This is a genomic window from Ramlibacter rhizophilus (assembly GCF_004681965.1).
Classification (GTDB): domain Bacteria; phylum Pseudomonadota; class Gammaproteobacteria; order Burkholderiales; family Burkholderiaceae_C; genus Ramlibacter; species Ramlibacter rhizophilus.
The window spans coordinates 609200-720549 of sequence record NZ_SMLL01000001.1 but is presented as its reverse complement, the minus strand read 5'-3'; the positions used below and the strand labels follow the sequence as shown (position 1 = coordinate 720549).

Genomic DNA, 111350 nt, shown 5'->3' with positions numbered 1-111350 from the left:
GGCCAGCAGCTGGGCCACGTGGTCGCGCGCGCGCTCGGCCGCCAGCCGGGCCTGCGCGAGCTGGCGCGCGAGCGCCGGATCGGCCGCGGCCCCGGGCCGCTCCTGCGCCATGGCCACGTAGCCCAGCACGCTGGTGAGCAGGTTGTTGAAGTCGTGCGCGAGCCCGCCCGTGAGCTGGCCGATGGCCTCCATCTTCTGCGACTGGCGCAGCTGCCGCTCCAGCTCGGCGCGACGCGTCTCGGCGGCGATGCGATCGGTGATGTCGCGCACCGCATAGAGCACGTGCGGCCGTCCCCGGTAGCTCATGGGCGTGCCGCGCACCTCGCCCTGCCAGGTGCTGCCGTCCTTGCGCGTGCCGGTGACCTCGAAGCGCAGCGGCCGGCCGGCCAGGGCCAGCTCGTGCTCGGCGCGGTGGCGCCGGCGCAGTTCGGGATCGACCTGGGTCAGCACGCGGTCGGCCGCGATGACTTCGTCGCGGGTGAAGCCGCTGAGCGTGGTGTAGGCCGGGTTGACCTCCACCGCGCGGTAGTTGGCGTCCCTCAGGACCAGCGAATCGGCCGAGGCGTTGAAGATGGCGCGGTACTGTTCCTCGCTGTCGCGCAGCGCCCGCTCGGCGCGCTTGGCCTGGGTGATGTCGCGGCCGATGTACAGCACGTGGGGCTGGCCGCGGTGCAGGATGGGAACGCCGCGCAGCTCCAGCTCGTAGCGGTGGCCGTCGCGGCGCAGCAGCACGGTCTCCAGCCGCACGGTGTGGCCGGCCAGGGCCCGCTGGTGCAGGCCGCGGATCTCGGCACTGACCTCCGGCGGATTGGCCAGCACGCGGTCCAGGCCGAGCACCTGCGCGCGCGAGAAGCCGCTCATGGCCTCGTAGGTGGCGTTGACGTCGACGATCCGGAAATCGGCCGAGCGCAGCACCAGCGCATCGACCGAGGCATTGAAGATGGTGCGGTACTGCTCCTCGCTGTCGCGCAGGATCTGGTCGCCGCGCCGGCGCTGGGTGATGTCGCGCACCACCATGAACGCATGCGCCCGGCCGCCCTGGCGGAAAGGCATGACGCGCAGGTCCGCGTCGAACACGCCGCCGTCCTTGCGCAGCAGCGTGGCTTCCAGGTGGCTGGTGCGGCCGGCAAGCGCATCGCGCAAGGGCGCCAGGCGCGCCTGCACGTAGCCGGCCGGCAGGCTGTCGGGAAAGAGCGTCGCGCCGATCACGTCCTCGCGGGCGGCGCCGTAGAGCGCCAGGCCGGCGGGATTCACGTCCACGACGCGCAGTTGCTCGTCCCACACGAAAAGCCCGTCCAGCGAGCTCTCGAACACGGCGCGGTACTGCTCCTCGCGCTGGCGCAGGTCTTCCAGCGAGCGGCGCTGCCGCTCGTCCGCGCGCAGGCGCTCGACCTCGGCGGCTGCGCGCACCGAGAGGATCTCCAGCGTGGCGCGCACCCGGTCCACCTGCGTGAGCGGCCGGCGCGAAGCGATGGAGATCACGCCCAGCGTGGTGCCATCGGTGGCGACCAGGGGGTAGCCGGCATAGCTTTCCAGGTGCTGGATGCGCGCGTCCTCGTCCTCGGGGAACTGCTGCTGCAGCCCTTGCGGATAGGCCTGGAAGCGCTTGCCCAGCACCGTGTCGCAGGGCGTGCCCGCGAGGGCATACCGGCCGCCCTGCACCACCTGGCCGTCGCGCACCAGCGCCAGCGTCTTCATCATGCGCGGCGTGCCCCCCTCGCAGCGGGCGATGAACGCGATGTCCGCATGGAGGATGGCGGCCAGCATGCGCGCCAGCTCGTCGAAGACGGTGCCGCTCGGTGCGGCCGACACGGCCAGGGCGACGGCACGCATCGCGGCTTCGGTGCGCTGGCGCTCGAGCTCGGCGGCCATGCGCGCCGCGATGACCCCGAGCGCGGCCTGCGCATGGCGCGGGTCGCCGCCGGCGACCGGCTGCGTGTCCAGCACCAGCAGCACGCCCATGACTTCGCCGCTGCTGCCACGCAGGGCGTGCGAGGCGCAGGCGTCGATGTCCTCGCGAGCGGCCAGCCGCGCGGGAAGGCGGGTGCAGCGCAGCCCTTGGGCGACGTAGCGGAACTCGGCTCGCCCCGGCTCCAGGACACAGGGGAGCTCGGTGACCGGCAGGTCCACGCCTTCGCGCAGTTCACCGTCCACGCACAGCGCCAGCGACTGCAGGTGGGAAGGCTCCTCGCCATCGAAGACGGCGGCCAGGACCGCCGGCGCCTGCAGGGCGGCCGCGAGTTCGGTGGCCAGGTCGGCGAAGAGCCCGGGACCGCCGGGATGCGCGGACGCGAGCGCAAGACGAAGAAGAGGCTCGGTGGGCCCTGCGGGGCCGACCGAGCCGAGATCGAGAGGCGGACGGGGGTGCGCGCTCATGTCCAAGTCTAGAGACAGCCGGAGCTCTGGCGGCGCGGAATTTCCTCGGCGATACACGCGCGTTACGTGCGGGTTGCACGTGCCGGCCGAGTCGCCTGGCGCGGCGGACTCGGCGCGGCCCGGTGACGGGTTCAACGAAACGCGCTGCTGGCCAGCGCGACGCCGCTGGGGAAACGAGTCGCGTGCGAGGCCAGGTAGGCCGAGCCGCTGTCCTCGGAGGTCATCGCGTCCACCTGCTCGCGCGCGGCGATGTAGTCGCCCCGGACCTGGGCGCGGCTCAGCATGCTCATGAACGGCTGGGCGGTGTGCTGCTGCAGCGCCCACTCGGTGGCCTGCGCGCTGATGGCCTGGCGGTTGTCGCGGACCTCGGCCTGGACTTCGGCGCGGCTGCGCTCGCTCACGATGGGCGCGCTGGGATAGGCGATGGGCCCTTCGGCGCGAGCGCTGCTGGCGACCAGCGTGGCGGCGAGCGTTGCGGCGACGACGGTGGTCGCGTAGGCCACGGAATGGGTGATGGACTGGAAGGTCATGGTGTGCTCCTGAACGGCGAAGGCAATCAAGGGAGGTTGGCAAGGCGTCCTTCGCTCCGTGTACCGCCTTGCCCCTGTGACTGGCCTCCAGTGTTGGCGGCGGCGGTATTGCGCGAATTTCAGGAATCCGCTGTTTTGTATTCGCCTGGTATCGGCCCTGGCGCGTTGCGCGCGCGCCGCAAATAGGCCGAACGGGTCATGTTGCACGGAAGCGCGCCTACAGCCGCAGGGGGTCGTCAAGCGCGAGCATGAGCAGCACGCAAGGCCGGTTGACGACCGGTTCGCGACAAGGAGCAGCCCGCATGGAAGATTTCCGAACAGCCCCGGCGACACGATCCGTCTGGTCCGTCTCGCCCTCGTCCGCCGACGCGCTCACGGTGGACACCGACCGCCACGGCAACGTCGTCATACGCCATCGTGACGCCTTCGACGAGGTCGAAACGATGATGGTGATTCCCGGCGACTACGCGCTGCGCCTGGCGGAGGCCATCGGACTGGCCGCGGCCGGCGGCGCGCACGCGCGAAAGGCGTAGCGCCGCGTGACCTCGATCGCCGCCAGGGTGCCTCAGGCCGCCGGACGGATGCCGCTCGACACCGCGCCCGCCTGCGGCGTGGACCGGGTGTCCGCCGCTTCGCCTCGCGGCGGCGCCAGGGCCTCGTCGATCACGGCCGCGACGCGATCGGCCTGTGCCCGCACCAGCTGCATGTGCTCGCCCGGGATCACCACGACGCGCAGGCCGCCCCGCAGCACGTGGCGCCACACCGGCATGGGATCGAAATAGCCTTCCAGCGGCACGCGCGCGTGGACGAACAGCACCGGACTGCCCTCGTAAGCCTCCGGCCGGTAGGCCGCCAGCGCCGCCGACATGTGGTCGTACACGCGGGCCTGCGCGGGCGGCATGTCGATGCCCTCGCTGGCGCGCCGCGGCGGTCGCCAGCCGGCCCGCTCCTGAACCTGCTCGACGAGGCGCTGCGCCGCCCGGCCCAGTCGCCGCGCGGTTTCGCGCGGGGGCAGCTGCAGCAGCCGGCGCGTCACGTGCACCGCGCGCTGGCGCAGGCGCGCGGCCGGGCCGAGGTCCTGGCGGACGTGCGGGTCCAGCAGGCACACCAGCGACAGCGTCTCGCCGGCGGCGCGCAGCTGGCGCGCGATCTCCAGCGCCACCACGCCGCCGAAGGAGAAGCCGCAGACCGCATACGGTCCCTGGGCCTGGATGCGGCGCATCTGCCGGATGTAGAGCGCCGCCATCTCCCCGACGCGCGACTGGGGCTCCTCCTCGCCGTCGATGCCCCGCGCCTGCAGTCCCCAGACGGGACGCGGCGTCCTCAGGGCGCGCAGCAGCGCCCAGCATTCCATGGCCGTCCCGCTCATGCCGTGCACGAGGAACAGGGGCGCCCCCTGGCCCTCGCGCATGCACACGGCAAGCGACGAAGCCTGGGTGCGCACCTGGGCGCCTTCGGCCAGCAGCGCGATCAATTCGCCGATCGTCGGCGCCTGCACCAGCGCGCCGAGCGTGAGGCTGCTGCCGGTCCATTCCCGCACGCGCGCGAGCACGCGGGCCGCCAGCAGCGAGTTGCCGCCGAGCTCGAAGAAGTGGTCGTCAAGTCCGATCTCCGGCACCCCGAGCAGCTCGGACCAGAGCGCACGCAGCCGCAGCGCGAGGTCGCCGCCGTCCGCGGCGGTGTGCACCAACGCGCGCTCGCAGGCCTCGCGGATCGTCGCCAGGCACTGTGGATTGCGCAGCGCCCCTGCATTGCCCGCCACCTCACCCTGGACCGCTGCCCGCGCCGCGGCCTCCGAGGGCTTGCCGCTGTGGGTCACCGGCAGTTCCGGCACCGCCACGAAGCGGTCTGGCACGTGCGCGGGAGACAGGCGGGTGGCGATTTCCCGGCGCAGCCGTGCGATGCGCGCGGCTTCCAGCGCCTCGCCGGGCGCGAGCACCAGCAGCGCGAGCAGCTGCGTCTCGCCCTCCCCGGCCGCCCGCTCCACCAGCATGGCCTCGCGCACGCCGCCGATGTCCTGCAGCAGGCCGATGACTTCCTGCGGCGCAAACTTGATGCCGCGCACGTTGAGCACACCGTCGCAGCGCCCGTGCATGCGCGCGCCGCCGCTCGGCGTGATCTCGACCAGGTCGCCGTGCGTCCACACGCCGGGGTGGCGCGCGAAGTAGGCCTGGTGGAATCGCGCGCCGTCCACGTCGCCGAAGAAGCCGAGCGGCCGCGAGGGAAAGGGCGTCGCGCAGACCAGCTCGCCCACCCCCTCGGTCGCCCTGCCCGCCTTCCAGGCCTGCACGTCCATGGCCAGGCTGCGACAGGGCGATTCGCCATCGGCCACCGGCAGCTCGGGATGGCCGAGCACGAAGCAGCCGATGATGTCGGTGCCGCCGGAGATGGAGTGCACCGGCACCGGCCCCACGCTGTCGCGCACCCAGCGGAACTGGCTGGCATGGAGCACCGCGCCGGTGGACATGAGCAGGCGCAGCGCCCCCAGCTCGAAGCGGTCCCGGGGCACCAGGCCCGCCTGCTCGGACATGCGCAGGTACGCAGGGCTGGTGCCGAAGACCGTCACGCGTTCCTGCGCGACCAGTTCCCACAGTCGCTCCACGCTGGAGATGGGGCCGTCGTAGGTGACGATCTCCACGCCCGAGGCCAGGGCCGAGAGCTGCCAGTTCCACATCATCCAGCCGCAGCTGGTGTGGAAGTACAGGCGGTCGCCCGGCCGCAGATCGGTGTGCAGCCGGTGCTCCTTCAGGTGCTCCAGCAGGCTGCCGCCGGCGCCGTGCACGATGCACTTGGGCCGGCCGGTGGTGCCCGATGAAAACATGATGAACAGCGGCTGCTCGAAGGGGAAATCCGGCCAGGCCGCCTGCCCGTCCTCCACCGGCTTGGCCAGTGCGTCGGCCAGCAGCAGGTTCTGCCACGCGCCGGTGCAGGCCGCCGGTCCCTCGTCCAGTTGCAGCAGGAACGCCAGGCTGGGAAGGCGCCGCGCCACCGCGTCCACCTTCTCCGCCAGCGGCGGGCCGCTGTCGAAGGGGCGGCTGGCGGTGTGGGCGATGAACAGGCGTGGGGCGAGCGGGCCGAACCGGTCGAGCACCGCGTCCACGCCCATGTCCGGCGACGCGCAGGAGAGCGTGGCGCCCAGCGCGGTGACGGCAAGCGCGGCGATGACGGCGCCCCCGTCGTTGCGCATCAGCGCCACCACCCGGTCGCCCTCGCCCAGGCCACGCGCCGACAGTGCGGCCGCCAGGCGGGCGACCTGCTCGTGCAACTCGCCACGGCTCCAGGACTCCACGCTGCCATCGGCATGGCAGGCCCGCAGTGCCGGCGCCGCGTCGGGCGCGGCGGCGGGGCCGAGCAGCGCCCGCGCGTAGTTGAGCCGCAGCTGCGGGAAAAAGCGCGCCTGCTCGATGTCGTCCCCGACGCACACCGGGTCCAGGGACCCCGCGATGCCCAGCGGCAACGCGTGCTGCTGCGCGAAGTGGCGCCAGAACTCACGCCAGTGGGCGACCGACCAGGCGTGCAGGTCCTCGTGCTGGGCGAAGGGATGGCCTGTCGCGTCGGACAGGACCTGGGTGAAGGCACGCAGTTGCGAAAGCGCAGGCGCCGATGCCGCGGTAGCCGGGTCCATCGTGTGTTCCTCCCCTTGCAGTCGCCGAGGTGGCTCTGCGCCTTCATGTTGCGAGCGGCGAATCGCGCAAGCGCGAGCAATCGCAACGTCCGCAACTTTGCGTGCGGGGTGCTGCAGAGACTTGGCTTTGCTGCCGGGCCCGCGGCTGAACGGTAGGAACGCGCCGCGTAACGCTCGGCTACGAAGAGGCCGCTTCAGGGGAAATCATGAGCTTGACCGGAACCCGGCGACGAAGGACTGGTCGATGCGGTGCTTCCAGTGCCAGGCCCAGCGCCCGGCGCCACCAAGGCGCCCGCGCGACGCGATCGCCCGTCCATCGGCCGTTGACAGCAGGCTCAGGTGCGCGCGCTGGGGAACGTAGCTGCGCCACGCACCCTGCCCGAGCCCCGAGCGCAGGTTCTGCGCGAGCACGGGGCCCATGCGCACCGCGACCACCCCGGATTTGGGCAGCGGCTCGGACCAGCGGGCACAGTCGCCGGCCGCGAACACCCAGGGATGCGAGGCCGAGCGCAGCCGGGCATCGATGCGCACGAAGCCCTCCTCGTCCACGGCCAGCGCACCGCGCCGGGCCGGATCGAGCTGCCACGCGTGCGCCTGCGCGCCGGTGGCCCAGAGCACCAGGCCAGCCGACTGCAGCGTTGCCGCCGAGCCGTCGGTTTGCAGCTTCACGTCCACGTCGGCGCGGGCCAGCGCGCGCTCCAGGGCACGGCGCGCCGCTGCGGACAGGTCCGGCACCAGCCGGTCGCCGCGCGTGAGCAGCAAGCCGCGCACCGGGCGGTCCGGATGGAGCCGGCGCAGGCGCGCCAGCACGGCCAGCAGGCATTCCGCGCCGGCGGCCCCGCCGCCCACGGCCGCGACGAGCGCGGGCGCGCTTGCGGGTTCGCGCGCCCAGCGCGTGGTCAAGGCTTCATAGGCCCTGCGCAGGGCCGGCAAGGGACGCAGGGCGAGGACTTCCGCAGCGTCCAGCCGCGGTGCCCGAAGCGTGGAGCCGACGTTGAGCGACAGCAGGTCGGCGGACAGCCGTTCCCCGGTGTCGAGCGTGAGCACGCGGGCTTCGGTGTCCAGGGCGTGCAGCGAGGCCGGCACGAAGCGCGCGCCGGCCGCCCGGCACAGGGCCGCGAAGTCGATCACGATGTCTTCGTACGCGTAGCGGCCGTCCAGCCAGCCGGGCACCATGCCTGAATACGGTGCGAGCGGCTGCGGCGCGACCACGACGAGCTCGACCTGCGGCAGCGGCGCCCGTGCGAGCGAGCGAAGCACGAGGGCATGCGCGTGCCCGGCACCGGCCAGCACCAGGCGCTTGCGCGCCGCAGACCCTGGTGCGTTCCCGCCGCTCAATCCACCTTCGCTCCGGCCGCCTTGATGATGGAAGGCCACTTCGCGAGGTCGTCGCGGATCAATTGCGTGAACGAGCCCGGCGGGCCCAGGGGGGCGATCTCGAAGCCCTGCGCCGCGAGCTTCTCCTTGACCGCCGGCATCGCCAGGATCTTGCCGATGCGCGCGTGCAGGGAGTCGACCACCGCCAGCGGGGTTCCCGCGGGCGCGACGAAGCCGAACCAGGTGTTGACCTCATAGGCCTTCACGCCGCTCGCGTCCAGGGTGGGCAGGTCCGGCAGCAGCGCGGACTTGCCCAGGCTGGTCACGGCCAGGCCGCGCAGCTTGTTCTCGCGGATCTGCGTGAGCACGGTGGGCGTGTTGAAGAAGCCCATGTCCACCTCGCCGCTCATCACCGCCAGGATGCCCTGCGGTGCGCCCTTGTAGGGCACGTGCGTGAGCTGCGTGCCGGTCATCTGGCCGAAGAGCACGCCCGAGAGGTGGTGGCTGGTGCCGCTGCCGCCCGAGGAGAAGGTCATGCCCGGCTTGGCCTTGGCGGCGGCGATCACGTCGCCCACGGACTTGGCCGGGCTGCCGGGCGGCACGATCATCACGTTGGAGACGCCCCCCACCAGCACGATGGGCGCGAAGTCCTTCAGCGAGTCGTAGCCCGGCTTGGAGTACAGGGCCTGGTTGAAGACCAGCGTGCCCTGGGAGGCGAAGGCGATGGTGTGGCCGTCGGGCGCGCTGCGCGCAAGCTCGGCCATGGCGATGGTGCCGCCGGCGCCCGGCTTGTTGTCCACCACCACCGTCTGCCCGGTGGCCTGGGCCAGCTCGTTGCCGATGGTGCGCGAGAGGATGTCGGCGGTGCTGCCGGCTGCCAGGGGCACGATCAGGCGGATCGGCTTGTTCGGAAAGGCGGGCGCCTGGGCCTGGGCGAGCCAGGGGACGGCGGCGAGCCCCAGCGAAAGGGCGAGGAAGCGCAGGCGACGGATTCTCATGAAAGCTCCTTCAGGACGACGAGGGACAGGGAACTCGGAACCCGGCCGCGCCTCAGCGCAGCAGGTAGATGGGGCTGGACCAGAGGCGGTGGCCGTCCTCCAGCGTGACGCAGACATAGAGCGCGTCCTCCGCGGCGCTGCGCGGGATGCGCCGGCGAATGCTTGCCGTGCGCGTGGTGTTGTCCTCGGGCAGGCGGAACACGCGCATGCGCCGCTGGATGCCGCCGCCGGTCTCCAGCACCAGGTCGTCGGCGCCGATGTGGGCGAGCGGGATCTGCGCCTTCACCAGCGCCGTGTCCAGCACCAGGGTGCCGGCCTGCGCGTCGGCCAGCAGCAGGTCGGCGCCGCCGAAGCCGCCGGTGGTGAGCGCGGCCCACTCGAGCCGCCCGGGCGCGGTCTGGCGCAGCGGCTTGTCGATGTTCCAGAGGTTGATGGGCGTGGCGCGCTCGATGCGGTTGTCCTCCAGCGTGGCGCTGCCGTCCCAGACGCTCTGGCGACCGCGCCCCCGGTACTCCGAGCCTTCCCAGACGATGCGGATGCGCCGCCCGAGCGCGGCCTCGTCGAAAGGTCGCCAGGTCTCCAGCACCTGCATGCGGTTGCGGATCTCGATGCGCTCGATGGGCGCACCCGCCGAGAGGTCCACCTCCAGCGTCACCGCCTCGTCCGCGCAGCGCAGGATGTCGCCCATGCGGGCTTCGCTCACCTGGCCGGCCACTTTCCCGCCCAGGGCCGGGTCGTCGCTGTACAGCGATGCCGGGGTATCGAAGCGCAGCCGCAGGTCCAGGTGCGCGCGGCAGCCGGTGGTGGCGTAGTGGTGGCGGCGGCGCAGCGCCTCGAAGAGCGCGTCGCGGGTGAGCTCGCGCGCCAGCAGGCACGACAGGCCGCCATAGGCGCCGAAGAGCGAAGCGCCCGGGTGGCTCGCGCCGTGGCGGCCCTTGTGGCCGTCGGAGTTGGCCAGGATGCCGACGCGAAAGCCCTGGTCGAAGGCGTCCTCCAGCAACCACTCGAAGGTGCCCCAGTCGGAGTGGATCTCGATCGACCGCTCGATGCGCGCGTCGTGCGCCTGGCGGATGTCGGCGTAGCGGCCGCCGATGTGGGCGAAGACCACGCAGTCCTCACCCTCCAGCGCGCGGAACAGGTCCGCGGCGCTGTTCGCGTCGGTCGCCACATCGGACAGGTCCTCCACCAGCGCGTGGTGCGAGCGGTGGATGGTGCGGCCCTCGTGCTTGAACATCACGTTGCGGTCGCCGCCCAGGCCGGTGTTGCCGGACCATTCGTAGCCCGGGAAGATGATGAAGCTGCCGTCGCGGTTGTACTCGCGCGTGAGGGCGTTCAGCTGCTCCCAGAAGGGGGTGGTGATCTGGAAGTCGTTGCCCTGGTGGCTCATGGCGTCCAGGAAGGCGGTGTCGCGCGCGAACTCGATCAGCTCGCGGGCCGAGTTGGTGCCGATGGTCTCCTCGGACTGGCCGTGCAGGTCGGCCCAGAAAGGCAGCAGCTCCACGTGGGTGGCGATGCGCAGCGGGTTGCTGGTGCACACCAGCTGCCCCTGCGCGTCGCGCACGGTGACCACCAGCTCGCCCGGCTCGGCCACGCGCAGCGAGTCGATGCGGGTGGCCAGCGCGCCTTCCACCACATCGACGTGCGGCGGCAGGTTCTCCACGGGAACGGACGGTTCCAGCGTGAAGCGGCCGCTCACGCGGTGGCTGGGGTTGCCCCAGCGGTCCTCGCCCTTGAAACCGAGCGCGAAGGCCTGGCCCACGCGCCGCTGCGTGGGCAGGATGGCCTTGAACAGGACGGGGGGGCCGGCGACCACGGGCACCGTGGGCTGCTCGGGCAGCTCGACGAAGTTGTAGGTGGCGAATGCATCCACCAGCACGCGGAACTCGAAGGTGGGCTCGCTGAAGGTCTGCACCCGCATGCCGGGCGAGCCGCCGCGCGTGTCGCCCAGGCGCACGGTGATGGTGTCGCCCTCGCGCAGGAAGCCGCGCTGCACGCGGATGGAGATCGTCTTGTCCCAGGGCCGGACATTGCCCTTCTGGTCGTAGCGCAGCTCCAGCACCGCGCCGTTGCTGGCCTCGGCGCTCACGTAGTTCCAGCCCTTCGGGTCGGTGAACTGCGGCTTGCCCATGTCGCTGGCGAAGCGGTGGACGATCTTGAGGCTGCCGGTGTCGTCGATGCCGAAGTAGCCCGCGGTGTAGGTCAGGGTCCAGGAGGCGAAGGCGCCGGCCTCGACCGGCGTGGCGGGCGTGATGCTCGCGTGGCCGGCGCGGTCGGCCAGGTAGGTGGAGTGGAAGGCGTTGTTGCGCATGCGGTCAGGACACCGGAGGTGGCGGATTGAAATCGAGCTTCAGGGCATAGGGCGTGGGCGGCACGCTCACCACCTGGAAGCTGATGGGGATGCGGCCGAGGCTGCGGCCGGTGATGTGCAGCTGCAGCCCGGGGCCGGCGGACTCGGGCCACAGGCCCATGAGCCGCGCGTCCTCTGGCGTGGGCGTGCGCACGAAGGCCAGGCCCTCGGAATGCAGCGTGGGCGCGGAGAACTCCTCGGCCAGCACGAGCTTGAGGTTGGTGTCGGCCAGCCGCTTCTCGGCCATGCGCACCAGCCGGGCGAACCGGCTCGCGGGCAGGTACATGCGGCTGGCGCAATGGAACTTCCCGCCGATGTCCAGGCGCCGGCGGACCAGCACGTAGCCCCTGGGGTCGGGGCCGAGCACCTCGGACCAGGGGCCGTCGGCCGTCTCGATGCGGCGCTCGACGATGGTGGCGAAGACCGGCAGCTCGGGGCCGCCCTCGGGCGCGCAGAAGCGGAAGTGCCAGGAACCGGCGATCGCCTGGCGCGCGCTGCCCACGAAGGTGCCATGGCCGTGGCGGCGCTCCAGGAACCCTTCGTCCATCAGCCGGCCCAGGGCTTTCTGGGTGGTGCCCAGGCTCAGGCCCAGGGCTTCGCTCAGCTGGCGCTCGCCGGTGACCTTGCTGCCGACCGGCAGCTCGCCGGACTCCACCGCGCCGATGATGGCCTGCCGCAGCCGCGCATGCTTGGGCAGCCCGGCGGGCGTGGCCTGGAAGCGGGCGAGGATCGGCGAAGCGGCAACCGGCATCGCGCCAGTCTAGCCACGAGCCATCAGTGAAGCAATAGAGCTATAGAGCTGTTGATCGGCGGGTTGGCCTCCCGCGGGCGGACAGGCCGAAGCGCGGATGGGCGTTCAGGCGCTGGCCTGCACCCAGCAGTGCGTCTTGGGCACGCGCCGGGCGTAGAAGATGCGCGAGATGCGCGGCAGCGCGAGTCCGGCCGAACGCAGCACCACGGTGCCGCAGCTCGTGTAGATGTGCGAGCCGTTCACCGAGGCACAGCGGAACGGGTGCGCCGACTTCAAGGGGGTGTCTTGCTGCTGGACGGAGTTCATGCCTTTGTCTCCCTGCGGATGGGATCGGCGCTGGTCGCGCTCTTTCCCGATGACCGACATGGTGGGCGATCATCCATGTGGCTCTAGTAGGACAGGGCCCCTGCCGGGTGCCAAATTCAGAGCTTGAGCATGTCGGCGCGAGCGCGCCAGCTCACCCCCGCCGCACGCGCCGGGCGCCACCGTGGCGCCGATCAGCTTTCTCCTGCACGGGTTTCAGGGCGGCGATCTGCGTCGCCCGCTGCGTGAGTTTGGCAAGGGCCGCGTCGAAGGCGACCAGCTCCGTGGACGTGAGGGCGGCGAGCACCTCGTTGTTGAAGGCTACCGAGCGGGGGAACAGGTCCTCGAACAGCTCGACGCCCTCGGCGGTGAGCCGCACCGTGGCGCGGCGCTTGTCCTCGGCGTCGGCGTGGCGGGCCAGGAGGCCCTTGGCGACCAGTTCAGTGATGAGGCGCGAGACGCGGGCGCGCTCGAGCTGGGCGCGCGCGGCCAGCTCCGACGGTGACATCTCGCCATGCGCGGCCAGCAGCGCCACCAGGCGCCACTCGCGCCGCGTGATCCCGTAGCGCCCCTCGCACAGTCGCGTGACCATGGCGCCACTCACGTTCAGCAGGCAGCTCAGGCGCAGGTTCAGCAGGTCATCGACGGTGCGCGGGTCCGAGAGACTCATCGATCTCTTTCATGTAAATGGTTGTATAGATGAACAACCGGTGCCGATCCTAAACTGGCCCGCATGACCCCTGACGTTCAACTCAGACCCGGAACGAAGATCGCGGGTTCCGACGTGTTCGACCTGCGCATGTCCGCCGAGGGCTATCGCATCAACAAGATGTGCAACGCCCTGTCCAGCGCGGCAAACCGCGACGCGTACAAGCGCGACGAAGAAGCGTTCATGGCCGCCCACGGCCTGAGCGAGGACGAGAAGGCGCTGGTGCGGGCGCGCGACTTCGCCGGCCTGCTCGCCCACGGCGCCAACATCTACTTCCTGCTCAAGCTCGGCGTCGTGACCGGCAACGGCCTGTACACCATGGGCGCGCAGATGCGTGGGGAAACCTACGAGCAGTTCCTTGCCACGCGCAATGCACCGGGAGCGACCTGATGGGAAAAATCATCGCCGGCATCGGCACCTCGCACGTCCCGTCCATCGGCGGCGCCTACGACCGCAAGAAGACGGAGAACCCGGCCTGGAAGCCGCTGTTCGATGCCTACGTGCCGGTGCGCGAATGGCTGCAGCGCGTCAAGCCCGACGTGGCGCTCATGGTCTACAACGACCACGGCGCCGACTTCTTCTTCGACAAGTACCCCACCTTCGCCGTGGGCTGCGCGGCGCAGTACCCCGTCGCCGACGAGGGCTTCGGCGTGCGGCCGCTGCCGCCCGTCCCCGGCGACCTCGCGTTCTCGCAGCACCTGTGCACCAGCCTCGTCTATGACGAGTTCGACCTCACGATCTGCCAGGAGATGGCCGTGGAGCACGGCTTCCTGGTGCCCATGCACCTGTGCTTCGACCCGGGTCCGGACAGCTGGCCGGTGCCGACCATCCCGATCGAGGTGAACGTGCTGCAGCATCCGCTGCCCACCGCGCGGCGCTGCTATCGCCTGGGCCAGGCCATCCGCCGGGCGGTGGAGAGCTACGAACGCGACATCCGCGTGGCCATCATCGGAACCGGCGGCATGTCGCACCAGCTCACCGGCCCGCAGTTCGGCGCGATGAACGAGGCCGAGGACCTGGACTTCCTGGACCGGCTGGAGAACGATCCCGAGAGCATCACCGAATTCACGCACGAGACGCTGATGCGCAAGTACGGCGTGGAGGGCATCGAGCTGATCATGTGGCTGGTGATGCGCGGGGCGCTGTCGCAAGGTGCGCGCCGCGTGCACCGCAACTACTACGCGCCCATGACCACGGGCATGGGCCTCATCACCTTCGAGGAGGCGGCGTGATGCGAACGCAGGTGGCCATCATCGGCGCCGGGCCGGCCGGGCTGATGCTCTCGCACATGCTGCACCTGGCCGGCATCGAGTCCGTGGTGCTGGAACGCTCGGCGCGCGAGCACGTGCGCAGCCGCCTGCGGGCCGGGGTGCTGGAGCAGGGCGTGGTGGAGATGCTGCGCGAACTGGGCCTGAGTGAGCGGCTGGACCAGCTGGCGCTCAAGCAGCGCGCGCTGGACTTCCGCTTCGGCAACCGCTCGCGCCGCATCGACTTCGAGGCCGAGATCGGGCGCAACGTCTGGGTGTACCCGCAGCACGAGGTGGTCACCGACCTGATGCACGCCCGCGAGCGCGACGGCGGTGCCGTGCTGTACGAGGCGCCCGTCACCCGCATCGAAGGACTGGACAGCGACCGGCCGGTGGTCCACTACGAGCACCGGGGCGAGCCCGCGCGGCTGGAGTGCGACTTCGTCGCCGGCTGCGACGGTTTCCGCGGCGTGAGCCGCGAGGCCATTCCCGCGGACCGCCTGAAGGTCTTCGACCGGGTCTATCCCTTCGGCTGGCTGGGCTTCCTGGCCGAAGCGCCGGCGGCCACCAACGAGATCGTCTGGGGCTGCCACGAGGACGGCTTCGCCATGCAGAGCATCCGCACGCCGACGGTGACGCGGCTGTACCTGCAGTGCGCACCCGACGAAGACCCCGACAACTGGTCGGACGACCGCATCTGGTCCGAGCTGCACAAGCGCCTGGACGTGGACGGCATGCCGCCGGTCAACGAAGGGAAGATCAGCCAGAAGGCCGTCACCGCGATGCGCAGCTTCCTCGTGGAGCCGATGCAGTGGGGGCGCCTGTTCCTCGCCGGTGACGCCGCGCACATCGTGCCGCCCACGGGCGCCAAGGGCCTGAACTCGGCCTTCGCCGACATCAAGGTGCTGGCGCGCGCGCTGGTGGCGCACTACCGCGAAGGCGCCGGCGAGCGCCTGGCGCAGTACTCGGACACCTGCCTGCGTCGCATGTGGCTGGTGCAGCGCTTCTCGGCCGGGCTGTGCACGATGACGCACCAGTTTCCCGAGCACAGCCCGTTCCTGCGCCGCATCCAGCGCGCGGACCTCGCCTACATGACGGACACCCGCCCCGGGCGCCTGCAGTTCTCGGAGAACTTCACCGGCCTGCCGGTGGAGGCTTGAGCAAACCACAAGGAGACAAGCCATGAACTCACCCACCTTCCGCCGGCGCGTGCTCACGCGCGGGCTGCTGGCCGCCTGCGCCGGCCTGATCGCCACCACCGGCGTGCAGGGCGTGGCCTTCGCCCAGGGCCAGGACTGGCCGAGCAAGCCGATCCGCGTGGTCGTCAACTTCCCGCCCGGCAGCTCGCCGGACCTGCTGGCGCGCGCCATTGCCACGCCGCTGCACCAGGCGCTGGGCCAGCCCGTGGTGGTCGAGAACAAGGCCGGCGCGAGCGGCATCATCGGCGCCGACCAGGTCGCCAAGGCCACGGCCGACGGCCACACGCTGCTCATGACGGCCGGAAGCGTGATCACCAACAATCCGCACCTGTTCGAGAAGCTCCCCTACGACACCGCCAAGGACCTGGTGCCCGTGGCCCCGGCCGCGCGCATGACGCTGTTCCTGGTCTCGCGCGGCAACCTGCCGGCGGGGGACGTCAAGGAGTTCCTGCAGTGGGTCAAGGCCAACCCCGGCAAGGTCTCGTACGGCTCGGCCGGCAACGGCACCGGGCTGCACATCGCCGGCGAGATGCTCAAGACGCAGGCCGGCGTGAAGGCGGTGCACGTGCCCTACAAGGGCGCCTCGCCGGCACTGCAGGACCTGCTCGCGGGGCAGATCGACTACTACTTCGACCCCGGCATCGCCCTGCCCCACGTGAAGGCGGGGAAATTGAAGATGCTGGCGACCGCGTCGCCCAAGCGCTCGCCGCACTACCCGGACGTGCCGACCCTGCACGAGGTCGGCCTGAAGGGCTTCGACGCCGGTACCACCCACGGCTTCTACGCGCCGGCCGGCACGCCCGCGCCGGTGGTCGAGCGGCTCAACCGCGAGATCAACCGCATCGTCGCGACCTCGCCGGAGGTGCAGGCGCAGATGGCCAACATGGCCGCCGAGGCGACGCCGATGAGCCCGAAGGAGTTCGACGCGGTGATGCAGGACGACAGCCGCCGCTACGCTGAAATCATCAAGTCGCAGGGCATTCGGGCGCAGTAGGCCTTTCCGCGCCTTCCCCCTCTGGGGGAAGGCTGGGATGGGGGCTTCGCGAGAAGCAGCGCGGTCGGAGCGCGCGGCCCCCACCCCAACCCTCCCCCAGGGGGGGAGGGGGTTTGGCTCCTTCCCCCTCTGGGGGAAGGCTGGGGTGGGGGCTCCCCGAAGCAGCGCAGGTCGGCGCACCGCAGCTCAGGGTTTTCCATAGCCCCCCATCCGACGCATTGCACCCGCACCTCCATCCGCGCCAGAATGGGACGTTCTAATACAACTTAGTCGCCCCCGGTATGCCCCGCCGCCCTCCCCCCCTGGACCGCCACAGCGAAGTGCCGCTGTACAGGCAGCTCGCCGCGCAGCTGCTCGCGCGCATCACCGCGGGTGAGCTGCGCCCCGGCGACCGCCTGCCGAGCGAGCCCGAGCTGATGGCCGAGCACGGCGTGAGCCGGGTGACGGTGCGGCAGGCCATCGCCCTGCTCGCGCGCAGCGGCAAGACCAGCGCGCACCGTGGCAAGGGCACCTTCGTCGCCGGCCGCGTGGTGCAGCACGACCTGGATGCGCTGCAGGGCTTCTACCAGTCGCTGCGCAGCCAGGGCATCGAGCCCGAGACGCGGCTGGTGGACTGGGCTGTGGACGGTGGCGCGCTGGATGGCGTGCCGCCGCACGGGCTGGACCTGCCGGTGCGGCTGCGACGCGTGTACGCCATGGAAGGAAAGCCGTTCGCAGTGGTCAGCGCCTACCTGCCGGCCGAGGCGGCGCCACTCGGCCGCCCGCGCGCCGAGCACCTGACGGTGTACGAGATCCTCGCGCAGTACCTGGGCCTGGCGGTCGAGCGGGCCGAGGTGACCATCCGTTGCGGCCGCCCGCCGCGCGAGATCGGTGCCCTGCTCGGCCCGCCCCGGCCCGGCATGGTGCTGCTCATGGAGCGCCAGTCCTTCGCCGGCCCCCGCGTGTGCGAGTTCATGCAGATCCACATCCTTCCCGAGCGCTACGAATTCCGCCTGCGCGTCGCCGGCGAGATCGAGCTGGCGCGCGGCATCCATCACGTGCCTTCTTCCCGTCGATCCACCCTGAGGAGCGAGACATGAGCGACAGGCGTTCTTCCGAATTGATGCAGGCCTTGCGGCTGCAGCGCAGGCGGCTGCTTCAGGCCGCACTCGCAGGAGCAGCCCTGCCGCTGCACGCCTGGGCGCCCGCCGGGGCACAGGAGGCGTTCCCGAGCAAGCCGCTGCGGCTGGTGGTGCCCTTCCCCGCCGGCGGCCCGACCGACATCGTGGCCCGCCCGCTGGCGCAACTGCTGTCCGAAGCATTGGGCCAGCAGGTGCTGGTGGAGAACAAGGGCGGCGCGGGCGGCTCCATCGCGGCGGACATGGTCGCCAAGTCCGCGCCCGACGGCTACACCATGCTCATGGGCACGGTGGGCACGCAGGCGATCAACGCCAGCCTGTACAAGAAGCTGCCCTACGACCCCCTGAAGGACTTCACCCCGCTGGGCCTGGCGGCGAGCGCGCCGGTGGCGCTGGTGGTGAATGCCTCCACGCCCTACAAGAGCCTGCAGGAGCTGGTGGCCGCCGCACGGCGCGATCCGGGCGGCATCGCCTACGGCTCGGCCGGCAACGGCACGCCCGGGCACCTGACCGGCGAGCTGTTCGCCAGCAGCGCGGGCGTCAAGCTCAAGCACGTGCCGTACAAGGGCAGCGCGCCGGCCGTGACCGATCTGGTGGGCGGGCAGATCCCCGTCATGTTCGATCCCGTGCAGTCGGTGCAGAGCCACATCAAGAGCGGCCGCCTGCGCGCGCTGGCGGTGAGCAGCAAGACGCGCTCGCCCGTGCTGCCCGAGGTGCCCACCATGGCCGAGGCCGGCCTGAAGGACTTCGACGCCGAAGCCTGGTGGGGCGTGTTCGCCCCCGCGAAGCTGCCGGCGCGCGAGGCGGCCTTGCTGCGAAAGGAGATCGAGAAGGTCGTGCGCTCCGAGGCCTTCCGCGACAAGCTGGGCAACCTGGGCGTGACGCCTTCGGCCCCGCTGCCCGTGGGCTTCGAGGAGTTCAACCGGGCCGAGCTGGCCAAGTGGGGCAAGGCCGTGCGCGACTCCGGCGCGGCGCTGGACTGACGGACGCAAGGAGTCTCATGAATCTGAACGACGAAGAGCGGGCCATCCTCGCCGGCGAGGCCGGGCCCATCGCCAAGCTGTGCCTGGAGCACCAGATCGCCGTGGGGGATTTCTTCGGCGCGGAGGACTTCGTGCCGGTGACGCAGGCGCACATCATGGCCGACACCGAAAGCCTGGGACAGGCCGGCGTGATGTGGCTGGAGAAGCTCGCGAAGACCGAAGGTGGGCAGCGCCGCGTGCGCATCCCCACCATCACCGACCCGCGCGGGACCGACTTCGCCAAGGCGGGCCAGCTGCGGCAGACCGAATGGATGGTGGCGCTGGAGCGACGCGCCGTCGATGCCTTCACCGCCCTGGGCGTGTCCATGACGGACACCTGCATCAACTACCAGACCATCCAGGCGCCCACCCGCGGCGAGCACGTGGCCTTCGGCGACACCGGCGTGGTGATCTACAGCAACGCCATCTGCGGCGCGCGCTCCAATTTCGAGGGCGGCCCTTCGGCGCTGGCCGCCGGCATGACCGGGCGGACGCCGCGCTACGGCTTCCACCTGGATGCGCAGCGCCAGGCGACGCTGCGCATCCGCACCGACTTCACGCCCCGCACCCTCAACGACTGGGGCGCGCTGGGCGGCGTGGTCGGGCGGCTGGCCGGCAACTACTGGTCCGTCCCGGTGGTCGAAGGCCTGGAAGGCGCGCCGGGTTCGGACGCCATGAAGCACTTCGGCGCGGCCATGGCGAGCTTCGGCTCCATCGCGCTGTTCCACCTGGTGGGCATCACGCCCGAGGCGCAGCGCCTGCAGGACGTGGGGGGCGACAAGCTCCCCGTGGCGCATCGCGTCGGCCAGGCCGAGGTGCAGGCCCTGCAGCAGGCCTACGCGGTGGACAAGGACATCGACGTGGTGGTCTTCTCCGCGCCGCAGCTGAGCCTGTACGAGCTGCGCGACCTGGCCGCCTTGTGCGAAGGCCAGCGCTTCGTGCGGCCCCTGCTGGCCGTGACCAGCCCGCAGGTCAAGCCCGACGCCGACCGGCTCGGCTTCACGCAGCGCATCGAGGCGGCCGGCGGCTCGGTGCTCTCGGGCATGTGCTTCTACCAGTCCTATGCACGGGAGATCGCCGAGGCCAACGGCTGGAAGCGCCTGGCGACCAACAGCGCCAAGCTGGTGAACATCCTGGGGGGCTACGGCTACGTGCCGATGCTCGCCTCCATGGAGCGCTGCGTCGAGGCGGCGCGCACGGGGAGAATCGAATGAACGACAGCCGCAGCTTCATCGCCCGCCACGCCATCGGCAAGCCCGTGCGCGGCCAGGCCCTGGTGGCCAGCGACGGCTTCTCGGCGCGCTACGACCTGGACCGGCTCGCGGGTGTCTTCTCGCGGCCGGCGCACAAGCTGGCCGGACAGTCCTACGTGGGGCGCATCCTCGTGCTGGACACGGCCAAGGGCGGCGTCGCCAGCGCGTGGATGCTCCACGAGATGGCGTCGCGCAGCAAGGTGCCGCTGGCCATCGTGTTCAACACGGTCAACCCCATCCTCGTGCAGGGCGCGGCCTTCGGCGGCATCACCATGCTGGCGGGCTTCGACACCGACATCACGCAAGCGATTCCGCATGCGGCCGAGGTGGAGATCGATCCCGTCGCGCGGCGGATCACGCTGCTGTAGCCGCCGCCCGGGCCCGGCGGCGCCGGCCCACAAACGGCCCGCCTTCCCGCCTACAGCGCCGCCCGCCGCCGGCGCCCTAAGCTGCGCCATGGCCAGCGTCAACCCCCGCGCGCTATGGAAAGGTGCGATCAGCTTCGGGCTGGTGCACGTGCCCGTGGCGCTGTATTCCGCGATCCAGGACACGCGGCCGAAGATGCGCATGCTCGACCAGGCCACCGGCGCGCCGGTGGGCTATCGCAAGGTGGCCAAGGACACCGGCGAGACGGTGGAGAAGTCCGAGGTGGTCAAGGGCATGGAAGTGGAGTCGGGCCAGTTCGTTACCCTCAGCAAGGAGGAGATCCAGCAGGCCCTGCCCCGCTCGACGCAGACGATCGAGATCGAGTCCTTCGTCAAGGTGGAGGAGGTTCCGCCGGTCTTCTACAACAAGCCCTACTACACCGGCCCGCAGCAGCGCGGCGCGAAGGTGTACGCGCTGCTGCGCGACGTGCTGCGCCGCACGGGCCGGGCAGCCCTGGGGCGCGTGGTGATCGCCAACCGGCAGCATTTGGCGCTGCTGGTGCCCCTGGGCGACGCCATGGTGCTGAACCTGCTGCGCTGGTCCGAGGAGATCCGGGACCCGGCTTCGCTGAACCTGCCCGGGCAGGCCGCGAGCGAAGGCCTGAGCGAGCGCGAGCTCAAGATGGGCGAGCAGCTCGTGCTGGAACTCGCGGACGAGTGGCACCCCGAACGCTTCCGCGACGAGTTCCGCGAGAAGCTGGAAGCGCTGGTGGAGGCCAAGCGCCAGGCCGGCGACGTCCGGCAGGCGCCGGGCGTGCAGGAGGAAGCCCCGGCTTCCAGCGCCGAAGTGATCGACCTGACCGAATTGCTGCGGCAGAGCCTGCGCAAGTCCCCGGCACCGGCACCGGCACCGGCGCCCTCGCGCAAGCCCGCCCCGGCCGCGCGCAAGTCGTCCAGCCGCTCGGCGACGACCCGCAAGGCCGCCAATGACGAGGCTGCCGAGCAGCGCGCCGCCGCCGCGGCCAAACCGGCATCCAAGGCCCGCAGCAGCGTCAAGCCGCGCAGCAAGCGCGCGGGTTGAGCCACGTCCAGCGCGGCTGGGCTGAACCAAAGCAGCCGATCCAAGGTCAGCCACTGGCGGGAGCAGAATTCATGCGGGCCCGCCGCCAAGGAGCACCGCCATGCCGATCAACGACGAATACCAGTTCAGGCCCGACGGCCATCGACTGCGGCGCGAGCGCCGCGGCTGGGGAATGCCCCTGCTCGCGGCCGTGCTGCTGCTGGCGCTGGCGATCGGCGGCTGGCTCTGGTGGACGGGCTACTGGACGGCGCGCGAGCCGCGGCCGGCCGGACCGGCCGTCTCCGCCGTGCTGCCGCCGGTCGAGCCCGCGGTGCGCTATCCGCTCGAAGAGCTGCCGCCCACCACCGACGTCGGCGCCGCCCTGCGCGAGCTCCTCGGCGGCGAGGCCGTGTCGCGCTTCCTCCAGACCAGCGACTTCCCCCGCCGCGTGGTCGCCACCGTGGACAACCTCGGCCGCGAACAGGCCACCACGCGCCTGTGGCCCGTGAACACCACGCCGGGCCGCTTCAGCGCCCAGCGCAATGGCGAAGTGGCGGTGCTCAGCGATGCCAACGCGGCCCGCTACCGCCCCTTCGTGCAGCTGGTGGAGCGGATCAGCCCGCAGCAGGCGGTGGACCTGTACCGCAGCCTCTATCCGCAACTGCAGCAGGCCTACGCCAACCTGGGCATGGGCAGCCGCTACTTCAACGACCGGCTGGTGGAGGTGATCGACCTGCTGCTGGCCACCCCCATCCCCGCCCAGCCGCCGCGCCTGCAGCAGTTCGCGATCAAGGGCCCCATGGGCGACCCGCGGCCCTGGGTGCGCTGGGAGTTCGTGGACCCCTCGCTGCAGTCGCTGTCCGCCGGCCAGAAGATGCTGCTGCGCATGGGGCCGGACAACCAGCGGCGACTCCAGGCCGTGCTGGCGCGCTGGCGCGCCGAGCTGGTGAGCGGCCCGCGGCCCGCGCAGGCTTCGCCGCAAGCGACGCGCTGAGGCCGCAAGCCCTCCAGCGGGCCTCCGCCCGGCCCCGGGTACGCCACGGTTGCCTTATGTCACCGTGAGGCCCGCGCGGCAGCTCAAGCGTGAACAATGCGGCCACCGCCGCTCGCCGGCATTCCATCGGGAGTCCTGCTTTTGCTCCAGTCCGTTCAGGCTGGCCGTGCCCTTGCCGCAACCAGTGTCGCCGCCTTCCACCTGTCGCTGATGATGGGGGACCCCCGCTACGGCGGCTCCACGGTCTTCGAGCGCTACACGCGAGAGGGCAACCTCGGCGTCGATTTCTTCTTCGTGCTGTCCGGCTTCATCATCATGTTCGCGCATGCGCGCGACATCGGACGCCCGCAGGCCGTGGGCCACTATCTCCGGCGCCGCTGGGCGCGCCTGTTTCCCATCTACTGGCTCTACACCCTGGGCATCACCGCGCTGGTGCTGCTGGGGCTGGGCAGCGCCACGCCCATCCCGGACACGGCCGCGGACTGGCTGAGTGCGATCACGCTGATCCGCTTCACGCCGGTGGAGGCGCCGATCCGCGTGGCCTGGACGCTCTTCCACGAGGTCGCGTTCTACCTGGCCTTCGCCTTGCTGATCCTGAACAAGCGGCTGGGCATCGCCTTCTTCACCGCGTGGGGGCTGGTCTGCCTCTGGGTGTTCAAGTTCGCCGGCGAAGGCATCAACACGCCGGGCTTCGTCTACACCTCGCTGCCGAACTTCTATTTCCTCCTCGGCATGGGGGCGTACCTGCTGATGCGTCGCGGCGGCTCGGGCTGGTGGGAGCTCGGCGTGGGCGCGGCCATCGTGGCCGTGGTGGCCGGTTACTGGCCGCCGGTCGGCGAGCGCTGGGCCGAGTTCCCGGTGGTGATCGGCTTCGCCTTCCTGCTGGCCGGCATCACCAAGTTCGAGCGGAATGCGCCCATCGAGCTGCCGCGCAGCGTGCTTGCGGTGGGTGACGCGTCCTATTCGCTGTATCTGCTGCACCTGCCTCTGTCGGGGCTGCTGCTGAAGCTCGTCGATGCCTCGGGCGTGCAGGACGCGATCGGCGAGCGGGCCACGTACCTGCTGGTGCTGGGCGGGGCCATCGGGGTCTCGGTGCTGGCATACCGGCTGGTGGAGGCGCCGCTGCTCAGACGCCTGCGGGTGCAGCCGGCCGTCGCGCACCCGCGCGAGCGGCGCAGCGCCCCCGGGCCGGAGGAGGCAGCGCCTTGATGGGCTCGGGTGGGCGTGCCGCCATCGGCGGCGCGCCCACGATGCACCCGAGCCGCCGGCCTACATACCTTAGCTTTCGAGCGATGCCTTCGTGCGCAGCTGCCGCATGCTGCTGCATCGCATGGGAGGAGACCGGTGTCCAAGCTGTTTGCGGCCGTGATCGCGGCCATCCTGGTCGGGCTGCTGTCGTTCTGGGTCCAGGAAGCCGCTGGCCTGTTGCTGGTGGGGGCGGCCGCCGCGCTGCTGGTGTCGGCGGTGCTGCTGGTCCTGTCTGCTCGGCGCTGATTCAGCCCCGCTTGCGCCGGGCCGGCCGACCCGGCGCCTGGGGCGGCGCGGCGTCCTGCAGCCACAGCAGCGTGTCCGCATGGGCCAGGAAGTGCTGCAGGTAGTCGGGCGAGAGCGCCTGCATCCATTCCAGCGTGCGCAGCACCAGCGCATGCGAATTCAAGGGCCCGGCGGCCTCGGGCGCATGGCGCGCCGCCTCCACGATGCGTTCCTGCGCCGCAAGCCGCGACCAGGCGTGGCGGAAACGCCTGGCACTCCGGATCTCCGGCAGGCCGGCCAGCTCGGCGCCGCTGGGCGAGTCACTGCCTTCGTCGCTCCCGACGTCACGCAGCCGCGCATTCAGGGCCGACAGCGCGGCCAGGCCGGCGCTTGCGCCCGCAGCCGGCTGCGGCTTGCCGGGCACGGCGGCCGCTTGCGTGCGTTTCTCCAGCGCCGCAATGCCGGCTGCCACGCGCTGCAGCAGCAACTGCTGCACCGGCGCGGGCTGCGCGGGAATGCGCCGCGCAAGGGCCTCGAGCGCGTGCAGGCCCAGCGGGTCGATACGTTGAGCGGCACCGCGCTGCAGCCGCTGCAGCGCCTCGCGCAGCGGCTGGGCCTCGGGAGCGTCCATCGCTTCAGCGGCGGACACCGGAGGCCTCGGCCTGGCGTGGCACGGGCGCCATCTCCACGCGCCGGTTCAGCGCCCGCCCCGCCTCGCTGTCGTTGCCGGCGACCGGCTGCTCGGCACCGAAGGCGGCGGCGAACACGCGCGAGGCCGGCATGCCCTGCTCGATCAGCGCGCGCGTCACGGTGAGCGCGCGCTGCGCCGACAGCTCCAGGTTGTCCTCGAAGCGCCGGTTGCCCTCCTGGATGCGGCGGTCGTCGGTGAAGCCGCTGACCATGAGCAGCTCGTCGCGCTCACCCAGGTACACGCGCAGCGGCGGCACCAGCGCCTGCAGCAGCTGGCGACCCTCGGGCCGCAGCTGGTCGGAATTGAGCGCGAACAGCACGCTGCCGCTGATGCCGATGCGCCCCTGCTCCAATGTGATGCGGCCGCTGCGCAGCGGGATGGCCAGCGCCTTCTCCAGCGCCATGCGGCGCTGCTCCTCCTGCTGGCGCCGTTCCACCTCGGCCTGCAGCTGGGTCGCCAGCTCCGTCTGCACCAGCAGCACGCCCACCAGCACCAGCACGAAGGCACCGACCAGCCCGGCCATGAGGTCGCCGAAGACGGCCCAGGCCGACGCGGTCTGCTCGGGCGCGTCGAGGTCCTCGTCCGCGGAGGCCAGCATCAGGCGCCTTCCTCGACCGCCAGCGCGGGCGTGGTGCGCAGGCGCCGCAGGTCCTCGACGATGCCCTGCTGCGACGCGATGCTCAGGTCGATGACCTCGCGCGCCTGGGCCACGTAGTAGGCCAGCTGCTCGTCGCTGCGCGCCAGGGACTGCTGCAGTCCGGCGTCGATGCGGCGCAGGCTGTCCACCAGCTTCTCGTTGGCGGCCCCGAAGTGGGACACGCCCTGCTGGAAGGCTTCGCCCAGGCTCGCGAGTTCGACCGCGCTGGCCGCCACGTGCACGGCGGTGTCGCGGGCGCGCTCACCCTGCTGGTCCAGCGCCTGCGCGAAGCGCTCCTGCGCCTGGTCCATGGCCGCGGCGGCCGATTGCAGCAGCGCCTCGGTGGCCTCGCGCTGCTCGCCGGCAGCCCGGGTCAGCGAGGCGAGCAGTGCGCCGATGTCGCCCAGCAGCGCCTTGCGCTCGTCCAGCGCCAGGTTGTCGCGTTCGGTGATGCGCTGCATCTCCCCGCGCAGGCGGGCGATCAGCTCGCTGGCCGCCTGGGGCACCTCGGCGGCCGTCTGCATCAGGCGCGCCATGGGCGCCTCCAGCGCCGTGCCCAGCTGGGCGAGCTGCCCCGCCACGGCGGCCTGCAGTTCGCCCAGGCGGGCAACCGCGGCTTCGCCGCGCGCCGCCTCTTCCTGGCGCAGCGCCGACAGCTCGCTGCGCCACAGGGCGGCGAGCTGGTCCATGCGCTCGGCCTGCTCGGCACTCCAGCGCGATTCAGAATCGGCGCGCGCTCGCGCCAGTGCATCGGCCTGGTCCAGCAGCCGCGAGAGCTCGGCCAGCGTGCGGCTCGCGTGTTCGGTGGTCTGGCCGCTGACCTGCGCCGCGCTGCGCTCGAGCGTGTCGCAGACCGCGCGCTGCTGGGCCAGGGTCTCGTCGCCCAGCCGCTGCCAGTCCGTGCGCAGCACCTCGGCCATGCCGGCGAGGGCCTCGCGCCAGCCGTCCAGGCGTTCGCGATCGCTCGCCGCCAGGGTCGCCTGCCGGGCGGCGGCGCTCTCTTCCAGCGTTTGAAGCAGAGCCTCGCCCTGCGCCGCGTGCCGCTGCGCGAAGCCATCCAGCGACGCGTCCAGCCGCGCCGCCAGTGCATCGCCGGCGCGTGCCTGCCGCTCCAGGGCGGCCTGCCAGCCTTCGGTGACGCCGCGCGCGGTGGCGCCGAACTGCGCCGACAGCGCCTCCACCTGCCGCGTGGCCGCCTCCACCTGCTGCGCGTGCAGGCGCCGCGATTCCTGCGCCATGCCGGCCAGCGCGCTCTCCAGCACGGGGCGCAGGCTCTCGCCCGACTCCCGTGCGCCCGCGACCAGGCTCTCGCGCAGCGACGCGGCGACATCCGCCGCCAGCGCCGTGTAGGCGCCCTTGACCTCCTGGTGGAAGGACTGCTGGCGCTCCGCCAGCGCCTCACCCAGCGCGTGGTGGCGCCGGTCCACGCCCTCGATGAGCGCCTGCACGCGATCGACCAGTTGCGGCAGCGCATGCGCCTGCACCTGCAGGGCGCGCGCGCTCTCCTCCCGCTGGCGCAGCCGCGAGAAGGGCCGCAGGACCGTGGCGATGCAGGCATCGAGCCGGCGCACCGCCTCCAGGCGCTCGCGCCGGCACAGGGCCGACATGAGGCCCAGCATGGCCGACGCCGCCACGCCGGCGACGGAGGTGCCGAAGGACAGGCCGAGTCCCTTGATGGGCGCGGCGAGGGCCGAGCGGATCGCCAGCAGGTCGGTGGAGCGCTCCAGCGCGAACACCGCGCCCTGGAAAGTCAGGACCATGCCCAGGAAGGTGCCGAGCATGCCCAGCATCACCAGCAGCCCCACCAGATAAGGCGTGAGCGCCGGGCCCGGCAGGGGCACCCGCTCGCCTTCGATGCGCGCCTGCACCGGCTGGCGCAGCGGCTGGGGCAGCCGCTCGACCCAGGGCGCCAGCTCCGTGGGCGGCTGCGACAGGCCGGCCAGCGCGGTGTCCAGCGCCGCAGTCGCGGCGCGAAAGCGCCGAAGCTCCAGCGCGCCGAGCAGGTAGGTGGCCGCGATGGCCAGCGTCATCCCCAGCGCCAGCACGCTCGTGCCGACGAAGCCTGCGCCCACCCAGCCCACGACCGCCAGCCCGAGGGCGAACGCGGCAGCAAAAACGATCCGACTCATTCGACTTCCTTGTGGTGTTGCGCCAGCGCGCCCAGCAGCCCTCGCACCGGCTGCAGCCGCAGGTCGAGCTCGGCCAGCAGCAGCTGGCGCATCTCGCGGCCGATGGCGGCCAGGCCGTCCGGAGACCCCGCAGCGCCTTCGGCGCGCAGCGTCGCGAAGCGGGCCTGCAGCCAGGCCGGCACGCCCGCGAGCAGCTTCTGCTCGCGGGCGTGCAGCATCTGCTCCAGCGCAGCGTCCAGGGTCGCCAGCTGCCGCAGCCGGGGCGAGGCGGCGCCGGCCAGAGCGCTGCGGAGCTGGACGCGCAGCGGCGCGATTTTCGCCTCCATCAGCCGCTGCTGATGAAGATAGAGGCGGCGCAGCGGCGCGAAGGCCGCGTCGGCGCCGAGGACCGGGAGTGCCGGCGAGGGGGTGGGCGGCTCGATGGCGGCGATGCCGGCCTCCAGGCTGGCGCGCAGGCGGCGCAGGCTGTCCTCGAATCCGCGCAGCGGCGGGGCGGCTTGCGGCCCGGCTTCGGGCGCGCCGTCCAGCGCCCGCAGCGACTGGTGGACGGAATGCAGCGTGACCGCATCGAAGGCATCGACCCAGGGCGCGAGCCGCTGCGCGATGTCATGCCGGCTTGCCGGGCCCGCGTCGACGCGGGCGGTGCGGGCAAGCAGGCCAACCAAAGCCGACGGACTGGAGTGAGTGAGCAAGCAGCTTCCTAGGAACCAAGCTGCTGAAAATCGAGGCAGCCCAGCAGGAAGTCTAGTGCGGCCGGGCCTGCCGCCCGGCTGTGCGCCATTTACCCACAGGCTTGTTCACCGGCTCTGTGAGAAACGTCCTACCCGCGTCGGACGGGACCTCGGCGTCTGAGCACCACCAAAGTACTCGCCGATTGCGGCGCTTCAGCGGTAGTACGGGTTGTGCGGGGCGCGGTCGAAGCGGTTGGGCACGCCGTCGCCGTCCCGGTCACCGCGGCGGCCGTTGTGGCCATGGTGACCGTGGCGACCGCTCCAGTGGCGGTCGTAGCGATTCGGCACGCCGTCCCGGTCCGCATCGCCCCAGGGGCCGCCCCGATGGCCGCCGCGGAAGTGCTGCCCCCAGCCGGGCTGGCCATACACGGGCGCGGGCTGCACGTACACCGGGTGCGGCTGGACATAGACCGGACGCGGTTGCACATACACCGGCGCGGGCTGCACGTAGACCGGCGGCGGCCCATACACCGGGGCCGGCTGGACGTATCCGAAGGGCACGTTGATGCCCACCGAGAAGCTCACGTCGGGCCCCGCGTGCGCCGTGGACGCAGCGCCGAGCCCGCCCAGGACGAGCGCGGCGGCCAGGAAGGACGGGACGTGGGACGGGCGTTTCATGGAGGCTCCTTGGATGACGGTGGCTGCATGGTGCGCGCGCGTGAATGAACCGAAGCTGAACGGAATCGTCAGGAACGCAACACCCCACAGGCGCGCGGCCCGGTGGAAGAATGGCCCGTCACCCCGGCCGCTTCCCCCGCGCCGGGTTCGCGACCACCCTGCCCTCCCCTGCCCATGCCATCCCCTCCCCGCCGCGACACCCCCCCGACACCTGAGCGTACCGCCCGCGAGTGGCTGGTGACCAATGGGATCGGCGGCTACGCCAGCGGCAGCGTCGAGGGCGCGTGCCTGCGCCGCTATCACGGCGTGCTGGTGGCGGCCCTGGGCGGTGCGCTGGGTCGCACAGTCATGCTGAGCCAGCTGGTCGACCACCTGCGCCTGCCGGACGGGCGGGAACTGCGCCTGGCCAGCGAGGAACGCGCGGATGGGCAGGCGCACGGGCCCGACGTCCAGGCCGAATTCGGGCTGGAGCGGGGCCTGCCGGTGTGGCGGTTCACCGCCGGCGACGTGGTGCTGGAAAAACGCGTGCTCATGCCGCACGGGCAGAACACCGTGCACATCAGCTACCGCCTGCAAGGCGGCGCCGCCCAGCTGGTGCTGCGCCCACGCCTGCAGATGCGGGCGCACGAGGCGCCGGTCACCGAGGCCGCGGCGGCGCCCTATGAGGTGCTGCGCCAAGGGGCTGGTCATGAAATCCGGTCGCAGGGACGCGGCGACCTGCCGCCCTTGCGCCTGCTGCTGCACGGGACCGGCGGGTTCCAGGCGGACGGCGGGCCGCCGCGCGACTTCTTCTTTCGCATCGAATCCGAACGCGGCTACGCGGACCGGGGCCCGCTCTGGAGCCCGGGCACCTTCCTGGTGGCGCTTTCGGACCTGGCCGACTGCACGCTGGTGGCCTCCACGGAACCTTGGGAGACGATGCTCGCCCTGCAGCCGGCCGAAGCCCGAGCCGCCGAGCAGGCGCGGCGCGACCGGCTGGTGGCGCAGGCGCACCCGGCCGCGCGCAGCGCGATGGCGGCCGAACTGGTGCTGGCCGCCGATCCCTTCATCATCGCCCCCGTGGCGCGGCGACACGATGCGGCGCTGGCCCAGGCCGAAGGCGACGCCGCCCGCACCGTGATCGCCGGCTACCACTGGTTCACCGACTGGGGCCGCGACACCATGATCAGCCTGGAAGGCCTCACGCTCCTGACCGGCCGCCACGAGGAGGCCGGCAGCATCCTGCGCACCTTCCTGCACTACGTGCGCGATGGGCTCATCCCCAACATGTTCCCGGAGGGTGAGCACGAGGGGCTCTACCACACGGCCGACGCGACCCTCTGGTTCTTCCACGCGGTGGACCGCTACCTGGCGCACACCGGCGACACTGCGCTGCTGCGCAAGGCGCTGCCGGTGTTCCGCTCGATCGTCGAGCACCACCTGCGCGGCACGCGCTTCGGCATCGGCGTGGACCCGGCCGACGGCCTGCTGCGCCAGGGCGCCGAGGGGTACCAGCTCACCTGGATGGACGCCAAGGTGGACGGCTGGGTGGTGACGCCGCGCCGCGGCAAGGCGGTGGAGCTGAACGCCCTCTTCTACAACGCCCTGTGCCTCATGCGCGGCTGGCTGGACGCGGCGGGCGACGCGCCCGGCGCGGCCGGGATGCAAGCCCATGCGCAGCGCCTGGCCGAGAGCTTCAATCGGCGGTTCTGGAACGCGCAGGCGGGCTGCCTCTTCGACGTGGTCGATGGCGAGGGCGGGGACGACCCCGGGATCCGGCCCAACATGCTGCTGGCAATCTCCCTGCCGCATCCGGTGCTGGACGCGAGCCGATGGGCCGGCGTGCTGGAGGTGGCCCGGCGCGAGCTGCTCACGCCCGTGGGGCTGCGCTCGCTCGCGCCCTCGCACCCCGACTACCAGCCCCGCTACGACGGCGACCTGCGCGCGCGCGATGCGGCCTATCACCAGGGCACGGTCTGGGGCTGGCTGGCGGGGCCCTTCGCCGATGCCTGGCTCAAGCAGCCGGGGAGCGACGCGGCCGTGCTGGACGGCCTGCGCGAGGGCTTCGCCCGACACCTGCGGGAGGCCGGCGTGGGATCGATCAGCGAGATCTTCGATGCCGAGGCGCCGCACGTGCCGCGCGGCTGCATCGCGCAGGCCTGGAGCGTGGCCGAGGCGCTGCGCCTGCTGGTCCGCCTGGACGCCGCCGCTACTCCACCTTCGCCTTCGAGTAGCGGATCGGCGCCTCGCGGCTCCTGAGTTCCTTCGCGATGTGGCTGCGCAGCTCCTGCGGGCTGCCGGCCACCAGCTCGTAGCCCTTGGCCTCGACCTCGCGGGCCTTGAAGGCCGGCTCCTGCAGGATCGCGGCGACGTCCTGCTGGATGCGCCCAGCCAGCTGCGGCTCCATGCTGGCGGGACCGAACAGCCCGACCCAGACGTTCGCATCGACCTCGGGAAAGCCGAGTTCGGCCACCGTGGGCACGTCGGGGAAATCGCGGCTGCGCGTGCTGCCGCCGTAGGCCAGCGCCTTGATCCGCCGGGATTGCAGGTGCGGGCGGGCCGAGGGGATGCCGGCCCAGGTCAGGGGCACCTCGCCGCTGATGACGGCTGCCACCGCCTGCGGGATGCCCCGGTACGGGATGTGCACGATGTAGATGCCCGCCTTCTGCTTGAGCGTCTCGGTGGCCAGTTGCGGCTGGCTGCCCGGCCCATACGAGGCATAGGAGAGCTGGCCCGGCTTGCTGCGCGCGAGCGCCACCAGTTCCGGCAAGGAGCCGGCGGGCAGCTCGGCGTTCGCGACCAGCAACTGGCTGAACGAGACCATGCGCGTGATGGGCTGGAAGTCGCGGTCCGGGTCGTAGGGCAGCTTCGCGTACAGATGCGGGTTGATGGTGAAGGTGGCATCCGTCGTGAACAGCAGCGTGTGCCCGTCGGTGGCGCGCGCCACCAGCTCGGTCCCCACCAGCGTGTTCGCGCCGGGGCGGTTGTCCACGGTCACCGGCTGCCCCCAGCGCTCCTGCAGCCGGGCCGCCAGCGCGCGGGCCAGCACATCCACCCCGCCTCCGGCCGGATAGGGCACCACCAGTCGCACCGCACGGGTGGGCCAGGCCGGCGCAGCCTGGGCGAAGACCTGGGGGGCCAGCAGCGCGGCCAGCGCGCCTGCGGTCACGACCCGACGTTTCATGAGGACTCCTCTTGTGGGACAGCCGGCATTCTAGGAAGAGCGCCCGGAACATGCTGTGACAGCCAGGCCCTGCACGCACGAGGTCGGCCGATACTGGCGCGGGCGCGCCCGGGCGCGCCGAACCGGACGCACAGGATGATCAAGGACCTCTGGTACAAGAACGCCATCATCTACAGCCTCAACGTCGAGACCTTCCTCGACTCGAACGGCGACGGCACCGGCGACTTCGAAGGCCTGTCGCGTTCGCTCGACTACCTGCAGGGCCTGGGCGTCACCTGCGTCTGGCTCGCCCCCTTCCAGAAGTCGCCCCGCCGCGACGACGGCTACGACATCAGCGACTACTACCAGGTGGACCCGATCTTCGGCACCCTGGGGGACTTCGTCGATTTCACGCACGAGGCGCAGCAGCGCGGCATCCGCGTGATGATGGACATGGTCGTCAACCACACGAGCGACCAGCACCCGTGGTTCCAGGAAGCGCGCCGCGACCCGGCCTCCAAGTACCGCGACTACTACGTCTGGTCGGACACCAAGCCGCGCGACGCGGAGGACGGCATCATCTTCCCCGGGGTCCAGGAGACGACCTGGACCTATGACGAGCAGGCCGGCCAGTTCTACTTCCATCGCTTCCACGACTTCCAGCCCGACCTGAACACCCAGAACCCGCGGGTGCTGGCCGAGATCCGCAAGATCATGGGCTTCTACCTGGAGCTGGGTGTCTCGGGCTTTCGCATGGATGCCATGCCCTTCGTCATCGAGACCAAGGGCCCGCAGCCACGGCACACCCAGCGCTACGCCCTGCTGCGGGACTTCCGCGAGTTCCTGCAGTGGCGAAGCCGCGACGCCATCATCCTCGCGGAGGCCAACGTCGAGCCCAAGCACAACATGCGCTACTTCGGCGACGACGGCGACCGCCTGCAGATGATGTTCAACTTCTGGGTCAACCAGCATGCCTTCCTGTCGCTGGCCACCGGCGATGCGGGGCCGCTGGCCCAGGCGCTGGACCAGAGCCGGGACCGACCGCCCAACGCGCAGTGGGGCCAGTTCCTGCGCAACCACGACGAACTGGACCTCGGCCGCCTGCGAGACAGCGAACGCCAGGCCGTGTTCGACGCCATGGCGCCCGACGAGTGCATGCAGCTGTACGGGCGCGGCATCCGCCGCCGCCTGGCGCCCATGCTGCAGGGCGACCCGCGGCGGCTGGAGCTGGCCTACAGCCTCATGTTCGCGCTGCCGGGCACGCCGGTCATCCGCTACGGCGACGAACTCGGCATGGGCGACAACCTGGACCTGCCGGGGCGCGAGTGCGCGCGCACGCCCATGCAGTGGTCGCCCGAAGCCAACGCCGGCTTCACCCGCGCCGCCAAGCCGGTGGTCCCCGTGCTGGACCACGGTCCCTACAGCTTCAGCAAGATCAACGTCGCCGACCAGCGGCGCGATCCCGGGTCGCTTCTGAACTGGACGGCCCGGATGATCCGCATGCGCAAGGAAGTGCCGGAGATCGGCTGGGGCGAGTTCCAGCGGGTCGAGACCGGCCATCCCGGCGTACTGGCCCTGCAGTACGAATGGCGCGGCAACATCGTGCTGGTGGTGCACAACCTCACCGGCACCGCCGCCGAGGTGCAGGTGCGCATCAAGGGCGAGCAGGGCCGCCACCTGATCAACCTGCTCACGCAGGACCACAGCCACGCCAACGGCCGCGGCCACCACCGCCTGATCATGGAGCCCTACGGCTACCACTGGTACCGCGCCGGCGGCCTGGGACATCTGCTGGACCGCACCCCGGCCTGAGCAGGTTCCGGCCTTCTCCTACAGGGCGCGGACGAGCCGGCGCTACGCTCGCTGCCATGAACCTGACCGACCAACTGCGCCAATGGGGCCTGGTGCACGCCCAGACCCGCCAGGCGGAGCAAATCCTCGCGGGAGCCACGCCCGCCGATGCGTCCGAGGCGCTCGCCGACCGGGCGCGGCAACTGCGTCTCGCGGCGGACCAGTTGCACCGCGACATCTACGGACGAATCGGCGCCAGGAATGAGCGCCCGGGCAGCTGAACCTGGCCCGAGCCCGGAGGCGGCCCGACGGGGAAGCCGACCTACACGCGGCGGGCGACTTGCCTCACAAACCCGGGAACGTGCCGTTTTAGAGTCTTGGCGAGGCGCACAAGCGCTTTTTGCTTTCTTGCACCGGAGGACATCGTGATCACGCAGCCGACAAGCACCACCAACAGCAGCAGCAGCAGCAGCAATGAGACGGCGTCCAGGCCGCCCGGCGACACCGACCGGAACATGGGCAGTGACACCTCGACCGAGCGCGGACGGGCGCAGAACTTCGACTTGGGCCAGAGCGTTCACCGCGTGGCGCAGATGGCGCACGAGGCCATCGACCGCATCCAGCAGACGCTGGAGTCCAGCAGCGGCCCCTCGGGCACGAGCAACGCGGCACGCTACGAGGAGGTCCAGCAGCGCGCCAGGCAGTATGGCGAGCGGGCGAAGGAGTATGGCCAGAAGGCACGCGAGTACGGCGAGCAGGCGCGGCAATACGGACAGCAGGCCCGCGAGCGCATCCACGACCAGCCCTTGCAGTCGGCGGCCATCGCCTTCGCGGCCGGCTGGGTGTACAGCAAGGTGTTCATGCGCACGCGCCACAAGGTTCACGTCGTCAAGGTGCCGGTGCCGGTGGTTCCGCCGGAGTTCGGCGACACGCTGCGCGCCCACGGCGAACGCGCGCAGGGCTGGATGCAGTCCACCGGGCGGCGCCTGGGCGATTCGGGCCATGCGTCCATGCATCGCCTGGGCGAGAGCGGCCAGCACGCCATGCATCGGCTGGGCGAGAGCAGCCAGCACGCCATGCACAAGCTCGGCGCCAGCACGCTGGTGGGACTGGCCGGCGCCAAGGCGGTGTCGTCGAAGCTGTGGGACAAGACACGCGCGGCCATGCCCCGCGACATGGACCAGGTCAAGGCCGGCTCCTACCGCTACGGCACGATGGCCCGGGAGCAGATGCAGGAGCACCCGGCGGTGGGCCTGGGTCTGGCCATCGCGCTCGGTGCCGTGGCGGTCAAGCTCATGATGCCCAGCGACGACGCGGACAGCCGCACGTCCTCGCCGCAGCCGCGGCAGACCCTGGTCGTGGACAAGGATGGCCGCGCCTTCGGCGAGCCGAGCGGCTACCAGCGCGTGCTGATCGGCTCGCGCCCCGTGATGTCCGGCGCCCTGGCCCTCGGCATGGGCGTGTTGCTGGGCGCCGTGCTCACGGCACGGCGCTGAGGCGCTTGCCCCCGCTCCCCTTTGGGGGAGCTTCGGAGTGGCTACCCCCCTCCCCCTTTTGGGAAGCTGGAGTGGCTTACCCCCTCCCCCCTTGGGGGAGGGCCGAGGTGGGGGCCCGCGCACCGGCCAGGCCGCTTCTACGCGAACCCCCCATCCCAGCCTTCCCCCAGCGGGGGAAGGTGAACGACCTACTCCACCTCCTCTGCCCCCGCCAGTCCGCGGTGCAGCTCGATCATCTGGCGCAGCGTCTTCTTCAGCTCCGCCGACCGCGCCAGCCCGAAGGGCTCCAGCACCCGCCGCTCGTGCGCGCGTGCCAGCTCGATCAACCGCGCCACCAGCTTCTCCCCCGAGGCCGTGATGCCGACCAGCGTCACGCGGCGGTCGCTCTCGTGCGCGATGCGCCGCACGTGGCCGCGCGCCTCCATGCGGTCGAGCACGCGCGTGACCGTGGGCTGCTTGAGCAGGGTGATGCGCGCCAGCGTGCCGATGCTCAGGGGCTCCGAACGTGCCAGCGAGGCCAGCACCCGCCACTCGGACACCGTGAACCCCTGCTCGGCCACGACGCGGTGGAACTCGGCCGAGATGAGGTGGCTGGCCTGCGCCAGCAGCGCGGGGAGGTAGTCGTCCGCGAAGGCGCCGTCGGCGGCAGCTCCATCAAGGCTCATGCGGGGCTCCTAGGGAAATCCCCGCCATCATAAACCCATGACTTTTCATATATCCCGGCTTAAACTGTTCTGACCCGATGCAATACGCGCCTGCACCCGCCGGGGTGTCCAGGCCCTCCCGAGGAGACGGCTTCGATGAACGGTTTTCCCGCGCGCTACCGCGGCGACCCGGATGCCCTGCGCAGCCTGGTCCAGCCCGACCGCATCCACCGCGACCTGTACATCCACCCCGAGGTGTTCGCGCTGGAGCAGGAGCATTTCTTCGCCAACACCTGGAACTACGTCGGCCATGACAGCCAGATCCCCCAGCCCGGCGACTACCTGACCGAGGAGGTCGGCGGGCGGCCCCTCATCGTCGTGCGGCATGCCGACGGCGGCGTTCGGGTGATGATGAACCGCTGCGCGCACAAGGGCTCGCGGCTGGTGAGCGCGCCCAGTGGCAACGCCGGCAAGTTCTTTCGCTGCCCCTACCACGCCTGGACCTTCAAGCTCGACGGCTCGCTGCTGGCCATCCCCATGAAGAACGGCTACGAGGGCACGGCGCTGCACCAGACCGACAGTGCGCAAGGCCTGGTGCAGGTCAAGAACGTGCGTGTCTATCGCGGCTTCATCTTCGTGAAGATCAACGACGCGGGTCCGGGCTTCGAGGACTACTTCGGCGACTCGCTCAGCTCCATCGACAACATGGCCGACCGCTCGCCCACGGGCGAGCTGGAGATCGCGGGCGGGTGCCTGCGCTTCATGCATGACTGCAACTGGAAGATGTTCGTCGAGAACCTCAACGACACCATGCACCCCATGGTGGCGCACGAATCCTCGGCCGGAACGGCCAAGAAGATGTGGGCCGACAAGCCCGCCGACGAGCCCAAGCCCATGGCCATCGAGCAGTTCGTGCCCTTCATGTCGGACTACCGCTTCTTCGACGAAATGGGCGTGCGCGTCTTCGACAACGGCCACAGCTTCTCGGGCGTGAACTTCAGCATCCACAGCAAGTACTCGGGCCTGCCCGGCTACGAGCAGGCCATGGTGGCCGCCTACGGCGAGGAGCGCGCGCACCAGATCCTGGGGCTCACGCGGCACAACACCGTCTACTACCCCAACCTGACCATCAAGGGCGCCATCCAGGCCATCCGCGTGGTCAAGCCCATCGCGGTGGACAAGACCCTGATCGAGAGCTGGACCTTCCGCCTCAAGGGCGCGCCGCCCGAGCTGCTGCAGCGCACGACCACCTACAGCCGCCTGATCAACTCGCCCTTCTCGGTGGTGGGGCACGACGACCTGCAGGCCTACCGGGGCATCCAGCTCGGGCTGCACGCCAGCGGCAACGACTGGGTCAGCCTGCACCGCGACTACGATCCGTCCGAGGTCGGCCAGGCGGAGGTGACCACCAATGGCCTGAGCGAGATCTCCATGCGCAACCAGTACCGCGCCTGGGCCCGGTACATGACGCTGACCATGCCGGCGGAGAGCGCCCGATGACCGACATCACCCGCCAGGACCTGATCGACTTCGTCGTCCGCGAGTGCCGCCTGCTCGATGCCGGCCGCTACGAGGAGTGGAACGCCCTGTTCACCCGGGATGCCATCTACTGGGTTCCCCTGGTGCCCGACCAGCCCGACGGCCGGGAGCACACCTCGCACCTGTACGAAGACAAGCTGCTGCGCGAGCTGCGCATCGCCCGCCTGAAGAGCCCGCGTGCGTTCTCGCAGCAGCCGCCCAGCCGCTGCCACCACCTGCTGCAGGTGCCCACGGTGGAAAGTTACGAGCCCGAGGCGAACCGCTATGTGGTGCGCACCGAGTTCCACTACACCGAGAGCCAGCACGACACGGTGCAGTTCCTCGTGGGCACCTTCTTCCACCACCTCACGGTGGAGGACGGTGCTCTGCGCATGACGCTCAAGCGGGTCAACCTGCTCAATCCGGACGCCGCGCTGCCGCCGGTGCAGCTGTTCATCTGAAAAGCCCATGAGCACGGTCGCCCAGCGCTTTCTCGCCACCGCCGCGCGCACGCCCGGCGCCGACTTCCTCTTCGTCGATGCCGTGGCCGCCGAGGTGTACGGCATCGAGCCTGGCCCCGTGAGCTGGAGCGACGCCGCCGCCGAAGTGCAGCGGCTGCGCCAGGCCTATGCCGAAGCCGGCTACGGGCACGGGCACCGCGTCGGGCTTCTGCTGGAGAACCGGCCGGCCTTCCTGTTCCACTGGTTCGCGCTCAATGCGCTGGGCGCGAGCGTGGTGCCGGTCAACGCCGAGATGCGGTCGGCCGAACTCGAGTATTTGGTCGGCCACAGCGAAATCGCGCTCGCGGTCACGCTGCCCGCGCGCGGCGGCGACCTGCGCCGGGCCGCCGAGGCGGCCGGCGTGCCCATGGCGCTGTGGGACGGCGAAGACACGCCGCCGCCGGCCCCGCGCGCGGCGCCCGAAGCGGCCCCGCCCGGGCCGGACAGCGAGTGCGCCCTCCTCTACACCTCGGGCACCACCGGCCGGCCCAAAGGATGCCGCCTGTCCAATGCCTACTTCCTGCGCGCCGGCGACTGGTACGCCGCGCTGGACGGCGTCTGCTCGGTGCGGCCCGACCAGGAGCGCGTGATCACGCCGCTGCCGCTGAACCACGTGAACGCGATGGCCTTCTCCACCATGGTGGTCGTCACCGCCGGTGGTTGCCTCGTCCAGTTGGACCGCTTCCACCCGACGAGCTGGTGGCGCAGCGTGCGCGAGGCGCGCGCGACCATCGTGCATTACCTCGGCGTGATGCCGGCCATGCTGCTGTCCGCGCCGCCTTCGCCCGAGGACCGGGCGCACGCGGTGCGCTGGGGCTTCGGGGCCGGCGTGGACAAGCGGCACCATGCGGTGTTCGAGGAGCGGTTCGGCTTTCCCCTGGTGGAGGCCTGGGCCATGACGGAGACCGGCGCCGCCGCCTGCATCATGGCCAACCACGAACCGCGCCACGTGGGCACGAGCTGCTTCGGCGCACCCGAGGATTTCGTCGAGGTGCGCCTGGTGGACGAGGACGGCGCCCCCGTGCCGGACGGCGTTCCCGGCGAGCTGTGGGTGCGCGCGCGTGGCGACGACCCGCGCCGCCACTTCTTCAGCGGCTACCTCAAGGACGAGGCTGCGACCGAAGCGGCCTGGGACGGCGGCTGGTTCCACACCGGGGACATGGTGCGACGGGATGACACCGGGCACCTGTACTTCGTGGACCGCAAGAAGAACGTGATCCGCCGCAGCGGCGAGAACATCTCGGCGGTGGAGGTGGAGAGCGTGCTGAACCAGCACCCCGCCGTGCGCAGCGCCGCCGTCGCGGCCGCGCCCGACGAGGTGCGCGGGGACGAGGTGCTGGCCTGCATCATCCTGCGCGAGCCGGTTGCGGCGGGCGAGCGCGCGGCGTTGGCCGAAAGCATCGTTCGGCACGCGCTGGCGCAGCTGGCCTACTACAAGGCGCCGGGTTATGTGGCCTTCGTGGACGCGGTGCCGCTGACCCTGTCGCAGAAGATCCAGCGCGCGCAGCTGCGCGAGCTGGCCCGCACGCTGCCGGGAACGGAGGTTTGCATCGACACGCGTGCCCTCAAGAAGAGGCAATCAGCATGAAGCGGCGCCAGTCCTACGAGGGCGTTGCCGTGGCGGTGCCCGTCACGGTGCCTTACGTGCGCTACTCCACGCACGGCGCGCACTGGTTCATCGGCCAGGCGCTGCGGGCGCTGCTGGACGCCTCGGGCCTGGACAAGGCCCAGATCGACGGCCTGACCATCAGCAGCTTCTCGCTCGCGCCGGACACCGCCGTGGGCGTGACCCAGCACCTGGGGGTGTCGCCACGCTGGCTGGACCACGTGCCCACCGGCGGCGCGAGCGGCGTGATGGCGCTGCGCCGCGCGGCGCGCGCGGTGCAGGCCGGCGACGCCGACATCGTGGCCTGCGTGGCGGCGGACACCAACCACGTGGACTCCTTCCGCCAGATGCTCGGCTCCTTCAGCGGCTTCGCGCGGGACGCGAGCTACCCCTACGGCTCGGGCGGGCCGAACTCCATCTTCGCCATGATCATGGCCAACTACATGCGGCAGTTCGGCGCCACGCGCGAGGACTTCGGGCGCATCGCGGTGGCCCAGCGCGCCAATGCCCTGAAGAACCCCAACGCCCTCTTCAAGAAGCCGCTCACGCTGGACGAGTACATGGCCGCCCGGCCCATCTCGGACCCCATCCACCTCTTCGACTGCGTGATGCCTTGCGCAGGGGCCGAGGCCTTCCTGGTGATGCGCGAGGAGCGCGCGCGCGAGCTGGGCCTGCCGCACGCGCTGCTGCGCGGGGCCATCGAGCGGCACAACGCCTTCGCCGACGACCCGGTGATGGTGCGCGGCGGCTGGCTGGTGGACCGCGAAGACCTGTATGCCCAGGCCGGCGCCCGGCCCGAGGACGTGGACTTCATCCAGACCTATGACGACTACCCCGTGATCGTGATGATCCAGTTCGAGGACCTGGGCTTCTGCGAGAAGGGCGAAGGCCCCGCCTTCGTGCGCGCGCAGGACACGCGCTTCGATGGCAGCTTTCCCAACAACACCAGCGGCGGCCAGCTGTCCTGCGGACAGGCGGGTGCGGCCGGCGGCTTCATCGGCATGACGGAGACCATCCGCCAGCTCACGGGCCAGGCGGGCGAACGCAGCGTGCCCGAGGCGCAACTGGGCCTGGTGACGGGCTTCGGCATGGTCACCTACGACCGGTGCCTGTGCACCGGCGCCGTGCTGCTCGGGAGATCCGCATGACCATGCCGCTGATGAAGCCCAAGCGCAAGAACCCGGTCCTGCGCACCCGGCAGATGAACCTGCCGCCCTGGGCGCGCGGCCGCGTGGCGCTGGGCATGACCGCGGCCGCGGCCGAAGGACACCTTGCGCTGCAGGTTTGCCAGGAATGCCAGGCCGTGCAGTACCCGCCCCGCGAAGCGTGCCACCGCTGCCTGTCGTCCCAGCTGAAGTGGCGGCCGCAGACGGGCGCAGGCCAGCTCCTCGCCTCCACCACCCTGCACCACAGCAACGACCTGTTCTTCCGCGAGCGCCTGCCCTGGCGGCTGGGGCTGGTGGAACTGGACGTGGGCTGCTCGGTCATGGTCCACCTGCACGGGGAGGTGGGCGAGGCGCCCACGCGCGTGCATGTCGGCGCCCGCCTGGACCGGGCGGGACAGGCCGTCCTCATCGGATTTCCGGAACAAGGAAGCGAACACATGGCAGACGACCGAATGCTGCGCGAGATGACCAGCGATCCGCGCTTTCGCAAGGTGCTGGTCACCGACGGCAAGAGCGCCGTCGGGCAGGCGCTGGTGCAGGCGCTGGTGAAGGCCGGCGCCGAGATCGTGTGGGTGGGCCACGCCGAGCCCTGGAAGAAGCTGCCGGGCCTGGACGACATCACGCGCCTGCCCCAGGTCACGCTGGTGCCGCTGGACCTGAGCAACGGACGCCAGGTGAGCGAGCTGGCCGGCGAGATCGGCGGCAAGGTGGACATCGTGATCAACAACGCCGAGGTGCACCGCGCCTTCGGCATCGCCTCGCGCCGCGGCACCGACGTGGCCAAGGCCGAGATGGACATCAACTACTTCGGCCTGCTGCGCCTGGCGCAGGAGTTCGGGCCGGCCCTGCGCGCGCGCTCGGCCGACGGCATGGCGCACGCGGCCGCCTGGGTCAACCTGCTGTCGGTCTACGCCCTGTCCAACTACCCGCCGCACGGCACCTTCTCCGCCTCCAAGGCGGCGGCGCTGTCGCTCGCCCAGTGCCTGCGCGCGGAGATGCGGCCGGCGGGCATCCGCGTGATCAACGTGTTCCCCGGTCCGATCGACGACGAGTGGAACCAGAACCTGCCGCCGCCGAAGGTGGCACCGGCGGCCCTGGCCACGGCCATCGTCAAGGCGCTCAAGGAAGGCATCGAGGACGTCTACCCCGGCGAGGTGGCGCAGGAGTGGCTGGAGCGCTGGCGTGACAACCCCAAGGTGCTGGAGCGCGAGCTGGCCAGCGGAGGAAGCTGAGATGTCTGCGACTTCGTCGTCCCTGTCGCTGCTGGCGAGCGTCGCCGCGGCCCTGTCCAGCGGCCGCATCCGCGTGGTCGATCTCACGCAGACGCTCACGCCCGAGTTCCCGCAGATCGCGCTGCCCCCCGAGATGGGCCAATGCTGGCCCTTCCGCATCGAGGAGGTCTCGGCCTACGACGAGCGCGGGCCCGGCTGGTACTGGAACAACTTCTCCTGCGGCGAGCACACGGGCACGCACTTCGACGCGCCGATCCACTGGATCTCCGGTCGCAACCTGCCGAACAATGCCGTGGACACCATCCCGGTGCAGCACTTCGTGGCACCGGCCGTGGTCGTCGACTGCTCGCGCGAAGCGCAGGCCGACCCCGACTACCTGCTCACGGTGGAGGACATCGAACGCTTCGAGCAGGCGCATGGCCGCATCGCCCCGGGCAGCTGGTTCCTGATGCGAACGGACTGGTCCAAGCGCAGCGACCCCGAGGCCTACCAGAACTTCGACGAGACCGGCCAGCACACGCCGGGCCCGAGCACCGAAGCGGTGAAGTTCCTCATCGACGAGCGCCAGGTGCTGGGCTTCGGCTCCGAGGCCATCGGCACCGACGCCGGCCAGGGCTACCACCTGCGCCCGCCCTACCCCTGCCACTACTACATGCACGGCGCGGGCCGCTACGGGCTGCAGTGTCTGGCCAACCTGGACCAGCTGCCGCCGACCGGCGCGCTGCTGGTCTGCCCGCCGCTGAAGATCCAGAAAGGCAGCGGCAGCCCGCTGCGCGTGCTGGCGCTGGTCGAGGACGCGGCATGAGCGGCCACCGTGTCGCAGCGGTGACGGGCGGCAGCGCCGGCATCGGCCGCGCGGTCTGCGAAGCGTTGCTGGCCGAAGGCTGCGAGGTGGTGTCGCTGGACCGCGAGCCCGGCACGCTGCGGCACCCGAAGCTGCACGAGCGGCGGGTGGACCTGTCCGACCGCGCGGCCACGGCACGCGCCGCGCAGTCGCTGGCGCAGGATTTCAATGTCACCACGCTGGTGCACAACGCCGGCCTCATCCGTCCCGCCCTGTTGTCCGAGGTGAAGCTCGACGACCTGGACACGCTGGTCGAGCTCCACCTGGGCGCGGCCATCCAGCTCGTGCAGGCGGTGCTGCCGGGCATGCGCGCCGCGCGTTTCGGACGCATCGTGCTCATGTCCTCGCGCGCGGCGCTGGGCACGCCCACGCGGACCAGCTATGCGGCCACCAAGGCCGGCCTGCTGGGCCTGGCGCGTACCTGGGCCTTGGAGCTGGCGGCCGACGGCATCACCGTGAATGCGGTGGCCCCGGGACCGGTGCGCACGGGCATGTTCCACGACGTCATTCCGGCCGGCAGCGAGCGCGAGAGCCGCCTGGCCGCGGCCATCCCGGTGGGCCGCCTCGGCGAGCCGGCCGACGTGGCGCGTGCCGTGAGCTTCTTCACCCACCCCGACGCGGGCTTCGTCACCGGACAGGCGCTGTACGTCTGCGGTGGCGCGAGCATCGGGAGCCTGTCGCTGTGAGCGGCGCCGCGCACCCCTGCGGGATTCCTCCATGCGGGTATATCAGGACCGCCCGCGCCCCCATGCAGACCTACAGTCCCCTCACCCGAAAAAAGGAGTCACCTAGCATGAAACGTTCCCTGTTTTCCCTCGCGGCCACGGCCGCCGTGTTCGCCGTCTCAGCGCCCGCCGGCGCCCAGACCGTCCTGACCACCTCGAGCTGGGTGCCGCCCACGCACGCGCTCACCGTCGCCCAGAAGGAGTGGTGCGACCTGGTGGAAAAGAACAGCAAGAACAAGATCAAGTGCAACCACCTGCCCCGCGCGGTGGCCGCGCCCCCCGGCACCTTCGACGCGATCAAGAACGGCCTGGCCGACGTGTCGTTCACGGTGCACGGCTACACGCCGGGCCGCTTCACGCTCACGCAGATGGCCGAGTTCCCCTTCCTGGGCGACGCGGCCGAGCCCATGTCCGTGGCCTTCAACAAGGTCGCCATGCAGCACCCGGAGTTCCTCAAGGAGCACGAGGGCGTGAAGGTGCTCGCCTTCTTCACCCACGGGCCCGGCATCGTCTTCAACACCAAGCGGCCGGTCACCAAGCTGGAAGACCTGCAGGGCCTGAAGTGGCGCGTGGGCGGCGGCATGGTCAACGAGATCTCCAAGACCCTGGGCATGAACGTCACGCTCAAGCCCGCGCCCGAGTCCTATGAGTTGCTGTCCGGCGGCGTCATGGACGGCACGCTGTTCCCGGCCGAATCCATCGAGTCCTTCAAGCTCGGTCCGCTGATCAAGCATGCCACGACCTTCCCCGGGGGCCTCTACAACACGAGCTTCGTCTTCATGATGAACCCGGCCAAGTACGACAAGCTCAGCCCCGAGGAGAAGAAGGCGGTGGACGACGCTTCCGGCGAGGTGGCCGCACGCCTGATCGGCAAGCACTGGGACCGCGTGGACCAGGCCGCCATGAAGAGCATGGAAGCCAACAAGGTGCAGGTGATCAAGGCCGACCAGAAGCTGGTGGGCGACGTCAAGTCGCGCACCAAGGCCCTGGAGGAGCGCTGGGCCAAGGAAGCCGAGGGCAAGGGCCTGAAGAACGCCGAGAAGGTGCTGGCGGACTTCCGCGCCGAGATCGCCAAGCAGTCCAAGTAAGGCACGCGCCCGTGCGGCACCGGGGAGGGCCGGCGCCGCACGCGACCTGATACAAACGCGGCTTGCGGGCCCTGCCCGGAAGCCGCGTTCGCATGCACCCCCAAGGGATCACGGAGAAGGACGGAGAACGACTTGAAAAAGCTGCTGGAGCTCCTGTGCGGGCTGCTCTCGGGGATCGCGCTGTTCGCGATCATGGCCCTGACCTTCTTCGACGTGCTGGGACGCAAGTTCGTCTCGCGCTCCATTCCCGGCTCGCTGGAGCTGACCGAACTGCTCATGGTGGTGGTGATCTTCGCGGCCCTTCCGCTGGTGTCCCTGCGCGGCGAGCATGTGGAGTTCGACTCCCTCGACCCGTACCTGCCCCGCTGGGTGCGCACGCTGCAGCAGGTGCTGGTGAACGCGCTGGTCGGCGTGGGACTGCTCGCCCTGGGCTGGCTGATGTGGCGCACCGGCGGCGACTTCGCGAGCTTCGGCGAGACCACCGCGCAGCTGCAGATTCCCAAGTACCCCTTCATCTACGGCATGGGCGTGATGTGCGCCCTCGCGGGGCTGGTGCACCTAGCCCTGATGCGCTGGCGCGTGCAGCACGGCGAAGAGCCGCGTGAGGGGACCGCGCTGTGATCGAATCCCTGCTCGGCTTCGGTGCCATCTTCCTGCTGGCGCTGATGCGCATCCCCCTGGCCTTCGCCATGGGCATCGTCGGTTTCCTGGGCGTGGGCCTCACGCGCGGCTGGGTGCCGGCGCTGGCCAGCACCTCGCAGGTGGTCTACGAGACCGGCTTCGCCTACACGCTGTCGGTCATCCCCCTGTTCATCCTCATGGGCAACTTCGTCGCCCGCGCGGGCCTGGCGCACGAGCTGTTCCAGGCCGCCTATGCCTTCATCGGCCACCTGCGCGGCGGCCTGGCCCACGCGACCATCGCCGCCTGCGCCGGCTTCGGTGCGATCTGCGGCTCGTCCATCGCCACGGCCGCCACCATGAGCAAGGTGGCCTATCCCTCCATGCGCGACCTGGGCTACAGCAACTCGCTGTCCACCGGCGTCATGGCCGCCGGCGGCACGCTGGGCATCATGATCCCGCCCTCCACCATCCTGGTGATCTACGGGATCATCACCGAGACCAACATCGGCAAGCTGTTCGCCGCCGGGGTGTTGCCTGGCCTGCTGACGGCAAGCATGCTGATGCTGGCCGTGTGGATCATCACCCTGCGCGACCCGGAGCACGCACCGCCCGGCAAACGCCACTCCTGGTCCGAGCGTTGGCGCGCGCTGCGCGGCATCTGGGGCGTGGTGGTGCTGGTCATCGTGGTGCTGGGCGGCATCTACGGAGGCTTCTTCACCGCCACCGAGGGGGCGGGCTTCGGCGCTGCGGGCGCCTTCCTGTTCGCGCTGCTGCGTGGGCGCCTCACCTGGCCCATCCTGTTCCAGGTGCTGGTGGAGTCCGCGCGCACTACGGCCATGCTGTTCACGCTGCTGATTGCCGCCACGATGTTCGCGAACTTCGTCAACTTCACCACCCTGCCCGGCGACCTGCGCGACTTCATCACCAAGAGCGGCCTGACGCCCACCATGATCATCGTGGCCATGATGGGCATCTACGTGCTCCTGGGCACGGTAATGGAGGAGCTGACCATGGTGCTGCTCACCATTCCGCTGTTCTTCCCCATCGTGACCAGCCTGGGCTTCGATCCGCTGTGGTTCGGCGTGCTGATCGTGATGATCGTGCAGATCGGCCTGATCTCGCCGCCCGTGGGCATGAACCTCTTCGTGCTCAACGCCCTGCTGCCCGGCGTGAGCCTGGCCGATATCTTCCGGGGCTGCTGGCCGCTGGTGCTCACCATGGTGCTCACCCTGGGCATCCTGATCGCCTTTCCGCAGATCAGCCTCTTCCTGCCCTCGCTGATGCAGTGAAGCACCAGGCGGCGGCGCCTCAGTCGCCGAAACCGGGGACGCCAAAGCGCCCACCGCGCGCCTCGGCGCGCTGGTAGGCGGGGCGCTCGCGGATGCGTGCCAGGTAGCCCGCGATGGCCGGATAGTCCTGCAGGCCCACGCGGGCCTGGGCCGCCTCCAGCGGGTAACTCATCTGGATATCGGCCGCCGTGAAATCGTCGCCGGCGAACCAGGCCCGCGGCTTCAGCTCCGCCTCGATGAAGTCCAGGTGCCGCCTGAGCTGGGGCATCACGAAGGACCGGAGGCCCTGCGATGCGATGCGGCCGGTGATGGGACGCACGAAGAACGGCACCGGCGCCCGCGCGATGCCCTCGAACAGCAGCTTCATCAGCAGCGGCGGCATGAGCGAGCCCTCGGCGTAGTGCATCCAGTATCGCCAGCGCAGGCGCTCGGGCGTGCCGGGCGGCGGCGACAGGCGCCCCCCCTCACGCTCGACCAGGTACTCCAGGATCGCGCCCGACTCGGCCAGGGTGAGCGGGCCGTCAGTCAGCACCGGCGACTTGCCCAGGGGATGCACCCGGCGCAGCGCCTCGGGCGCGAGCAGCGTGCGCGCCTCGCGTTCATAGGCCACCACCTCATAGGGCAGGCCGAGTTCTTCGAGCAGCCACAGCACGCGCTGCGAGCGGGAGAGGTTCAGGTGGTGGACGGTGAGCATGGCGCCGATGGTAGGGGCGAAAAAAAGCCGCCTTGCGGCGGCTTGCGTGCTTACCCGTTCGGGCTGAGCCTGTCGAAGCCCTTCGACAAGCTCAGGGCGAACGGGGTTTTCTCAGGGCTGGCCGTCGGACGATACCTCTTCAGGCTCAGGCCGGTTGCGCCCTTCCTTCTTGGGCAGCGGCTGGATGTCCAGCTGCACCTCGTCCTTCTCGTCCAGGTCCACCGTGAGGCGGCCCCCCTCGGTCAGGCGGCCGAAGAGGAGTTCGTCGGCCAGCGCCCGGCGGATGGTGTCCTGGATCAGGCGCTGCATGGGGCGGGCGCCCATGAGCGGATCGAAGCCCTTCTTGGCCAGGAACTTGCGCAGCTTGTCGGTGAAGGTGACCTCGACCTTCTTCTCGGCCAGCTGCTGCTCCAGCACGAGCAGGAACTTATCGACCACGCGCAGGATGACCTGCTCGTCCAGCGCCTTGAAGCTCACGGTGGCATCCAGGCGGTTGCGGAACTCCGGCGTGAACAGGCGCTTGATGTCGGCCATCTCGTCGCCGGCCTCGCGCGGGTTGGTGAAGCCGATGGTCGCCTTGTTCATGGTCTCGGCGCCCGCGTTGGTCGTCATGATGATGATGACGTTGCGGAAGTCGGCCTTGCGTCCGTTGTTGTCCGTGAGCGTGCCGTGGTCCATGACCTGCAGCAGCACGTTGAAGATGTCCGGATGCGCCTTCTCGATTTCGTCGAGCAGCAGCACCGCATGCGGCTTCTTCGTGATGGCCTCGGTCAGCAGCCCACCCTGGTCGAAGCCCACGTAGCCCGGGGGCGCGCCGATCAGGCGCGAGACCGCGTGCCGCTCCATGTACTCCGACATATCGAAGCGGATCAGCTCGATGCCCATGATGAAGGCGAGCTGCTTGGCCGCTTCGGTCTTGCCCACGCCCGTGGGGCCGCTGAACAGGAAGGAGCCGATCGGCTTGTCGCCCTTGCCCAGGCCCGAGCGCGCCATCTTCACGGCACCGGCCAGCACTTCCAGCGCCTTGTCCTGGCCGAAGACAACGCTCTTGAGGTCGCGCTCCAGGTTCTGCAGCTTGCCGCGGTCGTCGTTGGAGACGTTGGCCGGCGGAATGCGGGCGATCTTGGCGACGATCTCCTCGACCTCGGTCTTGGAGATGGTCTTCTTGCGCTTGCTCACCGGCAGGATCCGCTGTGCGGCGCCCGCCTCGTCGATCACGTCGATGGCCTTGTCCGGCAGGTGCCGGTCGTTGATGTACTTGGCGCTCAGCTCGGCCGCGGCCTGGAGGGCGTTCGCCGCGTACTTGACGCTGTGGTGCTCCTCGAAGCGCGACTTCAGGCCCTTGAGGATCTCGATCGTCTGCTCGACGCTGGGCTCCACCACGTCCACCTTCTGGAAGCGCCGCGACAGCGCCGCGTCCTTCTCGAAGATGCCGCGGTATTCGGTGAACGTGGTCGCGCCGATGCACTTGAGCTGGCCGCTGGACAGCGCCGGCTTGAGCAGGTTGGACGCATCCAGCGTGCCGCCCGAGGCCGCACCCGCACCGATGAGCGTGTGGATCTCGTCGATGAACAGGATGGCGTTGGGCTTGTCCTTGAGGGACTTGAGCACGCCCTTCAGGCGCTGCTCGAAGTCGCCGCGGTATTTGGTGCCCGCCAGCAGCGCGCCCATGTCGAGCGAGTAGACGTTGGAATCGGCCAGGATCTCCGGCACGTCCTTCTGGACGATGCGCCAGGCCAGGCCCTCGGCAATGGCGGTCTTGCCGACGCCGGCCTCGCCGACCAGCAGCGGGTTGTTCTTGCGCCGGCGGCACAGGATCTGGATCACGCGTTCGACCTCGTACTCGCGGCCGATCAGCGGATCGATCTTGCCGTCCTTGGCGGACTGGTTGAGGTTCTGAGTGAACTGCTCGAGCGGCGAGGCTTTCTCGTTCTTCTCGCCGCCCTCTTCGCCCTCGGCGCCCGTGGGCTCGCCGCCCTTGGCGGGTTCGGGCGGGTCGCTCTTCTTGATGCCGTGGGCGATGAAGTTCACCACGTCCAGCCGCGTGACGCCCTGCTGGTGCAGGTAGTACACGGCGTGCGAGTCCTTCTCGCCGAAGATGGCCACCAGCACGTTGGCGCCGGTGACTTCCTTCTTGCCGTTGCCGGTGGACTGCACGTGCATGATGGCTCGCTGGATCACGCGCTGGAAGCCGAGCGTGGGCTGGGTGTCCACGTCGTCGGTCCCCGCCACCTGGGGCGTGTTGTCCTTGATGAAGTTCGACAGCGACTTGCGCAGATCCTCGACGTTGGCCGAGCAGGCGCGCAGCACTTCCGCCGCGCTGGGATTGTCCAGCAGGGCGAGCAGCAGGTGTTCCACGGTGATGAACTCGTGGCGCTGCTGGCGTGCCTCCACAAATGCCATGTGGAGACTGACTTCCAATTCCTGGGCAATCATGAGATGTCCTTTGCCTTCCTACCTGTATGACTCGGAGTCACTGTATTCCTGATCCGTTCCGTGGTGGGCTCATTCGGCCGGTTCACTTACGCACTGAAGGGGATGGCCCGCCTGCCTTGCGGCAGCCTGGACCTGTTCGACCTTGGAGGCGGCCACGTCCCGCGAATACACGCCGCACACGCCTTTGCCGTCCAGGTGGATCTTCAGCATGATCTGCGTGGCGGTCTCGCGGTCCTTGTTGAAAAACTCCTGGATCACCACCACGACGAACTCCATCGGCGTGTAGTCGTCATTGAGCATGACGACCTGGTACATCTGGGGAGGCTTGGTTTTCTGGGTGCGCCGCTCGAGGACTACGGACCCACCGTCATCGTCCTGCGGTCGCGTCGTCTTGGGCGCGACCGGCGGTGAATTGGGTGTCTTGCTGGCCATGAAAAACATTCTATCGATGCCGCTTGCGCAGCGCCCCGCCGATCTGAGGTGGAGACCGTCTGGCGAACTTCAAGCGTCGCCCCGCGCCTACGCGGCGGCCGGCCGCAGACGGCTACGGCAGCGCTGCCAGCGGCAAGCCAGCCAGAAATAGAGACTTTCGTATCTCGAATCGTTGACACGTGTAAGCACATCTCGCAAACTTTGGTCCATTGTTCTAGAGCGAACGCTAGAGGAGTGAACATGGCCACAGGAACAGTCAAATGGTTCAACGACGCGAAGGGCTTCGGCTTCATCGAGCCTGATGGCGGCGGTACGGACGTCTTCGCCCACTTCTCGGCCATCGCCATGGAGGGCTTCAAGACGCTCAAGCAAGGCGCCCGCGTGCGCTTCGAGCTCACCGCCGGGCCCAAGGGCCACATGGCCCGCAACATCCAGGCCGAGCCGGACTCCGCGCAGCTGCCACCCAGCGCGAGCGTCGCGCTGGCGGCACCTTCGGGACCCAGGCCAGTGGTCCTGCGACCGCGGCAGTCCAAGGTGCGCGCCCCCCAGTTTCACGCCACCGCCCACGCCGAGCTGCGGTAAGGGCGGGCAGCTGAAAAAAAAGCCGCCCGAGGGCGGCTTTTTCCATGGAGCGGATCGGACAGCGATCACATGTTGTCGATCATGACCTGCCCGAAGCCCGAGCAGCTGACCTGCGTGGCCCCGTCCATGAGGCGGGCGAAGTCGTAGGTGACCTTCTTGCTCAGGATGGCCTTTTCCATGGCGCTGATGATGAGGTCGGCCGCCTCGGTCCATCCCATGTGGCGCAGCATCATCTCGGCCGAGAGGATTTCCGAGCCGGGGTTGACGTAGTCCTTGCCGGCGTACTTGGGCGCGGTGCCATGCGTGGCCTCGAACATGGCCACCGAATCGCTCAGGTTGGCGCCTGGGGCGATGCCGATGCCGCCCACCTGCGCGGCGAGCGCGTCGGAGACATAGTCTCCGTTGAGGTTGAGCGTGGCGATCACGCTGTACTCGGCCGGGCGCAGCAGGATCTGCTGCAGGAAGGCGTCCGCGATGGAATCCTTGACCACGATGTCCTTGCCCGTCCTCGGGTTCTTCAGCCTGCACCACGGGCCGCCGTCGATCAGCTCGGCGCCGAACTCACGCTGCGCCAGGGCATAGCCCCAGTCGCGAAAGCCCCCCTCGGTGAACTTCATGATGTTGCCCTTGTGCACGAGCGTCACGCTGGGCTTGTCGTTGTCGATGGCGTACTGGATGGCCTTGCGCACCAGGCGCTCCGTGCCCTCGATGGACACGGGCTTGATGCCGATGCCCGAGGTCTGGGGAAAGCGGATCTTCTTGACCCCCATCTCCTCCACGAGGAACTTGATGAGCTTCTGCGCCTTGTCCGACTGGGCTTCGTATTCGATGCCGGCGTAGATGTCCTCGGAGTTCTCGCGGAAGATGACCATATTGGTCTTCTCCGGTTCCTTCAGCGGCGACGGCACGCCCTTGAAGTACTGGATGGGACGCAGGCACACGTACAGGTCGAGTTCCTGGCGCAGCGCCACGTTCAGCGAGCGGATGCCACCACCGACCGGCGTGGTCAGCGGACCCTTGATGGAGACCACGTAGTCGCGCACCACCTGCAGGGTTTCCTCGGGCAGCCACACGTCGGGGCCGTACACCCGGGTGGACTTCTCGCCCGCATAGACCTCCATCCAGTGGATCTTCTTCTTGCCGCCATAAGCCTTGGCCACCGCGGCATCGACCACCTTCAGCATCACCGGCGTGATGTCCATGCCCGTGCCGTCCCCCTCGATGAAGGGAATGATGGGTTCGTCCGGCACCAGGAGCGACATGTCGGCCTTGACCGTGATCTTCTGGCCCTGGCTGGGCACCTTGATGTGCTGGTACATGGAGGAAGGACTCCGAAGGTGAGGACGGAAAACGTGGCCGAGCGGCCGCGAGCGCGGGGGTGGATGACGGGATTCTAGGGGACGCAGTCGGCACGCCAGCGCAGCGCGGCGTCACGCACGGCCTGTCAACACGAACTCATGCTCGTGCGTTGAGACGAGTGCCGGCTGCCTTGGCCGGCGATCCAAACCACTTGACGATCGAACATCCGAAGGACACACCATGAACAAGCTGCTCGCCGCCCTGGTTGCCGGTTTCTTTGCCGCCGCTGCCTTCGCACAAGCCCCCGCGACGCCTGCCACGCCGGCCACGCCGGCGGCCCCGGCCGCCGCCAAGAAGGAAGAGGCCAAGAAGACCGAGAAGGCCGCCGCCAAGAAGGAAATGAAGAAGGCCGCGAAGAAGGAAGAGAAGAAGTAATTCCCCGGCCACGGACCGCCCGGGGCGGTCCCGGCCCGGCCGGCCCGCTTCGGCGGGCTTTTCCGCGTTCGCGCGGCGACAATGCGCGCCATGAGACTGCTTGCCCGCTCCTTCACCCTCGCCGCCGCGCTCTGGCTCGCGGCGACACCGGCCCTGGCCCAGGAACCGCAGACCGGCTTGCCGCGCGTGAAACTGTCCGCCGGCATGCACCAGATCGACGCCCAGGTGGCCGGCACGCCGGAGCAGCGATCCACCGGCCTCATGTGGCGCAAGGAGATGCCCCAGCACGAAGGCATGCTCTTCGTCTTCGAGCAGCCCTCCACCCAGTGCTTCTGGATGATGAACACGCTGATCCCGCTGACCGCCGCATTCATCGGCGACGACGGCACCATCGTCAACCTCGCCGACATGCCGGCACGCAGCCTGCAGTCCCACTGCTCGGCGCAGCCGGTGCGCTTCGTGCTGGAGATGAACCAGGGCTGGTTCGCGCGCAAGGGGCTCAAGGCCGGCGACCGGCTGGCCGGCGGCCCCTTCGGGCCGGCCAAATGACAAGGGCCGCGAACGCGGCCCTTGTCATTTTCGAGGTGCGGCTCAGCCGAAGTTCTTCTGCGCGAAGTCCCAGTTCACCAGCTTGTCGAGGTAGGTTTCGACGAACTTCTGGCGCAGGTTGCGGTAGTCGATGTAGTAGGCGTGCTCCCAGACATCGACCGTGAGCACCGCGCGGTCGTCGGAGGTCAGCGGCGTGCCGGCGGCGCCGGTGTTGACGATGTCCAGGCTGCCGTCGGTCTTCTTGACCAGCCAGGTCCAGCCGGATCCGAAGTTGCCCACGGCGGACTTCACGAAGGCTTCGCGGAAGGCGGCGTAGCTGCCCCACTTCTTGTTGATGGCCTCGGCCAGGGAGCCGCCGGGCTCGCCGCCGCCATTGGGCTTTATGCAGTTCCAGAAGAAGGTGTGATTCCAGACCTGCGCCGCGTTGTTGTAGATGCCGCCGGAGGACTTCTTGACGATCTCCTCCAGGTTCATGCTCTCGTATTCGGTGCCCTTCTGGAGGTTGTTCAGGTTCACCACATAGGCGTTGTGGTGCTTGCCATGGTGGTACTCCAGCGTCTCCTTCGAGTAGTGCGGCGCGAGCGAGTCGATCGGATACGGCAGGGGGGGAAGGGTGTGTTCCATGGTGGTCCTCGTGGTGTTGTGCTTGTCGGGAAACAACGATTCTAGGCAGTTAATCCGGCCTTGACCCGGTCACCACGACATCGACCCGCCCGTCCGCAAGCTGGGCCGCGAGCGTCTCGCCCGCGACCGCCTGCGCCGCGCGCGCAAGGACTGATCCGTCGCTGCGGGTCAGCAGGGCGTAGCCGCGCTCCAGCACGAGCCGCGGGTCGAGCAAACCCAGGCGCAAGGCGCAGCGCTCGACGGCGTCGCGTCGGCGACCGAGCTGCGTTTGCATGCAGGCAATGCGCCTGGACTCGGCGCGCTCCAGCACCTGGGAGGCGCGCTGCAGGCGCTGGTCGGCAGCCCAACGCAGGCGGTGCGCCGCGCGCTCGAGCTGCTGCTGCTGCTGCGCGATGCGGCCCAGCGGTCGGCCAAGCCGGCCGGCGGCGACGTCCAGGCGCTGGTGCGCCGCTTCGAGCCGACGTTGGCTGCTTCGGCCCAGCCGTTCTTCGAGCGCGGCCAGTTGCTCCAGCCACGCGTCGCGCGGGTGGGCCACCAGTTCGGCCGCCGCCGTGGGCGTCGGTGCGCGCAGGTCGGCGCAGAAGTCGGCAATGGTGAAATCCGTCTCGTGGCCGACACCGACGACCACCGGGACGGGACTGCGCACGATGGTGCGCGCCAGGCGCTCGTCGTTGAAAGCCCAGAGGTCCTCCAGCGAGCCGCCGCCCCGCACCAGCAGGATCACGTCGACATCGCCGGACAGCGCGCGCACGTACAGCGCCTCCAGCGCCTCGCACAACTCGGCCGGCGCCTGCGCACCCTGCACCGCCGCCGGGGCGAACAGCACCGGAAGGTGAGGCGCGCGCCGCCGCAGTGCCGTCGCCACGTCGTGCAGCGCCGCCGCGCCGGCGGAGGTCACGAGGCCGACACCGCGGGGCAGGCGGGGCACGGCGCGCTTGCGGGCCGGATCGAAGAGGCCGTCCGCCTGCAACTGCTCGCGCAGGCGCATGAACTGCTCGAACAGGCTGCCCTGGCCGGCGCGTGCGAGGCTCTCGACCACCAGTTGCAGCTCGCCGCGCGCGTCGTAGACGTCCAGCCGGCCACGCACCTCCACCTGGTCGCCGTCGCGCGGCGCGAAGGCGGCCATGGAGGCGGCGCGGCGAAACATGGCGCAGCGCAACTGGCCCTGCCCATCCTTCAGCGTGAAGTAGCAGTGACCGCTGGCGGCCCGGGAAAAGCCGGAGATCTCGCCGCGCACGGCGACCGGGTTGAAGCGCGCCTCGAGCGCGTCGGCGACCGCGCGGCACAGCGCGCCCACGGCCCAGACGCGCCGCAACTGCAGGGCGGACGACGGGTTCTCAGGCATCAGGCGCCCTGCAGTAGTCCACAGAAGGAGGCAAGTAGTCTTTCGGGTGTCATACCGGCCCAAAACGACGGCGACTCGTCACAAGCCATTGATTTGCAACAGTTTTTTTGTGATTAATTTGTGATCGATTTGTTACAGGCCCGATTCCATGCGGCTTGGCGGCCCGCCGGCGTGCGCTTCTGCACAAAGTTATCCACAAGAGTTGTGGGAATTCGACGACGTGCATGAGGCCTCGTCCTACAGGCCCGAGGCTGGCCGATAATCGTGCCTCAGCCATTCCCATCGCGCCTGGAGACCCCCCTTGTTTTCGATCATACAAGCCGCTGGCTGGCCAATCTGGCCCCTGATCGCCTGTTCCGTCGTCGCCCTGGCCCTCATCATCGAGCGCTTCCTCAGCCTGAAGACCGCCAAGATCGTTCCCCCCCGGCTGGTGGATGAAGCCGTGGCCGTTTCGCGCGTGAGCGTGCCCACCCCCGATGTGGTGACCCAGCTCGAGCAGAACTCCGCCCTCGGCGAGGTGCTCGCGAGCGGCCTGCGCGCACTCAACGCCGATCCGCGCTGCGGCGAGACCGAGCTGCGCGCCAGCATGGAGCACACCGGCCGGGCCGTCGCGCACCGGCTGGAGCGCTACCTGAGCGCCTTGGGCACCATCGCCTCGGCCGCGCCGCTGCTGGGCCTGCTCGGCACCGTGATCGGCATGATCGAGATCTTCGGCTCGCAAGCCCCCGGCGGCACCACTGGCGGCAACCCGGCCCAGCTGGCCCACGGCATCTCCATCGCCCTGTACAACACCGCGTTCGGCCTGATCGTCGCCATCCCGGCGCTGATCTTCTGGCGCTACTTCCGGGCCCGCGTGGACGAGTACCTCCTCCACCTGGAGCTGGCCTCGGAGCGCTTCGCCCGCCACCTCGCCAGCCTGCGCCGCTGAGGCTGAGAAGCCGAACCCATGAACTTCCGCCCCCGTCCCCGGGCCGAGCCCGAGATCAACCTGATCCCGTTCATCGACGTGCTGCTGGTGGTGCTCATCTTCCTGATGCTGTCCACCACCTACAGCAAGTTCACCGAGCTGCAGCTGAAGCTCCCGGTGGCCGACGCGCAGGCCCAGCGCGACCACCCCAAGGAAGTCATCGTCGCGGTCGCGAGCGACGGGCGCTACAGCATCAACCGCACGCCCCTGAGCGGCCGCAACGTCGAGGCCGTCTCCACCGCGTTGAGCGCGGCCGCCCAGGCCGGCAAGGACAGCGTGGTCATCATCAGCGCGGACGCGGCCTCGCCGCACCAGTCGGTCATCACCGTGCTGGAGGCGGCACGCCGCAGCGGGCTGCACCAGGTCACCTTCGCCGCCCAGCACCCCTCGCAGGCCGGCAAGCCCTGATCCGCGAGCACTGGAACGCCCCGGGTGATCGAAGCCGCCCTGCAGCGCGCCTGGCGTCACCGCGGTCCGCTCGCACTCGCGCTCCTTCCCCTGGCGGCCGTCTTCGGCGCCCTCGCCGCCTTCCGGCGCTTCCTCTACCGCATGCGCCTGCGGCGGCCGCAGCGCCTTCCCGTGCCGGTCGTGGTCGTGGGCAATGTCGTGGCCGGGGGCGCGGGCAAGACGCCGGTGGTCATCGCGCTGGTCGAGCACCTGCAGGCGCAGGGCATCGCCTGCGGCGTGATTTCGCGCGGCCACGGCCGAAGCAGCCGGGATTGCCGCGAGGTCACGGCGGCCAGCACCGCGAAGGAGGTGGGCGACGAACCCCTGCTCATCGCGCGGCGCACGCAGGTTCCGATCGCCGTCGGGGCGCGGCGCGTCGAGGCCGCGCGGCTCCTGCTCTCGCGCCACCCCGGCCTGCGGGTGATCGTGAGCGACGACGGCCTGCAGCACCTCGCGCTGGCGCGGGACCTGGAGATCTGCGTCTTCGACCAGCGCGGCACGGGCAATGGCTGGCTGCTGCCGGCCGGGCCGCTGCGTGAACCCTGGCCGCGGCACGCCGACCTGGTGCTTCGCCCACCGGGCACCGTCATCGAGGGCTTCACGCTCGAGCGTGGCCTGGCTGCGCAGGCCCAGCGGGCCGACGGCACGCGCATCGCGCTGGCGGAGCTGGCGCGCGGGCCGGCCGTGATCGCCCTTGCGGCGCTCGCGCAGCCCGAACCTTTCTTCAGCATGCTGCGCGCCAGCGGCTTCACGCTCGCCCGCACCCTGGAGCGGCCCGACCACGATCCCCTCGAGCCGCAGGACCTGCACCTGCCTGCCGGCGCCACCGTCGTCTGCACCGAGAAAGACGCCGTCAAGCTGTGGCGCCACCACCCCCAGGCCTGGGCCGTCCCGCTGGCGCTGCGCATCGAGCCGGCGTTCTGGGATGCGCTCGATCGCCGCCTGGCGCCGCGGCTATGATCCCGCGATGGACTCCAAACTGCTTGAGTTGCTGGTCTGCCCCGTCACCAAGGGCTTCCTCGACTACGACCGCGAGCGCCAGGAGCTGATCTCCCGCGCGGCGCGGCTGGCCTATCCGATCCGCGACGGCATCCCCGTGCTGCTCGAGGACGAGGCCCGTACGCTGAGCGACGAAGAGCTGGAGCGCCTGCCGCAGCGCACGCCGCTGGTCTGACACGGCCGCGCATGGGCCTTCCCTACACCGTCCTCATTCCCGCCCGACTCGCGTCCACGCGCCTGCCGGACAAGCCGCTGGCCGACATCGCGGGCCGGCCGATGATCGTCCGCGTGGCCGAGCGTGCCCGGCGCAGCGGTGCGCGCCGCGTGGTCGTCGCCGCCGACAGCCCGGCCATCGTCGAGGCCTGCGCAAACCATGGCATCGAGGCCGTGCTCACGCGGGCCGACCATCCTTCGGGCAGTGACCGCCTCGCCGAAGCCTGCCAGGCCATCGGGCTGGCAGAAGCGGAGCTGGTGGTGAACGTCCAGGGGGACGAGCCGCTGATCGAGCCCGCCCTCATCGACCGGGTGGCCGAGGTGCTGCAGGCGCAGGCCTCGGCCGCCATGAGCACGGCCGCCCACCCCATCGGCGACCCGCAGGACCTGCGCAATCCCAATGTGGTCAAGGTCGTGACCGACGCGGCGAACCGGGCGCTCTACTTCAGCCGCGCGCCGATCCCGTGGTGGCGCGACGGCTTTGCGGGCGGACAGGTGCAGGCCCTGCCCTCGCCGCCGCCTCTGCGCCACATCGGCATCTACGCCTACCGGGTGGGCTTCCTGCTTCGCTTCCCGACCCTCGCGCCGGCACCGATCGAGCAGCTCGAATCCCTCGAGCAGTTGCGCGCGCTCTGGCATGGCCACGCCATCGCCGTGCACGTGGCCGACGAAGCGCCGGCGAGCGGCGTGGACACCCCCGAGGACCTCGCGCGCGTGCGTGCACTCGTTGCCTCCGACCCGACCCTCCTCCAGGCCTGAAGTCGCACGGAACCCCCGTGCTATCCTCCTGCGCGTTCGCGCGCACGAGCCCGCCCTGCCCGGTGGCCTCCTGCGCCGGCGGCCCGCCGGTCGCGCGAGAGACAAGGACGGCGGGCCGGCAAAGCCACCTTTTCGTATCCGAGGACCTTCATGAGATTGATTCTGCTGGGCGCGCCGGGCGCAGGCAAAGGCACGCAGGCCGCGTTCATCTGCCAGAAGTACGGGATCCCGCAGATCTCCACCGGCGACATGCTGCGCGCCGCGGTGAAGGCCGGCACGCCCCTGGGGCTGGCGGCCAAGAAGGTCATGGACTCCGGCGCCCTGGTCGGGGACGACATCATCATCGGCCTGGTGCGCGAACGCCTCGCGCAGGCCGACTGCGCCAACGGCTTCCTGTTCGACGGCTTCCCCCGCACCATCCCGCAGGCCGACGCCATGAAGAACGCCGGCGTCAAGCTCGACTACGTGCTGGAGATCGACGTGCCTTTCGAGGCCATCGTCGAGCGCATGAGCGGCCGCCGCTCGCACCCGGCCTCCGGCCGCACCTACCACGTCAAGTTCAACCCGCCCAGGGTCGCCGGCTTCGACGACGTCACCGGCGAGCCCCTGATCCAGCGCGACGACGACAAGGAAGAAACCGTCATGAAGCGCCTGGACGTCTATGCGTCGCAGACGCGCCCCCTGGTGGACTACTACTCCAGCTGGGCCAAGGCCGACCCCGGCAACGCGCCGAAGTACCGGGCCATCAGCGGCATGGGGACGGTCGAGGAAATCACCGCACGCGCCCTGGCTGCGCTGCAGGACTGAACCAGGTTCCTGCCCGGGCGCAGAAGGTGTGTGTGAATCAATTTCGGCGAGCCGCGCCGCCCGATTCATTCACGCCGTCAGGCGGGCGATGAGCGCAGGCCGTAGACCTTGCCATCGACGAACAGGTACTCCGCCCGCAGCACCGGGTCGCCCTTCTCCTCCTTGAACGTGAACCCGAGCACGCCCAGCTGCGCGCCGGGCTTGATCTCCTCCACGTTCCACGCCCGCAGGCGCGTGAGCGGCGCCAGCTCGACCTCCCAGCTCGTGTCCCGGCGGGTCGGCACGACGGCGCGCGCCAGGAGCGACTTGCCATCCACGGACGCGGACTGCGCCGGCAAGGTGCGCCCGGCAAGGTCGGCGGGAACGCGCAGGTCGCGCGGTACTTCGAGCTGCAGCTCGGCATGCGGGTTCTGCCAGCGCACGCGCGTCACCTTGCCTTGCAGCCAGATCGGCCGGTCCTGGTCGAAGCTGCTCCAGCCGTGATGGGCGATGGCCAGGCCCGGCACGGCCAGGCCGGCCAGCACGAGGGTTCGACGTTGCATGAGGTCTCTCCTTCCGAAGTTCACACGTAGGCGATCCAGCGCCCACACACGATGACTGCGATCCAGATCGCCAGCGACAGCAGAAGCTGTGCGCGGGCGATGCGGTCCATGCGCCGCAGCGACCCGCGCGCATGGAACGCCGCGGCGTTGGCGCCCGCCGCGAAAAGCAGCAGCATTTTGAGCGTGAAGCTGCGGTTCGCGAGCAAATCGCCCGGCTGGCTGGCGAACATCAGCAGGCCCGAACCAGCCGCGAGCAGGAAGCCACCCAGCGCCAGCAGCAGGCTCAGCTGGGCCAGCGCCAGCCACGGCAGGCTCGCACCGCGGCCGAAGGCGCGGACCTCCAGCAGCACCAGGTTCCCGAACAGCAGGGCGATGCCCATGATGTGCACCACTTCGAGCGCGGGGTAGGCCCAGGGGTGGCTCTGCAGCCCAGCGAACATCAGCCCACCCCGCGCGCCAGGAGCGACAGCTGCAGGTGGATGCGTGCCTTGACCGGCGACAGGCCACCGGCGTCGGGCAGCCTGTCCCCCGCATGGGCGAGCACGCGCCCGCCCTCGCAGCGCGTGCTGCGCAGCACGGCCACCCCGGCGTCAAGGGCGCGCAGCAGGGCCGCTTCGAGCCGGCGGTGAACCGTTCCGTTGCCGGTGCCGGCGACGACGATGCCCGCCACGCCCTGGGCCACCAGGGCGTCCACCAGCTCGCCGTCCACGCCGGCGTGGCTGCTCACGATGACCACCCGCGGCCAGGGCTTGTCCTCCACCAGCTGGTCGAGCAGTCCGGGCTGCAGCGCCTGCGCGCTGGGCCATTCGCGCAGCAGGCGCACCCGGCCATCCTCCACCACGGCCACCGGACCGGCTTCACCGGAGTCGAACGCGTCGAGCTGGTAGCTGTGGCGCTTGTGAACCTCCAGCGCGCCGTGCACGCGACCGGCGCACACCGCCAGCACGCCCCGAGCGCCCGGGCAACGTGCCACGCAAGCCGCATCGAACAGGTTCTGTGGTCCGTCCGGCATGAGGGCAGAGGCAGGCCGCATGGCGCAGGTCAGCACCACCGGCTTGTCCGTCGCAAGGACGGAGCACAGGAAGAAGGCGGTTTCCTCCAGCGTGTCGGTGCCGTGCGTGACGACCAGGCCCTGCACGTCCTCGCGCGCCAGCCAGTGCGCGCAGCGCAGCGCCAGCTGGCGCCACACCGTCTCGTCCATGTCCTTGCTGTCCACTTGCGCGACCTGCTCGGCCACGAGCAGCCAGCCGGCCAGCGGTGGGACCGCCGAGACGAGCTGGTCCACCGCAAGCTGCGCTGGCGTATAGCCGAGGTGATCCAGCGGGTCGGCCGCCGTGCCCGCGATGGTTCCGCCGGTGCCGAGCACCACGATGTTTTGAGCGACCACTTGCCTTTTCCGGAAAAACTGATCAAAAATACAGGTACTGGATATCGAGACAGTTGCCCTGGAGAGCCCCCATGTCCGAAGCCCCCAAGCTCACGCCCCGCCAGCAGCAGATTCTGGACCTGATCCAATCCGCGGTCGCTCGCACCGGCGCACCTCCCACCCGCGCCGAAATCGCGGCTGAACTCGGCTTTCGCTCCGCGAACGCGGCCGAGGAGCACCTCCAGGCCCTGGCACGCAAGGGCGTGATCGAGCTGGTGAGCGGTACCTCCCGCGGCATCCGGTTGCAGCAGGAAACCCTGCGCTCCATCCACGAGTCCCGCACGCGCCAGTTCTCGCTGCCGCTGCAAGGCCTGGCGCAGCTGGCGCTCCCCCTGGTCGGGCGCGTGGCCGCCGGCTCCCCCATCCTGGCGCAGGAGCATGTGGACCAGACCTACTACGTCGAGAGCAGCCTTTTCCAGCGCCGCCCGGACTACCTCCTGAAGGTGCGCGGCATGTCCATGCGAGACGCCGGCATCATGGACGGCGACCTGCTCGCCGTGCAGGCCACCAAGGAAGCCAAGAACGGACAGATCGTCGTGGCCCGCCTCGGTGACGACGTCACCGTCAAGCGCTTCCGCCGAAACAAGCATCTCATCGAGCTGCATGCCGAAAACCCCGACTACCCCACCATCGTGGTGGAGCCCGGCGAGCCCTTCGAGATCGAAGGCCTGGCGGTCGGCCTCATCCGCAACACCATGCTGATGTAGCCGCGCGCGTTTGCAGTCCACCCGGAGCGTTGCAGGTGGCGGGCGTATGGCACCAGGCCATCACCCTGCAGCGCTCCCTGTCCCCCGCAATCCTGCCTGTGTCCCACCCTGATGTCCTGAAGGAGTCTCACATGGCAATCGCACTTCCCCTGGTCGTCCACCTCTTCTCGCCGCTGCAGGCGGCAGTGAACTGGCTGGCTGGCGGCCCGTCCTCGGAGAACCTTGCGCCGGTGCCGGCCGAGGATGACGCGCCGCACCCTTTCCGCAGCGGAGCCCCGGCCGAAGCGCCGCGCCCCGCGAACGATGACCGTCCCCAGAAAGCCTGGCGTGGCCCCATCCGTGCACCGCAGCCGCTGCGGCGCGGCACGACGGAAACCGCGCGACCGGTTCGCGTGATCCGCGTCTGCGAGGACCGCTCACGCCCTCGCGCGCAGGCCGGGCGCATGGTGATCTCGGGGCGCCTGGCGGACGTCTGCGCGGAACTGGACCGGTTGGTCGCCCTCGACGGCAGATCCTGAATCAGGCCGTCGCCCGATCCCGCCCACTCATGAAGGTGTGAAGGAATCGCAGCGAGCGGCCCGAGGTGGCGCCGAGCATCGCAGCCGTACTTCGGTACGGCGAGAAGCGCAGGCGCCAGATCGTGTCGCGCAATCGATTCATTCACTCATGAAGGTGTGAAGGAATCGTAGCGAGCGGTCCGAGCTGGCGCCGAGCATCGCCGCCGTACGTCGGTACGGCGAGAAGCGCAGGTGCCAGATCGGGTCGCGCAGTCGATTCATCCACTCATGAAGGTGTGAAGGAATCGTAGCGAGCGGTCCGAGCTGGCGCCGAGCATCGCAGCAGTACGTCGGTACGGCAAGAAGCGCAGGTGCCAGATCGGGTCGCGCAGTAGATTCATTCACACCTTCATCAGCGGCCGCCCAGGTAGTCGGCCTTGCCCAGCTCCACCCCGTTGTGCCGCAGGATGGCGTAGGCGGTGGTCACGTGGAAATAGAAGTTCGGCAGCACCCAGTGCTTGAGAAAGGCCTCGGCCTTCATCGTGCGGGTGGATTCGCGCCCGACCGGGAAGGTGACTTCCTTGTCCTCCGTCCCGTCCAGCTGCTCGGGCTTGACTGCGGCCAGCCACTCCACCGTCCGGTCGATGCGGGCCTTCAGCTCCTCGAAGCTGGTTTCCTTGTCCTCCCAGCGACCGGGATCGATCCCGCCAATGCGCGCGACGCCCAGGCGCGCCGCGTCGCACGCGATCAGAACCTGCCGCGTGAACGGCAGCATGTCCGGCGCGAGCCGATAGCTGGTCAGCACCAAGGGATCGAACTTGCGCGCCTCGGCGTGGGCCAGCCCCTTGTCGAGGATTCGCCTCAGGTTGCCGAGCATGGACGTGAACACGGGCAGGCTCGCGGAAGACATGGACAGGCTCATGGAACTCCTGGATCGATGCGAAGGGAGAAGGTTGCCGATGCTACTGCAGGGCAGGCAGGGCGAGCCGCCATGCACAATCGGGCGCATGAACATTGTCATCCTCGACGACTACCAGGATGCGGTCCGCAAGCTGCAAAGCGCGGCCAAGCTCGAGCCCTATCCGGCCAAGGTCTACACCAACACGGTCAAGGGCATCGGACAGCTGGCGGTGCGCCTGCGCGACGCCGACGTGATCGTCCTCATTCGCGAGCGAACCCAGATCACGCGCCAGCTGGTCGAGAAACTGCCCCGCCTGAAGATGATCGCGCAGACCGGCCGCATCGGCCCGCACGTGGACGTCCAGGCCTGCACCGAGCGCGGCATCCTCGTGTGCGACGGCGGCGGCTCGCCCGTCTCCACGGCCGAACTCACCTGGGCCCTCATCCTGGCGGCCATGCGGCGGCTGCCGCAGTACATCGGCAACCTCAAGCACGGCGCCTGGCAGCAGTCCGGCATGAAGTCCGCGTCCATGCCGCCCAACTTCGGGCTGGGCATGGTGCTGCGGGGCAAGGTGCTGGGCCTGTGGGGCTATGGCCGCATCGGGCAGCTCGTCGCCGGCTATGGCAAGGCCTTCGGCATGAACGTGCTGGTCTGGGGGCGGGAAGGCTCGCGTGAGCGGGCCGCCGCCGACGGCCTGCATGTCGCGTCGAGCCGGGAAGAGCTGTTCACCCACAGCGACGTGCTGAGCCTGCACCTGCGGCTGAACGAGGAGACCCAGGGCATCGTCCGGCTGGAGGACCTGGGGCGCATGAAGCCGACGGCCTTGTTCGTGAACACCTCGCGCGCCGAGTTGCTCGAGTCCGACGCCCTGATCGCAGCGCTCAATCGCGGGCACCCCGGCATGGCCGCCGTGGACGTGTTCGAGAGCGAACCCATCCTCCAGGGCCACGCGCTGTTGCGGCTGGAGAACTGCATCTGCACGCCGCACATCGGCTATGTGGAGCAGGAGAGCTACGAGAAGTACTTCGGCGAAGCCTTCGACAACGTCGTCAACTACATCCAGGGGACGCCGAGCAATGTCGTCAATCCCGCCGCACTCACTGTGCGGCGCTGAACGCTTGGTCGGGGCGGCAGACGCAGAAGGTGTGAAGGAATGGTAGCGAGCGGCCCGAGGTGGCGCCGAGCATCACAGCCGTACTTGGGTACGGCGAGAAGCGCAGGCACCAGATCGGCCGCGCAGTAGATTCATCTACGCCTTCTAGCGCTTGGGCAGCTTGAAGTTCTGATCCAGGTCGAGGTCGAAGTCGAGCAGGTGGTCCGTCGGCAAGGCCTTGGGCGCAGCCGTGTCGGCAGCGGTGGCCGCCGGTGCCGCCGGCGGCCGGTCCAGGTCGTCCAGGTTCAGGTCCAGGCCCGCGGGGCGCGAGTTGGGCGCCGCGAGCTTGCGCCAGTCGTCGGCGGGCACCGGATCCAGGCTGAGCGGCAGGAAGTCGAGGGCGCCCACGTCCAGCGAGGCATTGGCGGCATCGACGGCCGACTCCCTGACCGGCGAGGCGGACGCCGACACCATTGCCGGCAGTTCGATCATCGGCTGCATGTCGCCCTGCTCCACCAGCTCGATGGCCACGCCGTGCAGCATCAGCAGTTCGCGCAGCGCGGCCGCGCCCAGCGGCTGCGACTCGTCATGCGGCTGCCGCATCAGGGCGTCTTCGATGAAGCCGATCACTTCGGGTCGGCCCCAGAGGGATTGCAGGCGCTCCAGCGCCTCGGCATGCGCCTCCAGGCCAGCCGCATCGGGCTGGTAGTCCGCATAGGCGGGCATGGGTTGGTTGAAGAGCCACTCGAAGTCGCGGCGCAGCTGCTCGTAGTCGCTTTCGCGCTGCAGGCGGTGGTAGATGTCCTGCAGTTCCAGCCAGGCGACGACGCTCGCCTGCGGATGCGCGTCGATGTACTCGCGCAGCACCGCCACGGCGCGCTGGTACTCGCCCAGCGACATGAAGAAGTCGGCCTGCTGCTGCACGTCGGCGAGTTCTTCCACGCTGGCCGCCTTCTCGCTCACGCGCAGTCCCTCGGTCCCCGTGGGCTGGAACGGACGCGCGTGGCCGAGGGCCTCGGCGTGGTCGATGCTTTCGTCGGGCGCGGATGCAGGCGCCTCCGCCACGACCGGCGCAGGCTCGAAGGCCTGCGGCGCGGACGCCGCGAGCGCCTCGCCTAGCGCAGCCAGGGCCACGGGTTCCGCCCGGGCCGGGACAGGCGCAAGGCGCACCGCCGGATCTTCGTGAAGCTGGGGTTCGCTGCTCGCGGTCGAACTTTCCGCCCACCAGCGGGCCTGCGCCGCCTGCGCCTGGCGGCTGCGCCGCCAGAACAGGGCCGCCAGGCCCGAAGCCGCGGCCAGCAGCCCCGCCAGGGCATAGACCAGGCCATTGGAGTAGCGCTCGCGTTCGGACTGCTCCAGCCGGGCGCTCAGCTGGGCCATCAGCGCCTGGTTCTTCAGCAGGCCCTCGCGCATGGCGCGCATCTCGCCTTCCATGGTGGCCATGCGCTCGGCGCTGCGCAGCAGGTCGTCGGGCTGCGTGGTGAGCGCCTGCCAGCGGGCAGCCGCTTCGGCGCGCTGGCCGGCGTCGGCCGCGGCGCCGCCCTGCAGGGAATCGCTGGGCTTGAGGCTGCCGGCGGGTGGCGTGCCCAGGTCGGCGGCATCGAGCTTCAGGCGCGGGCGCTCCACCGTGGCGGCCTTGGGTGCGGGTTTCGGCGCCGGGGTGACCGGCCGCGTGGCGGAGGCGGCCGGCTTGGGTGCGGCCGCGGCAGCAGGCCGTGCGACTGGCGCAGCCGCTGCCTGGGGCGCGGCCGGCGGGCGGGCGGCAGGTGCCGGACGCGGCGCCGCCGCGGGGCGCGGTGCGGGCGCTGCCGCGACAGGCGCCGCGGCCTGGGCAGCCACGGGCGATGGATCGGGCGTGAGCGCCGCAGCCGGCGCGGGGACGGCCAGCGGCGCGGGGGCGGCCTGGACCGGCAACGCGGTCGGCGCAGGCAGCAGGATTGGGGCAACGGGCGTGGCCTGCACGGCGGCCTCGGCGATGTCGCCGGGCTGCTCCGACAGCAGGACGAAGCGGCGCGACAGCGTCTGGGTGCAGCCGACCTGCACCTGCACCGTGACGAAGAGCTCGTCCACCGAGCGCGGCACCCGCACGCGCAGCAGCGCGGTCCCGCTGCCATTGGGACGCAGGTCCACCGAGCGGGAGTCGATCCGCGTGTCGCCGTAATGCACGTCGGCACGGGGGCAGAGGTCCGCGACGTCGGTGCCGGCGTCGAGCACGACCGGCACCGTGATGTCCAGCGGACGCCCGATCACGGCCAGGCCTTGGGCCCGTCCGAGCGTCATGGCATGGCTGGTGCCGACGGACAGCAGGATCAGTGCGGCGCCGGGGACCAGTCGCCAGAAGTCTGTGGATCTCATGAGCGCTTTCATTCTTGCACAGCAGTTCGCCGTGAGCGACGGCACCCGAGGGCCGAAGTCGGGCGCAGTATCCCTTCGTTCTAAGACGCAGACCAGCGGATTCGCTTTTATGCGACGCCGATAATCGGCCGATGCAAACCAGCTTCAACACCGTAGGCGTGGTCGGCACCGGGGCGATGGGGCGCGGTATCGCGCAGATCGCCGCGCAGGCCGGCTGTGACGTTCTTCTCTTCGACACCCAAGCCGAGGCCGTCGCTAGAGCACAACAAGACCTGGGCGCGCAATGGGAGCGCCTGCGAGAGAAGGGGCGCATGGACGACGAGGCGGTGGCACAGTGCAAGTCACGCCTGAAGCTCGCGGCGACGCTGGAGGCACTGGCCGGCTGCGACCTGGTGGTGGAGGCCATCGTCGAGCGGCTGGACGTCAAGCAGGAGCTGTTCGCGAAGCTGGAAGGCATCGTCTCGCCCGAGGCGGTCCTGGCGAGCAACACCTCGTCCCTCTCCATCACCGCCATCGGCGCCGCGCTGAAACAGCCGCAGCGCCTGGCCGGCTTCCACTTCTTCAACCCGGTGCCGCTCATGAAGGTGGTGGAGGTGATTGCGGGCCTGCGCACCGACCCGGCCGTGTGCGAGCGCCTGGCAAGACTGGCACGCGAGATGGGCCACACGCCGGTGCAGGCGCAGGACACGCCCGGCTTCATCGTGAACCACGCCGGTCGCGCCTACGGTACCGAGGCGCTTCGGATCGTGTCCGAGGGTGTGACCGACTTCGCCACCGTGGACCGCATCCTGCGCGACCAGGTCGGCTTCAAGCTCGGGCCCTTCGAGCTGCTGGACCTCACCGCCCTCGACGTCTCGCACCCCGTCATGGAGTCGGTGTACCGGCAGTACTACGACGAGCCGCGCTACCGTCCCAGCGTCATCACCGCGCAGCGCCTGGCCGGCCGCATGCTCGGGCGCAAGACCGGCGAAGGCTTCTACCGCTACGAGGACGGCAAGGCGCAGGTGCCGCCCGAGCCGCCGGTGCCGCAGGTCGGCGAGCTGCCGCCGGTCTGGGTGTCCACCCGCGCGGCCCGGCGCGCCGAGCTGTACCAGCTGCTCAAGGACCTGGGCGCGCGCATCGAGACCGGCCAGTCGCCCTCGGCCCAGGCCCTCACGCTCGTGGCGCCGCTGGGCTTCGACGTGACCACCGTGGCGGTGGTCGAGCGGCTGGATCCGGCGCGCACCGTGGGCATCGACCTGCTGGTCGAGGACGCCGCCACCCGGCGCCGCGTGCTGGCCACCAACCCGGCCACCCGACCGGACATGCGCGAGGCCGCGCACGCCCTCTTCGCACGCGACGGCAAGGCGGTGAGCGTGATCCGCGACTCGGGCGGCTTCGTCACGCAGCGCGTGGTCGCCGCCATCGTGAACATCGCCAGCGACATCTGCCAGCAGCGCATCTGCTCGCCTGCCGACCTGGAGACCGCCGTCACCCTGGGCCTGGGCTACCCGCTCGGACCGCTGGCCATGGGCGACCGCTGGGGCCCGGCCAATGTGCTGGAGGTGCTGTTCAACATGCAGACGGTCTACGGCGACCCGCGCTACCGCCCCAGCCCCTGGCTGCGCCGGCGCGGCGCCATCGGCCTGTCGCTTCTTCAGGACGATTGAACATGGCCGCACAACTTCGCAGCGCCAGCCAGGACGGCACGCTCGTCCTCACCCTGAGCGACCCCGAGTTCCGCAATGCGCTGGGTCCCGAGATCTACGCCGCCGGCATCGAGGCCCTCAGCGTGGCCGAGACACTGCCGGAGGTACGCAGCGTCGTCATCACCGGCGAGGGCGCGCAGTTCTGCGCCGGCGGCAACCTGCAGCGCCTGCTGGAGCGGCGTCGCCAGCCACCCGAGGTGCAGGCCCAGAGCATCGAAGGCCTGCACAACTGGATCGAGGCGATCCGCACCTTTCCCAAGCCGGTCATCGCCGCCGTGGAGGGCGCGGCCGCGGGCGCCGGCTTTTCGCTCGCGCTGGCCTGCGACCTGATCGTCGCCGCCGACAACGCCGTCTTCCTCATGGCCTATTCCAACGTCGCGCTGTCGCCTGACGGCGGCGGCAGCTGGCACCTGGGCCGCATGCTGCCGCGCCAGCTCGCGAGCGAACTGCTGCTGGCCGGCGAGCGCATCACGGCGCAGCGCCTGCAGGCACTGGGCGTGGTCAATCGGATCAGCGCGCCGGGCGCGGCGCTGGCCGATGCGATGGACCTGGCGGAGCGCTTGAACGCCCGCGCGCCCAATGCGCTGGCGAGCATCAAGGAGCTGATCAACGAAGCGCCGCATGCCACGCTCACCGAGCAGCTCGGCCGCGAGCGCGATCACTTCGTGGCCAACCTGCACCATGCCAACGGCGGCATCGGCATCGAGGCCTTCCTGAAGAAGACGAAGCCGCACTACGAGTAGCCACCGCAAGCCAACAACGAGAGACAAGACCGGCCGCGCGTCCCCGAGGCGACAGGGGACGAGGCGGCCAGTCGCTGACACGACAAGCCATGGACGAACCCATTCTTACCATCGAGGAACGGGAGGCGATCAACGGGGGCCGCTGGTTCTCCTCCCTCTCGCCTTCGCTACGCCACGACATTCTTCGATGCGCATTCGTCAAACGCTACAAGGACGGCGACCTCATCGCCGCCCGGGGCGACCCGCCGCAGGAGTGGATCGCCTGTGCCCGGGGCGCGGTGCGCGTGAGCTCGACCTCCATCTCGGGCAAGCAGATCACGCTGGCCTACGTGGAGCCGGGCATCTGGTTCGGCGACGTGGCCATCTTCGACGGCGACCAGCGCACGCACGACGCCTATGCGCATGGCGACACCACGCTGCTGTGCGTCAGCAAGTCCGACTTCCGCAAGATCCTCGCCGAACACGTGGAGCTCTACGAGGCCATGCTGCGGCTGCAGGCACGGCGCATCCGCCAGCTCTTCGGCCTGGTCGAGGACCTCAACACCCTGCCCCTGCGCGCGCGCCTGGCCAAGCAGCTGCTGCACCTGGTGCGCAGCTACGGCGTGCCCTGCCTGGGCGATGGCAAGGACATCCGCATCGGCCTGCAGCTGGCGCAGGAGGAACTCGCGCAGTTGCTCGGCGCCTCGCGCCAGCGCGTCAACCAGGAGCTCAAGGCCATGGAGCGCGAGGGAGCGATCCGCATCGAACCGGGTGGGCTCGTGATCCGCGAGCGCGATGCGCTCATGCGCATCGCCACTACGGAAGACGACTGAAGGAGGCGCACGGTGGCCACTGACTACTCCGGCTTCGTCGGCACGCGCGCGGTGTCGCAGCAGCACGCCTTCGACACCGCTACCCTGGAGGCCTGGCTGCGCGAACACCTGCCCGGCTTCGAGGGCCCGCTGTCCGTCGAGATGTTCAAGGGTGGCCAGTCCAACCCCACTTTCAAGCTGCTCACGCCCGCACGGGCCTACGTGATGCGGGCCAAGCCCGGCCCGGTGGCCCGCCTGCTGCCCTCGGCCCATGCCATCGAGCGCGAGTTTGCGGTCATGCGCGGACTCGCGGGCACCGACGTCCCGGTACCGACCATGCACGTGCTGTGCGAGGACGAATCCGTCATCGGGCGCGCGTTCTACGTCATGGAGTTCATGCAGGGCCGCGTGCTGTGGGACCAGTCGCTGCCGGGCATGAGCCCGGCCGAACGCGCGGCCATCTACGACGAGATGAACCGCGTCATCTCGGCGCTGCACACGGTCGACTTCGCCGCGCGCGGCCTGGCCGGCTACGGCAAGCCGGGCAACTACTTCGAGCGCCAGATCGGCCGCTGGAGCAAGCAGTACCAGGCCTCCATCACCGATCCCATCGAGGAGATGGACCGGCTCATCGAATGGCTGCCCGCGCACCTGCCGGCCGGCGCGCGCGACCAGAGCAAGGTCTCCATCGTCCATGGCGACTTCCGCCTGGACAACCTGATGTTCCACCCCACCGAGCCGCGCGTGATCGCCGTGCTCGACTGGGAGCTTTCCACGCTCGGCCACCCGCTGGCGGACTTCAGCTACCACTGCATGGCCTGGCACATTCCGCCGGGCGCCTTCCGTGGCATCGGCGGCCTGGACCTGGACGCGCTGGGCATCCCGCGCGAGGACGAGTACATCCGCCGCTGGTGCCAACGCACCGGCCTGGCCACGCCCGAGGCGCTGCGCGAGGACTGGAACTTCTACCTCGCCTACAACCTGTTCCGCCTGGCCGCCATCCTGCAGGGCATCGCCCGCCGCGCCCGCGACGGCACGGCCTCCAGCGCCCAGGCCGCCAGCTCCGGCGCGGGCGCGCGGGGCCTCGCCGAGATGGCCTGGCGCTTCGCCCGCGAGGCCTGACCCTTCCACCGTAAAGGAATCCCCATGGACTTCGACTACTCCCCCCGGACCCACGAACTGCGTGCGCGCCTTTTGAAGTTCATGGACGAGCACGTCTATCCCAGCGAAAAGGCCCTGGCCAACGAACTCGCGGCCAACACCGCCGCCGGCAAGCGGTGGACGCCGCTGGAGGTCATCGAAAGCCTCAAGCAGAAGGCGCGCGACGCCGGCCTGTGGAACCTGTGGCTACCCAAGGACACGGCGACGATCGCCGGGGTCGAGGGCGCGGGCCTGAGCAACCAGGAGTACGCGCCCCTGGCCGAGATCATGGGCCGCGTGCCCTGGGCGCCCGAGGTCTTCAACTGCTCGGCGCCGGACACCGGCAACATGGAGACCATCGCCCGCTACGGCAGCGAAGAGCACCGCCGCCAGTGGCTGCTGCCCCTGCTGGAAGGGCGCATCCGCTCCGCCTTCGCCATGACGGAGCCCGAGGTCGCCTCCTCGGACGCCACCAACATCGAGACCCGCATCGAGCGCCAGGGGGACGAGTACGTCGTCAACGGCCACAAGTGGTGGATCTCCGGCGCGGGCGATCCGCGCTGCAAGGTCTTCATCACCATGGGCAAGAGCGATCCGGAAGCGCCGCGCCATTCGCAGCAAAGCATGGTCCTGGTGCCCGCCGGCTCCCCCGGCATCCGCATCGTTCGCCCCCTGAACGTGCTGGGCTACGACGACGCGCCGCACGGCCACGTGGAGATGTATTTCGAGAACGTGCGCGTGCCCGCGAGCAACATCCTCCTGGGCGAAGGACGCGGCTTCGAGATCGCGCAGGGCCGCCTGGGCCCGGGCCGCATCCACCACTGCATGCGCCTGATCGGCCAGGCCGAGCGGGCCCTGGAACTCATGTGCCGCCGCGCCTCCTCGCGCACCGCCTTCGGCAAGACCGTGGCGCAGCAGACGGTCACCCAGGAGCGCATCGCCGAAGCGCGCTGCCGCATCGACATGGCGCGCCTGCTCACGCTCAAGGCCGCCTGGCTGATGGACACGGCCGGCAACAAGGTCGCCAAGACCGAGATCGCCATGATCAAGGTGGTCGCCCCGAGCATGGCCTGCCAGGTCATCGACTGGGCCATGCAGGTGCACGGCGGCGGCGGCATGTGCGACGACTTCCCCCTCGCCTACGCCTACGCCCACGCGCGCACGCTGCGCTTTGCCGACGGGCCGGACGAAGTGCACCGCAATGCCATCGCCAAGTGGGAGCTGGGCAAGTACTCGGCCTACGGTGCCGACGCGCCCGTGCCGATCACGCGCGGGGGTTGATCAGGCCGGCCCGGGCCTGGGCGTGTTCCAGGTGCGGGCAGCCGCGAGGCAGGCCCGCTCCAGCACGTTGGCCGCGTGCCGCTGCCTGGCTTCCAGCCGGGGCTGGTGCTGCAGGCGCAGATAGACCCGGCCGCGCAGCACCGTGAGCACCACCGGCACACCGGGCGCCAGCTCGGGCCAGTCCATCAGGAGCGCGGCCAGCGAGCCATCCAGCCACGCGACGGCGTGGGCCTGCTCGTCGGCCAGCACGGACCACTCGCGCCAGAACTCCCGCGGCAGCTGCGGCCAGCGCAGCTCCTGGAAGGTGGACAGCCAGCGCACCTCCTCGGGCAGGCCACCGGCGAGGGTCTGGTCGGCGTCGATGTAGCGCTCGTAGGTGCTGCGCTCCAGCGACTCCTTGAGCGTGCGGCGCATCACGACCACCGACACCTCGGCGGGCAGTCCCATCTCGCAGCGACCGAGCAGTTCCTGGCCTTCGATGTAGCCGCGGCCGGACGGGCCGACCCTGAGCTCCCAGGCGCGGCCGGCTACCGTGCCTTCGCTTCGGACGGGGCGGCGCAGCGCGCGTGCGGCCTTTCGGACCAGGGAAAACATCGGACGCAAGGATTGGCCTACAGTGAGCGCCGATTGGAACCGAAGCGACGAGAGAAAGGCAACCATGATCGACGTGCATTCCTGGCCGACCCCGAACGGGCACAAGGTCCACATCATGCTGGAGGAGTGCGCCCTCCCCTACCGGGTCCATCCGGTCAACATCGGCAAGGGTGATCAGTTCAAGCCCGAGTTCCTCGCCATCAGCCCGAACAACAAGATCCCGGCCATCGTCGATCCCGAGGGCCCGGACGGCCAGCCGATCGCCCTGTTCGAATCCGGCGCCATCCTGCTGTACCTGGCCGAGAAGACCGGCCGCTTCCTGGCGAGCGCACCGCGCGCGCGCCTTGACGCCATGCAGTGGCTCATGTTCCAGATGGGCGGCGTCGGCCCCATGCTGGGACAGGCGCACCATTTCCGCCTCTACGCGCCCGAGAAGATCGCCTACGCCATCGACCGCTACACCAACGAAGCCAAGCGCCTCTACGGCGTGATCGACAAGCGGCTCGCGCAAAGCGCCTACCTGGCCGGCGACGACTACGGAATCGCCGATATCGCCACCTTTCCCTGGCTTCGCAGTTGGCAGAACCAGGGCGTGGAACTGTCCGACTACCCGCACCTGCACAAGTGGTTCGACGGCATCGCCGCGCGCCCCGCCGTGCAGCGCGGCGTGGCCGTGATGGCCGAACTGCGCAAGCCCATCACCGACCAGCAGTCGCGCGAGAACCTGTTCGGCAAGACCCAGTACGAGCGCCGATGAAGCGGCGCGGCCGGTGATCCATCCCCTCACGCCTGCAGCAGCGCCGCGGCCTGCGCTTCGAGGCGGACGGGGCTGGCTCGCAGGCGCGCCCGTGCTGCATGCAGGACTTCGTTCGCTGCGGCGAGCTGCTCGCCCAGCGCCTCGAGGTCCGCAGCGAAGTCCGCCGTGCGGCAGGAAGGCGGCGGCACCTCGTCGGCCGGGGCGCCAGCGGCGGCGAACAGGGCCAGCCACAAGGTGAAGTACAGGGTGGTCGGTCCCGCGATCATCACCTGCCGCTGCCAGGCCCAGGCGAACAGGCCCTCGTCCTCGGCCACCGCCTGCAGGAACTGCGACTCCTGCGCGAGAAACACGATCGCCAGGCACGCGTGCGGCTGCCCGCCCGCTTCGGCTGCGAGCTGCGTGGCGGCGGCGTCGACCCGCTTGCGCAGCGCGGCGAGGCGCTCGCTGCGTTGCGCTGCGACGTCGGCCTGCGGGGCCTGATCGGGGTCCTCGTCTTCCGTGCCTGCGTCCAGCAGCAGGCGCACGCCCTGCGGCAGGGCGAGCACCTGCAGCCCGCCGGCCGCAGCAGGTTGGAGCGTGAGGCCGAGCCGGGAGCGGGCGCACTCGAACAGCGCCTGCGCCCACCCGTCCTGCTGGCCATGCTCGGGTCCCGGGAACGTGAACGCGGGTGGCTCGCGCCGGGCCGGGCTGCGCATCGCGGCGAGGTCGCCGGCGAGTGCCGCCACGCGGGCCTGCGCGGCCGCCTCCAGCGCCTGAGCCGCCGCCAGTTCCCGGCCGCTTTGCTCGGCCGCCGTTCGCGCCTCGGACAGTTCGGCGGCGAGCCGCCGGTGCTCCAGGGCCGCGGATTCACGCAGGTCCGCCAGCTGCTGCTGCGTGGTGGCCCAGCGCAGTTGCGCATCGCGCAGCTGCTGCTCCAGTGCGGTGGCGCGATACACCTGCTCCCGCAGAACGGCCTGCCGCTCGCTGGATTCGTGCAGTGCCTTCACCGCAGCTTCCAGCTTGGTCTGCAGGGCGCCCTGCGCCAGCTCCTGCTGCTGCAGCTGGAGCTGGGCGCCGCGCAGCGCTTCATCCTTGTGCGCCTCGCTGGCGGCCAGGCGCCGCAACTGCTCTTCGCTCATGCTCACCTGCAGGGCCTGCCGCGCCGACTCGGCCTCCAGCGCTGAAAGCCGGCTCGCACGTTCGGCCAGCCGGGCCTGGTCGGCGGCGGCCGTATTGGCCGTCTTGCGCCAGCGCTCGGCCGCCTCGCCCAGGCGCGCGACCTCCGCGCGCGCCTGGGCGAGCTCTCCCTGGCAGGCGAGCAGCCGCTCGTGTCCGGCGGCCAGCTCGATCTCCAGCGCCGAGCGGCCCTGGGCCACCGCGGCCTGGAGGATGGCCTGCGAACGAAGGCGCAGCATGAGCGCCGACACGGCCGCGCCGGCGCACATGCCGGCGGCCGCGAGCGCCAGGCCCATGAGCAGATCCATGCTTTCTCCCCCCGTGGTTTCCGCTCGTCATAGTACGAAGGAACTCACCCGATGTACATGCTCACGCGGTAAGTCCTGCCAGAGTTGCCGTCGCGCGGTTCGCCGCTTCACCCCCTCCGTGCTATGTTCTCCTCCCGCCCGCAGCGAGCGTGTTCGCCATGAAGTTTCCACCGCTGCCTGCCAACGAAGACGAGCGCCTCTGCCGGCTGACGACGCTGGGGGTGCTGGACACCGGCGCCGAGCCCGTCCTCGACAGCTTCACCGACCTCGCCTCGAGCGTCTGCGGCATGCCCGTGGCGCTGATCTCCCTGGTGGACGAGGAACGCCAGTGGATGAAGGCGGCGGTGGGGCTGCCCCAGGGCTTCCAGACCTCCCGCACCATCTCCTTCTGCGGCCACGCCATCACCAGCGGCGAGGCGCTGTTTGAAATCGCCGACGCCCAGGCCGACGAGCGGTTCCACGACAACCCGCTGGTCACCGGGCCGCTCAAGGTGCGCCACTACGCCGGCGCGCCGCTGGAGATGCCCACGGGGGAGCGCATCGGCACGCTGTGCGTGATCGGTCCGCAGCCCGGCCGGCTGGACGAGACGCAGCGCACGCTCCTGGTCAAGCTTGCCGCCAGCGTGGTGCAGGTCCTCATGCTGCGCGAGGCCCGCCAGGACCTCGACGCCCGCCTGCGCACCGAGCGCGAGCTGCGCGAGAGCGAGGCCAGCTTCCGCGCCCTGACCAACACCATCCCGCAGATGGTCTGGTCCACCGCGCCGGACGGGCAGGTCAGCTTCGTCAACGAACGCTGGTTCGACTTCACCGGCCTCACGCCCCAGGACGCCGAGGCCACGGACTGGTCGCGGCAGGTCCATCCCGACGACATGCCGCTGGCCGTGCGCGACTGGCGCGCCTGCCTGGCCAGCGGCGAGATCTTCGAGGCCGAGTACCGCCTGCGCCATCACACCGGCACCTGGCGCTGGGTGCTGGCCCGGGCACTGCCGGTGCATGGGGAGGGCGGCCGCCTGCTGCGCTGGCTGGGAACGCTGACCGACATCGACGACCAGAAGCGTGCCCGCGAGGAGCTGGAGCTGGCCAACCGCCGGAAGGACGAATTCCTCGCCATGCTGGCCCACGAGCTGCGCAACCCGCTCGCGCCCCTGAGCACGGCGGCCCAGGTGCTGCGCATGGCGCCCGGTGACGCAGGGCGCGTGCTCAAGGCCGGCGAGCTGATCGCCCGGCAGGTCACGCACATGACCGCGCTGGTGGACGACCTGCTGGACGTCTCCCGTGTCACACGCGGGCTGGTGGACATCAAGCGCGAGCTGCTGGACCTGCAGCAGGTCGTGCAGGAGTCCCTGGAACAGACCCGCCCCCAGCTGGAGGCACGCGGCCACCAGCTGGAGCTGTCCCTGCCCCCGGCGCCGGTCTTCGTGCTGGGCGACCCCGTGCGCATGCTCCAGGTCGTCTCCAACCTCCTGAACAACGCGGCCAAGTACACGCCGGAAGGCGGGCGCATCGGCCTGGCGCTGGCCGCCCGGGGCGACAAGGCCCTGCTCACGGTGCACGACAACGGCAGCGGGATCGACCCGCAGCTGCTGCCCCAGCTCTTCGACCTGTTCACCCAGGCCAAGCGCACGCCCGACCGGTCCCAGGGCGGGCTGGGGCTCGGGCTGGCGCTGGCGCGCAGCCTGGCGCGCCTGCACGGGGGCGACATCACCGTGCACAGCGAAGGGCCCGGCTCCGGCAGCACCTTCACCGTGAGCCTGCCCCTGGCACAGGCGCCCGTCATGCCGGTGCCCTCGCCGGCGCCGGAGCCTCTGGCCAGCTCGGGCCGCAGCCTGGACATCATGGTCGTGGACGACAACGCGGACGCCGCCGAGATGCTGGCGACCTGGCTGTCCATGCAGGGCCACCGGGCGCACGTGGAAACCGGCTCCACCGGGGCCCTGGAGGCGGCGCAGCGTTCCCCGGCGGAGGTGTACATCCTGGACATCGGCCTGCCCGAGATGGACGGCTACGAGCTCGCGCGCCGCCTGCGCGCCAGTCCCCGCACCCGCCGCGCCACCCTGGTGGCCCTCACCGGCTACGGGCAGCCACTGGACATGCGCCAGTCGCGCGAGGCGGGCTTCGACTACCACTTCGTCAAGCCCATGAGCACGGCGCGCATGGCCACCCTGCTCGCGCAGATCGCCCCGTCCGCTGCGGGCAGCCGCGCGAAGGCCTGACAAGGCGGGACCTGCGGCGTCGGCATTCAATGCCGGCCGTGGTGCGCGCGGAACGCGCGCGTCGTCCCGCCAACATTCACTCGCTGCCGGACACGGGCTGACGCACAATCCGGGCTTCGCCCGCCGCTTGACACGCCCAGGCTTCGCAGCAGTCCCCACCATGAATCGCCCCGCTCCCGATCTGTCCGTACGCACCGACTCGCCGGCCTGGCCCCCCTTCACCGACACCCTGCCCTACGGCCTGGGCCTCTTCGACGATGCACAGCGGCTGGTCCGATGCAATCCGCGCTTCCAGTCGCTGCTGCGGCTGTCGGATGGCGACCTGCAGCGGCCGTTGGACTTCCCGGCGCTGGTGGAGCTCACCCGACGCGGCAGCACGGCGGCCCAGCCCGGCGGACTGATGCTGATGGACGGCCGCCCCTCCCAGGCGTCCCGCAAGCTGGAACGGACGCTGGGCGACGGCACCGCGTTGGAGATCCACGTCGTTGGCCTGCCCGATGGCGGCATGGCCATGACCGTGCTGGACGCCGGCCCGCAGCGCCAGGCCATCGACGCCCTGCGGCGCAGCCGCGCGCAGTCGGAGCTGCTCATGACGCAGTACCGGCAGGTCCGCGACGAGGGCCAGCGCGCGGTCGAGGGCCGCCACCGCTTCGCCGCCAACATGGCGCACGAACTGCGCACGCCCATCAATGCCGTCCTGGGCATGCTGCAGCTGATCGAGGATTCGCAGCTGGACGCCCGCGCCCGCGAGCGCCTGACCCACGCGCGCGACGCTGCGCGCTCGCTGGTGGGCGTGGTGGACGACATCATGGATTTCGCCGCCGTCGAGGCCGGCCGCGTCACGCTGGCGCCCCGCCCCTTCGTGCTGGAGCAGCTCCTGCGCGAGCTGGCGGCCACCTTCGCGGCGACCCTGGGCGACAGGCCTCAGGAGTTCGTCTTCGAGTTCGACCCGGGCCTGCCGCAGCAGCTGGTCGGCGACGACCGGCGGCTGCGCCAGATCCTCTACCACCTGGGCGGCAACGCGATCAAGTTCGGCAACGACAAGCCGGCATCCCTGCGCATTGCGCTGGTGGAGCGCAGCGACGCCGAGGTGACCCTGGACATCACGGTGACGGACCAGGGCATCGGCATCGAGCCCGAACAGCTCAAGTCCCTCATGCAGGAGTTCGGCCAGGCGGACGCGGCCAGCACGCGCCGCTTCGGCGGCAACGGCCTGGGCCTGGCGATCTGCCGCGAGCTGCTGCGGCTCATGGGCAGCGAGCTGCGCGCCGAAAGCCAGCCTGGGCAAGGCAGCCGCTTCGGCTTCCGCCTGCGCCTGCCCATCGACCGCAGCGCCGCCGTCAGCGGCGCACCCGTGGCCACGAAAGGCCTGCGCGTGCTGGTCGCCGACAGCCGCCCGACCACGCGCCGGGCCCTGGTCGCCATCGGGCAGCAACTGGGCTGGGAGGTCAGCGAGGCCGAATCGGCCGGGCAGATGCTGGACCTGCTCGCGCAGTCGCGCCAGATCGGCGGCCTCCTTGTCCAGGCGGACCTCGACCCGTCGAGTCCCTTCGATGCGGCGCTGCGCGCGGTCGATACCTTGCCGGGGCGGCCGCTCGCCGTGGTCGTGCACGGCCCCATCGGACACCGCGAACGCTTCGACCGGCTCTCCGACGAGCAGCGCCGCAAGCTCGGCGCCTTCGTGTCCACGCCGGCGACCGCGTCCCTGCTGGCCGAGGCGCTGGAGCGCGCGCAGGGAACGGCCGCCCCGGCCGCCCGGGGCGCGCTCAAGCCGGGCGGCCGCCCGCTGCAGGGCCTGCGCATCCTCGTGGCCGAGGACAACGAGAACAACCAGATCGTCACGCGCGACCTGCTGCTGGCGCAGGGCGCACTGGTGGAGATCGCGGTGGACGGCCTGGACACCCTGACCTCCATCGTCGCCAATGGCCAGTACGACGCCATCCTCATGGACTGGCAGATGCCCAACATGGACGGCCTCGAAGCCACGCGCGAGATCCGCCAGATCGTGGGCTTCCAGGAGATCCCCATCATTGCGCTCACGGCCAATGCCAGTGCCGCCGACCGCGCGGCCTGCATGGCCGCCGGCATGAACGCCCACCTGAGCAAGCCGGTGGACGCCGGCGAGCTGGTGGCCACGCTGCTGCGCTTCACCCGGCCCGGCTCACCCGTCGAGGTGGCGACGCGCCGGCCCGGCGCGGGCGCGGTGGCGCCTGGCGCGAACGGGCGCATCGAGATCGACCGGGCCGGCGCCTTGGCGCGCCTGGGCGGCGACGCCACGCTGTATGCCAAGGTGCTGGACCGCTTCCGCCAGGATGCGCCGCGCACCCTCGGCGCCCTGGACCTCGCCTGCCAGCGCGGCGACCGCAAGGAGGCGCATCGCCTCGCGCACACCCTCAAGGGCAACGCCGGCACCGTGGGGGCGCAGCAGCTCTCCGCTGCCGCGCGTGACGCGGAGACCACGTTCAGCGGCGCACCGTCCGCGGCCGACCAGGCCGTGCTGACCGCCTTGCGCCAGACGGTCGAGGCGACACTGCGCGTGCTGGCCGGCTGAGCGCTTCGGCGACCCTTCGAAGGAGGGCTCGCGTGGTGGGTCTCGCTCGATGGGCTTCGACAGGCTCGGCCCGAACGGTTGGGGGCGGATGGGGCCCGCGGCGCTTCAGCCCGGCTCCTCCTCGCCCTGCCCGTCATGCTCGGCCCGCTGCTCGGCCGGCCCGTGCGCGCTGGCCAGGTTGTTGGCCGTGTTGACCAGCGCGATGTGCGAGAACGCCTGCGGGAAGTTGCCCAGCTGCCGGCCCAGGCGCGGCTCGTACTCCTCGGCCAGCAGGCCCAGGTCGTTGCGCAGCGACAGCAGGTGCTCGAACAGGGCTTGCGCGTCATCGCGGCGGCCCATCATCACGTAGGCGTCGGCCAGCCAGAAGCTGCAGGCGAGGAACACGCCCTCGCCCGGCGGAAGGCCGTCCTCCTCGGTATCGGTGCGATAGCGCAGCACCAGGCCATCGACCATGAGCTCGCGCTCGATGGCAGCCACGGTGGAGATGAAGCGCGGATCCCGGGCGGAGAGGAAACCCACCTGCGCCATGAGCAGCAGCGACGCGTCCAGCGAGGTTCCGCCGTAGTACTGCACGAAACTGCGCTTGGCCTCGTTCCAGCCATGGCGGCAGATGTCCGCGCGGATGGCCTCGCGCACACCGCGCCAGCGTTCGGCCGGGCCTTCGAGGCCGAACTCCTCCACGGCACGGATGCCGCGGTCGAAGGCCACCCAGCACATGAGCCGCGAGTGCGTGAAGTGGCGCTGGCCGCCCCGCATTTCCCAGATGCCTTCATCCGGCAGCTGCCATTCGCGTTCCAGCTCGTTGAGCATGGTGCGCTGCAGGGCCCAGGCATGCTCGCTGCGTTCCAGCTCGAACTTGCGCGCCACGTGCAGCGTGTCCATGAGTTCGCCCGGCACGTCCAGTTGCCGCTGCGCGAACGCCGCGTTGCCGATGCGCACCGGCTGGCTGCCTGCGTAGCCCGGAAGCCAGGGCAGCTCCAGCTCGGTGAGGCGCCGCTCGCCATGGATGCCGTACATGATCTGCAGCTGGCGCGGATCACCGGCCACGGCACGCAGCAGCCATTCGCGCCACGCGCGCGCCTCGTCGCGGTAGCCGGAGGTGAGCAGCGCGTACAGGGCCAGGGTGGCGTCGCGGATCCAGCAGTAGCGGTAGTCCCAGTTGCGCACGCCACCCAGCTTCTCGGGCAGCGAGGTCGTGAGCGCCGCGACGATGCCGCCGGTCGAATCGAAGGTGAGCGCCTTGAGGGTGATGAGCGAGCGCACGACGGCCTCGTGCCAGTGGTCCGAACGCCCGGCGCCGAACTTGCAGGCCCCCGACCAGCGGCGCCACTCGGTGGCCGTGCGGGCGTGCTGGGCCTGCGGATCGGCCATGTTGCGCTCCGGCCAGTGCGAGGGACGCCACCCCAGCGTGAAGGGCACGGTCTGGCCGGCCTGCACCTCGAAGGCGCCGACGGTGCTCGCGTTCTCACCGTGCGTCTCTACCGGCGTGACCAGTTGGAGCGCGTCGGGGCCGGCGACTGCGCTCAGGCCGTAGTCCCGCCGGCGCACCCAGGGGACGATCAGGCCGTAGTCGAAGCGGATCACCAGCCGCATCTGCATGGGCACCGTGCCGGCATCGCCGCGCACCAGGCGCACCACGTCCACTTCATGCTCCTTGTCGGTGAAGGGCATGAAGTCGATCAACGTCACGCGGCCCTCCGCGGTCTCGAAGGTGGTCTCCAGGATCGCGGTGCCCGGGTCGTAGCGGCGGCTCACCCGGAAGTCGTCGCTGACCGGCCGGATCTGCCAGTGCCCGTGCCCCGGTTCGCCCAGCAGCGCCGCAAAACAGGCGTGGCTGTCGAAGCGCGGCAGGCACAGCCAGTCCATGGACCCGTCGAGCGCCACCAGGGCGCCGCTGGCCATGTTGCCGATGAAGCCGTAGTCCTCGATCGGCCTGCTCATCGCGTCGCCGCCATGGTCGGCCGTCAATCGAGCGGCACCCGCCAGGTGTCGATGCCCAGCGCCTGGTTGGCGGGACAGTAGCCCGACAGGCCCGTGCCCAGCGCGATGGCGGCGACGGCCAGCGCCCCGACGCGGGGTCCCGAGCCGGCACGTGGCAAGGCCGCGAAGGCCAGCGCCGCAATGCCCAGCCCGATGCGAAGGTCGCGGTCCCAGCCGCCGACGTTCCGAACCCGATGCATACCCATCTCCTTCGCCAAATGCAGGTACCTGCCCACGCGCCCGTGCGGGAGCCTCAGGTCATTCTTGACCGCGCACCATGCCGCCGGCACGTCCACCCGGCGACGGAACAGGCAAGATGGCTCCTACGTCCCGTCGTCGCCATGGCCCTGTTCGCCGCTTCGCCCATCCTGCTGATCCTGGTGCTCATGCTGCTGCTGCGCTGGTCCGCCGCGCGGGCAGGACTGGCTGGCTGCGCGCTAACCGCGGCCCTGGTGCTCACGGTGTTCGATCATGACGACGGGGGTACGGCCGTGCTGGCCGGCGCCCTGGCCGAAGCCGCGTTCACCGCTGCCACCATCCTCTGGATCCTCTGGCCCGCACTGGCCCTGCACCAGCACCAGCAGGACAGCGGCGCCCTCGACCGCCTGCGTTCGGGCCTGGCCAAGGTCTCGGCACGTCCCGCCCTGCAGGTGCTGCTCGTGGGCTGGTTCGCGGCGCTGTTCATGGAGGGCGCGGCCGGCTTCGGCACCCCGGTCGCGCTGGCCGCCCCGCTTCTGCTGAGCCTGGGCGTGCCGGTGGTGCAGGCCGTGGTGCTGGCCCTGCTGGGCCATGCGGTGGGCGTGTCCTTCGGCGCGCTCGGTACGCCAGTGATGGCGCAGGTGGCGCTGACCGAACTCGATGCGGGGGCGATCGCCTGGCGCACGGCAGCCCTGCATGCGCTCACCGGCGCGGTGATGATGGCGGCCCTGCAGCGCAGCCTTGCGAGCGCGCCGGAAGGCATCGGCGCCCCGCCGCTCGGCTGGTCCGCACTGGCGGCCCTCGCCTTCCTCGCGCCGAGCCTGGCCATTGCCGCGCTGCTGGGGCCCGAACTCGCGACCCTGGGCGCGGCGCTGCTCGGCGGCGGCGCCTTCGTGCTCCTGCTGCGTACCCGCGGGGCTTCGCCGGCACGCCCTGCCCCGGCCGGGACCGCCGCCCTGCTGCCCGCCTTCTGGCCGTATGCGGTGCTGGTGCTGCTGGTGCTGGCCACCCGCGCCGTGCCGCCGGTGGCAGCCGCGCTGGGGGACTGGACCCTGGAATGGCGGTGGCTGGACCGCTTTACCGGCCGCATGTCGCCGCTGGCCCATCCAGGCACGCTGCTGTTCCTCAGCCTGCTCGTGGGGGCCGCGCTGCAGGGCGTGCCCTTGTCGCGCCTGCGCGCACCGCTCGCCGGCGCCGCGCGCCGCCTGGTGCCGGTGAGCGTGGCGCTGCTGGCCATGCTGTGGCTGTCGCGCCTGATGGTGCACGCCGGCATGATCGACGCGATCCAGCAGGCGGCGGTGCGGGCCATCGGCGCCGGCTGGCCGGCCGTAGCGCCGGCGGTGGGCGCGCTCGGCAGCTTCGTCACCGGCTCGGCCACGGCCTCCAACGTGCTGCTCACCACGCTGCAGGCGCAGACCGCGCAGGCGCTGGGCTTGCCCGCGGTGCTGATGGTCGCAGCCCAGGGCTTCGGCGCGGCCGTGGGCAACATCGTGTGTCCGCACAACATCGTGGCGGGTGCCGCCACCGTGGGCCTGGCCGGCCGCGAGTCCGAGATCCTTCGCCGCACCGTCGGCCCCTGCGTGGCCTACCTGATCGCGGGCGGGGCGGCCGTCTTCGCCTGGGCGTGGATGGCCGGCTGAGAGGACGCCTCAGGCCGGCCCGCGCCCGCCGACCCCGGCCAGCGGGTCGATGGGGTCGGCCGGGCGCACGCCCTGGAAGGTCTCGACCACCCGGCGCACGATCTCCTTTTGCTCCTCGGTCCAGCGCGCAAGCCGCTCGGACGCCAGCACGCCTTCGAGCGCCGAGACCAGGTGCAGGTGGAACTGCCGCGGCTCGGGGTGGGTCGCCACGAGCGAGGTGATCGCCACGTAGGCGGCCGCGTTCATCGCGATGAGATGGCGCACTTCCGTGCGGAGGGCTTCGATGTCGTCGTCCATGCCCGCAGCATAGGGCCGCGGGGCCGCCGCCAGGCCGACGGCTACGCGCGCTTGTGCTCGGGACGGATGGTCCAGAGGTACAGCGTCCGGTGGTCGATCTTGTCCACCCGCTCGGGGGGCCACTCCTCGCCCATGTCGAAGGCGTGCGAGACCACGCGGGTGCCCACGTCGAGCTGGCGCCACAGCTGCGGTCGCAGCTTGCGGTTGATGTTGGGCAGCAGGTAGAGCGTCACCACGGTGGCCGGGGAGAAGTCGGCCTCGAACAGGTCGCCCACGCGGAAGTCCACCTTGCCGCTCACGCCGGCCTGCTTCGCGTTCGCCTTGGCCTCCTCGATGCGCACCGGATTGAGGTCGATGCCCACGCCGCGCGCCCCGTGCTGCTTGCTGGCCGTGATCACGATGCGCCCGTCGCCGCAGCCCAGGTCGTAGAGCACGTCGCGCGAGTTGACCTTGGCCATCTCCAGCATGCGGTCCACCACCGGCTGCGGCGTCGGTACATAGGGAACGTCCAGGGCCGGCGCGGTGCTCGCGCCCTGCGACCAGGACAGCCTCGGGACCGTCAGCAACCCCAGTCCCGCCAGCAGCAGCGGCCGCCGGCCCCACTGCGGCCCGTCGCGCTTTTCATCGAACTCACGGCCATGCATCGCGCACTCCTTTCAGGAACTCAGTTGACATCGGTGGACACGCGCACCGGCCGGCGCGCCTCCAGCAGGACCATCAGCACCGCGCCGGACAGCAGCACCAGCACGCCGATCCAGCCGGCATTGAGGCCTGCGAGCTGCTGGCTGGAGGCATACGACAGACTCGACCAGAGCATGTAGCCGCAGGTCAGGCAGAAGATCACCGGCAGCACGGGATAGAGCGGCACGCTGAACGGCCGGCTCGTGCGCGGCTCGCGCCAGCGCAGCACGAATAGCGACAGGCCGGCCAGCAGGAAGAACAGCCAGAACACCGGCGCCGTGAACTCGACCATCGAGCGGAAGCCGTTGCCGCTCCAGAACCCCACCAGCACCAGCAGCAGGGCCGCCGCGTTCTGCACCGTCAACGCCACCGCGGGACTGCCGCGGCCGGTGTCCCAGTACGCCAGCCGGCGCAGCGGCGGCCAGTCGCAGCCGGCGGCATAGCTGGTGCGCGCGCCCACGATCATGGTGGCGTTGATGGAGCTGAGCGCCGCGATGGCCACCAGGATGGAGATGACCGTCTCCCCCGTGGCGCCGAAGGCCACGCGCATGGCGTCGGCGGCGACCGCCTCGGACTTGCCCATGCCGGACAGGCCCAGCACCCGCCAGTAGGCCCAGGTCACCATCAGGTACAGCACGGTGATGGTGATGATGGACACGACCAGCACCTTGACCATGCTGCGTCGGCTGTCCTTGAGCTCGGCGCTGATGTAGCTGGCCTCGTTCCAGCCGCCGAAGGCGAGCAGGACGAACACCATGGCCAGGCCGAAGCCGCCCCAGCCCGGCGCGGCGCCGAAGGACCAGGCGGCCGCCGCGGGCGCGCTGGCCTGGGGCGCGAGGCCGCCGAGCACCCACAGCGCCGCGGCGAACACGAGCAGCAGCCCGCCGATCTCCAGCGCCGTGAGCCAGGACTGCGCCGAGGCGCCGGCCAGCAGGCCGCGCGCGTTGATCCACCACAGCACGGCGATCACCGCGGCCGCATAGAGCGCCGATCCGGTTGCCGTGTCGCCGGCCAGTGGCACCACCTGCTGCATGTAGTCGCCGAACACGAAGGCCAGCAGCGCGATGGAGCCGGTGGTGATGACGGAGAAACGCGCCCAGGCGAAAAGGAAGCTCACCTTGCGGCCATAGGCGCGGTGCAGGAAGTGATAGTCACCGCCCACGCTCGGGTAGGACGTGGTCAGCTCGGCATAGCAGAGCGCGCCGATGAGGGACACGACGCCACCGAGCACCCAGGCGGTGAACATCCAGCCCGGGCTTCCGGTCATCTGGGCCACCAGTGAAGGCGCCTTGAAGATGCCCGCCCCGATCACCACGCCGACGATCAGCAGCACCGCATGGCGCAGGGTCAGCAGTTCCCGGGGACCGTCGGACGAGGAGCGAGCGTCGGATTCGCGCATGGCCTGCTTTCGTGAAGGCGAAAACGGCGCGGATGATGAATGCCGAGGGCGATCTGGTGTGTAGGCGCTTGTCGCCCCGCTTGTAGGAAAGGCGTCACGGAATGCAAGGCGGCGGCGGGCCGCCCCCGCGGCTCAAGCTCCTGCCGTGCTTGTCGCGCGCGGCCGCTGCGCCGCCGCCGTGGCGCCACGCAGGATGAGGTCAGCACCCTTCTCGCCGATCATGATCGCGGCCGCGTTGGTGTTGGTGGACACCATGGTCGGCATGACCGAGGCATCGACGACGCGCAGCCGCTCCACGCCCCGCACGCGCAGCTGCGAATCCACCACCGCGCCGGCGTCTTCGCCCATGCGGCAGGTGCTGGTGGGGTGGAACACCGTGCCGCCCCGGTGCCGGGCGAACTGCGCTAGCGCCTCGTCGCTGCGCAGGTCCTGGCCGGGCAGGTATTCCTCGCCGGTGACCAGGTCGCGAAAGGAAGGCTGGCGCACGATGTCGCGCAGGATCTTCAGGCCCGAGACCAGCACGCGGATGTCGTGCGGGTGCGTGAGGTAGTTGGACACGATGCGCGGCAGCTGCAGCGGGTCGGCGCTGCACAGTTCCACGCTGCCGCGCGAGAGCGGACGGCACTGCGCGGCCGAGGCGGAAAAGCCCGAGAAACGGTGCAGTGCATCGCCCGGCTTGTCCACGGAAAGCGGCATGACGTTGAACAGCACGTCGGGCCGGCCACCTTGCGCATGTTCGCTGCACACCATGCCGCCCACCTGGCCCGCGCCGACCGTGAGGGGCCCCCGCTGCCCGGCGAGCCACTGCCAGCCCATGCGCGCCAGGGCCAACGGGTTGCGCACCTGGTCGTTGAGCGACATGCGCCGCTTGAGCTTGACGATCACGCGAGCCTGGTAGTGGTCCTGCAGGTTGGCGCCGACCTCGGGCGCGTCCACCTGCACGGCAATGCCATGGCGCTGCAGAAGCGGGGCCGGTCCGATGCCGGACAGCTGCAGCAGCTGCGGGGACTGCAGCGCGCCGGCGGCCAGCACCACTTCCCGGTCCGCGATGGCACTGCGACGTTCGCCGCCCTCGATCCACTCCACGCCTCGCGCCTGGCCGCTCTCGACCTGAACGCGCGTGACATGCACGCCCGTGAGCACGGTGAGGTTGGGCCGGTGCATGGCCGGCGCGAGGAAGGCCGTGGCGGCGTCGCAGCGCCAATGGCCGCGCAGCGTGAGCTGGTAGGCGCCCAGGCCCTCGGCGCGCGCGCCGTTGAAGTCGGGATTGCGGCCGAAACCGGCCTCGACGCCTGCGTCGATCCAGGCGTCGCAGTACGGGTGCTCGTTGCGCAGGTTGGCCACGCACAGCTCGCCGCTTGCACCGTGGTATTCGCTTTCTCCGCCCTCGTAGCGCTCGGAGCGCTTGAAGAACGGCAGCAGCTCGCGATAGCTCCAGCCGCGGGCGCCGGCACGGGCCCAGTCATCGAAGTCGGCGTGCTGGCCACGGATGTAGAGCAGCCCGTTGATGGCACTGGAGCCGCCCAGCACCTTGCCACGCGGCCAGAGGATGTCGCGGTTGCCCGTGGCCTCCTGCGGCTCCAGTGGGAACTGCCAGGTGAAGCGCGGGTCGTAGATGCTGCGGAAATAGCCGATGGGAAGCCGCAGCCAGAAATGGCCGCCGCGCCCCCCGGCCTCGAGCAGCAGCACGCGGCAGGCCGGGTCGGCGCTCAGGCGGTTGGCCAGCACGCAGCCGGCCGACCCGGCGCCCACCACGATGTAGTCGTAGCCGGCCGCTGCGCCCAGCGTCATGCCTTCACCGTGGCCAGGAAGGGCGCGGAGTCGAAGTACTTGTCGGCACTCACCGCGTTCTGGATCTTGGCGTTCTCGACGAAGAAGTCGGTCACCTGCTGCAGCCACTTGGTGACGGTGCCGTCCTGGTAGCGCGTGCGCCACTCGGCGTTGGTGTAGTACTTGCTCGCCTTGAACTGCTCCTTGAAATCGGCCAGCGGCACTTCCTTGTAGTTGGACTTCTGCAGCATCTCGGCGGCCTCGTCGGGCTTGCCGGTGATGAAGGCATTGGCATCGGCCCAGCCGGCGATGAGCTTCTCCACCACGGGCCGGTTCTTTTCGTAGTAGTCGTTGCGGGCCGCCCAGCCGCCCATGATCGCGGCCTCCGGGAAGAAGGCGGAGGCATCGCTGATCTTGCGGGCGGTCGGCATCTTCTGGCGGATGGTGGTGTCGAACGGCACCCACAGGGCCACGGCCGGTACCGCGCCAGAAATGAACGAAGTCACGGCCTCGGTCATGCGTTGATTGACGATCTGCACGTCCTTGGCCGGATCGAGCTTGGCGGCGCGCAACGCGCGGTCCAGGAACACGTGGGCGGTGGTGCCCGTGGTGGTGGAGATCTGCTTGCCCTTGAGGTCGGCCACGCTCTTGATGTCGTCCCGCACCCACAGCTGCGCGGTGGCGTACTCGATGTTGTTCATGAGGAACACGCGACCCTGGCCGCGTGCCGGGAAGTTGGACACCACGGCGCCGGTGGAGAGCATGTCCAGGCTGCCGCCGATCATGGCCTGGAACAGCTCCAGCCCGGTCGTGAACTGCACCAGCTCCAGGTCCAGGCCCTGCTTCGCATAGGCGTTGTTCTGCTGGCCGATCCAGATGTGCCCATCGACCGCAGGCGTGTGCAGGTAACCCACCTTGACCTTGGTTCGCGCCTGCCCGAAGGCGGGCAAGGCGGTGATGGCGGCCGCGGCGGCGGCTCCCTGGATCAGCTGGCGGCGTTGCATGGACATGGATGTCTCCTTCGGGTGGTTGGACAGGGGGGCGAAGCGGGATCAGTCGGACAGGCGCACGGTCTGCTGGCGTGCCTGGGCGGCGTACTCCTGCATGACCAGTTCGCGGATGTGCGATCGCAGCTCGGTGAAGCGCGGGTCGTCGTGCACCTGCTCTGCGCGCGGGTAGCCGAAGGGCACGTCGATGATGGTGCGGATGCGCGCCGGCCTGGCCGTGACCACGACGATGCGGGAGGACAGGTAGATGGCCTCCTCCACCGAGTGGGTGATGAGGAGCACCGTCTTGTTCTCGGTCTGCAGCACCTCCAGCAGCAGGTCCTGCATGGCCGACCGGGTCTGCGCGTCCAGGGCGCCGAAGGGCTCGTCCATCAGCAGGAACTCGGGCTTGACCGCATAGGCACGGGCGATGGCCAGGCGCTGGCGCATGCCGCCGGACAGGTGCTTGGGAAAGTGGTCCGCGAAGTCCGCCAGGCCCATCAGGCGCATGTAGCGGTCGGTGACCTCGGCGCGCGCGGCGGCGTCGGCGCGGTTGGCCTTCAGCCGCAGGCCGAACTCGATGTTCTGCCGCACGGTGAGCCAGGGGAAGACGCCGTACTCCTGGAAGATGACCCCGCGGTCGGGGCCGGGCCCCGGGACGGGCCGGCCATCCAGCAGCACCCGCCCGCGGGTGGGCGCGACGAAGCCCCCGAGGATGTTCATCAGCGTGGTCTTGCCACAGCCGGACGGGCCGATGATGGAGACGAACTCGCGGTGCCCGATGTCCAGGCTGATGTCGTCGATGACGCGCATGGGGCCCTGCGCGGTCGGGAAGTCCACCGAGACGTTCTCGAAGCGGATGCGCGCAGGCTGCGGGGCTTCCTGCATGTCGGTGCGTGGGATGGCGTTCATGCGATGCGGTCCTGCCAGGCGACCAGGCGGCGCGTGGCCAGCCGCAGGAGCAGGTCCATCACGAGCGCGATGAAGCCGATGCAGATGATGCCCACGTAGATGATGTCCAGCTGGAAGAAGGACGAGGCGTTCTGGATCAGGGCGCCCAGGCCCTGCTGCGCGGCGATGAGTTCGGACGCGACCAGCGTGGCCCAGGCCACGCCGAGCGCCACGCGCACCGCCGTGAGGATGTGCGGCACCGTCAGCGGCACGATGACCTTGCCGAAGATCTCGATGTCGTTCGCGCCCAGCGTGCGCGCCACCTTGACGAACAGCGGACTGATCTGCGCGATGCCCTCGTACATGACGATGACGCCGGCGAAGAAGGAGGCGTAGAACAGGATGGCGGTCTTGGCCGCCTCGCCGATGCCGAAGTACACGATGACCAGCGGGATCAGCGCGATGGGCGGCAGCGCGCGGAAGAAGTTGATCACCGGGTCCATGAAGCGGCGCAGCCCCCGGTACCAGCCCAGGCAGAAGCCCACGGGCACCGCCAGCAGCACGCCCAGCGCCACGCCGATGAAGACCCGCTGCGTGGACATCCACACGTCGATCCAGAGGCGACCCTGCGACAGTTCGACGAACTTGCGCAGCACCTGGTGGGGTGCCGGCACCAGGGCCGGCTCCACGAAGCCGCTGGCGCGGATGCCATACCACACGGCCACGATCAGCACCCAGGGCGCGAGCAGCCAAAGCATGTGTTTACCTAACATCCTATCAATAGTACTATTTCGCCGTGCGCGCAACATCCCCGATTTCCCTAGCCTCGCGTTTCCAGGACAGCCCCGTTCCGCTCTACCTGCAGCTGGCCGACCTCATGCGCGCGCGCATCGACCGGGGGCAGTGGCCGCGCGGGCATCGCCTGCCCTCGCTGGAAGTGCTGATGGAAGAGTTCGGCGTGGCGCGGGTCACGGTGCGCCAGGCCATCGACCTGCTGGCCCGCGAAGGACTGCTGTCACCCCAGCGCGGGCGCGGCACCTTCGTGACCGGCGAGCCGCCGCGCGGGCGCATCATCAACGTGGTGACCACGCTGGCCGAGCTGGCCCGCGTGTACGAGGACACCCAGCCGCGCGTGGTGAACATCGACGAGTCCGTCACCGAGCCACCGCTGTCCCTGACCGAAGGCACGCCGGCGGCGCGCTATGCCTACATGCGCCGCGTGCACCTGCGCGACGGGCAGCCCTACTGCGTGATCGACATCTACCTGGACGAGCGCATCTTCCGCCAGTCGCCCGCCCGCTTTCGCAGCCGCACGGTCATCCCGCTGCTGGTGTCGATGCCCGGCGTGGACATCCACGAGGCGCACCAGGTGCTGACCATCGGCACCGCCGACATCGAAGTGGCGCACCTGCTGGAGGTGCCGGTGAACGCGCCGACCGCCGAGGTGCGGCGGGTGTTCAAGGACCGGCATGGCGTGGTCATCTACTTTGCCGACGTCGTCTACCGGGGCGACGCGATCCGACTCGAGATGGACCTGAAGCCATGACCCTGCCTCCCCTGCCGTCCGCGGCGCTGCGCATCGCGCGGCTCGAAGCCTTCGTCCTGCGCGCGCCGGTGGCCACGCCGGTGCAGACCTCCTTCGGGGTGATGCACGACCGACCCGCGGTCTTCGTGCGGGTGGAGGACAGCGAGGGCGCGCAGGGCTGGGGCGAGGCCTGGTGCAACTTCCCCTCGTGTGGCGCCGAGCACCGGGCGCGGCTGCTGGAGACCGTGCTCGCACCGCTGCTGACCTCCCGCGATTTCGACGGCCCCGTCCAGGCCTTCGACTGGCTCAGCGAACGCACGGCGGTGCTCGCACTGCAGTCGGGCGAACCCGGTCCGATGGCGCAGGCGATCTCGGCCATCGACCTGGCCCTGTGGGACCTGTGTGCACGCCGCGCCGGCCAGCCGCTGTGGGCCCACCTGGGCGGCCGCAGCGGCGAGGTGGCGGTGTACGCCAGCGGGATCAATCCCACGGCGCCCGAGCAGCTGGTCGCGCAGCGCCATGCGCACGGCTATCGCAGCTTCAAGCTGAAGGTCGGCTTCGGCACCGAGCGGGACCTCGCCAACCTGCGCACCATCCGGCAGGCCTTCGGCGATCGCATCGAACTCATGGTGGACGCCAACCAGGCCTGGAACCTGGACGAGGCACTGGCCATGGCCGGGCCGCTCGCCGACTTCGGCCTGCGCTGGCTGGAGGAACCCCTGCGGGCCGACCGGCCCTGGTCCGAATGGCAGCAGCTCGCGCGGGGCTGCCCACTGCCCCTGGCCGCGGGCGAGAACCTTGCCGGCGGCGCGGCCTTCGACGCGGCGCTCGACGCGGGCGCCGTCACGGTGTTCCAGCCGGACGTCGCCAAGTGGGGCGGCATCTCCGGCTGCTGGCCCGTGATCTCGAAGGTGCTGTCGGCCGGGCGGCGCTTCTGCCCGCATTACCTGGGTGGCGGCGTGGGCCTGCTGCACTCGGCCCACCTGCTGGCCGCCACCGGCGGCGACGGCCTGCTCGAGGTGGATGCGAACGCCAACCCGCTGCGCAGCGAGCTCGCCCCGGCGTTCTCGGACGCCGAGGCGGGTCGCTGCCTGCTGGGCTCGGCTCCCGGCATCGGCCCTCCCCCGGACATCCTGGCCCTGCAGCGCGCCTTCGCCCACTGAGAAAGTGAGCGCGGCCCCGGCCCGTCCCGCAGCGCCTGCGTGCTGGCCGAGAATGCCGGGGATGGGACACGATCACACCGGCCACTGGCACGGCCACGCACACGACCACGCCCGCGGCGCGACCTCGACGCGGCTGGCCATCGTGCTGGCCCTGACCTGCACGGTGATGGTGGCGGAGCTGATCGGGGCGCTGGTGTCCGGAAGCCTGGCGCTGCTCTCGGATGCGGCGCACATGTTCACCGACGCCGCGGCCCTGGCCATTGCGCTATCGGCCACGCGCCTGGCGCAGCGCCCTGCCGACCCGCGGCGCAGCTTCGGCTACCACCGCTTCGAAGTGCTCGCCGCCGCGCTCAATGCGGTGCTGCTGCTGCTGGCTTCTGCCTACATCCTGTTCGAGGCGGTCACGCGCGCCATCGATCCGCCGCCCGTGGAGTCGGCCACCATGCTGGGCGTCGCGGTGCTCGGGCTGCTGACCAACCTGGCGGGCATGTGGATCCTGCACGCGGGGCGCAACGACAACCTCAACCTGCGCGGCGCCTACCTGGAGGTGTGGAGCGACATGCTGGGCTCGGTCGGCGTCATCGTCGCCGCCCTGCTGATCGGCGCCACCGGCTGGCTGTGGCTGGACCCGCTGGTGGCCGCGCTCATCGGCCTGTGGGTGCTGCCCCGCTCCTGGCAGCTGCTGCGCGCCAGCACGCACGTGCTGCTGGAGGGCACGCCCGAGCACATCGAGATGGACGAGGTGGAGCAGGCCCTGCTGCGCGAGCCGGGCGTGAGCGGCGTGCACGAACTGCACGTCTGGTCGCTGGGCACCGCGGCGGTCAGCCTGAGCGTCCACGTGGTGATGGCCGAGGGCACGGCACACGAGTCGCTGCTCGCGCGCCTGTCGGCCCTGCTGGCCAGCCGCTTCCACATCCACCACAGCACCATCCAGCTGGAACGCACGGCCTGCGCGCAGGCGAACGAGCCGCACTGCTTCGACGCGCGGGGGCACGGGTCAGTGCATTCCCATTGATGCCTCAGGACTCGGCCGGATGGACCACGCGTTGCAGCGTCCCCGCGCCCACGGGTGGCGCCGTGCCCAGCACGCTGATGGAGCCGTCCGACTCCAGCACGACCGCGGCCGCGTCCTCCACGCGACCGAAGCCGCCGGCGCGCAGGGCCGAGAGCAGTTCGTCGTGCGTGATCCGCTCGTCGTCCAGGGCCTCGCCGAGCAGCCGTCCCTGGTAGACCAGCAGGCGTGGCGCCGAGCGCACGAGGTGCGCGAAGCGGGCCGAGCGCACCGACAGCCGCGCCACCACCCACTGCCCACCCGCCAGCACGATGTAGGCCGCCAACGCCTCCGCGAAGGCCACGTCCTTGGACAGCAGCGCGGTCGCGAGCGTGGAGCCCATGGCCACGGTGACCACCAGGTCGAAGGCGTTGAGCTTGGAGAGGGTGCGCTTGCCGGAGGTCCGCAGCACGAGCACCAGGCTGGCGTAGGCGGCAAGCCCCACCATCAGGACGCGGCCGATCTGCTCCCAGGAATCAAACCACATGCGCGCTCCTCGAGTTCGACAATCGACGCACCTTAGGCGCATGGGCCGCGCAGCCAGGTCGGCGGGCGCCGACATCGCGTGTCCAGGCCGGCGCGGCACGGCGGCGTGCTGCTCATAATCGGCCCATGGAACTCTGGCATGTTCCCCTGCGCCTGCCGCCGGCCGAGCTCGACCGGGCCTCGGGCATGCTGGACGAGAGCGAACGCGCACGGGCAGCGTGCTTCCACCACCCGCTGCACGCGCAGCGCTACATCGCCTCGCATGCGGCGCTTCGGCTCATCCTGGGCCGCGCCCTGGACCGCTCCCCACGCGCCCTGTCGTTTCGCCTGGGGCCCGCCGGCCGGCCGGAACTGGACACACAAGTGCTGCATTTCAACCTCGCCCACGCCGACGACCACGCGCTGGTCGGCATCTCGCGCGCGCAGGCGGTCGGTGTGGACATCGAGTGCCCCGGCACCGCCGAGCTGGACGAGCTCGACGAGACGGTGTTCAGCGCCCTCGAACGCGCGGCCATCGCGGCCTGTGCGCCGCAGGAACGGGCGCGCGCGCGCCTTCGCGCCTGGGTGCGCAAGGAAGCGCTGCTCAAGGCGGCCGGCTGCGGCCTCGACGACGACGTGCACAGGCTCAGCGTGAGCGTCGGTCCCGAGGCGCGCATCCTGGCCTCGGATCATCCGCAGCTGCGTACCGAAGACTGGCATGTGGCCGACCTGCCTTCGCCCGACGCGTGGATCGGTGCGGTCGCCACGCGCGGCCCGCTTCCCGACTGGACCCTGCGCGAGTGGAGCTGGGCGGCATGACCCGGCGCCCCCTCCCGCTGCCCTGGCTGCAGCCCGGTGACGCCTTCCCCGACCCGGGCCAGGCCTGGGGCCCGGATGCACCGGCGCCGGGCCTGCTCGCCGCCGGGGGCGCGCTGGACGTGGACACGCTGCTGCGCGCCTACGGCTCGGGCATCTTCCCCTGGTTCAGCCAGGGTCAGCCCATCCTCTGGTGGAGCACGGACCCGCGCATGGTCCTCTTTCCGGGCGAGTTCCGCCTGCACCGGTCCCTGCGCAAGACGCTCGCGAAGTTCGTCGCCGACCCGCACTGCGAGCTGCGCTTCGACAGCGCCTTCAGCGAGGTGATCCGCGCCTGCGCCACCAGCCCGCGCGAAGGCCAGTCGGGCACCTGGATCGTGCCGGAGATGCTGCGCGCCTACCAGGCGCTGCACCGGCGCGGCTGGGCCCACAGCGTGGAGACCTGGATCGACGGACAGCTCGCCGGCGGGCTGTACTGCGTGAGCATCGGGCGAGCCGTGTTCGGCGAGTCCATGTTCACGCGCGCTCCCGATGCGTCCAAGATCGCGCTGGCGGGCCTGGTCGCCTTCTGTCGCGCGCAGCAGGTGGAGATGATCGACTGCCAGCAGAACACCAGCCACCTGGCTTCGCTGGGGGCGCGCGAAATCGAGCGCGCGAACTTTGTTGCGGCAGTGCTGCGCAACACGCAACGGCCTGCGCTGGCCTGGGAATTCGACCCCGTATACTGGCGCGAGCTTGTGCTGCCAAAGGCTTGATGGCGTGACCCTTCTCAAGGATCTTCCGCTCCAGACGTTGCAGTTCTATGCCACGGCGCCCTATCCCTGCAGTTACCTGCCCGGTCGCCAGGCCCGCTCGCAGGTGGCCACGCCCAGCCACCTGATCCACAACGACGCCTATTCGGATCTGGTCACCAGCGGATTTCGGCGCAGCGGCATGTTCACCTACCGGCCCTACTGCGACGGCTGCCGTGCCTGCGTGCCGCTGCGCGTGCTGGCGGCCGAGTTCACGCCCGACCGCAGCCAGCGCCGCGCCTGGCGACGCCACCAGAACCTCCAGGCCCGCGTCCTCAAGCTCTGCTTCGTGCCCGAGCACTACCAGCTCTACCTGCGCTACCAGAGCGGGCGTCATTGCGGCGGCGGCATGGACCACGACAGCATCGACCAGTACACCCAGTTCCTGCTGCAAAGCCGGGTCAACTCGCGCCTGGTCGAGTTCCGCGAGACCCAGCCCGACGGCTCGCCCGGCGCCCTGCGCATGGTTTCCATCCTTGACGTGCTGGGCGACGGGCTCTCGGCCGTCTACACCTTCTACGAGCCGGATGCCGCCGCCAGCTACGGCACCTACAGCGTGCTGTGGCAGATCGAGCAGGCGCGCCAGCTGGGCCTGGCCCATGTGTACCTGGGCTACTGGATCGCCGAAAGCCCGAAGATGAACTACAAGTGCCGCTTCCGTCCTTTCGAGGTGCTGCAGGACGGCAACTGGGCGCGCGCTGCGAACGCCTGAACGCAGCCCGGTTGGCGGGGCACGTTTTCACAACGTAAAATTCGCGGGCTGCCACGAAGGTGCCCCATGCGAAAGACCGATCCCGACAAGCCCGCCAAGCCGACCATCCAGGTGATCGAGCGCATGTTCGCGCTGATCGACGTGCTGGCGTCGCGTGAGGAGGCCGTGCCCCTCAAGGAGATTGCCGAGCGCACGGGGCTGCACCCCTCCACCACGCACCGCATCCTCAACGACCTGGCCATCGGCCGCTTCGTGGACCGACCCGAAGCCGGCAGCTACCGCCTGGGCATGCGCCTGCTGGAGCTGGGCAACCTGGTCAAGGGGCGCCTCAACGTCCGCGACGCTGCGCTGGCGCCCATGCGCGAGCTGCACCGCCAGATCCAGCAGCCCGTGAACCTGAGCATGCGCCAGGGCGACGAGATCGTGTATGTCGAGCGCGCCTACAGCGAACGCTCGGGCATGCAGGTGGTGCGCGCCATCGGCGCCCGGGCGCCCCTGCACCTGACCTCCACCGGCAAGCTGTTCCTCGCCGCGGACGACCCGCAGCGCGTGCGCGCCTACGCCACCCGCACGGGGCTTCCCGGCCACACGCGCAACAGCATCACGCAGCTGCCGGCGCTCGAGCGCGAACTCGCCCGGGCCCGCCAGTACGGCATTGCGCGGGACAACGAGGAACTGGAGCTGGGCGTGCGCTGCATGGCCGCCGGCATCTACGACGACCAGGACCGGCTGGTGGCCGGCCTGTCCATCTCCGCGCCGGCCGACCGGCTGGACGAGTCCTGGCTGGCCAAGCTGCAGGCCACGGCGCAGGAGATCTCCGGCGCGCTGGGGCACGCACAGGAGCAGGCACGCTTCGGCTGAGGCCTTCTGCGCTGCAAACAGAAACGGCCCTGAAGGGCCGTGGCTGGGGACCGTGACGGCGGGCGCGCCTTTCAGCTTCCCGCGCGCGTGTGGATGAGTCCACCGCCGCTTTCGCCACCCGGGTTGCGCGCTTCCACCCAGCGGCGCACGCGCTCGGCGTCGGCAATGCGACTGAGCTTGCCGGCCGAGTCCAGGAACACCATGATGAGCTTGCGGCCCGCCACCTGCGCCTGCATGACCAGGCACTGGCCCGCCTCGGAGATGTAGCCGGTCTTCTGCAGGCCGATCTCCCAGTCGGGGCTCTTCACCAGGCGGTTGGTGTTCTGGTACTGCAGCGTGCGCTTGCCGACGGCGACCTGGTAGCCGGTGGAGGTGGAGTACTCGCGCAGCAGCGAATCGGCGGAAGCCGCCTTGACCAGCACCGCCAGATCCTTGGCGCTGGACTGGTTGCGGCTGGACAGGCCCGTGGGCTCCACGAAGGTGCTGGTGAGCATGCCGAGCTCGCGCGCCTTGCCGTTCATCAGCTGCACGAAGGCCGCCATGCCGCCGGGATACGTCCGGCCCAGGGCGTTCGCCGCACGGTTCTCGCTGGACATGAGCGCCAGGTGCAGGGCTTCGGCGCGGGTGAGCGTGGTGCCCACGCGCAGGCGCGAGCCGCTCCACTTTTCGGTGTCCACGTCGTCCTGGGTGATGGTGATCACCTCGTCCATCGGGAGCCTGGCCTCGCTGATGATCAGGCCGGTCATCAGCTTGGTCAGCGAGGCGATGGGCAGCACCGCGTTCTGGTTCTTGGACAGCAGCACTTCACTCGTTTCCTGGTCGATCACCAGGGCGACGCTGGACTTCAGGTCCAGTTCGTCTTCCGTCGCATGCAGGCCCGCCAGGTGGGCATAAGACAGGCGCGGCGCGACGGCCGCGCTTTCGGCGACCGCCCGGCGCTTGACCACCGAAGGACTTCGCGTGGTCCGCTTGGACTTGCTGGCCACCTGCTTCTTCTTGGCCACCACGTTGCTCTTGGTCGCAGCTGAAGCCGTAGCAGGAACGAATCCCGCAAGGATCAGCGCGGCTGCAACAACATGTACGAAGTGCTTCAGGTGTTGAGTCATTGCAATCTGAATTCGGCAAGTGGCTGACCGGGCTCTCCCAGGCACGAATGCATGAGAAAGAACTAAAAAAACCGGATAAAACCCACTGAATCAACGACTTAGGCGAAGAACCTAAGAAGTTTCCGAATTATAGGGATTGCAACTAGCCTTGTGCAGCCACACGCTCAGCTTTACTTTGTAACTTGTTCAAAGCACTTAGATACGCCTTGGCCGAGGCGACCACGATGTCGGGGTCGGCGCCCACGCCGTTGACCACGCGGCCGGCGTTCTGGAGCCGCACCGTCACCTCGCCCTGGCTCTCGGTCGAGCCGCTGATGGCATTGACCGAATACAGCACCATCTCCGCCCCGCTTCGCACGTGGCTTTCGATGGCCTTGAGCGATGCGTCCACCGGGCCGTTGCCGTCCGACTCGCCGCGCACTTCCTTGCCCGCGACCGTGAAGACCACCACCGCGTGCGGCCGCTCGCCGGTTTCGCTGTGCTGGGCCAGCGACACGAAGCCGTACTGCTCGTGGTGCGCGGCGGCATCCTCCTCGCTCACGAGGGCGAGGATGTCCTCGTCGAAGATCTCGCTCTTGCGGTCGGCCAGTTCCTTGAAGCGGGCGAAGGCCGCGTTCAGTTCGGTCTCGCTGTCCATGGCAACACCGAGGTCCTGCAGGCGCTGCTTGAAGGCATTGCGGCCGGAGAGCTTGCCCAGCACGATCTTGTTGGCCGACCAGCCCACGTCCTCGGCCCGCATGATCTCGTAGGTGTCGCGCGCCTTGAGCACGCCGTCCTGGTGGATGCCGCTGGCATGCGCAAAAGCATTGGCGCCCACCACGGCCTTGTTCGGCTGCACGACGAAACCGGTGGTCTGGCTGACCATGCGGCTGGCTGCCACGATGTGCTGCGTGTCCACGTTGACCTGCAGGCCGAAGTAGTCCTTGCGGGTCTTCACGGCCATCACGATCTCCTCGAGCGAGCAGTTGCCCGCGCGCTCGCCGAGGCCGTTGATGGTGCACTCGACCTGCCGGGCCCCGCCGATCTTCACGCCCGCCAGCGAGTTGGCCACGGCCATGCCCAGGTCGTTGTGGCAATGGACCGACCACACCGCCTTGTCCGAGTTGGGCACCCGCTCGCGCAGCGTGCGGATGAAGTTGCCGTACAGCTCCGGCACGGCGTAGCCCACGGTGTCGGGCACGTTGATGGTGGTGGCGCCCTCGGCGATCACCGCCTCCAGCACCCGGCAGAGGAAATCCGGGTCGCTGCGGTAGCCGTCCTCGGGGGAGAACTCGATGTCGCCGCACAGGTTGCGCGCGAAGCGCACCGACAGCCGGGCCTGCTCCAGCACCTGCTCGGGCGTCATGCGCAGCTTCTTTTCCATGTGCAGCGCCGAGGTCGCGATGAAGGTGTGGATGCGCGACCGCGACGCGCCGGCCAGGGCCTCGGCGGCGCGGCTGATGTCGCGGTCGTTGGCCCGCGAGAGCGAACAGACCGTGCTGTCCTTGATCGCGTTGGCGATGGCCTGCACCGCCTCGAAGTCCCCGTTGGAGCTGGCGGCGAAGCCGGCCTCGATGACGTCCACGCGCAGCCGCTCCAGTTGCCGGGCGATGCGCAGCTTCTCGTCGCGCGTCATGGACGCGCCGGGCGACTGCTCGCCGTCGCGAAGCGTGGTGTCGAAGATGATCAGTGCGTCGGACATGCGCTTTCCTCCTGTTGGGCGCCGCTGCGGGCGCGCTCGAATGCAGAGACGATCGCCTTGAGCGACGCGGCGACGATGCTGGCGTCCATGCCGACGCCGAACAGGGTGCGCTCGCCCACGCGCATCTCCAGGTAGGCCACGGCCTGGGCGCCGGCGCCCTCGCCCACGGCGTGTTCATGGTAGTCGAGCACGCGCAGCGACTCGCCCGTGGCCTGCTGCAGCCCGGCGACGAAGGCGTCGATGGGCCCATTGCCTTCCCCTTGCAGCGTGAGGCTGCGGCCGCCGACGACCGCCTCGGCGTGCACCTGCACGCGGCCGGCGTCCACGCCGTGCTCCACCTGGTGGCGCGGCGACTCGATGCGGCGCAGGCCGTACTCACGCTCGAAGAGCGCGAAGAGGTCGGCGGCGCTCAGCTCCTTGCCCGTGGCGTCCATCACGTTCTGCACCACCTGGCTGAACTCGATCTGGAGCCGGCGCGGCAGCTCCAGCCCGTACTCGCTTTCCAGCAGGTAGGCAATGCCGCCCTTGCCGGACTGGCTGTTGACGCGGATCACCGCTTCGTAGCTGCGGCCCAGGTCCTTGGGGTCGACCGGCAGGTAGGGCATGTCCCAGGGCTCGCCCTCGCGCCGTGCGGCGAAGGCCTTCTTGATCGCGTCCTGGTGGGAGCCCGAGAACGAGGTGTAGACCAAATCGCCCGCATAGGGGTGGCGCGGGTGCACCGGAAGCTGCGTGCAGTACTCGGCGGTGCGGCGGATCTCGTCGATGTCGGAGAAGTCCAGGCCCGGGTCCACTCCCTGGGTGTAGAGGTTCAGCGCCACGTTGACGAGGTCCAGGTTGCCGGTGCGCTCGCCGTTGCCGAAGAGGCAACCTTCGAGGCGGTCGGCCCCGGCCATCACCGCGAACTCGCCGGCAGCCGTGCCCGTGCCGCGGTCGTTGTGCGGGTGGACCGACAGCACGATGCAGTCCCGCCGCGCCAGGTGGCGGTGCATCCACTCGATCATGTCGGCGAAGATGTTCGGCGTGGAGTGCTCCACCGTCGAAGGCAGGTTGACGATGCACTTGCGCTCGGGCGTGGGCTCCCAGGCTTCGGTCACGGCATCGACCACGCGCTTGGAAAACGCCAGCTCGGTACCGGAGAACATCTCGGGCGAGTACTGGAAGACCCACTCGGTGGCCGGCTGCCGCTCGGCCAGCTCGCGCACCAGGCGCGCGTGGCGGGTGGCGAGCTCGACGATGCCGTCTTCATCCAGGCCCAGCACCCGTTCGCGCATGACGGGCGCCGTGGCGTTGTACAGGTGGACGATGGCGCGGCGCGCACCCTGCAGGGCCTCGAAGGTGCGCTGGATCAGGTGCTCGCGGGCCTGCGTCAGGACCTGGATGGTGACGTCGGCAGGGACCAGGTCTTCCTCGATCAGCTTGCGAACGAAGTCGAACTCCATCTGCGAAGCCGAGGGAAAGCCGACCTCGATCTCCTTGAACCCGATGCGCACCAGGGCCTGGAACAGGCGCAGCTTGCGCTGCACGTCCATGGGCTCGATCAGCGCCTGGTTGCCGTCGCGCAGGTCCACGCTGCACCACAGGGGCGGGCGCGTGATGACCGCGTCGGGCCAGCTGCGGTCCGCGAGGCGCACCGGCGCAAAGGGGCGGTACTTGCTGGCGGGGTTCTTCAACATGACAAGTCCTCTTGAATGTCTCGGGTGAACCAGCAGCCCCAATGAAAACGGCCCGCTGCTGGTGCAAACGGGCCGTGATCAGGTGAATGCGCGCGCGCTACCGACTCCGCCCGTGGGAGGTGAGTAGTAGGGCCAGCGCAATGCGGTTCATGCGGGCGAATGTAGCACAGGCGGCCATCAGCGATGCAGCCCGCGCTCGTCCGGCTCGTCGGTGGACGTGCTGATGAGGCTGGCCTGCATGCCCTTGCCCTTGCGCCAGGCGTAGACGCAGTAGCCCGAGAGGCCATAGATGACGAAGAGCGCGAAGAGCACCACCGGCGGGTCGATGTTGATGACGGCAATGGCCAGGGCGATGAGCACGATGGCCGCGAAGGGAACGGACCGCTTCATCGAGATGGTCTTGAAGCTGTAGAACGGCACGTTGGTCACCATCGTCAGGCCGGCGTAGAGCGCGATCGCGAACATGACCCAGGCCGCCTCCAGGCGATTGACGCCGTAGTCGTTCATCAGCCAGATGAAGCCCGTGACCAGGGCCGCCGCGGCCGGCGAGGGCAGGCCCTGGAACCAGCGCTTGTCCACCACGCCCGTGTTGACGTTGAAGCGCGCCAGGCGCAGCGCCGCGCAGGCGCAGTAGACGAAAGCCGCGATCCAGCCCCAGCGGCCCAGGGCCTGCAGCGACCAGACGTAGGCGATGAGCGCCGGCGCCGCGCCGAAGGAGACCATGTCGGCCAGCGAATCCATCTGCTCGCCGAAGGCACTCTGCGTGTTGGTCATGCGGGCGACGCGCCCGTCCAGGCTGTCCAGCACCATGGCGCCGAAGACACCGGCGGCGGCAAGGTCGAAGCGGTTGTTCATCGCCATCACCACGGCGAAGAAGCCACCGAAGAGGCCCGCCAGGGTGAAGAGATTGGGAAGGATGTAGATGCCTTTGCGGCGCTTGCGCACCACCACGCCGTTGTTCGACGCAGTCGGGTGCGTGTCGGATCCATCATGCATGGGCGCAGTGTAACCACGCAGTTGCAAGCACCGCGCGCGGTGATTGCAACTGCGCCCTTCCCTGGCAGGCGGGAAAGGACGCAGGCTTGAGACGCGATCAGTTGCGGCTCTGGTCCACCAGCTTGTTCTTGGCGATCCAGGGCATCATCGCGCGCAGCTGCGCGCCGACCACTTCGATGCTGTGCTCGGCGGTGTTGCGGCGACGGGCCGTCATGCTGGGGTAGCCGGTGCGGCCTTCCAGGATGAACATCTTGGCGTAGTCGCCGTTCTGGATGCGCTTGAGCGCATTGCGCATGGCCGCGCGCGACTGCTCGTTGATCACCTCGGGGCCGGTCACGTACTCACCGTACTCCGCGTTGTTGGAGATGGAGTAGTTCATGTTGGCGATGCCGCCTTCGTAGATCAGGTCCACGATGAGCTTGAGCTCGTGCAGGCACTCGAAGTAGGCCATTTCGGGCGCGTAGCCGGCCTCGACCAGCGTCTCGTAGCCCATCTTGATCAGTTCCACCGCGCCGCCGCACAGCACGGCCTGCTCACCGAAGAGGTCGGTCTCGGTCTCTTCCTTGAAGTTGGTCTCGATGATGCCGGCCTTGCCGCCGCCGTTGGCCATGGCATAGGACAGGGCCAGGTCACGCGCCTTGCCGCTCTTGTCCTGGTGCACCGCCACGAGGTGGGGCACGCCGCCGCCCTGCGTGTAGGTGTTGCGCACGGTGTGGCCGGGAGCCTTGGGCGCGACCATCCACACGTCCAGGTCGGCGCGGGGCACGACCTGGTTGTAGTGCACGTTGAAGCCGTGGGCGAAGGCCAGCGATGCGCCCTCGCGGATGTTCGGCTCGACGTTGTTCCGGTACACCTCGGCGATCTGCTCGTCGGGCAGCAGGATCATCACCACGTCGGCGGACTTCACCGCCTCGTTGACTTCCATGACCTTCAGGCCGGCCTTGCCCACCTTGTCCCAGGACGCGCCGCCCTTGCGCAGGCCGACCACGACCTTGACGCCGCTGTCGTTGAGGTTCTGCGCGTGCGCGTGGCCCTGCGAGCCGTAGCCGATGATCGCGACGGTCTTGCCCTTGATCAGGCTCAGGTCACAGTCCTTGTCGTAGAAGACTTTCATTTCTCTCTCTCCGGTTGATTCAAATTCGCCGTTCGCCCTGAGCCTGTCGAAGGGCTCGCTCCACCCCGCGAGGGGCTTCGACAGGCTCAGCCCGAACGGGCAGGTGGCTGAGCCCTGAAAGAAGATGGGTCTGCCCGCGGCCTCAGACCCGCAGGATGCGCTCGCCGCGCCCGATGCCGCTCGCGCCGGTGCGCACCGTCTCCAGGATGGCGCTGCGGTCGATGGCCTCCAGGAAGGCGTCGTTCTTGGACTGGTCGCCCGTGAGCTCGATGGTGTAGCTCTTGTCGGTCACGTCGATGATGCGGCCGCGGAAGATGTCGGCCATGCGCTTCATCTCCTCGCGCTCCTTGCCCACGGCCCGCACCTTGACCATCATCAGCTCGCGCTCGGTGTAGGCGCCCTCGGTGAGGTCCACCACCTTCACCACTTCGATCAGGCGGTTCAGGTGCTTGGTGATCTGCTCGATGACATCGTCCGAGCCGGTGGTCTGCAGCGTCATGCGCGACAGGGACGGGTCCTCCGTGGGCGCGACGGTGAGCGACTCGATGTTGTAGCCGCGCGCCGAGAACAGGCCGACGACGCGGGACAGGGCGCCCGGCTCGTTCTCGAGCAGGACCGCGATGATGTGCTTCATAGGGTGAGACTCCTCTTTTCGCCGCCCTCCCCCGCGCACGGTAATGCGCGGGCTCGGCGGGCAATAGATTCGTTCGGTGGGGTGGAAGAAAAAGCGCCGCTTACAGGTCTTCGGACCCGAGCAGCATTTCGGTGATGCCCTTGCCGGCCTGCACCATGGGGAACACGTTCTCGGTAGGGTCGGTGCGGAAGTCCATGAACACCGTGCGGTCCTTGAGCTTGCGCGCCTCGCGCAGCGCGGGCTCCACGTCGCGCGGGTGCTCGATCAGCATGCCCACGTGGCCGTAGGCCTCGGCCAGCTTCACGAAGTCCGGCAGTGCGTCCATGTAGCTGTGGCTGTAGCGGCCTTCGTAGTCCAGCTCCTGCCACTGGCGCACCATGCCCAGGTAGCGGTTGTTCAGGGACAGCACCTTGATGGGCGTCTTGTACTGCAGGCAGGTGGACAGCTCCTGGATGCACATCTGCACCGAGCCTTCGCCGGTGACGCAGTACACCTCCGCGTCGGGCTTGGCCAGCTTGATGCCCATGGCGTAGGGGATGCCCACGCCCATGGTGCCCAGGCCACCGGAGTTGATCCAGCGGCGCGGCTCGTCGAACTTGTAGAACTGCGCGGCCCACATCTGGTGCTGGCCCACGTCGGAAGTGACATAGGTCTCGACACCGCGCGTCATGTTCCACAGCGTCTCGATCACGTGTTGCGGCTTGATCACCTGCTGGTTGTTGCGGTCATAGCGCAGGCAGTCGCGCTTGCGCCAGGCCTCGATGGTCTCCCACCAGCCGCCCAGCGCCTGCGCGTCGGGCTTGAGGCCGGACTCGCGGATCATGGCCGTGAGCTCGGACAGCACTTCCTTGACGTCACCGACGATGGGGATGTCCACCTTCACCCGCTTGGAGATGCTGGAGGGGTCGATGTCGATGTGGATGATCTTGCGTTCGTTCTGCGCGAAGTGCTTGGGGTTGCCGATCACGCGGTCGTCGAAGCGCGCGCCCACGGCCAGCAGCACGTCGCAGTTCTGCATGGCGTTGTTCGCTTCCAGCGTGCCGTGCATGCCCAGCATGCCCAGGAACTTGGGGTCGCTGCCCGGATAGGCGCCCAGGCCCATCAGCGTGTTGGTGCAGGGATAGCCCAGCAGGTTGACCAGCTCGCGCAGCTGCTCGGTGGCATTGGCCAGGATCACGCCGCCGCCGGTGTAGATGTAGGGCCGCTTGGCCGTGAGCAGCAGCTGCAGGGCCTTGCGGATCTGGCCCCCATGGCCCTTGCGCACCGGGTTGTACGAGCGCATTTCCACCTTGGCCGGATAGCCGTTCCAGGCGGTCTTGTTGAACGAGACGTCCTTGGGGATGTCCACCACCACCGGGCCGGGACGGCCGCTGCGGGCGATGTGGAAGGCGCGGCGCATGATCTCGGCCAGCTGCCGCACGTCCTTGACCAGGAAGTTGTGCTTGACGATGGGCCGCGTGATGCCCACGGTGTCGCACTCCTGGAAGGCATCCAGGCCGATGGCCGCCGTGGGCACCTGGCCCGTGACGATGACCATGGGGATGCTGTCCATGTAGGCCGTGGCGATGCCGGTGACGGCATTGGTCACGCCCGGCCCGGAGGTCACCAGCGCCACGCCCACTTCGCCGGTGGCGCGGGCATAGCCGTCAGCCGCGTGCACGGCCGCCTGCTCGTGGCGCACCAGCACGTGCTGCATGGTGTCCTGCTTGTACAGGGCGTCGTAGATGTGCAACACCGCACCGCCCGGATAGCCCCAGATGTACTGGACGCCTTCGGCCTGCAGGCACTTGACGAGGATTTCGGCGCCGCGCAGTTCCTGCGTGTCGGCGCCAGCGGCGGCCGCCGAGGTGAGCTCGGCCTTGGAGACTTCCATGATCAACCTTTCGATTTTTCTCTGACGAAAAACGTGGGGTGCCCCTTCGCCCACTCTTGTGAAGCAGCGTCGGGACTTAGAGCACCTGGCCATGGGCGGCGGATCGCGCGCCGGACCAGGACTCGTTTGCCTTTTGACTTGCGGGCGACATTATTGCACCGCAATGCGGCAAGGCCCAGCACGGCCTCGCGGATGAAGCGGGGACGCTGCGACGCCGATGACATAATCGCGCGCCGCAACTGCCGGGCTCTGCCGGCCTCCTGCTCCGCCGCCTTGGCCTCCGATCAAGAACTCTCCGACTTCCTCAAGGGCGTCGAACGCCGCGCCTTCAAGCGCACCGTCTACCACGTGCGCGACACGGAGAGTGCGCTGGACATCGTGCAGGACAGCATGATGAAGCTGGCCGAGCACTACCCGGACAAGCCGGCGGCCGAGCTGCCCATGCTGTTCCAGCGCATCCTGGCCAACAGCACGCTCGACTGGTTCCGTCGGCAGAAGACGCGCGGGGCCGTGTTCACCAACCTGGACGACCTGGGCTCGGCCGACGAGGACGCGGGCTTCGAGTCCACGCTGGAGCACCTCCTGCCGCAGGACGGCAGCGCCTTCGCCGAGAGCGCCGAGGACCAGCTGCAGCGGGCGCAGGCCTTCCGCGACATCGAGGCCGAGGTCATGCTGCTGCCCGCGCGTCAACGCGAAGCCTTCCTTCTGCGTTACTGGGAGGAGATGGACGTTGCGGAAACCGCCGCGGCCATGGGCTGCACCGAAGGAAGCGTCAAGACGCACTGCTTTCGGGCGGTGCAGGCCCTCGGCAAGGCGCTGCGGGCACGGGGAGTCAGACCATGAACAAGCAATCAACCGAGCTTTCGCTCGCCCACACCGACGCGCTCGGCCGCAGCCTCGCGGCGCGCCTGTCCGCCGGAACCGAGGCGCTTCCGCACGATGTCCGCGAACGCCTTCGCGCGGCGCGCGAGCAGGCGCTGGCACGCCGGCGCGAAGTGCTCGCCTCGGCCCTGCCCGTGCGCCAGGCCCGCGCTGCCGGCGGAATCACCGGCTTGGGCGCCCGGGCGCTGGGCCTGTGGGGCGGTGTCGCCACGGCCTTGTCGGGCGTCGCGCTGGTGTCCGGCCTTGTCGCCATCCACTTCCTGCACAACGAGACCCGCGCGCGCCAGATCGCCGAGGTCGACGCCGCGCTGCTCACCGACGACCTGCCGCCCGCCGCCTACGCGGACCCGGGCTTTCTCGCCTTTCTTCGCCGCAACGACTAGCCCATGGTGATCAAAGACGTCCGAGGGGCTCGCAGCAACTCCCTCCCCCTTTGGGGGAGGGCCGGGGTGGGGGCGGGTGCGCCGACAAGGCCACTTCGCTGCGGCCCCCATCCCAGCCTTCCCCCAGCGGGGGAAGGGGCGTCAGTCCGACTGTCCCTGTGCCTCGCCTCGGTCGCACTGGCCCTGGCTGCGGCCATGGCCTCGAATGCCGCGCTCGCCCAGCCCACTGCTTCACCTGCGCTGCTTGCGGCCGCCCCGGTCGGCGATGCCCCGCGCGCCTGGGCCGCGTTGAGCCGCGAGAACCGGCGCGCCCTGGCTCCCCTCGCATCGAACTGGTCCCGCCTGAGCGATGCCCAGCGGCGCAAGTGGCTGGCACTCGCCCACAATTTCGGCAGCCTCTCCCCGGCGGAGCAGGCCACGCTGCAAGCCCGCATGAGCGAATGGATCGCGCTGAGCCCGCAGCAGCGCGCCCAGGCGCGCCTGAACTTCGGCGAGGCCCGGCAGCTTCCGGCCGACGAACGCAAGGCCAAATGGGAGGCCTACCAGGCGCTGCCGCCGGACGAAAAGCGGCGCCTGGCCGAAACGGCGCGGCCTCGCACGCCCGGCACCGCCAGCCCGGTGCGTCCGGTTCCGGCCGACAAGCTGGTCACGGTGCCGCGAGCGGCGGCCCCGAGCGGCAAGCCCGCGCGCATCGTCACGCTGCCGGCCCCCGAGCCCGCCCTGCCCCCGCCCCCGCAACCCGCGCCCCCCCAATCCGCGCCAGCCGTCGAGCCGCAGCACGATCCCGAATGAGCGACAACACGACCGACCCGGCCGGCACCGAGCGGCCGCGCCCTTGCGCGCCTGACGAACTGCAGGCCCCCGGCCTGTGGCGCCGCATGGCTTGCTGGCTCTATGAAGGCGTCCTCCTGTTCGGGGTGGTCGTCGCCGCCGGGCTCGTCTTCAGCATCGCCACGCAGATGCGCCATGCGCTGATGTACCGCGAGGCCCTCATCGCCTTCCTGTTCCTCGTGATCGGCGCCTACTTCGTGTGGTGCTGGACCCGCGGCGAGACCCTGGCCATGCGCACCTGGCGCATCCGCGTCGTGGACCGGCACGGCCGGCGCCTGCACTGGGGCCGCGCGGCCTTGCGCTACGTCTTCAGCCTGATCTGGCTGCTGCCACCCCTGGCGGCCTTCGGCAGCCACCAGGTGGCGCTGGGGCCGCTCATGATCCTGCTGGTCGGCTGGGTGGCGGTGTGGGCGCTTCTCAGCCGCTTCCACCCGCAGCGGCAGTTCTGGCACGACGCCTGGGCCGGCACGCGGCTGGTGCCGGCGCCCCCTCGGGGCTGATCTGTCATGCAAGCCGGAGACAATGCGCCATGTCCTCTCCTCCGCAGGCCGTCCCCCAGGTGCCGCCGCAAAAGCGAAGAACCGGCGTCGTGCGCGTCTGGTATGCCTTCGGCTACTCGCTCATGGGCCTGCGCGCCGCGTGGGGCGAAACCGCCTTCCGCCAGGAAGCCATCGCGGCCTTCGTCCTGCTGCCCCTGGCTTTCTGGCTCGGGCGCAGCTGGGTGGAGACGGCACTGCTGGCCGGCTCGGTGCTGCTGGTGATGATCGTCGAGCTGCTCAACACCAGCATCGAGACCGCCATCGACCGCATCGGCCCCGAGTGGCACCAGCTCTCCAAGCAGGCCAAGGACATGGGCAGCGCCGCCGTCCTGCTCAGCCTGCTGCTGGCCGGCGGCATCTGGGTTGCGGCGTTGTGGCAGGCCGTGGGCGCGATTCGATGAACCCTGCGTTCTCGATCTGCGTGTACTGCGGCGCCCGTGACGGCGTGCCCGAGTCCTGCACCGACGCGGCCCGGTCGGTGGGCCGCTGGATCGGCGAACACGGCGGCCAGCTCGTCTACGGCGGTGGCAACCGGGGGCTGATGGGCGCCGTGGCCGATGCGACGCTGCAGGCCGGCGGCCGCGTGGTGGGCGTGATTCCGCAGGGCCTGGTGGACCGCGAGATGGCCAAGCGCGAGTGCACCGAGCTGCACATCGTGCAGAGCATGCACGAGCGCAAGCACCTGATGGCCGAACGCGCCGACGCCTTCCTGGCGCTGCCGGGTGGCATCGGCACCTTCGAGGAATTGTTCGAGGTCTGGACCTGGCGCCAGCTCGGCTACCACGACAAGCCCGTGGGACTCCTGGACGTGAACGGCTACTACCAGCCGCTGCTGCGCTTCCTGGAAACCGCCGTGGCGGCGGGCTTCATGAACGCGTGGCAGATGTCGCTGCTCAGGACCGGCGCGGATGTGTCCGCACTGCTGCCGCAACTGGTGCAGGCGGCGGGCGAAAGCCGCCAGCGGGACGACCTGTCCCGGATCTGAGGCGTCAGACCGCCGACTCGTCCACCTCGCCCGTGCGGATGCGCACGACGCGCTCCACGGAGGTGACGAAGATCTTGCCGTCGCCGATCTTGCCCGTGCGGGCCGCCTTGACGATGGCGTCCACGCAGTTGTCCACCTCGGCGTCGCGCACGACCACCTCGATCTTCACCTTGGGGAGGAAGTCCACCACGTACTCCGCGCCGCGGTACAGCTCGGTGTGGCCCTTCTGCCGCCCGAAGCCCTTGACCTCCGTCACCGTGAGGCCGGTCACGCCGCATTCGGCCAGGGATTCGCGCACTTCCTCCAGCTTGAAGGGCTTGACGATGGCGGTGATCTGCTTCATTGAAGGGGGGCTCCGTGGGTCTGTGTCTCTGGATCAGGCGCCGAAACGCGCGGTAATAGGATAGCGCCAATCCTTGCCGAAGCTGCGGTGCGTCACGCGGATGCCCACCGGAGCCTGGCGGCGCTTGTACTCGTTGATGCGGATGAGGCGCGCGACGCGCTCCACCAGGGCCCGGTCGAAGCCGTCGGCCACGACGTCCTCGATGCTCTCGTCCTCCTCCATGTAGCGCGAGAGGATGGCGTCGAGCACTTCGTAGGGCGGCAGGCTGTCCTGGTCCACCTGGTCCGGCCGCAGCTCGGCGCTGGGCGGGCGCGTGATGATGCGCTCGGGAATGGGATCGGCGCCGGTGCCGTAGGGGTCGTGCGCATTGCGCCAGCGCGCGAGCCGGAACACGCGGGTCTTGAGCACGTCCTTGATCACTGCGAAGCCGCCGGCCATGTCGCCGTACAGCGTGCAGTAGCCCGTGGCCATCTCGCTCTTGTTGCCGGTGGTCAGCACGATGCTGCCGAACTTGTTGGACAGCGCCATGAGCAGCACGCCGCGGATGCGTGCCTGGATGTTCTCCTCGGTCGCATCCTCGGGCCGTCCCGCGAACTCGGCGGCCAGCGTGGCGCGAAAGGCGTCGAACATCGGCGCGATGGACAGCTCGTCGTAGCGCACGCCCAGGCGCCGCGCCATCTCGCGCGCGTCGATCCAGGAAATGTCCGCCGTGTAGGGCGACGGCATCATCAGCGCCCGGACCTTGTCCGCCCCGAGGGCATCCACCGCGATGGCCAGCACCAGCGCCGAGTCGATGCCTCCCGACAGGCCCAGCAGCACGCCGGGAAAACCGTTCTTGCCTACATAGTCGCGAACACCCAGCACCAGGGCATGCCAGAGTTCAGCGTCCGTGCCTTCTTCCGGTTCGAGGCCGCCGGATACACCGACGCCCTGCGGGCCGCCGTCCGCCCGCACCATGAAGAGGTCCTCGCGGAAGGCCGGTGCCCGCGCCGCGAGGCGGCCATCGGCGGCCACGGCGAAGGAGCCGCCGTCGAAGACGACCTCGTCCTGCCCGCCCACGAGGTGCGCATACACCAGCGGCAGGCCGCAGGCCGCGGCCCGCTCGGCCATGCGCGCGACGCGCTCGCCGCCCTTGCCCACGTGGAAGGGAGAGGCGTTGATCACCGCCAGCAGCTGCGCGCCGGCTTCGCACGCGCACTCGGCGGGCTCGTCGAACCAGGCGTCCTCGCAAATGAGCAGGCCCACGCGCACGCCCTCCACCTCGAAGACCGCGGTGTCCTGTCCCGGCGCGAAGTAGCGGCGCTCGTCGAAGACCTGGTAGTTGGGCAGCTCGCGCTTGGCGTAGCGCCGGACCACGCGGCCCTCGGCCAGCACGCTGGCCGCATTGAAGCGCTGCAGCACGCGCGAGGAACGGCTGCGCAGGTCGCCGCCCACGGGGTGGCCGACCACCACATGCAGGCCCTTCAACCCCGCGAGCTCGCGGGCCACCAGCGACACGGCATCATCACAGGCCGCGATGAAGGCCGGGCGCAGGAGCAGGTCTTCGGCGGGATAGCCGCAGATCGACAGTTCGGGCGTGAGGACGAGGCGGGCGCCGCGGGCATA

108 protein-coding genes and 1 pseudogene (2 of these 109 running past the window's edge) are annotated in these 111350 nt (G+C 70.1%); 61 read left to right on the top strand and 48 right to left on the bottom strand.

Going from position 1 to position 111350, the window contains the following annotated elements:
• Together EZ242_RS03450 and EZ242_RS03445 are read right to left on the bottom strand one after the other, a co-directional pair.
• On the bottom strand, positions 1–2376 hold the 5' portion of the coding sequence (locus tag EZ242_RS03450) for a PAS domain-containing hybrid sensor histidine kinase/response regulator (RefSeq protein WP_135283701.1). It extends 951 nt beyond the left edge of the window; the window shows 2376 of its 3327 coding nt (coding positions 1–2376); it begins with the start codon at positions 2374–2376; the stop codon falls past the left edge of the window.
• A 131-nt stretch (positions 2377–2507) separates the two neighbouring features.
• The gene (locus EZ242_RS03445) at positions 2508–2906 is read right to left on the bottom strand and encodes a hypothetical protein (protein ID WP_135283700.1); all 399 of its coding nucleotides are present in this window, start codon (positions 2904–2906) and stop codon (positions 2508–2510) included.
• A 302-nt stretch (positions 2907–3208) separates the two neighbouring features.
• Here EZ242_RS03445 and EZ242_RS03440 point away from each other — a divergent pair, with 302 nt between their 5' ends.
• The gene (locus tag EZ242_RS03440) at positions 3209–3439 is read left to right on the top strand and encodes a hypothetical protein (protein WP_135283699.1); all 231 of its coding nucleotides are present in this window, start codon (positions 3209–3211) and stop codon (positions 3437–3439) included.
• A gap of 32 nt (positions 3440–3471) precedes the next feature.
• Here EZ242_RS03440 and EZ242_RS03435 read toward each other — a convergent pair whose 3' ends face one another.
• From EZ242_RS03435 to EZ242_RS03405, 7 genes are all read right to left on the bottom strand, one after another.
• A complete protein-coding gene (locus EZ242_RS03435; RefSeq protein WP_135283698.1) occupies positions 3472–6531 on the bottom strand; it encodes an acetoacetate--CoA ligase in 3060 nt (1019 codons plus the stop codon).
• 204 nt (positions 6532–6735) lie between these two features.
• Positions 6736–7869 (bottom strand): FAD-dependent oxidoreductase, encoded by a 1134-nt coding sequence (locus EZ242_RS03430; protein WP_167784629.1) that lies wholly within the window; start codon positions 7867–7869, stop codon positions 6736–6738.
• The gene (locus EZ242_RS03425) at positions 7866–8846 is read right to left on the bottom strand and encodes a Bug family tripartite tricarboxylate transporter substrate binding protein (RefSeq protein ID WP_167784628.1); all 981 of its coding nucleotides are present in this window, start codon (positions 8844–8846) and stop codon (positions 7866–7868) included. The genes EZ242_RS03430 and EZ242_RS03425 overlap by 4 nt, the downstream gene beginning before the upstream one ends.
• 52 nt (positions 8847–8898) lie before the next feature.
• Positions 8899–11154, bottom strand: a complete 2256-nt coding sequence (locus EZ242_RS03420; RefSeq protein WP_135283695.1) for a DUF3604 domain-containing protein — start codon at positions 11152–11154, stop codon at positions 8899–8901.
• 4 nt (positions 11155–11158) lie between these two features.
• The gene (locus EZ242_RS03415) at positions 11159–11944 is read right to left on the bottom strand and encodes a GntR family transcriptional regulator (protein WP_135283694.1); all 786 of its coding nucleotides are present in this window, start codon (positions 11942–11944) and stop codon (positions 11159–11161) included.
• Between the two features lie 105 nt (positions 11945–12049).
• Positions 12050–12250, bottom strand: coding sequence for a hypothetical protein (locus tag EZ242_RS03410; RefSeq protein WP_135283693.1), 201 nt, complete (start codon positions 12248–12250; stop codon positions 12050–12052).
• Positions 12251–12401: 151 nt separating this feature from the next.
• On the bottom strand, positions 12402–12917 hold the full coding sequence (locus EZ242_RS03405; RefSeq protein WP_135283692.1) for a MarR family winged helix-turn-helix transcriptional regulator: 516 nt from the start codon (positions 12915–12917) through the stop codon (positions 12402–12404).
• Positions 12918–12980: 63 nt separating this feature from the next.
• Here EZ242_RS03405 and EZ242_RS03400 point away from each other — a divergent pair, with 63 nt between their 5' ends.
• The 12 genes from EZ242_RS03400 to EZ242_RS21910 all read left to right on the top strand — a co-directional run bounded on the left by EZ242_RS03400 (position 12981) and on the right by EZ242_RS21910 (position 23702).
• Positions 12981–13346, top strand: a complete 366-nt coding sequence (locus EZ242_RS03400) for a protocatechuate 3,4-dioxygenase (protein WP_135283691.1) — start codon at positions 12981–12983, stop codon at positions 13344–13346.
• Complete coding sequence (locus EZ242_RS03395; protein ID WP_135283690.1) at positions 13346–14188, top strand: class III extradiol dioxygenase family protein; 843 nt, start codon at positions 13346–13348, stop codon at positions 14186–14188. Before EZ242_RS03400 ends, EZ242_RS03395 begins: the two co-directional genes overlap by 1 nt.
• Entirely contained in the window at positions 14188–15363 is a 1176-nt protein-coding gene (locus EZ242_RS03390; protein ID WP_135283689.1) for a 4-hydroxybenzoate 3-monooxygenase, read from the top strand. Before EZ242_RS03395 ends, EZ242_RS03390 begins: the two co-directional genes overlap by 1 nt.
• Before the next feature lie 22 nt (positions 15364–15385).
• Positions 15386–16396, top strand: a complete 1011-nt coding sequence (locus tag EZ242_RS03385; RefSeq protein WP_135283688.1) for a Bug family tripartite tricarboxylate transporter substrate binding protein — start codon at positions 15386–15388, stop codon at positions 16394–16396.
• A 281-nt stretch (positions 16397–16677) separates the two neighbouring features.
• Positions 16678–17475, top strand: coding sequence for a GntR family transcriptional regulator (locus EZ242_RS03380; RefSeq protein ID WP_135283687.1), 798 nt, complete (start codon positions 16678–16680; stop codon positions 17473–17475).
• On the top strand, positions 17472–18497 hold the full coding sequence (locus EZ242_RS03375) for a Bug family tripartite tricarboxylate transporter substrate binding protein (RefSeq protein WP_240786968.1): 1026 nt from the start codon (positions 17472–17474) through the stop codon (positions 18495–18497). The genes EZ242_RS03380 and EZ242_RS03375 overlap by 4 nt, the downstream gene beginning before the upstream one ends.
• 17 nt (positions 18498–18514) lie before the next feature.
• Positions 18515–19750, top strand: a complete 1236-nt coding sequence (locus EZ242_RS03370) for an aconitase X (RefSeq protein WP_135283686.1) — start codon at positions 18515–18517, stop codon at positions 19748–19750.
• Positions 19747–20157 carry an aconitase X swivel domain-containing protein gene (locus tag EZ242_RS03365; protein ID WP_135283685.1) on the top strand — a complete coding sequence of 137 codons (411 nt, stop codon included), beginning with the start codon at positions 19747–19749 and terminating at the stop codon, positions 20155–20157. Before EZ242_RS03370 ends, EZ242_RS03365 begins: the two co-directional genes overlap by 4 nt.
• An 88-nt stretch (positions 20158–20245) precedes the next feature.
• Positions 20246–21235, top strand: a complete 990-nt coding sequence (gene ku / locus EZ242_RS03360) for a non-homologous end joining protein Ku (RefSeq protein WP_135283684.1) — start codon at positions 20246–20248, stop codon at positions 21233–21235.
• 100 nt (positions 21236–21335) lie between these two features.
• Positions 21336–22208 (top strand): DUF3014 domain-containing protein, encoded by an 873-nt coding sequence (locus EZ242_RS03355; RefSeq protein ID WP_135283683.1) that lies wholly within the window; start codon positions 21336–21338, stop codon positions 22206–22208.
• 96 nt (positions 22209–22304) lie between these two features.
• Positions 22305–23417, top strand: a complete 1113-nt coding sequence (locus tag EZ242_RS03350; RefSeq protein WP_135283682.1) for an acyltransferase family protein — start codon at positions 22305–22307, stop codon at positions 23415–23417.
• Positions 23418–23552: 135 nt separating this feature from the next.
• The gene (locus EZ242_RS21910; protein ID WP_167784626.1) at positions 23553–23702 is read left to right on the top strand and encodes a hypothetical protein; all 150 of its coding nucleotides are present in this window, start codon (positions 23553–23555) and stop codon (positions 23700–23702) included.
• Position 23703: 1 nt separating this feature from the next.
• On the opposite strand, the gene EZ242_RS03345 is transcribed toward EZ242_RS21910, so the two are convergent.
• The 5 genes from EZ242_RS03345 to EZ242_RS03325 form a co-directional block, all read right to left on the bottom strand.
• Positions 23704–24312 carry a DUF2894 domain-containing protein gene (locus tag EZ242_RS03345; protein ID WP_135283681.1) on the bottom strand — a complete coding sequence of 203 codons (609 nt, stop codon included), beginning with the start codon at positions 24310–24312 and terminating at the stop codon, positions 23704–23706.
• A 4-nt stretch (positions 24313–24316) separates the two neighbouring features.
• Positions 24317–24970, bottom strand: coding sequence for an OmpA family protein (locus EZ242_RS03340; RefSeq protein WP_135283680.1), 654 nt, complete (start codon positions 24968–24970; stop codon positions 24317–24319).
• Positions 24970–27138: a DUF802 domain-containing protein gene (locus tag EZ242_RS03335; RefSeq protein ID WP_135283679.1), complete on the bottom strand. Its 2169-nt coding sequence runs from the start codon at positions 27136–27138 to the stop codon at positions 24970–24972. Before EZ242_RS03335 ends, EZ242_RS03340 begins: the two co-directional genes overlap by 1 nt.
• Positions 27135–27830: a DUF3348 family protein gene (locus EZ242_RS03330; protein ID WP_167784625.1), complete on the bottom strand. Its 696-nt coding sequence runs from the start codon at positions 27828–27830 to the stop codon at positions 27135–27137. The genes EZ242_RS03335 and EZ242_RS03330 overlap by 4 nt, the downstream gene beginning before the upstream one ends.
• A 192-nt stretch (positions 27831–28022) precedes the next feature.
• Positions 28023–28487, bottom strand: a complete 465-nt coding sequence (locus EZ242_RS03325) for a hypothetical protein (RefSeq protein ID WP_135283677.1) — start codon at positions 28485–28487, stop codon at positions 28023–28025.
• Between the two features lie 174 nt (positions 28488–28661).
• On the opposite strand from EZ242_RS03325, the gene EZ242_RS03320 reads away from it, so the two are divergent.
• Positions 28662–30725 (top strand): amylo-alpha-1,6-glucosidase, encoded by a 2064-nt coding sequence (locus tag EZ242_RS03320; protein WP_135283676.1) that lies wholly within the window; start codon positions 28662–28664, stop codon positions 30723–30725.
• Here EZ242_RS03320 and EZ242_RS03315 read toward each other — a convergent pair.
• Positions 30676–31650, bottom strand: a complete 975-nt coding sequence (locus EZ242_RS03315) for a Bug family tripartite tricarboxylate transporter substrate binding protein (protein ID WP_135283675.1) — start codon at positions 31648–31650, stop codon at positions 30676–30678. The genes EZ242_RS03320 and EZ242_RS03315 overlap by 50 nt on opposite strands.
• A gap of 135 nt (positions 31651–31785) precedes the next feature.
• Between EZ242_RS03315 and EZ242_RS03310 the strand changes: the two genes are divergently transcribed.
• The 3 genes from EZ242_RS03310 to EZ242_RS03295 all read left to right on the top strand — a co-directional run bounded on the left by EZ242_RS03310 (position 31786) and on the right by EZ242_RS03295 (position 34916).
• Positions 31786–33441 carry an alpha-amylase family protein gene (locus EZ242_RS03310; protein WP_135283674.1) on the top strand — a complete coding sequence of 552 codons (1656 nt, stop codon included), beginning with the start codon at positions 31786–31788 and terminating at the stop codon, positions 33439–33441.
• A 56-nt stretch (positions 33442–33497) separates the two neighbouring features.
• A complete protein-coding gene (locus EZ242_RS03305; RefSeq protein ID WP_135283673.1) occupies positions 33498–33701 on the top strand; it encodes a hypothetical protein in 204 nt (67 codons plus the stop codon).
• A 144-nt stretch (positions 33702–33845) separates the two neighbouring features.
• Positions 33846–34916, top strand: coding sequence for an ElaB/YgaM/YqjD family protein (locus tag EZ242_RS03295; protein WP_167784624.1), 1071 nt, complete (start codon positions 33846–33848; stop codon positions 34914–34916).
• Between the two features lie 188 nt (positions 34917–35104).
• Here EZ242_RS03295 and EZ242_RS03290 read toward each other — a convergent pair whose 3' ends face one another.
• Positions 35105–35581, bottom strand: coding sequence for a MarR family winged helix-turn-helix transcriptional regulator (locus tag EZ242_RS03290; protein ID WP_135283670.1), 477 nt, complete (start codon positions 35579–35581; stop codon positions 35105–35107).
• 135 nt (positions 35582–35716) lie between these two features.
• Between EZ242_RS03290 and EZ242_RS03285 the strand changes: the two genes are divergently transcribed.
• The 10 genes from EZ242_RS03285 (at position 35717) to EZ242_RS03240 (ending at position 46149) form a co-directional block, all read left to right on the top strand.
• Positions 35717–37060 (top strand): aromatic ring-hydroxylating dioxygenase subunit alpha, encoded by a 1344-nt coding sequence (locus EZ242_RS03285; protein ID WP_135283669.1) that lies wholly within the window; start codon positions 35717–35719, stop codon positions 37058–37060.
• Entirely contained in the window at positions 37057–37539 is a 483-nt protein-coding gene (locus EZ242_RS03280) for an aromatic-ring-hydroxylating dioxygenase subunit beta (protein WP_135283668.1), read from the top strand. Before EZ242_RS03285 ends, EZ242_RS03280 begins: the two co-directional genes overlap by 4 nt.
• Positions 37540–37546: 7 nt before the next feature.
• The gene (locus EZ242_RS03275) at positions 37547–39166 is read left to right on the top strand and encodes an AMP-binding protein (protein ID WP_135283667.1); all 1620 of its coding nucleotides are present in this window, start codon (positions 37547–37549) and stop codon (positions 39164–39166) included.
• Entirely contained in the window at positions 39163–40332 is a 1170-nt protein-coding gene (locus EZ242_RS03270; RefSeq protein ID WP_135283666.1) for a thiolase family protein, read from the top strand. The genes EZ242_RS03275 and EZ242_RS03270 overlap by 4 nt, the downstream gene beginning before the upstream one ends.
• Positions 40329–41582: an SDR family NAD(P)-dependent oxidoreductase gene (locus tag EZ242_RS03265; protein ID WP_135283665.1), complete on the top strand. Its 1254-nt coding sequence runs from the start codon at positions 40329–40331 to the stop codon at positions 41580–41582. The genes EZ242_RS03270 and EZ242_RS03265 overlap by 4 nt, the downstream gene beginning before the upstream one ends.
• A 1-nt stretch (position 41583) precedes the next feature.
• A complete protein-coding gene (locus EZ242_RS03260) occupies positions 41584–42387 on the top strand; it encodes a cyclase family protein (RefSeq protein WP_135283664.1) in 804 nt (267 codons plus the stop codon).
• The gene (locus EZ242_RS03255; protein ID WP_135283663.1) at positions 42384–43112 is read left to right on the top strand and encodes an SDR family oxidoreductase; all 729 of its coding nucleotides are present in this window, start codon (positions 42384–42386) and stop codon (positions 43110–43112) included. The genes EZ242_RS03260 and EZ242_RS03255 overlap by 4 nt, the downstream gene beginning before the upstream one ends.
• A 107-nt stretch (positions 43113–43219) precedes the next feature.
• Positions 43220–44239, top strand: a complete 1020-nt coding sequence (locus EZ242_RS03250; RefSeq protein WP_135283662.1) for a TRAP transporter substrate-binding protein — start codon at positions 43220–43222, stop codon at positions 44237–44239.
• Positions 44240–44371: 132 nt separating this feature from the next.
• Positions 44372–44860 carry a TRAP transporter small permease gene (locus EZ242_RS03245; protein WP_240786966.1) on the top strand — a complete coding sequence of 163 codons (489 nt, stop codon included), beginning with the start codon at positions 44372–44374 and terminating at the stop codon, positions 44858–44860.
• Positions 44857–46149, top strand: a complete 1293-nt coding sequence (locus EZ242_RS03240) for a TRAP transporter large permease (RefSeq protein ID WP_135283661.1) — start codon at positions 44857–44859, stop codon at positions 46147–46149. Before EZ242_RS03245 ends, EZ242_RS03240 begins: the two co-directional genes overlap by 4 nt.
• Before the next feature lie 19 nt (positions 46150–46168).
• On the opposite strand, the gene EZ242_RS03235 is transcribed toward EZ242_RS03240, so the two are convergent.
• The 3 genes from EZ242_RS03235 to clpS form a co-directional block, all read right to left on the bottom strand.
• Positions 46169–46843, bottom strand: coding sequence for a glutathione S-transferase family protein (locus EZ242_RS03235; protein ID WP_135283660.1), 675 nt, complete (start codon positions 46841–46843; stop codon positions 46169–46171).
• A gap of 111 nt (positions 46844–46954) precedes the next feature.
• Complete coding sequence (gene clpA, locus EZ242_RS03230) at positions 46955–49279, bottom strand: ATP-dependent Clp protease ATP-binding subunit ClpA (protein ID WP_135283659.1); 2325 nt, start codon at positions 49277–49279, stop codon at positions 46955–46957.
• A 69-nt stretch (positions 49280–49348) separates the two neighbouring features.
• Entirely contained in the window at positions 49349–49720 is a 372-nt protein-coding gene (gene clpS, locus EZ242_RS03225) for an ATP-dependent Clp protease adapter ClpS (protein WP_135283658.1), read from the bottom strand.
• 231 nt (positions 49721–49951) lie between these two features.
• Between clpS and EZ242_RS22340 the strand changes: the two are divergent.
• Positions 49952–50149 (top strand): annotated as a pseudogene (locus EZ242_RS22340) (cold-shock protein); the annotation flags it as partial.
• 209 nt (positions 50150–50358) lie between these two features.
• On the opposite strand, the gene icd reads toward EZ242_RS22340, so the two are convergent.
• Positions 50359–51612 carry an NADP-dependent isocitrate dehydrogenase gene (icd, locus tag EZ242_RS03215; RefSeq protein WP_135283656.1) on the bottom strand — a complete coding sequence of 418 codons (1254 nt, stop codon included), beginning with the start codon at positions 51610–51612 and terminating at the stop codon, positions 50359–50361.
• A 220-nt stretch (positions 51613–51832) separates the two neighbouring features.
• Between icd and EZ242_RS03210 the strand changes: the two genes are divergently transcribed.
• Both EZ242_RS03210 and EZ242_RS03205 read left to right on the top strand, forming a co-directional pair.
• Positions 51833–52027 carry a hypothetical protein gene (locus tag EZ242_RS03210; RefSeq protein WP_135283655.1) on the top strand — a complete coding sequence of 65 codons (195 nt, stop codon included), beginning with the start codon at positions 51833–51835 and terminating at the stop codon, positions 52025–52027.
• 90 nt (positions 52028–52117) lie between these two features.
• Entirely contained in the window at positions 52118–52576 is a 459-nt protein-coding gene (locus EZ242_RS03205) for a DUF192 domain-containing protein (protein WP_240786964.1), read from the top strand.
• Positions 52577–52618: 42 nt separating this feature from the next.
• Here EZ242_RS03205 and EZ242_RS03200 read toward each other — a convergent pair whose 3' ends face one another.
• Both EZ242_RS03200 and xseA read right to left on the bottom strand, forming a co-directional pair.
• Positions 52619–53200, bottom strand: a complete 582-nt coding sequence (locus EZ242_RS03200; protein ID WP_135283653.1) for a Fe-Mn family superoxide dismutase — start codon at positions 53198–53200, stop codon at positions 52619–52621.
• 49 nt (positions 53201–53249) lie between these two features.
• The gene (gene xseA / locus EZ242_RS03195) at positions 53250–54545 is read right to left on the bottom strand and encodes an exodeoxyribonuclease VII large subunit (protein WP_135283652.1); all 1296 of its coding nucleotides are present in this window, start codon (positions 54543–54545) and stop codon (positions 53250–53252) included.
• A 301-nt stretch (positions 54546–54846) separates the two neighbouring features.
• Here xseA and EZ242_RS03190 point away from each other — a divergent pair, with 301 nt between their 5' ends.
• The 6 genes from EZ242_RS03190 to adk all read left to right on the top strand — a co-directional run bounded on the left by EZ242_RS03190 (position 54847) and on the right by adk (position 58737).
• Positions 54847–55473, top strand: a complete 627-nt coding sequence (locus EZ242_RS03190; protein ID WP_135283651.1) for a MotA/TolQ/ExbB proton channel family protein — start codon at positions 54847–54849, stop codon at positions 55471–55473.
• An 18-nt stretch (positions 55474–55491) separates the two neighbouring features.
• Positions 55492–55920: an ExbD/TolR family protein gene (locus tag EZ242_RS03185; protein WP_135283650.1), complete on the top strand. Its 429-nt coding sequence runs from the start codon at positions 55492–55494 to the stop codon at positions 55918–55920.
• A 24-nt stretch (positions 55921–55944) separates the two neighbouring features.
• A complete protein-coding gene (gene lpxK, locus EZ242_RS03180; RefSeq protein ID WP_135283649.1) occupies positions 55945–56919 on the top strand; it encodes a tetraacyldisaccharide 4'-kinase in 975 nt (324 codons plus the stop codon).
• A gap of 7 nt (positions 56920–56926) precedes the next feature.
• Entirely contained in the window at positions 56927–57133 is a 207-nt protein-coding gene (locus EZ242_RS03175; RefSeq protein ID WP_135283648.1) for a Trm112 family protein, read from the top strand.
• A gap of 11 nt (positions 57134–57144) precedes the next feature.
• Positions 57145–57930, top strand: coding sequence for a 3-deoxy-manno-octulosonate cytidylyltransferase (gene kdsB / locus EZ242_RS03170; RefSeq protein ID WP_135283647.1), 786 nt, complete (start codon positions 57145–57147; stop codon positions 57928–57930).
• 150 nt (positions 57931–58080) lie between these two features.
• A complete protein-coding gene (adk, locus tag EZ242_RS03165) occupies positions 58081–58737 on the top strand; it encodes an adenylate kinase (RefSeq protein ID WP_135283646.1) in 657 nt (218 codons plus the stop codon).
• 77 nt (positions 58738–58814) lie between these two features.
• On the opposite strand, the gene EZ242_RS03160 is transcribed toward adk, so the two are convergent.
• From EZ242_RS03160 to EZ242_RS03150, 3 genes are read right to left on the bottom strand one after another with little or no spacing between them, the layout of a single operon-like run.
• Positions 58815–59279, bottom strand: a complete 465-nt coding sequence (locus EZ242_RS03160) for a DUF6152 family protein (RefSeq protein ID WP_135283645.1) — start codon at positions 59277–59279, stop codon at positions 58815–58817.
• Between the two features lie 20 nt (positions 59280–59299).
• Positions 59300–59719, bottom strand: a complete 420-nt coding sequence (locus EZ242_RS03155) for a hypothetical protein (protein WP_135283644.1) — start codon at positions 59717–59719, stop codon at positions 59300–59302.
• Positions 59719–60666 (bottom strand): asparaginase, encoded by a 948-nt coding sequence (locus tag EZ242_RS03150; RefSeq protein ID WP_135283643.1) that lies wholly within the window; start codon positions 60664–60666, stop codon positions 59719–59721. Before EZ242_RS03150 ends, EZ242_RS03155 begins: the two co-directional genes overlap by 1 nt.
• 71 nt (positions 60667–60737) lie before the next feature.
• Here EZ242_RS03150 and lexA point away from each other — a divergent pair, with 71 nt between their 5' ends.
• Positions 60738–61412, top strand: a complete 675-nt coding sequence (gene lexA, locus EZ242_RS03145) for a transcriptional repressor LexA (protein WP_135283642.1) — start codon at positions 60738–60740, stop codon at positions 61410–61412.
• A 131-nt stretch (positions 61413–61543) separates the two neighbouring features.
• Positions 61544–61930 carry a hypothetical protein gene (locus tag EZ242_RS03140; protein WP_135283641.1) on the top strand — a complete coding sequence of 129 codons (387 nt, stop codon included), beginning with the start codon at positions 61544–61546 and terminating at the stop codon, positions 61928–61930.
• A 391-nt stretch (positions 61931–62321) separates the two neighbouring features.
• On the opposite strand, the gene EZ242_RS03135 is transcribed toward EZ242_RS03140, so the two are convergent.
• Positions 62322–62831, bottom strand: coding sequence for a DUF1993 domain-containing protein (locus EZ242_RS03135; protein ID WP_135283640.1), 510 nt, complete (start codon positions 62829–62831; stop codon positions 62322–62324).
• Between the two features lie 85 nt (positions 62832–62916).
• Between EZ242_RS03135 and EZ242_RS03130 the strand changes: the two genes are divergently transcribed.
• Positions 62917–63924, top strand: a complete 1008-nt coding sequence (locus EZ242_RS03130) for a D-2-hydroxyacid dehydrogenase family protein (protein ID WP_135283639.1) — start codon at positions 62917–62919, stop codon at positions 63922–63924.
• Between the two features lie 144 nt (positions 63925–64068).
• Here the strand turns inward: EZ242_RS03130 and EZ242_RS03125 are convergent, their stop codons facing one another.
• Entirely contained in the window at positions 64069–66258 is a 2190-nt protein-coding gene (locus EZ242_RS03125; protein WP_135283638.1) for a hypothetical protein, read from the bottom strand.
• 131 nt (positions 66259–66389) lie between these two features.
• On the opposite strand from EZ242_RS03125, the gene EZ242_RS03120 reads away from it, so the two are divergent.
• The 5 genes from EZ242_RS03120 to EZ242_RS03100 all read left to right on the top strand — a co-directional run bounded on the left by EZ242_RS03120 (position 66390) and on the right by EZ242_RS03100 (position 71901).
• Positions 66390–67907, top strand: coding sequence for a 3-hydroxyacyl-CoA dehydrogenase (locus EZ242_RS03120; protein ID WP_135283637.1), 1518 nt, complete (start codon positions 66390–66392; stop codon positions 67905–67907).
• A 2-nt stretch (positions 67908–67909) separates the two neighbouring features.
• The gene (locus EZ242_RS03115; protein WP_135283636.1) at positions 67910–68689 is read left to right on the top strand and encodes an oxepin-CoA hydrolase, alternative type; all 780 of its coding nucleotides are present in this window, start codon (positions 67910–67912) and stop codon (positions 68687–68689) included.
• An 89-nt stretch (positions 68690–68778) separates the two neighbouring features.
• Positions 68779–69501, top strand: coding sequence for a Crp/Fnr family transcriptional regulator (locus tag EZ242_RS03110; RefSeq protein WP_135283635.1), 723 nt, complete (start codon positions 68779–68781; stop codon positions 69499–69501).
• A gap of 12 nt (positions 69502–69513) precedes the next feature.
• A complete protein-coding gene (locus EZ242_RS03105; RefSeq protein WP_135283634.1) occupies positions 69514–70602 on the top strand; it encodes a phosphotransferase in 1089 nt (362 codons plus the stop codon).
• 24 nt (positions 70603–70626) lie between these two features.
• Positions 70627–71901: an acyl-CoA dehydrogenase family protein gene (locus tag EZ242_RS03100; protein ID WP_135283633.1), complete on the top strand. Its 1275-nt coding sequence runs from the start codon at positions 70627–70629 to the stop codon at positions 71899–71901.
• On the opposite strand, the gene EZ242_RS03095 is transcribed toward EZ242_RS03100, so the two are convergent.
• Entirely contained in the window at positions 71902–72495 is a 594-nt protein-coding gene (locus tag EZ242_RS03095; protein ID WP_135283632.1) for a hypothetical protein, read from the bottom strand.
• A gap of 64 nt (positions 72496–72559) precedes the next feature.
• Here EZ242_RS03095 and EZ242_RS03090 point away from each other — a divergent pair, with 64 nt between their 5' ends.
• Positions 72560–73252 (top strand): glutathione binding-like protein, encoded by a 693-nt coding sequence (locus tag EZ242_RS03090; RefSeq protein ID WP_135283631.1) that lies wholly within the window; start codon positions 72560–72562, stop codon positions 73250–73252.
• Between the two features lie 26 nt (positions 73253–73278).
• Here the strand turns inward: EZ242_RS03090 and rmuC are convergent, their stop codons facing one another.
• Positions 73279–74715, bottom strand: coding sequence for a DNA recombination protein RmuC (gene rmuC / locus EZ242_RS03085; protein WP_135283630.1), 1437 nt, complete (start codon positions 74713–74715; stop codon positions 73279–73281).
• Between the two features lie 158 nt (positions 74716–74873).
• Between rmuC and EZ242_RS03080 the strand changes: the two genes are divergently transcribed.
• A complete protein-coding gene (locus EZ242_RS03080) occupies positions 74874–76928 on the top strand; it encodes a hybrid sensor histidine kinase/response regulator (RefSeq protein WP_135283629.1) in 2055 nt (684 codons plus the stop codon).
• 160 nt (positions 76929–77088) lie between these two features.
• Positions 77089–79479 carry a response regulator gene (locus EZ242_RS03075; RefSeq protein WP_135283628.1) on the top strand — a complete coding sequence of 797 codons (2391 nt, stop codon included), beginning with the start codon at positions 77089–77091 and terminating at the stop codon, positions 79477–79479.
• A gap of 105 nt (positions 79480–79584) precedes the next feature.
• Here the strand turns inward: EZ242_RS03075 and EZ242_RS03070 are convergent, their stop codons facing one another.
• Positions 79585–81420 (bottom strand): glycoside hydrolase family 15 protein, encoded by a 1836-nt coding sequence (locus EZ242_RS03070; protein WP_135283627.1) that lies wholly within the window; start codon positions 81418–81420, stop codon positions 79585–79587.
• Between the two features lie 23 nt (positions 81421–81443).
• A complete protein-coding gene (locus EZ242_RS03065; RefSeq protein ID WP_135283626.1) occupies positions 81444–81659 on the bottom strand; it encodes a YgaP family membrane protein in 216 nt (71 codons plus the stop codon).
• 141 nt (positions 81660–81800) lie between these two features.
• On the opposite strand from EZ242_RS03065, the gene EZ242_RS03060 reads away from it, so the two are divergent.
• Positions 81801–83297 carry an L-lactate permease gene (locus EZ242_RS03060; RefSeq protein ID WP_135283625.1) on the top strand — a complete coding sequence of 499 codons (1497 nt, stop codon included), beginning with the start codon at positions 81801–81803 and terminating at the stop codon, positions 83295–83297.
• A 9-nt stretch (positions 83298–83306) separates the two neighbouring features.
• Here EZ242_RS03060 and EZ242_RS03055 read toward each other — a convergent pair whose 3' ends face one another.
• From EZ242_RS03055 to EZ242_RS03025, 7 genes are all read right to left on the bottom strand, one after another.
• A complete protein-coding gene (locus EZ242_RS03055; protein WP_135283624.1) occupies positions 83307–83594 on the bottom strand; it encodes a hypothetical protein in 288 nt (95 codons plus the stop codon).
• 41 nt (positions 83595–83635) lie between these two features.
• Positions 83636–84238: an SAM-dependent methyltransferase gene (locus tag EZ242_RS03050; protein WP_135283623.1), complete on the bottom strand. Its 603-nt coding sequence runs from the start codon at positions 84236–84238 to the stop codon at positions 83636–83638.
• A 20-nt stretch (positions 84239–84258) separates the two neighbouring features.
• Positions 84259–85674: an APC family permease gene (locus tag EZ242_RS03045; RefSeq protein ID WP_135283622.1), complete on the bottom strand. Its 1416-nt coding sequence runs from the start codon at positions 85672–85674 to the stop codon at positions 84259–84261.
• Positions 85675–85806: 132 nt separating this feature from the next.
• Positions 85807–87465, bottom strand: coding sequence for a GMC family oxidoreductase (locus EZ242_RS03040; protein WP_135283621.1), 1659 nt, complete (start codon positions 87463–87465; stop codon positions 85807–85809).
• Positions 87462–88454: an ABC transporter substrate-binding protein gene (locus EZ242_RS03035; RefSeq protein WP_135283620.1), complete on the bottom strand. Its 993-nt coding sequence runs from the start codon at positions 88452–88454 to the stop codon at positions 87462–87464. Before EZ242_RS03035 ends, EZ242_RS03040 begins: the two co-directional genes overlap by 4 nt.
• A gap of 42 nt (positions 88455–88496) precedes the next feature.
• A complete protein-coding gene (locus EZ242_RS03030; protein ID WP_135283619.1) occupies positions 88497–89342 on the bottom strand; it encodes an ABC transporter ATP-binding protein in 846 nt (281 codons plus the stop codon).
• A complete protein-coding gene (locus EZ242_RS03025) occupies positions 89339–90079 on the bottom strand; it encodes an ABC transporter permease (protein ID WP_240786963.1) in 741 nt (246 codons plus the stop codon). Before EZ242_RS03025 ends, EZ242_RS03030 begins: the two co-directional genes overlap by 4 nt.
• 38 nt (positions 90080–90117) lie before the next feature.
• Between EZ242_RS03025 and EZ242_RS03020 the strand changes: the two genes are divergently transcribed.
• The 3 genes from EZ242_RS03020 to EZ242_RS03010 all read left to right on the top strand — a co-directional run bounded on the left by EZ242_RS03020 (position 90118) and on the right by EZ242_RS03010 (position 93024).
• The gene (locus EZ242_RS03020; RefSeq protein WP_240786962.1) at positions 90118–90867 is read left to right on the top strand and encodes a GntR family transcriptional regulator; all 750 of its coding nucleotides are present in this window, start codon (positions 90118–90120) and stop codon (positions 90865–90867) included.
• Entirely contained in the window at positions 90864–92009 is a 1146-nt protein-coding gene (locus EZ242_RS03015; protein ID WP_135283617.1) for a mandelate racemase/muconate lactonizing enzyme family protein, read from the top strand. The genes EZ242_RS03020 and EZ242_RS03015 overlap by 4 nt, the downstream gene beginning before the upstream one ends.
• Positions 92010–92070: 61 nt before the next feature.
• Positions 92071–93024, top strand: coding sequence for a cation diffusion facilitator family transporter (locus EZ242_RS03010; RefSeq protein ID WP_135283616.1), 954 nt, complete (start codon positions 92071–92073; stop codon positions 93022–93024).
• 4 nt (positions 93025–93028) lie between these two features.
• Here EZ242_RS03010 and EZ242_RS03005 read toward each other — a convergent pair whose 3' ends face one another.
• Positions 93029–93547 (bottom strand): DUF421 domain-containing protein, encoded by a 519-nt coding sequence (locus EZ242_RS03005; protein ID WP_135283615.1) that lies wholly within the window; start codon positions 93545–93547, stop codon positions 93029–93031.
• Positions 93548–93672: 125 nt separating this feature from the next.
• Between EZ242_RS03005 and EZ242_RS03000 the strand changes: the two genes are divergently transcribed.
• From EZ242_RS03000 to EZ242_RS02985, 4 genes are all read left to right on the top strand, one after another.
• Positions 93673–94344, top strand: coding sequence for a 4'-phosphopantetheinyl transferase family protein (locus tag EZ242_RS03000; protein WP_135283614.1), 672 nt, complete (start codon positions 93673–93675; stop codon positions 94342–94344).
• Positions 94341–95096, top strand: coding sequence for a leucyl/phenylalanyl-tRNA--protein transferase (gene aat / locus EZ242_RS02995; protein ID WP_135283613.1), 756 nt, complete (start codon positions 94341–94343; stop codon positions 95094–95096). The genes EZ242_RS03000 and aat overlap by 4 nt, the downstream gene beginning before the upstream one ends.
• 4 nt (positions 95097–95100) lie before the next feature.
• Complete coding sequence (locus tag EZ242_RS02990) at positions 95101–95844, top strand: arginyltransferase (RefSeq protein WP_135283612.1); 744 nt, start codon at positions 95101–95103, stop codon at positions 95842–95844.
• 66 nt (positions 95845–95910) lie between these two features.
• Positions 95911–96705 carry an IclR family transcriptional regulator gene (locus EZ242_RS02985; protein ID WP_135283611.1) on the top strand — a complete coding sequence of 265 codons (795 nt, stop codon included), beginning with the start codon at positions 95911–95913 and terminating at the stop codon, positions 96703–96705.
• A gap of 71 nt (positions 96706–96776) precedes the next feature.
• Here the strand turns inward: EZ242_RS02985 and EZ242_RS02980 are convergent, their stop codons facing one another.
• The 7 genes from EZ242_RS02980 to EZ242_RS02950 all read right to left on the bottom strand — a co-directional run bounded on the left by EZ242_RS02980 (position 96777) and on the right by EZ242_RS02950 (position 105782).
• Positions 96777–97811 (bottom strand): serine hydrolase, encoded by a 1035-nt coding sequence (locus EZ242_RS02980; protein ID WP_135283610.1) that lies wholly within the window; start codon positions 97809–97811, stop codon positions 96777–96779.
• 142 nt (positions 97812–97953) lie between these two features.
• The gene (locus EZ242_RS02975; protein ID WP_135283609.1) at positions 97954–99492 is read right to left on the bottom strand and encodes a 2-isopropylmalate synthase; all 1539 of its coding nucleotides are present in this window, start codon (positions 99490–99492) and stop codon (positions 97954–97956) included.
• The gene (gene leuA, locus EZ242_RS02970; protein WP_135283608.1) at positions 99477–101165 is read right to left on the bottom strand and encodes a 2-isopropylmalate synthase; all 1689 of its coding nucleotides are present in this window, start codon (positions 101163–101165) and stop codon (positions 99477–99479) included. The genes EZ242_RS02975 and leuA overlap by 16 nt, the downstream gene beginning before the upstream one ends.
• Positions 101166–101342: 177 nt before the next feature.
• The gene (gene pssA / locus EZ242_RS02965) at positions 101343–102161 is read right to left on the bottom strand and encodes a CDP-diacylglycerol--serine O-phosphatidyltransferase (RefSeq protein ID WP_135283607.1); all 819 of its coding nucleotides are present in this window, start codon (positions 102159–102161) and stop codon (positions 101343–101345) included.
• 97 nt (positions 102162–102258) lie between these two features.
• The gene (gene ilvC, locus EZ242_RS02960) at positions 102259–103275 is read right to left on the bottom strand and encodes a ketol-acid reductoisomerase (RefSeq protein WP_135283606.1); all 1017 of its coding nucleotides are present in this window, start codon (positions 103273–103275) and stop codon (positions 102259–102261) included.
• A gap of 142 nt (positions 103276–103417) precedes the next feature.
• On the bottom strand, positions 103418–103909 hold the full coding sequence (gene ilvN / locus EZ242_RS02955; protein ID WP_135283605.1) for an acetolactate synthase small subunit: 492 nt from the start codon (positions 103907–103909) through the stop codon (positions 103418–103420).
• A 100-nt stretch (positions 103910–104009) separates the two neighbouring features.
• Positions 104010–105782, bottom strand: coding sequence for an acetolactate synthase 3 catalytic subunit (locus tag EZ242_RS02950; RefSeq protein WP_135283604.1), 1773 nt, complete (start codon positions 105780–105782; stop codon positions 104010–104012).
• Between the two features lie 273 nt (positions 105783–106055).
• Here EZ242_RS02950 and EZ242_RS02945 point away from each other — a divergent pair, with 273 nt between their 5' ends.
• The 6 genes from EZ242_RS02945 to EZ242_RS02920 all read left to right on the top strand — a co-directional run bounded on the left by EZ242_RS02945 (position 106056) and on the right by EZ242_RS02920 (position 109402).
• Positions 106056–106625: an RNA polymerase sigma factor gene (locus EZ242_RS02945; RefSeq protein WP_135283603.1), complete on the top strand. Its 570-nt coding sequence runs from the start codon at positions 106056–106058 to the stop codon at positions 106623–106625.
• Positions 106622–107047, top strand: a complete 426-nt coding sequence (locus EZ242_RS02940; protein ID WP_135283602.1) for a DUF3619 family protein — start codon at positions 106622–106624, stop codon at positions 107045–107047. The genes EZ242_RS02945 and EZ242_RS02940 overlap by 4 nt, the downstream gene beginning before the upstream one ends.
• 195 nt (positions 107048–107242) lie before the next feature.
• Complete coding sequence (locus EZ242_RS02935) at positions 107243–107839, top strand: DUF3106 domain-containing protein (RefSeq protein WP_135283601.1); 597 nt, start codon at positions 107243–107245, stop codon at positions 107837–107839.
• Positions 107836–108378, top strand: a complete 543-nt coding sequence (locus EZ242_RS02930) for an RDD family protein (RefSeq protein ID WP_135283600.1) — start codon at positions 107836–107838, stop codon at positions 108376–108378. The genes EZ242_RS02935 and EZ242_RS02930 overlap by 4 nt, the downstream gene beginning before the upstream one ends.
• A 29-nt stretch (positions 108379–108407) precedes the next feature.
• A complete protein-coding gene (locus EZ242_RS02925) occupies positions 108408–108818 on the top strand; it encodes a diacylglycerol kinase (RefSeq protein WP_135283599.1) in 411 nt (136 codons plus the stop codon).
• Positions 108815–109402: an LOG family protein gene (locus EZ242_RS02920; RefSeq protein ID WP_135283598.1), complete on the top strand. Its 588-nt coding sequence runs from the start codon at positions 108815–108817 to the stop codon at positions 109400–109402. Before EZ242_RS02925 ends, EZ242_RS02920 begins: the two co-directional genes overlap by 4 nt.
• Positions 109403–109406: 4 nt before the next feature.
• Here the strand turns inward: EZ242_RS02920 and EZ242_RS02915 are convergent, their stop codons facing one another.
• Both EZ242_RS02915 and EZ242_RS02910 read right to left on the bottom strand, forming a co-directional pair.
• Positions 109407–109745, bottom strand: coding sequence for a P-II family nitrogen regulator (locus EZ242_RS02915; RefSeq protein WP_135283597.1), 339 nt, complete (start codon positions 109743–109745; stop codon positions 109407–109409).
• 33 nt (positions 109746–109778) lie between these two features.
• On the bottom strand, positions 109779–111350 hold the 3' portion of the coding sequence (locus tag EZ242_RS02910) for an NAD+ synthase (RefSeq protein ID WP_135283596.1). 93 nt of this gene lie beyond the right edge of the window; only the last 1572 of its 1665 coding nucleotides appear in the window; the start codon falls outside the window, past its right edge — the gene reads right to left on this strand; it ends in the stop codon at positions 109779–109781.

Coding starts and splice junctions, on each gene's coding strand:
- EZ242_RS03445 (WP_135283700.1), bottom strand. CDS start 2,906: ATGACCTTCCAGTCCATCACCCATTCCGTGGCCTACGCGACCACCGTC.
- EZ242_RS03440 (WP_135283699.1), top strand. CDS start 3,209: ATGGAAGATTTCCGAACAGCCCCGGCGACACGATCCGTCTGGTCCGTC.
- EZ242_RS03435 (WP_135283698.1), bottom strand. CDS start 6,531: ATGGACCCGGCTACCGCGGCATCGGCGCCTGCGCTTTCGCAACTGCGT.
- EZ242_RS03425 (WP_167784628.1), bottom strand. CDS start 8,846: ATGAGAATCCGTCGCCTGCGCTTCCTCGCCCTTTCGCTGGGGCTCGCC.
- EZ242_RS03420 (WP_135283695.1), bottom strand. CDS start 11,154: ATGCGCAACAACGCCTTCCACTCCACCTACCTGGCCGACCGCGCCGGC.
- EZ242_RS03415 (WP_135283694.1), bottom strand. CDS start 11,944: ATGCCGGTTGCCGCTTCGCCGATCCTCGCCCGCTTCCAGGCCACGCCC.
- EZ242_RS03410 (WP_135283693.1), bottom strand. CDS start 12,250: ATGAACTCCGTCCAGCAGCAAGACACCCCCTTGAAGTCGGCGCACCCG.
- EZ242_RS03405 (WP_135283692.1), bottom strand. CDS start 12,917: ATGAGTCTCTCGGACCCGCGCACCGTCGATGACCTGCTGAACCTGCGC.
- EZ242_RS03400 (WP_135283691.1), top strand. CDS start 12,981: ATGACCCCTGACGTTCAACTCAGACCCGGAACGAAGATCGCGGGTTCC.
- EZ242_RS03395 (WP_135283690.1), top strand. CDS start 13,346: ATGGGAAAAATCATCGCCGGCATCGGCACCTCGCACGTCCCGTCCATC.
- EZ242_RS03390 (WP_135283689.1), top strand. CDS start 14,188: ATGCGAACGCAGGTGGCCATCATCGGCGCCGGGCCGGCCGGGCTGATG.
- EZ242_RS03385 (WP_135283688.1), top strand. CDS start 15,386: ATGAACTCACCCACCTTCCGCCGGCGCGTGCTCACGCGCGGGCTGCTG.
- EZ242_RS03380 (WP_135283687.1), top strand. CDS start 16,678: ATGCCCCGCCGCCCTCCCCCCCTGGACCGCCACAGCGAAGTGCCGCTG.
- EZ242_RS03375 (WP_240786968.1), top strand. CDS start 17,472: ATGAGCGACAGGCGTTCTTCCGAATTGATGCAGGCCTTGCGGCTGCAG.
- EZ242_RS03370 (WP_135283686.1), top strand. CDS start 18,515: ATGAATCTGAACGACGAAGAGCGGGCCATCCTCGCCGGCGAGGCCGGG.
- EZ242_RS03365 (WP_135283685.1), top strand. CDS start 19,747: ATGAACGACAGCCGCAGCTTCATCGCCCGCCACGCCATCGGCAAGCCC.
- ku (WP_135283684.1), top strand. CDS start 20,246: ATGGCCAGCGTCAACCCCCGCGCGCTATGGAAAGGTGCGATCAGCTTC.
- EZ242_RS03355 (WP_135283683.1), top strand. CDS start 21,336: ATGCCGATCAACGACGAATACCAGTTCAGGCCCGACGGCCATCGACTG.
- EZ242_RS03350 (WP_135283682.1), top strand. CDS start 22,305: ATGCGGCCACCGCCGCTCGCCGGCATTCCATCGGGAGTCCTGCTTTTG.
- EZ242_RS03345 (WP_135283681.1), bottom strand. CDS start 24,312: ATGGACGCTCCCGAGGCCCAGCCGCTGCGCGAGGCGCTGCAGCGGCTG.
- EZ242_RS03340 (WP_135283680.1), bottom strand. CDS start 24,970: ATGCTGGCCTCCGCGGACGAGGACCTCGACGCGCCCGAGCAGACCGCG.
- EZ242_RS03335 (WP_135283679.1), bottom strand. CDS start 27,138: ATGAGTCGGATCGTTTTTGCTGCCGCGTTCGCCCTCGGGCTGGCGGTC.
- EZ242_RS03325 (WP_135283677.1), bottom strand. CDS start 28,487: ATGAAACGCCCGTCCCACGTCCCGTCCTTCCTGGCCGCCGCGCTCGTC.
- EZ242_RS03320 (WP_135283676.1), top strand. CDS start 28,662: ATGCCATCCCCTCCCCGCCGCGACACCCCCCCGACACCTGAGCGTACC.
- EZ242_RS03315 (WP_135283675.1), bottom strand. CDS start 31,650: ATGAAACGTCGGGTCGTGACCGCAGGCGCGCTGGCCGCGCTGCTGGCC.
- EZ242_RS03310 (WP_135283674.1), top strand. CDS start 31,786: ATGATCAAGGACCTCTGGTACAAGAACGCCATCATCTACAGCCTCAAC.
- EZ242_RS03305 (WP_135283673.1), top strand. CDS start 33,498: ATGAACCTGACCGACCAACTGCGCCAATGGGGCCTGGTGCACGCCCAG.
- EZ242_RS03290 (WP_135283670.1), bottom strand. CDS start 35,581: ATGAGCCTTGATGGAGCTGCCGCCGACGGCGCCTTCGCGGACGACTAC.
- EZ242_RS03285 (WP_135283669.1), top strand. CDS start 35,717: ATGAACGGTTTTCCCGCGCGCTACCGCGGCGACCCGGATGCCCTGCGC.
- EZ242_RS03280 (WP_135283668.1), top strand. CDS start 37,057: ATGACCGACATCACCCGCCAGGACCTGATCGACTTCGTCGTCCGCGAG.
- EZ242_RS03275 (WP_135283667.1), top strand. CDS start 37,547: ATGAGCACGGTCGCCCAGCGCTTTCTCGCCACCGCCGCGCGCACGCCC.
- EZ242_RS03270 (WP_135283666.1), top strand. CDS start 39,163: ATGAAGCGGCGCCAGTCCTACGAGGGCGTTGCCGTGGCGGTGCCCGTC.
- EZ242_RS03265 (WP_135283665.1), top strand. CDS start 40,329: ATGACCATGCCGCTGATGAAGCCCAAGCGCAAGAACCCGGTCCTGCGC.
- EZ242_RS03260 (WP_135283664.1), top strand. CDS start 41,584: ATGTCTGCGACTTCGTCGTCCCTGTCGCTGCTGGCGAGCGTCGCCGCG.
- EZ242_RS03255 (WP_135283663.1), top strand. CDS start 42,384: ATGAGCGGCCACCGTGTCGCAGCGGTGACGGGCGGCAGCGCCGGCATC.
- EZ242_RS03250 (WP_135283662.1), top strand. CDS start 43,220: ATGAAACGTTCCCTGTTTTCCCTCGCGGCCACGGCCGCCGTGTTCGCC.
- EZ242_RS03235 (WP_135283660.1), bottom strand. CDS start 46,843: ATGCTCACCGTCCACCACCTGAACCTCTCCCGCTCGCAGCGCGTGCTG.
- clpA (WP_135283659.1), bottom strand. CDS start 49,279: ATGATTGCCCAGGAATTGGAAGTCAGTCTCCACATGGCATTTGTGGAG.
- clpS (WP_135283658.1), bottom strand. CDS start 49,720: ATGTTTTTCATGGCCAGCAAGACACCCAATTCACCGCCGGTCGCGCCC.
- icd (WP_135283656.1), bottom strand. CDS start 51,612: ATGTACCAGCACATCAAGGTGCCCAGCCAGGGCCAGAAGATCACGGTC.
- EZ242_RS03210 (WP_135283655.1), top strand. CDS start 51,833: ATGAACAAGCTGCTCGCCGCCCTGGTTGCCGGTTTCTTTGCCGCCGCT.
- EZ242_RS03205 (WP_240786964.1), top strand. CDS start 52,118: ATGAGACTGCTTGCCCGCTCCTTCACCCTCGCCGCCGCGCTCTGGCTC.
- EZ242_RS03200 (WP_135283653.1), bottom strand. CDS start 53,200: ATGGAACACACCCTTCCCCCCCTGCCGTATCCGATCGACTCGCTCGCG.
- xseA (WP_135283652.1), bottom strand. CDS start 54,545: ATGCCTGAGAACCCGTCGTCCGCCCTGCAGTTGCGGCGCGTCTGGGCC.
- EZ242_RS03185 (WP_135283650.1), top strand. CDS start 55,492: ATGAACTTCCGCCCCCGTCCCCGGGCCGAGCCCGAGATCAACCTGATC.
- EZ242_RS03175 (WP_135283648.1), top strand. CDS start 56,927: ATGGACTCCAAACTGCTTGAGTTGCTGGTCTGCCCCGTCACCAAGGGC.
- kdsB (WP_135283647.1), top strand. CDS start 57,145: ATGGGCCTTCCCTACACCGTCCTCATTCCCGCCCGACTCGCGTCCACG.
- adk (WP_135283646.1), top strand. CDS start 58,081: ATGAGATTGATTCTGCTGGGCGCGCCGGGCGCAGGCAAAGGCACGCAG.
- EZ242_RS03160 (WP_135283645.1), bottom strand. CDS start 59,279: ATGCAACGTCGAACCCTCGTGCTGGCCGGCCTGGCCGTGCCGGGCCTG.
- EZ242_RS03155 (WP_135283644.1), bottom strand. CDS start 59,719: ATGTTCGCTGGGCTGCAGAGCCACCCCTGGGCCTACCCCGCGCTCGAA.
- lexA (WP_135283642.1), top strand. CDS start 60,738: ATGTCCGAAGCCCCCAAGCTCACGCCCCGCCAGCAGCAGATTCTGGAC.
- EZ242_RS03140 (WP_135283641.1), top strand. CDS start 61,544: ATGGCAATCGCACTTCCCCTGGTCGTCCACCTCTTCTCGCCGCTGCAG.
- EZ242_RS03135 (WP_135283640.1), bottom strand. CDS start 62,831: ATGAGCCTGTCCATGTCTTCCGCGAGCCTGCCCGTGTTCACGTCCATG.
- EZ242_RS03130 (WP_135283639.1), top strand. CDS start 62,917: ATGAACATTGTCATCCTCGACGACTACCAGGATGCGGTCCGCAAGCTG.
- EZ242_RS03125 (WP_135283638.1), bottom strand. CDS start 66,258: ATGAGATCCACAGACTTCTGGCGACTGGTCCCCGGCGCCGCACTGATC.
- EZ242_RS03120 (WP_135283637.1), top strand. CDS start 66,390: ATGCAAACCAGCTTCAACACCGTAGGCGTGGTCGGCACCGGGGCGATG.
- EZ242_RS03115 (WP_135283636.1), top strand. CDS start 67,910: ATGGCCGCACAACTTCGCAGCGCCAGCCAGGACGGCACGCTCGTCCTC.
- EZ242_RS03110 (WP_135283635.1), top strand. CDS start 68,779: ATGGACGAACCCATTCTTACCATCGAGGAACGGGAGGCGATCAACGGG.
- EZ242_RS03100 (WP_135283633.1), top strand. CDS start 70,627: ATGGACTTCGACTACTCCCCCCGGACCCACGAACTGCGTGCGCGCCTT.
- EZ242_RS03095 (WP_135283632.1), bottom strand. CDS start 72,495: ATGTTTTCCCTGGTCCGAAAGGCCGCACGCGCGCTGCGCCGCCCCGTC.
- EZ242_RS03090 (WP_135283631.1), top strand. CDS start 72,560: ATGATCGACGTGCATTCCTGGCCGACCCCGAACGGGCACAAGGTCCAC.
- rmuC (WP_135283630.1), bottom strand. CDS start 74,715: ATGGATCTGCTCATGGGCCTGGCGCTCGCGGCCGCCGGCATGTGCGCC.
- EZ242_RS03080 (WP_135283629.1), top strand. CDS start 74,874: ATGAAGTTTCCACCGCTGCCTGCCAACGAAGACGAGCGCCTCTGCCGG.
- EZ242_RS03075 (WP_135283628.1), top strand. CDS start 77,089: ATGAATCGCCCCGCTCCCGATCTGTCCGTACGCACCGACTCGCCGGCC.
- EZ242_RS03070 (WP_135283627.1), bottom strand. CDS start 81,420: ATGAGCAGGCCGATCGAGGACTACGGCTTCATCGGCAACATGGCCAGC.
- EZ242_RS03065 (WP_135283626.1), bottom strand. CDS start 81,659: ATGCATCGGGTTCGGAACGTCGGCGGCTGGGACCGCGACCTTCGCATC.
- EZ242_RS03060 (WP_135283625.1), top strand. CDS start 81,801: ATGGCCCTGTTCGCCGCTTCGCCCATCCTGCTGATCCTGGTGCTCATG.
- EZ242_RS03055 (WP_135283624.1), bottom strand. CDS start 83,594: ATGGACGACGACATCGAAGCCCTCCGCACGGAAGTGCGCCATCTCATC.
- EZ242_RS03050 (WP_135283623.1), bottom strand. CDS start 84,238: ATGCATGGCCGTGAGTTCGATGAAAAGCGCGACGGGCCGCAGTGGGGC.
- EZ242_RS03045 (WP_135283622.1), bottom strand. CDS start 85,674: ATGCGCGAATCCGACGCTCGCTCCTCGTCCGACGGTCCCCGGGAACTG.
- EZ242_RS03040 (WP_135283621.1), bottom strand. CDS start 87,465: ATGACGCTGGGCGCAGCGGCCGGCTACGACTACATCGTGGTGGGCGCC.
- EZ242_RS03035 (WP_135283620.1), bottom strand. CDS start 88,454: ATGTCCATGCAACGCCGCCAGCTGATCCAGGGAGCCGCCGCCGCGGCC.
- EZ242_RS03030 (WP_135283619.1), bottom strand. CDS start 89,342: ATGAACGCCATCCCACGCACCGACATGCAGGAAGCCCCGCAGCCTGCG.
- EZ242_RS03025 (WP_240786963.1), bottom strand. CDS start 90,079: ATGCTTTGGCTGCTCGCGCCCTGGGTGCTGATCGTGGCCGTGTGGTAT.
- EZ242_RS03015 (WP_135283617.1), top strand. CDS start 90,864: ATGACCCTGCCTCCCCTGCCGTCCGCGGCGCTGCGCATCGCGCGGCTC.
- EZ242_RS03010 (WP_135283616.1), top strand. CDS start 92,071: ATGGGACACGATCACACCGGCCACTGGCACGGCCACGCACACGACCAC.
- EZ242_RS03005 (WP_135283615.1), bottom strand. CDS start 93,547: ATGTGGTTTGATTCCTGGGAGCAGATCGGCCGCGTCCTGATGGTGGGG.
- EZ242_RS03000 (WP_135283614.1), top strand. CDS start 93,673: ATGGAACTCTGGCATGTTCCCCTGCGCCTGCCGCCGGCCGAGCTCGAC.
- aat (WP_135283613.1), top strand. CDS start 94,341: ATGACCCGGCGCCCCCTCCCGCTGCCCTGGCTGCAGCCCGGTGACGCC.
- EZ242_RS02985 (WP_135283611.1), top strand. CDS start 95,911: ATGCGAAAGACCGATCCCGACAAGCCCGCCAAGCCGACCATCCAGGTG.
- EZ242_RS02980 (WP_135283610.1), bottom strand. CDS start 97,811: ATGACTCAACACCTGAAGCACTTCGTACATGTTGTTGCAGCCGCGCTG.
- EZ242_RS02975 (WP_135283609.1), bottom strand. CDS start 99,492: ATGTCCGACGCACTGATCATCTTCGACACCACGCTTCGCGACGGCGAG.
- leuA (WP_135283608.1), bottom strand. CDS start 101,165: ATGTTGAAGAACCCCGCCAGCAAGTACCGCCCCTTTGCGCCGGTGCGC.
- pssA (WP_135283607.1), bottom strand. CDS start 102,161: ATGCATGATGGATCCGACACGCACCCGACTGCGTCGAACAACGGCGTG.
- ilvC (WP_135283606.1), bottom strand. CDS start 103,275: ATGAAAGTCTTCTACGACAAGGACTGTGACCTGAGCCTGATCAAGGGC.
- ilvN (WP_135283605.1), bottom strand. CDS start 103,909: ATGAAGCACATCATCGCGGTCCTGCTCGAGAACGAGCCGGGCGCCCTG.
- EZ242_RS02950 (WP_135283604.1), bottom strand. CDS start 105,782: ATGGAAGTCTCCAAGGCCGAGCTCACCTCGGCGGCCGCCGCTGGCGCC.
- EZ242_RS02940 (WP_135283602.1), top strand. CDS start 106,622: ATGAACAAGCAATCAACCGAGCTTTCGCTCGCCCACACCGACGCGCTC.
- EZ242_RS02935 (WP_135283601.1), top strand. CDS start 107,243: ATGGCCTCGAATGCCGCGCTCGCCCAGCCCACTGCTTCACCTGCGCTG.
- EZ242_RS02930 (WP_135283600.1), top strand. CDS start 107,836: ATGAGCGACAACACGACCGACCCGGCCGGCACCGAGCGGCCGCGCCCT.
- EZ242_RS02925 (WP_135283599.1), top strand. CDS start 108,408: ATGTCCTCTCCTCCGCAGGCCGTCCCCCAGGTGCCGCCGCAAAAGCGA.
- EZ242_RS02920 (WP_135283598.1), top strand. CDS start 108,815: ATGAACCCTGCGTTCTCGATCTGCGTGTACTGCGGCGCCCGTGACGGC.
- EZ242_RS02915 (WP_135283597.1), bottom strand. CDS start 109,745: ATGAAGCAGATCACCGCCATCGTCAAGCCCTTCAAGCTGGAGGAAGTG.